The organism is Methylobacterium sp. 001424705, from assembly GCF_059816145.1.
Genome location: NZ_JCBANU010000023.1, coordinates 1 through 97,238 on the forward strand (window position 1 = coordinate 1; position 97,238 = coordinate 97,238).

The 97,238-nt window shown below is 69.3% G+C and carries 95 protein-coding genes and 1 tRNA gene; 56 read left to right on the forward strand and 40 right to left on the reverse strand.

Annotated elements, in window-relative coordinates; genetic code table 11:
- A partial coding sequence (locus AC6EUL_RS16815) for an ABC transporter permease (RefSeq protein WP_499871444.1) occupies positions 1-1,573 on the forward strand: 1,573 nt, incomplete at its 5' end.
- Positions 1,574-1,605: 32 nt separating this feature from the next.
- Positions 1,606-1,680, forward strand: a tRNA-Val gene (locus tag AC6EUL_RS16820).
- 275 nt (positions 1,681-1,955) lie between these two features.
- On the opposite strand, the gene nhaA is transcribed toward AC6EUL_RS16820, so the two are convergent.
- Positions 1,956-3,170, reverse strand: a complete 1,215-nt coding sequence (gene nhaA, locus AC6EUL_RS16825; protein WP_499871446.1) for a Na+/H+ antiporter NhaA — start codon at positions 3,168-3,170, stop codon at positions 1,956-1,958.
- A 419-nt stretch (positions 3,171-3,589) separates the two neighbouring features.
- Between nhaA and AC6EUL_RS16830 the strand changes: the two genes are divergently transcribed.
- Both AC6EUL_RS16830 and AC6EUL_RS16835 read left to right on the forward strand, forming a co-directional pair.
- Positions 3,590-4,717, forward strand: a complete 1,128-nt coding sequence (locus tag AC6EUL_RS16830; RefSeq protein WP_499871448.1) for an acyltransferase family protein — start codon at positions 3,590-3,592, stop codon at positions 4,715-4,717.
- A 162-nt stretch (positions 4,718-4,879) separates the two neighbouring features.
- Positions 4,880-5,110 carry a tautomerase family protein gene (locus AC6EUL_RS16835; RefSeq protein WP_499871449.1) on the forward strand — a complete coding sequence of 77 codons (231 nt, stop codon included), beginning with the start codon at positions 4,880-4,882 and terminating at the stop codon, positions 5,108-5,110.
- A 10-nt stretch (positions 5,111-5,120) separates the two neighbouring features.
- Here the strand turns inward: AC6EUL_RS16835 and AC6EUL_RS16840 are convergent, their stop codons facing one another.
- From AC6EUL_RS16840 to AC6EUL_RS16875, 8 genes are all read right to left on the reverse strand, one after another.
- On the reverse strand, positions 5,121-5,459 hold the full coding sequence (locus AC6EUL_RS16840; RefSeq protein WP_499871451.1) for a hypothetical protein: 339 nt from the start codon (positions 5,457-5,459) through the stop codon (positions 5,121-5,123).
- 198 nt (positions 5,460-5,657) lie between these two features.
- A complete protein-coding gene (locus AC6EUL_RS16845) occupies positions 5,658-5,816 on the reverse strand; it encodes a hypothetical protein (RefSeq protein WP_200917592.1) in 159 nt (52 codons plus the stop codon).
- Between the two features lie 4 nt (positions 5,817-5,820).
- Positions 5,821-6,084: a hypothetical protein gene (locus AC6EUL_RS16850; RefSeq protein WP_056275174.1), complete on the reverse strand. Its 264-nt coding sequence runs from the start codon at positions 6,082-6,084 to the stop codon at positions 5,821-5,823.
- A 2-nt stretch (positions 6,085-6,086) separates the two neighbouring features.
- Entirely contained in the window at positions 6,087-6,323 is a 237-nt protein-coding gene (locus tag AC6EUL_RS16855) for a hypothetical protein (protein ID WP_499871454.1), read from the reverse strand.
- A 23-nt stretch (positions 6,324-6,346) separates the two neighbouring features.
- The gene (locus tag AC6EUL_RS16860; RefSeq protein ID WP_499871456.1) at positions 6,347-7,615 is read right to left on the reverse strand and encodes a DUF2254 domain-containing protein; all 1,269 of its coding nucleotides are present in this window, start codon (positions 7,613-7,615) and stop codon (positions 6,347-6,349) included.
- Between the two features lie 206 nt (positions 7,616-7,821).
- The gene (gene cysK, locus AC6EUL_RS16865) at positions 7,822-8,799 is read right to left on the reverse strand and encodes a cysteine synthase A (RefSeq protein ID WP_056214417.1); all 978 of its coding nucleotides are present in this window, start codon (positions 8,797-8,799) and stop codon (positions 7,822-7,824) included.
- A 255-nt stretch (positions 8,800-9,054) separates the two neighbouring features.
- Positions 9,055-9,228 (reverse strand): hypothetical protein, encoded by a 174-nt coding sequence (locus tag AC6EUL_RS16870; RefSeq protein WP_156389704.1) that lies wholly within the window; start codon positions 9,226-9,228, stop codon positions 9,055-9,057.
- Between the two features lie 129 nt (positions 9,229-9,357).
- Positions 9,358-9,867 (reverse strand): META domain-containing protein, encoded by a 510-nt coding sequence (locus AC6EUL_RS16875; RefSeq protein ID WP_499871459.1) that lies wholly within the window; start codon positions 9,865-9,867, stop codon positions 9,358-9,360.
- 285 nt (positions 9,868-10,152) lie between these two features.
- Between AC6EUL_RS16875 and AC6EUL_RS16880 the strand changes: the two genes are divergently transcribed.
- On the forward strand, positions 10,153-10,491 hold the full coding sequence (locus AC6EUL_RS16880) for a helix-turn-helix domain-containing protein (protein ID WP_499871461.1): 339 nt from the start codon (positions 10,153-10,155) through the stop codon (positions 10,489-10,491).
- On the opposite strand, the gene AC6EUL_RS16885 is transcribed toward AC6EUL_RS16880, so the two are convergent.
- Together AC6EUL_RS16885 and AC6EUL_RS16890 are read right to left on the reverse strand one after the other, a co-directional pair.
- A complete protein-coding gene (locus tag AC6EUL_RS16885; RefSeq protein ID WP_499871463.1) occupies positions 10,488-11,711 on the reverse strand; it encodes an NAD(P)/FAD-dependent oxidoreductase in 1,224 nt (407 codons plus the stop codon). The two genes, AC6EUL_RS16880 and AC6EUL_RS16885, sit on opposite strands and share 4 nt — an antisense overlap.
- Positions 11,708-12,664, reverse strand: a complete 957-nt coding sequence (locus tag AC6EUL_RS16890) for a LysR family transcriptional regulator (protein ID WP_499871465.1) — start codon at positions 12,662-12,664, stop codon at positions 11,708-11,710. Before AC6EUL_RS16890 ends, AC6EUL_RS16885 begins: the two co-directional genes overlap by 4 nt.
- A 307-nt stretch (positions 12,665-12,971) precedes the next feature.
- On the opposite strand from AC6EUL_RS16890, the gene AC6EUL_RS16895 reads away from it, so the two are divergent.
- From AC6EUL_RS16895 to AC6EUL_RS16910, 4 genes are read left to right on the forward strand one after another with little or no spacing between them, the layout of a single operon-like run.
- Positions 12,972-14,033 carry a class 1 fructose-bisphosphatase gene (locus tag AC6EUL_RS16895; protein WP_499871467.1) on the forward strand — a complete coding sequence of 354 codons (1,062 nt, stop codon included), beginning with the start codon at positions 12,972-12,974 and terminating at the stop codon, positions 14,031-14,033.
- A gap of 29 nt (positions 14,034-14,062) precedes the next feature.
- On the forward strand, positions 14,063-14,923 hold the full coding sequence (locus AC6EUL_RS16900) for a phosphoribulokinase (RefSeq protein WP_056214436.1): 861 nt from the start codon (positions 14,063-14,065) through the stop codon (positions 14,921-14,923).
- Between the two features lie 31 nt (positions 14,924-14,954).
- Entirely contained in the window at positions 14,955-15,641 is a 687-nt protein-coding gene (gene rpe / locus AC6EUL_RS16905; protein WP_056214440.1) for a ribulose-phosphate 3-epimerase, read from the forward strand.
- Positions 15,635-16,387 carry an HAD-IA family hydrolase gene (locus tag AC6EUL_RS16910; RefSeq protein ID WP_499871470.1) on the forward strand — a complete coding sequence of 251 codons (753 nt, stop codon included), beginning with the start codon at positions 15,635-15,637 and terminating at the stop codon, positions 16,385-16,387. The genes rpe and AC6EUL_RS16910 overlap by 7 nt, the downstream gene beginning before the upstream one ends.
- Before the next feature lie 9 nt (positions 16,388-16,396).
- Here the strand turns inward: AC6EUL_RS16910 and AC6EUL_RS16915 are convergent, their stop codons facing one another.
- Positions 16,397-16,624, reverse strand: a complete 228-nt coding sequence (locus AC6EUL_RS16915) for a hypothetical protein (RefSeq protein WP_056214448.1) — start codon at positions 16,622-16,624, stop codon at positions 16,397-16,399.
- 214 nt (positions 16,625-16,838) lie between these two features.
- Between AC6EUL_RS16915 and AC6EUL_RS16920 the strand changes: the two genes are divergently transcribed.
- On the forward strand, positions 16,839-17,585 hold the full coding sequence (locus AC6EUL_RS16920; protein ID WP_056214451.1) for a YebC/PmpR family DNA-binding transcriptional regulator: 747 nt from the start codon (positions 16,839-16,841) through the stop codon (positions 17,583-17,585).
- 14 nt (positions 17,586-17,599) lie between these two features.
- Here the strand turns inward: AC6EUL_RS16920 and AC6EUL_RS16925 are convergent, their stop codons facing one another.
- On the reverse strand, positions 17,600-19,066 hold the full coding sequence (locus tag AC6EUL_RS16925; RefSeq protein ID WP_499871473.1) for a methyl-accepting chemotaxis protein: 1,467 nt from the start codon (positions 19,064-19,066) through the stop codon (positions 17,600-17,602).
- A gap of 49 nt (positions 19,067-19,115) precedes the next feature.
- Positions 19,116-19,310, reverse strand: a complete 195-nt coding sequence (locus AC6EUL_RS16930; RefSeq protein WP_056275182.1) for a hypothetical protein — start codon at positions 19,308-19,310, stop codon at positions 19,116-19,118.
- 345 nt (positions 19,311-19,655) lie between these two features.
- Here AC6EUL_RS16930 and ruvC point away from each other — a divergent pair, with 345 nt between their 5' ends.
- Together ruvC and AC6EUL_RS16940 are read left to right on the forward strand one after the other, a co-directional pair.
- The gene (gene ruvC, locus AC6EUL_RS16935; RefSeq protein ID WP_056214464.1) at positions 19,656-20,222 is read left to right on the forward strand and encodes a crossover junction endodeoxyribonuclease RuvC; all 567 of its coding nucleotides are present in this window, start codon (positions 19,656-19,658) and stop codon (positions 20,220-20,222) included.
- A gap of 82 nt (positions 20,223-20,304) precedes the next feature.
- Positions 20,305-21,075, forward strand: coding sequence for a hypothetical protein (locus AC6EUL_RS16940; RefSeq protein WP_499871475.1), 771 nt, complete (start codon positions 20,305-20,307; stop codon positions 21,073-21,075).
- Here AC6EUL_RS16940 and AC6EUL_RS16945 read toward each other — a convergent pair.
- A complete protein-coding gene (locus AC6EUL_RS16945; RefSeq protein ID WP_499871477.1) occupies positions 21,059-21,706 on the reverse strand; it encodes a YceI family protein in 648 nt (215 codons plus the stop codon). The genes AC6EUL_RS16940 and AC6EUL_RS16945 overlap by 17 nt on opposite strands.
- Before the next feature lie 172 nt (positions 21,707-21,878).
- Here AC6EUL_RS16945 and ruvA point away from each other — a divergent pair, with 172 nt between their 5' ends.
- The 3 genes from ruvA to bfr all read left to right on the forward strand — a co-directional run bounded on the left by ruvA (position 21,879) and on the right by bfr (position 23,585).
- Positions 21,879-22,496, forward strand: a complete 618-nt coding sequence (gene ruvA / locus AC6EUL_RS16950) for a Holliday junction branch migration protein RuvA (protein WP_499871479.1) — start codon at positions 21,879-21,881, stop codon at positions 22,494-22,496.
- 259 nt (positions 22,497-22,755) lie between these two features.
- The gene (locus AC6EUL_RS16955; protein WP_056214472.1) at positions 22,756-23,025 is read left to right on the forward strand and encodes a (2Fe-2S)-binding protein; all 270 of its coding nucleotides are present in this window, start codon (positions 22,756-22,758) and stop codon (positions 23,023-23,025) included.
- A 62-nt stretch (positions 23,026-23,087) separates the two neighbouring features.
- A complete protein-coding gene (gene bfr, locus AC6EUL_RS16960) occupies positions 23,088-23,585 on the forward strand; it encodes a bacterioferritin (RefSeq protein WP_056214475.1) in 498 nt (165 codons plus the stop codon).
- Between the two features lie 40 nt (positions 23,586-23,625).
- Here the strand turns inward: bfr and AC6EUL_RS16965 are convergent, their stop codons facing one another.
- On the reverse strand, positions 23,626-24,180 hold the full coding sequence (locus AC6EUL_RS16965) for a Uma2 family endonuclease (protein WP_056275666.1): 555 nt from the start codon (positions 24,178-24,180) through the stop codon (positions 23,626-23,628).
- A gap of 276 nt (positions 24,181-24,456) precedes the next feature.
- On the opposite strand from AC6EUL_RS16965, the gene ruvB reads away from it, so the two are divergent.
- Complete coding sequence (gene ruvB, locus AC6EUL_RS16970) at positions 24,457-25,458, forward strand: Holliday junction branch migration DNA helicase RuvB (protein WP_056215338.1); 1,002 nt, start codon at positions 24,457-24,459, stop codon at positions 25,456-25,458.
- A gap of 124 nt (positions 25,459-25,582) precedes the next feature.
- On the opposite strand, the gene AC6EUL_RS16975 is transcribed toward ruvB, so the two are convergent.
- Entirely contained in the window at positions 25,583-28,336 is a 2,754-nt protein-coding gene (locus AC6EUL_RS16975; RefSeq protein ID WP_499871481.1) for a bifunctional diguanylate cyclase/phosphodiesterase, read from the reverse strand.
- A gap of 342 nt (positions 28,337-28,678) precedes the next feature.
- Here AC6EUL_RS16975 and ybgC point away from each other — a divergent pair, with 342 nt between their 5' ends.
- A complete protein-coding gene (gene ybgC, locus AC6EUL_RS16980; protein ID WP_056381201.1) occupies positions 28,679-29,125 on the forward strand; it encodes a tol-pal system-associated acyl-CoA thioesterase in 447 nt (148 codons plus the stop codon).
- 51 nt (positions 29,126-29,176) lie between these two features.
- Here the strand turns inward: ybgC and AC6EUL_RS16985 are convergent, their stop codons facing one another.
- Positions 29,177-30,430, reverse strand: a complete 1,254-nt coding sequence (locus AC6EUL_RS16985) for a methyl-accepting chemotaxis protein (RefSeq protein WP_499871484.1) — start codon at positions 30,428-30,430, stop codon at positions 29,177-29,179.
- 394 nt (positions 30,431-30,824) lie between these two features.
- On the opposite strand from AC6EUL_RS16985, the gene tolQ reads away from it, so the two are divergent.
- From tolQ to tolB, 4 genes are all read left to right on the forward strand, one after another.
- Positions 30,825-31,541 (forward strand): protein TolQ, encoded by a 717-nt coding sequence (gene tolQ, locus AC6EUL_RS16990; RefSeq protein ID WP_056214491.1) that lies wholly within the window; start codon positions 30,825-30,827, stop codon positions 31,539-31,541.
- Positions 31,542-31,568: 27 nt separating this feature from the next.
- On the forward strand, positions 31,569-32,015 hold the full coding sequence (locus tag AC6EUL_RS16995) for an ExbD/TolR family protein (RefSeq protein ID WP_056214495.1): 447 nt from the start codon (positions 31,569-31,571) through the stop codon (positions 32,013-32,015).
- An 11-nt stretch (positions 32,016-32,026) separates the two neighbouring features.
- Entirely contained in the window at positions 32,027-33,478 is a 1,452-nt protein-coding gene (gene tolA, locus AC6EUL_RS17000) for a cell envelope integrity protein TolA (RefSeq protein ID WP_499871487.1), read from the forward strand.
- A 165-nt stretch (positions 33,479-33,643) separates the two neighbouring features.
- A complete protein-coding gene (gene tolB, locus AC6EUL_RS17005; RefSeq protein WP_056214500.1) occupies positions 33,644-34,963 on the forward strand; it encodes a Tol-Pal system beta propeller repeat protein TolB in 1,320 nt (439 codons plus the stop codon).
- Between the two features lie 24 nt (positions 34,964-34,987).
- Here tolB and AC6EUL_RS17010 read toward each other — a convergent pair whose 3' ends face one another.
- From AC6EUL_RS17010 to AC6EUL_RS17030, 5 genes are all read right to left on the reverse strand, one after another.
- Positions 34,988-35,566 (reverse strand): hypothetical protein, encoded by a 579-nt coding sequence (locus AC6EUL_RS17010; protein WP_499871490.1) that lies wholly within the window; start codon positions 35,564-35,566, stop codon positions 34,988-34,990.
- A 177-nt stretch (positions 35,567-35,743) separates the two neighbouring features.
- Positions 35,744-36,976: an MFS transporter gene (locus AC6EUL_RS17015; protein WP_499871492.1), complete on the reverse strand. Its 1,233-nt coding sequence runs from the start codon at positions 36,974-36,976 to the stop codon at positions 35,744-35,746.
- A 138-nt stretch (positions 36,977-37,114) separates the two neighbouring features.
- Positions 37,115-39,292 carry a protein-disulfide reductase DsbD family protein gene (locus AC6EUL_RS17020; RefSeq protein ID WP_499871494.1) on the reverse strand — a complete coding sequence of 726 codons (2,178 nt, stop codon included), beginning with the start codon at positions 39,290-39,292 and terminating at the stop codon, positions 37,115-37,117.
- Positions 39,293-39,446: 154 nt separating this feature from the next.
- Complete coding sequence (locus tag AC6EUL_RS17025; RefSeq protein ID WP_499871496.1) at positions 39,447-41,273, reverse strand: aminopeptidase P family protein; 1,827 nt, start codon at positions 41,271-41,273, stop codon at positions 39,447-39,449.
- A 22-nt stretch (positions 41,274-41,295) separates the two neighbouring features.
- Complete coding sequence (locus AC6EUL_RS17030) at positions 41,296-42,234, reverse strand: 50S ribosomal protein L11 methyltransferase (protein ID WP_056275201.1); 939 nt, start codon at positions 42,232-42,234, stop codon at positions 41,296-41,298.
- Positions 42,235-42,365: 131 nt separating this feature from the next.
- On the opposite strand from AC6EUL_RS17030, the gene AC6EUL_RS17035 reads away from it, so the two are divergent.
- From AC6EUL_RS17035 to AC6EUL_RS17055, 5 genes are all read left to right on the forward strand, one after another.
- Entirely contained in the window at positions 42,366-42,569 is a 204-nt protein-coding gene (locus tag AC6EUL_RS17035; RefSeq protein ID WP_156389705.1) for a hypothetical protein, read from the forward strand.
- 86 nt (positions 42,570-42,655) lie between these two features.
- Positions 42,656-43,477: a molybdate ABC transporter substrate-binding protein gene (modA, locus tag AC6EUL_RS17040; RefSeq protein WP_499871498.1), complete on the forward strand. Its 822-nt coding sequence runs from the start codon at positions 42,656-42,658 to the stop codon at positions 43,475-43,477.
- Positions 43,478-43,487: 10 nt separating this feature from the next.
- Positions 43,488-44,201: a molybdate ABC transporter permease subunit gene (gene modB, locus AC6EUL_RS17045; protein ID WP_499871500.1), complete on the forward strand. Its 714-nt coding sequence runs from the start codon at positions 43,488-43,490 to the stop codon at positions 44,199-44,201.
- A 4-nt stretch (positions 44,202-44,205) separates the two neighbouring features.
- Positions 44,206-45,318 carry a molybdenum ABC transporter ATP-binding protein gene (gene modC, locus AC6EUL_RS17050; protein ID WP_056214526.1) on the forward strand — a complete coding sequence of 371 codons (1,113 nt, stop codon included), beginning with the start codon at positions 44,206-44,208 and terminating at the stop codon, positions 45,316-45,318.
- 148 nt (positions 45,319-45,466) lie between these two features.
- Positions 45,467-45,862 carry a hypothetical protein gene (locus tag AC6EUL_RS17055; protein ID WP_056381221.1) on the forward strand — a complete coding sequence of 132 codons (396 nt, stop codon included), beginning with the start codon at positions 45,467-45,469 and terminating at the stop codon, positions 45,860-45,862.
- Between the two features lie 115 nt (positions 45,863-45,977).
- Here AC6EUL_RS17055 and AC6EUL_RS17060 read toward each other — a convergent pair whose 3' ends face one another.
- Positions 45,978-47,642: a flagellin N-terminal helical domain-containing protein gene (locus AC6EUL_RS17060; RefSeq protein WP_056214534.1), complete on the reverse strand. Its 1,665-nt coding sequence runs from the start codon at positions 47,640-47,642 to the stop codon at positions 45,978-45,980.
- A gap of 243 nt (positions 47,643-47,885) precedes the next feature.
- On the opposite strand from AC6EUL_RS17060, the gene AC6EUL_RS17065 reads away from it, so the two are divergent.
- Positions 47,886-48,293 carry a flagellar biosynthesis repressor FlbT gene (locus tag AC6EUL_RS17065; protein WP_056381225.1) on the forward strand — a complete coding sequence of 136 codons (408 nt, stop codon included), beginning with the start codon at positions 47,886-47,888 and terminating at the stop codon, positions 48,291-48,293.
- 82 nt (positions 48,294-48,375) lie between these two features.
- Here AC6EUL_RS17065 and flaF read toward each other — a convergent pair whose 3' ends face one another.
- Complete coding sequence (gene flaF / locus AC6EUL_RS17070; protein ID WP_056214542.1) at positions 48,376-48,735, reverse strand: flagellar biosynthesis regulator FlaF; 360 nt, start codon at positions 48,733-48,735, stop codon at positions 48,376-48,378.
- A 173-nt stretch (positions 48,736-48,908) separates the two neighbouring features.
- Here flaF and AC6EUL_RS17075 point away from each other — a divergent pair, with 173 nt between their 5' ends.
- Complete coding sequence (locus tag AC6EUL_RS17075; RefSeq protein WP_056381226.1) at positions 48,909-49,154, forward strand: hypothetical protein; 246 nt, start codon at positions 48,909-48,911, stop codon at positions 49,152-49,154.
- An 18-nt stretch (positions 49,155-49,172) separates the two neighbouring features.
- On the opposite strand, the gene AC6EUL_RS17080 is transcribed toward AC6EUL_RS17075, so the two are convergent.
- From AC6EUL_RS17080 to AC6EUL_RS17110, 7 genes are all read right to left on the reverse strand, one after another.
- Positions 49,173-49,313, reverse strand: a complete 141-nt coding sequence (locus AC6EUL_RS17080) for a hypothetical protein (RefSeq protein WP_200941248.1) — start codon at positions 49,311-49,313, stop codon at positions 49,173-49,175.
- Positions 49,314-49,402: 89 nt separating this feature from the next.
- Positions 49,403-49,714, reverse strand: coding sequence for a hypothetical protein (locus tag AC6EUL_RS17085; protein ID WP_056275209.1), 312 nt, complete (start codon positions 49,712-49,714; stop codon positions 49,403-49,405).
- Positions 49,715-49,872: 158 nt separating this feature from the next.
- Entirely contained in the window at positions 49,873-50,403 is a 531-nt protein-coding gene (locus AC6EUL_RS17090) for a metallophosphoesterase family protein (protein ID WP_499871505.1), read from the reverse strand.
- A 21-nt stretch (positions 50,404-50,424) separates the two neighbouring features.
- The gene (locus tag AC6EUL_RS17095; RefSeq protein ID WP_056214558.1) at positions 50,425-51,525 is read right to left on the reverse strand and encodes a TonB family protein; all 1,101 of its coding nucleotides are present in this window, start codon (positions 51,523-51,525) and stop codon (positions 50,425-50,427) included.
- A gap of 3 nt (positions 51,526-51,528) precedes the next feature.
- Positions 51,529-52,023: a protein TolR gene (gene tolR, locus AC6EUL_RS17100; protein WP_056275214.1), complete on the reverse strand. Its 495-nt coding sequence runs from the start codon at positions 52,021-52,023 to the stop codon at positions 51,529-51,531.
- Positions 52,024-52,141: 118 nt separating this feature from the next.
- On the reverse strand, positions 52,142-52,831 hold the full coding sequence (locus AC6EUL_RS17105) for a MotA/TolQ/ExbB proton channel family protein (RefSeq protein WP_056214567.1): 690 nt from the start codon (positions 52,829-52,831) through the stop codon (positions 52,142-52,144).
- A 60-nt stretch (positions 52,832-52,891) separates the two neighbouring features.
- Entirely contained in the window at positions 52,892-53,293 is a 402-nt protein-coding gene (locus tag AC6EUL_RS17110; RefSeq protein WP_244472724.1) for a Tat pathway signal protein, read from the reverse strand.
- A gap of 582 nt (positions 53,294-53,875) precedes the next feature.
- Here AC6EUL_RS17110 and AC6EUL_RS17115 point away from each other — a divergent pair.
- Entirely contained in the window at positions 53,876-54,313 is a 438-nt protein-coding gene (locus AC6EUL_RS17115) for an Hsp20 family protein (protein ID WP_056214570.1), read from the forward strand.
- Positions 54,314-54,387: 74 nt separating this feature from the next.
- Positions 54,388-54,672 carry a BQ00720 family protein gene (locus AC6EUL_RS17120; protein ID WP_056214573.1) on the forward strand — a complete coding sequence of 95 codons (285 nt, stop codon included), beginning with the start codon at positions 54,388-54,390 and terminating at the stop codon, positions 54,670-54,672.
- Here the strand turns inward: AC6EUL_RS17120 and AC6EUL_RS17125 are convergent.
- Positions 54,659-55,450, reverse strand: a complete 792-nt coding sequence (locus tag AC6EUL_RS17125) for an alpha/beta hydrolase (RefSeq protein WP_499871508.1) — start codon at positions 55,448-55,450, stop codon at positions 54,659-54,661. The genes AC6EUL_RS17120 and AC6EUL_RS17125 overlap by 14 nt on opposite strands.
- A 183-nt stretch (positions 55,451-55,633) precedes the next feature.
- Here AC6EUL_RS17125 and AC6EUL_RS17130 point away from each other — a divergent pair, with 183 nt between their 5' ends.
- Together AC6EUL_RS17130 and infC are read left to right on the forward strand one after the other, a co-directional pair.
- A complete protein-coding gene (locus AC6EUL_RS17130; RefSeq protein ID WP_056381231.1) occupies positions 55,634-56,866 on the forward strand; it encodes a glycosyltransferase family 4 protein in 1,233 nt (410 codons plus the stop codon).
- 186 nt (positions 56,867-57,052) lie between these two features.
- Positions 57,053-57,574 (forward strand): translation initiation factor IF-3, encoded by a 522-nt coding sequence (gene infC / locus AC6EUL_RS17135; protein WP_238280755.1) that lies wholly within the window; start codon positions 57,053-57,055, stop codon positions 57,572-57,574.
- A gap of 190 nt (positions 57,575-57,764) precedes the next feature.
- Here the strand turns inward: infC and AC6EUL_RS17140 are convergent, their stop codons facing one another.
- On the reverse strand, positions 57,765-60,095 hold the full coding sequence (locus AC6EUL_RS17140; RefSeq protein ID WP_056381233.1) for an amylo-alpha-1,6-glucosidase: 2,331 nt from the start codon (positions 60,093-60,095) through the stop codon (positions 57,765-57,767).
- Positions 60,096-60,255: 160 nt separating this feature from the next.
- Positions 60,256-61,389: a glycosyltransferase family 4 protein gene (locus tag AC6EUL_RS17145; protein ID WP_056214584.1), complete on the reverse strand. Its 1,134-nt coding sequence runs from the start codon at positions 61,387-61,389 to the stop codon at positions 60,256-60,258.
- A gap of 425 nt (positions 61,390-61,814) precedes the next feature.
- On the opposite strand from AC6EUL_RS17145, the gene AC6EUL_RS17150 reads away from it, so the two are divergent.
- From AC6EUL_RS17150 to dnaE, 22 genes are all read left to right on the forward strand, one after another.
- Entirely contained in the window at positions 61,815-62,180 is a 366-nt protein-coding gene (locus AC6EUL_RS17150) for an NADH-quinone oxidoreductase subunit A (RefSeq protein WP_055948771.1), read from the forward strand.
- Positions 62,181-62,240: 60 nt separating this feature from the next.
- Positions 62,241-62,828, forward strand: coding sequence for a NuoB/complex I 20 kDa subunit family protein (locus AC6EUL_RS17155; RefSeq protein WP_056214588.1), 588 nt, complete (start codon positions 62,241-62,243; stop codon positions 62,826-62,828).
- Between the two features lie 15 nt (positions 62,829-62,843).
- Positions 62,844-63,491, forward strand: a complete 648-nt coding sequence (locus AC6EUL_RS17160; protein ID WP_499871512.1) for an NADH-quinone oxidoreductase subunit C — start codon at positions 62,844-62,846, stop codon at positions 63,489-63,491.
- A gap of 16 nt (positions 63,492-63,507) precedes the next feature.
- The gene (locus tag AC6EUL_RS17165) at positions 63,508-64,698 is read left to right on the forward strand and encodes an NADH-quinone oxidoreductase subunit D (RefSeq protein ID WP_056275227.1); all 1,191 of its coding nucleotides are present in this window, start codon (positions 63,508-63,510) and stop codon (positions 64,696-64,698) included.
- Positions 64,699-64,717: 19 nt separating this feature from the next.
- Positions 64,718-65,821, forward strand: coding sequence for an NADH-quinone oxidoreductase subunit NuoE (nuoE, locus tag AC6EUL_RS17170; RefSeq protein WP_499871515.1), 1,104 nt, complete (start codon positions 64,718-64,720; stop codon positions 65,819-65,821).
- Between the two features lies 1 nt (position 65,822).
- Entirely contained in the window at positions 65,823-67,124 is a 1,302-nt protein-coding gene (gene nuoF / locus AC6EUL_RS17175) for an NADH-quinone oxidoreductase subunit NuoF (protein WP_056275233.1), read from the forward strand.
- 45 nt (positions 67,125-67,169) lie between these two features.
- Positions 67,170-69,251 carry an NADH-quinone oxidoreductase subunit NuoG gene (gene nuoG / locus AC6EUL_RS17180; RefSeq protein WP_499871517.1) on the forward strand — a complete coding sequence of 694 codons (2,082 nt, stop codon included), beginning with the start codon at positions 67,170-67,172 and terminating at the stop codon, positions 69,249-69,251.
- Between the two features lie 12 nt (positions 69,252-69,263).
- Complete coding sequence (gene nuoH / locus AC6EUL_RS17185; protein ID WP_056275240.1) at positions 69,264-70,286, forward strand: NADH-quinone oxidoreductase subunit NuoH; 1,023 nt, start codon at positions 69,264-69,266, stop codon at positions 70,284-70,286.
- Between the two features lie 24 nt (positions 70,287-70,310).
- Entirely contained in the window at positions 70,311-70,799 is a 489-nt protein-coding gene (gene nuoI, locus AC6EUL_RS17190; protein WP_056275243.1) for an NADH-quinone oxidoreductase subunit NuoI, read from the forward strand.
- A 217-nt stretch (positions 70,800-71,016) separates the two neighbouring features.
- Positions 71,017-71,637, forward strand: coding sequence for an NADH-quinone oxidoreductase subunit J (locus AC6EUL_RS17195; protein WP_056214617.1), 621 nt, complete (start codon positions 71,017-71,019; stop codon positions 71,635-71,637).
- 43 nt (positions 71,638-71,680) lie between these two features.
- A complete protein-coding gene (gene nuoK, locus AC6EUL_RS17200; RefSeq protein WP_055947368.1) occupies positions 71,681-71,986 on the forward strand; it encodes an NADH-quinone oxidoreductase subunit NuoK in 306 nt (101 codons plus the stop codon).
- Positions 71,987-72,134: 148 nt separating this feature from the next.
- Positions 72,135-74,228, forward strand: coding sequence for an NADH-quinone oxidoreductase subunit L (gene nuoL / locus AC6EUL_RS17205; protein ID WP_499871520.1), 2,094 nt, complete (start codon positions 72,135-72,137; stop codon positions 74,226-74,228).
- A 31-nt stretch (positions 74,229-74,259) separates the two neighbouring features.
- Entirely contained in the window at positions 74,260-75,783 is a 1,524-nt protein-coding gene (locus tag AC6EUL_RS17210; protein ID WP_056381241.1) for an NADH-quinone oxidoreductase subunit M, read from the forward strand.
- A 12-nt stretch (positions 75,784-75,795) separates the two neighbouring features.
- Complete coding sequence (gene nuoN, locus AC6EUL_RS17215; protein ID WP_056214627.1) at positions 75,796-77,238, forward strand: NADH-quinone oxidoreductase subunit NuoN; 1,443 nt, start codon at positions 75,796-75,798, stop codon at positions 77,236-77,238.
- Between the two features lie 4 nt (positions 77,239-77,242).
- On the forward strand, positions 77,243-78,022 hold the full coding sequence (locus AC6EUL_RS17220) for a biotin--[acetyl-CoA-carboxylase] ligase (RefSeq protein ID WP_056381243.1): 780 nt from the start codon (positions 77,243-77,245) through the stop codon (positions 78,020-78,022).
- A 14-nt stretch (positions 78,023-78,036) separates the two neighbouring features.
- Positions 78,037-79,710, forward strand: coding sequence for a ribonuclease J (locus AC6EUL_RS17225; protein ID WP_056214634.1), 1,674 nt, complete (start codon positions 78,037-78,039; stop codon positions 79,708-79,710).
- A 274-nt stretch (positions 79,711-79,984) separates the two neighbouring features.
- Positions 79,985-80,389, forward strand: a complete 405-nt coding sequence (mce, locus tag AC6EUL_RS17230; RefSeq protein WP_499871523.1) for a methylmalonyl-CoA epimerase — start codon at positions 79,985-79,987, stop codon at positions 80,387-80,389.
- A gap of 5 nt (positions 80,390-80,394) precedes the next feature.
- Positions 80,395-80,730 (forward strand): DUF1467 family protein, encoded by a 336-nt coding sequence (locus AC6EUL_RS17235; protein WP_499871525.1) that lies wholly within the window; start codon positions 80,395-80,397, stop codon positions 80,728-80,730.
- 748 nt (positions 80,731-81,478) lie between these two features.
- A complete protein-coding gene (gene proS, locus AC6EUL_RS17240; RefSeq protein WP_499871527.1) occupies positions 81,479-82,804 on the forward strand; it encodes a proline--tRNA ligase in 1,326 nt (441 codons plus the stop codon).
- An 8-nt stretch (positions 82,805-82,812) separates the two neighbouring features.
- Positions 82,813-84,117 carry a lipoprotein-releasing ABC transporter permease subunit gene (locus AC6EUL_RS17245; protein WP_056214648.1) on the forward strand — a complete coding sequence of 435 codons (1,305 nt, stop codon included), beginning with the start codon at positions 82,813-82,815 and terminating at the stop codon, positions 84,115-84,117.
- A gap of 13 nt (positions 84,118-84,130) precedes the next feature.
- On the forward strand, positions 84,131-84,844 hold the full coding sequence (locus AC6EUL_RS17250) for an ABC transporter ATP-binding protein (protein ID WP_056214652.1): 714 nt from the start codon (positions 84,131-84,133) through the stop codon (positions 84,842-84,844).
- A gap of 410 nt (positions 84,845-85,254) precedes the next feature.
- Positions 85,255-88,764: a DNA polymerase III subunit alpha gene (gene dnaE / locus AC6EUL_RS17255; protein ID WP_499871529.1), complete on the forward strand. Its 3,510-nt coding sequence runs from the start codon at positions 85,255-85,257 to the stop codon at positions 88,762-88,764.
- Between the two features lie 397 nt (positions 88,765-89,161).
- Here the strand turns inward: dnaE and AC6EUL_RS17260 are convergent, their stop codons facing one another.
- The 3 genes from AC6EUL_RS17260 to AC6EUL_RS17270 form a co-directional block, all read right to left on the reverse strand.
- On the reverse strand, positions 89,162-91,159 hold the full coding sequence (locus AC6EUL_RS17260; RefSeq protein WP_499871531.1) for a methyl-accepting chemotaxis protein: 1,998 nt from the start codon (positions 91,157-91,159) through the stop codon (positions 89,162-89,164).
- Between the two features lie 286 nt (positions 91,160-91,445).
- Positions 91,446-92,165, reverse strand: a complete 720-nt coding sequence (locus tag AC6EUL_RS17265; protein ID WP_499871533.1) for a gamma-glutamylcyclotransferase — start codon at positions 92,163-92,165, stop codon at positions 91,446-91,448.
- A 126-nt stretch (positions 92,166-92,291) separates the two neighbouring features.
- Entirely contained in the window at positions 92,292-92,708 is a 417-nt protein-coding gene (locus AC6EUL_RS17270; RefSeq protein WP_499871535.1) for a hypothetical protein, read from the reverse strand.
- Between the two features lie 129 nt (positions 92,709-92,837).
- Between AC6EUL_RS17270 and recO the strand changes: the two genes are divergently transcribed.
- Both recO and parC read left to right on the forward strand, forming a co-directional pair.
- Positions 92,838-93,578: a DNA repair protein RecO gene (gene recO, locus AC6EUL_RS17275; protein WP_056275272.1), complete on the forward strand. Its 741-nt coding sequence runs from the start codon at positions 92,838-92,840 to the stop codon at positions 93,576-93,578.
- 53 nt (positions 93,579-93,631) lie between these two features.
- On the forward strand, positions 93,632-95,881 hold the full coding sequence (gene parC, locus AC6EUL_RS17280; protein ID WP_499871537.1) for a DNA topoisomerase IV subunit A: 2,250 nt from the start codon (positions 93,632-93,634) through the stop codon (positions 95,879-95,881).
- Positions 95,882-95,917: 36 nt separating this feature from the next.
- Here the strand turns inward: parC and AC6EUL_RS17285 are convergent, their stop codons facing one another.
- Complete coding sequence (locus tag AC6EUL_RS17285) at positions 95,918-96,205, reverse strand: helix-turn-helix domain-containing protein (protein ID WP_056275275.1); 288 nt, start codon at positions 96,203-96,205, stop codon at positions 95,918-95,920.
- 429 nt (positions 96,206-96,634) lie between these two features.
- The gene (infA, locus tag AC6EUL_RS17290) at positions 96,635-96,907 is read right to left on the reverse strand and encodes a translation initiation factor IF-1 (RefSeq protein WP_056178999.1); all 273 of its coding nucleotides are present in this window, start codon (positions 96,905-96,907) and stop codon (positions 96,635-96,637) included.
- Positions 96,908-97,238 lie beyond the last annotated feature (331 nt).

Consider the following 97,238-nt stretch of genomic DNA (forward strand, 5'->3'; position numbering starts at 1 on the left):
GGGCGGCGCCGCGCTCTGGCCCCACCTCGTCGCCCACGTGCTGCCCCAGGCCCTGCGCGACACCGCCCTGCTGCTCGCCGGGGTGGGCGTGCTGGTGGTGGTGCTGGGGGCGGGCTCCGCCTGGCTCGTGGCGGCCTACGACTTCCCCGGCCGGCGCCTGCTGGAGGCCGGGCTGCTCCTGCCGATGGCGGTGCCGACCTACATCGTCGCCTTCGCGTATCTCGACCTGATGCACCCGATCGGCCCGGTGCAGACCACCCTGCGCGACCTCCTCGGTTATGCCCGCCCGCGCGATTTCGTGCTGCCGGAGATCCGCTCGCTGCCCGGCTGCATCCTGCTCCTCGGCTTCGTGCTCTACCCCTACGTCTACCTGCCGACCCGGGCCCTGTTCCTGATGCAGGCCGCCAACCTCATCGAGGCGGCGCGGATGCTCGGGCGTCGGCCCTCCGCCACCTTCCTGCGGGTCGCCCTGCCGATGGCGCGGCCGGCCATCGCCCTGGGCGCGAGCCTCGCCCTGATGGAGGCCCTGAACGACATCGGCGCAGCGGAATTCCTCGGGGTGCGCACCCTGACGGTCCAGGTCTACGCCACCTGGGTGAACCGCTCGGATCTCGCCGGTGCGGCCCAGATCGCCCTCGTCATGCTGGTGGCCGTCGTCGCCCTGGTGGCCCTGGAGCGCTGGGCCCGGGCCGGGCGCGGCTTCTCGAGCGGCGCCCAGCGCCCGCGCCGCCTCGCCCGGCAGCGGCTGAGGGGCCTGCGCGCCGCGTCCGCCCTGGCCCTCGGCCTCGTGCCCGTGGCCGTCGGCTTCGCGATTCCCGCGACCTACCTCGTGCAGGCCGCCCTGCGTCGGGTGTGGCGCAGCGGGCTGCCGGAGACGATCCTGGCGGAGATCGGCCACACCCTGCTGTATGCGGGCGCCGCGACCGTGATCGCCGCCGCCCTGGGCTTCGTGGTGGCGGCGGGGCCGCGCCTCGTTGCCCGGCGCTGGGGCGAGGCGCTGATCCGGGTGGCGAGCCTCGGCTACGCGCTCCCCGGCGCGATCCTGGCCATCGGTCTCCTCGGGCCCCTGGCCTGGGCCGACGCCACTCTGTCGGCGGGGACGACGCGGCTCTTCGGCGTCGCCCCGGCGCTGATCGGCCTCGGCACCGGCGGGGCCCTCGTCACCGCCTATCTCGTCCGCTTCCTCGCGGTCAGCATCGGCACCTGCGAGGCCGGGCTGGCCCGCGTGCCCCGCAGCCTGCCCGATGCCGGGCGGATGCTGGGGCGCGGGCCGGGCGCGACCCTGTGGCGGGTCCAACTGCCCTTGGCCTGGCCGGCGGTGCTCAGCGGCGCGCTCTTGGTCTTCGTAGACTGCGTCAAGGAACTGCCCGCGACCCTGCTGCTGCGGCCCCTCAACGTCGAGACCCTGGCGACCCATCTCTACGGCGAGGCCGCGCGCGGCACCTACGAGGACGGTACGGTGGCGGCCCTCCTCATCGTCGCCGTCGGGCTCGTGCCGGTGGTGATCCTGCTCCGCCTCGGGACCCCGCGCCGCGAAGTCGACGCAGAACCTGCCGATCAGCGCTTGACGTAGCCGCGCCCCTCGCCCTAGAAGGCCCTCGGTCCGGGTGCGTAGCTCAGCGGGAGAGCATTCGCTTCACACGCGAAGGGTCACAGGTTCGATCCCTGTCGCGCCCACCATTTCCCTCGAAGCCTCTCCGCTGCTTCGACGACCCAATCCCAAACACTGACACGAGTCCGAGGCCGCCCATGGCGCCGCCGGTCCAGGACACGCCCGCGACGGGGGGCTCGCCCCCGCCTGGACCATGTTCGGGACGCCTGCGGCGACGAGGATGGGCATGGCTGGCTCCCCTCTTCCTCAGGCCGCCCCCAGGGGCGACGACCGGGACGGGGGCCGACGCTTTCCGCGCGCCTTGCGGCGCTCGGGTGCGGGATCCGGGAGCGCTCGGGGCGTCTCAGGCGACCTCGACGGATCGGGTCTTCGGAGCTCCGACCCGGCGGCGGGGCGCGACCAGCAGGACGAGGGCGCCGGCCGCCATGCAGACGATCGATCCGGCCAGCACGCCGACCTTGGTCTCGGCCTCGAGGTCCGGCGCGTCGGCGAAGGCCAGGAGGCCGATGAACAGGCTCATGGTGAAGCCGATGCCGCAGAGGAGCGAGACCCCGTAGACCTGCATCCATCCGGCCCCCGCCGGCCGCTGGGCGAGCCCGAGCTTCACCGCCGCGAGGACGAAGCCGAACACGCCGAGCTGCTTGCCGACGACCAGACCGAGGGCGACCCCGAGGGTCACGGGGTCGAGCAGCATCGCGGGCGTGAAGCCCGCCAGCGACACGCCCGCATTGGCGAAGCCGAAGATCGGCAGGATCAGGTAGGCCGACCAGGGATGGAGCGCGTGTTCCAGCCGGTGCAGGGGCGAGGTCGGATCGTCCGGCCGGCCGATGCTGAGCCGCAGGGGGATCGTCAGGGCCAGGAGCACGCCCGCCACCGTGGCGTGCACCCCGGATTTCAGGACGAAGACCCACAGCACCGCGCCGAGGACGAGGTAGGGCGCGAGGCGGCTGATGCCGGCCCGGTTCAGGCCGTAGAGCACCGCCAGGGTCGCGGCCGCCCCGCCCAGCATCGGCAGAGACAGGTCGGCGGTGTAGAACAGCGCGATGATGAGCACCGCGCCGAGGTCGTCGAGGATCGCCAGGGCGGTGAGGAACACCTTGAGCGAGACCGGCACCCGGGAGCCGAGCAGGGCCAGGATGCCGAGGGCGAAGGCGATGTCGGTGGCGGCGGGAATCGCCCAGCCGCGGAGGGTCTCCGGCGAGTGCCGGTTCACCGCCACGTAGACCAGGGCCGGCGCCGCCATGCCGCCGAGGGCGGCGAGGCCGGGCAGGATCCGGTCCGGCCAGGTCCGCAGGCGCCCATCCAGCATTTCGCCCTTGATCTCCAGACCGACGAGCAGGAAGAACAGCGCCATCAGGGCGTCGTTGATCCAGTGCAGGACGCTCAAGCCCCCGACCTTGGTCTGCAGGACCGCGAAGTAGCGCTCTGCCAGGGGCGAATTCGCCACCACGAGGGCGAGCACCGCGCTCGCCATCAGGACGAGGCCGCCGCCCGCCTCGGAGGTGAGCATCGACCGGAAGGCCGAGAACGGCCGGCGGAGCGGGGCAGGAGCTTGCATGGTCCTTTCCTTACGACACCTGGGCCGGGACACAACCGCGGCCGCCGGTGAAGCGATGAACGCCTCGGCGCCCCCGTCCCCCTGCGCCGAGGCTCGTGGGGCGCGAGCATGCCGGATCCCCCGAACGGCCCTCGGCCACGCCCCATCGCTCAAGGCCTCCTCGGCTCTGTCTCCCGGGTCCTTGAGCTCCGGGAGACTTGGAATGCACGTATTCATCCCTGGCGCTTGTCCTGTGCTGGGTCCCCGAAGACAGTTGCGTTCAGAGAAAGCGTGGGTCGTCCGCAATCTCTCCCGGACGCAGGACCCCGCCAAGACGCGCCGTGCGTTTACCAAGGGGCGCGAAGGACCTTGTCGAAACGGACGCCACCTGCAATCCCTGCAGGGCCCTCGATGATCGGGGCGCAACACCGACTGTCGCCATGCGCCGCCTGCACAGCATCGACTCGATCCGTGGTCTGGCCGCCCTGGCGGTCATCTACGCCCATACCGTCGAGTTCGGGTTGAAGACGCAGCTCGGTCCGTTTCCCCTCGAGCGCCTCGTCCTGTCCGGGCTGACCGAGTACATCGATGTCGGGAAGATCGCCGTGACGCTGTTCTTCGCGGTGTCGGGCTTCGTGGTGCCCTTCTCGCTGTTCAAGGCGGGAGACCGGCCGATCCTCGCCTTCGCCGTGTCGCGGTTCTTCCGCCTCTACCCCGCCTACTGGCTCTCGATCCCCTGCGGGCTGCTGGTCCTGTTCGTGTGGCCGGGCCGTGACATCCCCGCCGTGCTCGTGCCCGCCAACATCACGATGCTCCAGCAGTTTCTCGGCGTGGAGAACATCATCGCCCTGTACTGGACCCTGCAGATCGAGCTGATCTTCTACGGCCTCTGCGTCGGGCTCTTCGTCCTCGGGCGTCTCGACGATGCCGTCGGCGTCGTGCTGTCGGCCCTGGCCCTGATCGCGGCCGCCCTCGGCCTCGCCGCCCTGCGCTTCGTCCTCGAGCGGAAATTCCCGGTGGCCGTGCCCCTGTCCCTGGCGGTGATGTTCTGGGGACTGTGCCTGCGCTACCACGTCCTCGAGCGCCGGCCGGGCTGGGGCACCGCGCTCGCCGTGGTCACCGGCGCCCTCGTCTGTGCGATCCCGCTGGCGTCCGTGCTGGCCTACGGGCGCGACATGGGCTTTCACGAGAACTGGGTGAAGTACCTCGTCACCTACTGGGCCGCGATGGCGCTGTTCGCCCTGCTGTCCCTGACGCTGCGCATCGAGGGGCGGCTGTTCACCTACCTGGGCGCCATCAGTTACTCGATCTACCTGTTCGGGCCGGTGGTCCAAGGGGTGCTCGAGCATGCGCTGGCCGGGTACGCGCCGGTCGTCCCGATCCACCTGTTCGCGGCCACGACGGCACTCGCGACCGTCGCGGTCGCGGCGCTGGTCTATCGCTGGATCGAAGCGCCCGCCATCGCGCTGGGCCGCCACGTCATCCGTCGCCACCTCCTGTCGACCTCCGACGCAGGGCGGGACGCGCGCTCCCCGGTCGCTCCGCTGGTCGGACGCTCCGAGATCTGAGCCCGCCGCCGGGGCGACGCGGCGAGGCCCTCTGCCCCGGGATCGGCGGCTCGCGCGCCATCGGGACGGGCTTATCGGGCTTGCTGGGGTGCCCCCGTCCTGGCATGGACCCCGCGACGGGCGGTCTCCCGTCCGTCCAGCCGCCGTCAGGACCGAATCGCCATGCCGCACGTGACCGTGAAGATGTACCCGGGCAAGACCGACGCCGAGAAGACGGAGATGGCCGAGGCCATCGCGGCCGCCCTGATGGCCAGTGCCGGAACCGCCGAGCGGGCGATCTCGGTGTCGATCGAGGACGTGGCCCAGGCGGATTGGGAGGCGCAGGTCTACCGCCCCGAGATCGTCGGCCGGCCCGAGACCGTGTTCAAGAAGCCGGGCTACACCCTGCCCTGAGCCCCGGCCCTCATCCTTTCGATCCCTGGAACGGGCGCAGCAGCCAGGCGAGGCGGCCGGCATCGTCGTCCCGGGCGTCCGGCGCCGGCTGGTCGGCCGACGGCTCGGAGGCCTTCGGCGCGCTGGCATCCTGCATGATCTGATCGAGGGGAGAGGGCAGCTCGGCGCCGTACTCGTTCAAGAGCAGGGCCGCATCGAGCAGGAAGCGGATCTGGTCGTCCGGGACGGGACGGCCCTGGATCTGCGCGTCGAGCACGGTCCGCGCGAAGAGGGCGGCCAGCCGCGACAGCTCGGGCAGCCGGTCGGGGGGCGCCCCGGCCCGGATCGATGACGCTGGAGCGGCACTCACCCGCAATCTCCCTGTCTGGATCGCGCGACTTCGACGCGCGTCGCGCATGTCAGGCCCTGTATACCGCGCGTTTCTCACCAGTTCGTTGAGTTCCGACGGCGGCATTTCCGCCGCGCCGGGCGACGAAGGCCCGAACCCAGGAGCCGGGTTCAGGCTCGCGCAGCGTCCGACCCAGGCCCGCCGGCCGGGGGACGTGTCCTAGCCGCCGCCAGGATCGGTCTCGCCGTCCGGCTGCGCACCGCCCTTCGGACCCTTTCCGGGCTTGCCGTCGGTCTTTTCGTTGGGATCCATCACCGCGTCCGGCGCCGTGTTGGCCGGCTTGTCCTTTGGCGGATCCTTGTCGTCGGAGCCTGTCATCGCGTCACTCCTCGGGGGTGGCAGGGGGGGAACGGGGCCGGTCGGACTGTCCGTCGGACGAACCGCCGGCCGGCGTGGGATTGCGCCCCTTCGGAGCGCCGTCCCAGGCGGCGTTGCGGGCCGTATCCGTCTGACCGCCGGGGCCCTGCCGGGTGATCGCGGCCTGATCGGCCGACTGGCCGCCGCCGGCGACGGCCGGGTCGCCGGGCTTTCCGACATCGGAATCGGGCTTGCGCGTGCCCACGATGGGGATGTGATCGTTCGGCATGCCTACGCCCCCGCATCCTGGCCGTTGGGCGCGGTGGCGCGGTCGATGGCCTCGCGGGTCGCGCCCGAGGTTTCGGTCTTCCGCGCGGCCGCGCCGATCTCCTCCATGGTCGCGGGGGGCGCCTCGCCGCCCTGCACCGCAGGCTCGGATCCGGGGGGCGCGCCCTGCGTCGGCGTCCCGGCGTGGCGGTCGGCGTCCATCTCCTTCGGCGCGCTGCCCGCGCGCGGCTCGTCGGTCATGATGTCCTCCTGCTGTTGCAGGCTCAACCCGGCGCCAGCCCCGAGGTTGCTTCGCTCCAGGCGGCACGGGCCTCGCGAAGGCGGGCCCGGTCGGCCTCGAGCGGCAGCGCCGCCTCGGCGCGCAGGAGGGCCAGGTCGGCCTGCGCGTGGGCGGCCGCCCGGACGGCCGGACTCCCGAGATCCGCGAGGGCGGCGAGGGCCTTCTGCAGCCGCAGGCCGATCGTCACGTCCGACGCGCCGTCGCGGGCGATGGGGTCGAAGGCATCCGCGAGAAGGTCGTCGGCGCCGAGGCCGGGCACGCGCAGATGCGGATAGACCCGCGCCTCGGGCGCGACGGCGCGGCGCGCGTCCCAGAGGCCGAGCACGCGCACCAGGGTGCCGATGACAGCGACGGCCGTCCCGGGATCGTTGACCGCCGGCGACAGGGCGCGCTGGGCCACCTCCGCGAGGACGATGAGCCCGAAGCGCGGATCGTCGTCGAAGCTGCGCCGGTCGCCGACGACGAAGGCCTCGGTGATCCGGTCCCGCAGGCCGTCGTCGACGGCGCCATCGACCGCCACCAGGAGGCGTCCGGGGTGGACGAAGGCGCCCGGCAGGGCCGCCAGGTGGAGGGTGAGGCCGTGGGCCCCGGCCAGCGCGTCGAGCCGGGCCGCATCGACCTGCTGGACGTAGCCCGTCGCTGCGGCGGCGATCCGGGTCGCGCCGGGCGGTGCCGGCTGCCAGGGCAGGCCGCCGAGATGGGGCGCCGCGGCGCGCCGCCCCAGGGCATCGCCGGCCGCGGCCTCGATGGCGCCGATGGTCTCGCCGACCCGGCCGAGATGCGACAGGGTGTCGATCCAGCGTACCAGCGTCACCACCACGCTGACGAGGACCAGCAGGGTCAGGCCGAACAGGATCACCCGTCCCTGGCTGCCGTAGACATGGGTCTTGAGGGCGATGAGGCCGACGACGCTGTAGACGAAGGCGCCGATGAAGCTCGCGACGGCCGTCTGCGCACGGGTGTCGCGCATCAGCAGGGTCACGGCGCGGGGCGTCACGGTGTTGGTGGCCCCGCCATAGGCCTGCACGATGGTGGAGAGCGAGAACGTCGCCACCGGCAGCATGCTGGTCGCCAGGACGGAGAGGATCTGGTCGACGGCGTCGGCACCGATCGAGGCGCCGAGGTCCGCCGGCACCATCGGCGCCAGGACGGCCGAGACCAGGGCGGCCCCGACGCCGCCGACGCTGAAGGCGCCGACGCGGATGAAGGGGCGCCGCCCCCAGCGGCGGAGGGCATAGAGGGCGGTGGACATGACGGCGGCTCTCGGGCGAGCCTCGCGGGGCAGGGCTCGCGAGCCGGATACGCGACCTTCGGGCGCTCCGGGAGCGAGGCCCGGAGCGCCCGTGCGGTTCTGATCCCAAATCCGCTGGCTCCCCACGGGATGGCGGATGTGGGCTCCGATCAAGCGCCGCGCCGGTTCGACGATCCGGGCACCGCTTCGATCGAGCGAACCCCGTATCAGAGGCCGTCGAACAGGGCCGAGGAGATGTACCGCTCGGCGAAGGAGCAGGCGACGGTGACGATGCGCTTGCCGCGGAAATCGGGGCGTGCGGCGAGCTTCAGGGCCGCGGCCACGTTGCCGCCGGTGGAGATGCCGCCGGGAATGCCCTCGAGACGCGACAGCTGACGCGCGGTGTCGAAGGCCTCCTGGTTCGAGACCGTGATGACCTCGTCGATGATCGATTTGTCGAGGTTGTCGGGGATGAAGCCGGCGCCGATGCCCTGGATCTTGTGGGGCCCGGGCTGGCCGCCGGAGATGACCGGCGAGTCGGTGGGCTCGACGGCGACGATCTTCAGGCCGGGCAGGCGCGGCTTCAGGACCGAGCCGACACCCGTGATGGTGCCGCCCGTGCCGACGCCGGCCACGAAGGCGTCGAGATGGCCCTGGGTGTCGTTCCAGATCTCCTCGGCCGTCGTCTTGCGGTGGATCTCGGGGTTGGCCGGGTTCGAGAACTGCTGGGGCATGATCGCGCCCGGGATCTCGTTGAGGAGTTCCTCGGCCTTGGCGATGGCGCCCTTCATGCCCTGCGGGCCGGGGGTCAGGGCGAGCTCGGCGCCCAGGAAGGCCAGCATCTTGCGGCGCTCCAGCGACATGGTCTCGGGCATGACCAGGATGAGGCGGTAGCCGCGCGCGGCCGCCACGAAGGCGAGGGCGATGCCGGTGTTGCCGGAGGTCGGCTCCACCAGCGTGCCGCCCGGCTTCAGCTTGCCGGAGGCCTCGAGGGCGTCGATCATGTTGACGCCGATGCGGTCCTTCACGCTCGCGATCGGGTTGAAGAACTCGAGCTTGAGCAGGATCTCGGCATCGACCCCGTGCTCCTTGGTGATCCGGTTGAGACGGACCAGGGGCGTGTTGCCGATGGTCTCGGTGATCGAGCCGAAGATGTGGCCGTGGCCCGGCGTGCGGGGCGAGGCGGGGCTCTGGGACTCGGCCATAGATCTCTCCTGAACAGCGTGCGGATTGCGTCCCGGAGGCCGGCGCAAGGGCGTGCCGGATCCCGCCTGGAACGAACTCAGGGCCGGGAGATATCGTGTCGTTTCTGTCGAGGCAATCGACAAAGACCCGAGATCAAAGACAATCCTTCTCCGTCGGCAACGAAGCTGCCGACTTGGAGTAGTCTTCACCTGCGGTGGTCGAGAAATGGAGAAGTTATTTCTTCGTCCGGCGATCTGCCGGGCGCGCGGCCGGGATCAGTGCGTCAACAGGGCGGCGCAGAGCATCACCATCGTGGCGACGACCGGGCTGGCGGTGACGATCATCGCGGCGCCCGCATGGAGCCCCTGGGGCCAGGTGTAGCGGGTCTCCTCGCGCAGCCCGGGCCGGAGGCCGTTGCTGCCGGTGGTCCATTCCACCCTGGTGCCCATCGCGTTCTCCCCATCCGCCGAAACGCTCGGCGGCCGGGCTCAGGAGGCACGGTGGGGCTTGAAGGGCGGGTAAATCCGCGGCCGCGACCGCGGATCGTCGTCAATGGAAGCTTAAAACCGTCGGACGGCTCAGAGGGCGCGGTCGAAGCGCAGCTCGCCCTTCTGGCTCTTGATCACCAGCTGAGATCCGACCAGGTCCCACTGCCCGGCGGTGCGCAGGGCGATGAAGAAGTCCTGCTCGCTGGCGCCGAGGCCCTTGTCGCAGGGCTTCTTGGTCAGGGCGAGCGGGCCGACCGCGAGGTGCTGCTCCTTGAGCGGGAAGGCGGTGGCCGCGAAGGTGTTGCAGCCGCCGTAGCCGCGGGCCCGGTACTGCTTGTCGATGGTGAAGCTCGGGCGGTCGTTGCCGCCGAAGGGCTTGCCGTTCAGGCTCACCGCCGTCCAGGTGGCATCGAGGGGGAAGATCTTTTCCTGGGGCTTGGCCGCCGGAACGTACTGCTTCTTCTCGGGCTTCTCGCGGCCCTCGCGGCCGAAGCCCGTGACGTTGTTCCCCATCTGGGCGGTCGCCGCCGTGGTTATGGCTCCCGTCATGGCCCCGGCCGCGATGGCGCCGGCCACCATGGCGATTCGGATCGCTCTCATCGTCTGGCCCCCTCACAAGCGCGCTTCGCGTCGCGTCGAACGTTGCAACCCTGCCGGCCTGTCTCGGCGCTCGGCGCGGCTGGTGCGCACGGAACCGCTCGGAACAGGACGGGCCCTGCGGCCAATCGGATAAGATTCCAGCACAAATATGGTCAAGGCCGCGGGCGTGGGATTCGACGGGACGCCGCCGCGATCCCCCGTTAACCGGCCGGCGGACCGGTTTGCGTTGAACGAACCGGCCGGGTTTCCGTTGACCGGCAGAGCATAGAGCAGGGAGTTGATGCGGTGACGGGATCGGACGAGGGAACCCCAAGCGGATTGCAGCCCGAGGCCGCGGGTCCGAACACCATCACCCCGGCGCAGTCGCGGGCGGCCCGCGCCCTTCTGAACTGGTCGGAGGCCGACCTCGCGGGCCGGCTCGGGCTCGGAGCGGATTTCGTGCGCGACTTCGAATCGGGCGGCCGGGAGCAGCCCTCCGGCCAGGTCGAGGCCCTGCGCAGCACGTTCATGACCCATGGCGTGGTGTTCAGCCAGGAGGGCGGGTCGGACGGGGTCCGCCTCAGCGGGCAGGGACGCGGCGAGGGTACGCGGCTGGACGCCCTCAACACCGAGAACGACCGTTAGGCGCCCTTGACGAGCGCCTTGAGGTCCCGGGCCGGATCGGCGGCCGCCTCCGGCGTCAGCGGAAGGCCGAGGCCCAGGATGCGCCGGGCCGCCATGTGGTCGGCGGGCCGGTCCACGGTCTCGACGCCGCTCAAGTGCCCGTCGCGGAAGCGGAACACCGACAGGCCGCCCTCGGTGGGGCGGACGACGCTGGCATCGTCGGGCCGGGTCAGGCCGGCGATCTGCAGCTTGTGCGGGCCCTGGTCGCTCCAGAACCAGGGCACGGCCGCGTAGGCGACCGGGCGTCCGGTGAGCCGGGCGGCGAGGCACCGGCCCTGATCCAAGGCGTTCTGCACCGATTCGATGCGCACGGGCTGCCCGTCCGCGAAGCGGCTCGGCACGCGGGCGCAGTCGCCCAGGGCCGAGATCGCCGGATCGGAGGTCGCCAGGAAGGGGTCGGCGTGGATCCCGTCGCCGACGGCGAGGCCCGCCGCTTCGGCGAGGTCCTGGTTCGGGACGACGCCGATGCCGACGAGGACGAGATCGGCATCGATCGCCGATCCGTCGGCGAGCCGGACCCGGGCCACGCGGCCCGCCTCGGCCTCCAGCGCCTGGACCCCGGCCCCGAACGCGAAGGTGACGCCGGCAGCGGTGTGCGCCTGCGTGAAGAATCCGGCGGTCTCGGCCGAGACCGCCCGCGCCATGGGCCGGTCCGCGGCCTCGATCACCGTCACGGGGCGGCCGGATCCGGCGCAGAGGCCGGCGAATTCCAGCCCGATGAAACCGGCGCCCACGATGGCGATGGCGCGCGCGGCCCCGCGGGCGGCCTTCAGCGCATCGGCGTCGGCCAGGGAGCGCAACTGGTGCACCCCCGGCAGGTCGGCGCCCGGCACCGGCAGCCTCCGGTTGCGCGCGCCGGTGGCCAGGACGAGGTGATCGTAGGCCAGGGTGGCGCCGTCGCTGAGGCGCACCTGCCGGGCCGCCCGGTCGATCGCCGTGGCGGACACGCCGGATCGGCGCGCGATGCGGTGCTCGTCGAAGTAGGCGGCGGGTCGCAGGCACAGGCCGACCGCATCGGTCTTGCCGGCGAGGTAGGCCTTCGACAGGGGCGGCCGCTGATAGGGCAGGCCCTCGTCGCCCAGGAGCGTGACGGGATCGGTGAAGCCCGCCTCGCGCAGGGAGGCCGCGACCTGGAAGCCGGCCTGGCCGGCGCCGACGATGACGACACCGGCCGCGCTCATGCCTCGAACTCCGCGGTGACGGGGGAGGGGTTCGGCGACAGCCGGAGCTGGGGCAGCCAGCGCCCGCCATCCTGGGCGATGTAGTCCCAGAAGGCCGCCGCCGCCGGCCCGAGCACCTTGTCGGCCCGGCGCACCGCGTACCAGTCGCGCCGGATCGGAAGGCCCTGGACGTCGAGGATCGCGAGGCGCCCGCTCTCGAGCTCGGCCGCCACCGTGTGGGCGGAGATGAGGGCGATGCCGAGCCCCGCCATCACCGCCTGCTTGATGGTCTCGTTCGAGCCGGAATCGATGCCGAGCCGCGCCCGCTTGATCATGACCCCGGCCATGAACTCCTCGAACACCGTGCGCGTGCCCGAGCCCTCCTCGCGGACCAGGAACGATTCCTGGGCGAGTTCGGCCCGGGTCAGCCCGGTTCGGCCCACGAGGGGGTGATGCGGGCCGGCGATGATCACGATGGGGTGCGGGCCGAAGATCTCGGCCTCGATGGCGAAATCCCGGGGCGGACGCCCCATGATGGCGAAATCGATCTCGTAGTTGCGCAGCGCCTCGACCATGTTGCCGCGGTTTCCCACCGTGAGGTTGATCTCCACCGCCGGGTGCAGCCCGATGAAGCCCGCGATCACGCCCGGGGCGAAGTACTTGGCCGTGGAGACCACGCCCATCGCCACGCGACCGCTGCTGCCGCCCTTCAGGGTTTCCAGGCGGTCGGCACAGGTCTCCAGCACCGTGTTGATGCTGTTGATCGCCCAGAGCATTTCGCGGCCCGCATCCGTGGGTTTCAGCCCGGTGGGCGTCCGGTCGAACAGCATGAGGCCCGCCTCCTCCTCCAATTGGCGGATGCGGGCGTAGAGCGCGGCCGAAGTGACGTTGAGCTCCTGGGCGGCGCGCGTCATGGTGCCGAGGCGGGCGACGGCGGCGACCGCCTGGAGCTGTTTGAGAGAGAGGTTGCGCATCAGGCTTTTCTAGTTTTTTTGGAATCGCTCGCAAGTTTTTTCAGAATTCTTTCGGTGATACCATAGGGGCCTGCGCGGCATGGATGCGCCGCGGGCACTGGTGCCCGCGGGGGCACTCGTGCCAAGGGCAGGATGCGAGGGCGGGTCGATCCCGGGCGGCGCTCCGACCTGAGACGTCACGGTCGGGCAGGCCGAACCTCCGGGACGGCAAGGCGGCCGGCAGCCGAGACGGCTCGGGCAATCAAGTCGACCCGGGCAGTCAAGTCGGCCGGACCCCCGGCCAGGAATGGAAGAAGGACGGACATTCATGTCGACGGTGTCTCTGGAGTTCGGGTCCACCCTGGCGGACTGCCTCGCGAAGACCGTGGCGGCCGATGGGCGGCTCGCCGACGCGGCGGCCGTGATCGCGGCCTGCGCCGAAGCGGCGGTCGATGTCAGCGAGGTGATCGGCCGGGGCATGCTCGGCGGTGCCGACCTCGCCGCCACCGGCGACCACAACAGCGACGGCGACGTCCAGAAGGCCCTCGACGTCCTCGCGCACGAGCGCTTCACGGAAGCCCTGCGCGGCGCCCCCGTGGCGGTGGTGGCCTCCGAGGAGGCCGAGGGCATGATGCCGCTCAATTCCGGCGCCCCCCTCGCGGTGGCGATCGATCCCCTCGACGGCTCGTCGAACATCGGCGTGAACATGGCGGTGGGCTCGATCTTCGGCATCCGCCCGGTCGTGGCCGGTGCCGCGGACTCGATCGCCGCCTTCACCACCCCGGGCTCCGAGCAGATCGCCGCCGGCTTCGTCACCTACGGGCCCGCCACCTCCCTGGTGATCACCCTCGGCCACGGCACCCAGATCTACACCCTGGACCGGGCGACGCGGACCTTCCGCCTCACGCATCCGCGCATCGAGGTGGTGGCCGCGGCCAAGGAATACGCGATCAACGCCTCGAACGCCCGGAACTGGGACGGCCCGGTGAAGGCCTATATCGAGGATTGCCTGCGCGGCTCCGAAGGCCCGCTGGACAAGGACTTCAACATGCGCTGGCTCGGCTCGCTGGTGGCGGACGCCCAGCGCGTGCTCCTGCGCGGCGGCGTGTTCCTCTATCCGGGCGACAACCGGAAGGGCTACGCGCAGGGCCGCCTGCGCCTCCTCTACGAGGCCGCCCCGATCGCCATGCTGATGGAGCAGGCGGGGGCCGGGGCCATCGACGGCGAGCGTCGGATTCTCGACATCCGCGCCACCGGCATCCACGAGCGCGTGCCGCTGATCTTCGGCTCCCTCGACGAGGTCGCCTGCGTGGCCAAGTACTACGATGGCCGCAACGCCGCCGCCGGTCGCTCGCCCCTGTTCGGGCAGCGCGGCCTGATGCGCAGCTAGCGCGCCCGCACGGGACAGCACGCACACAGATGTCGGCGCGTCACCCCATCATCTCGGTCACCGGCTCCTCGGGGGCCGGGACCACCTCGGTCCGCAACACCTTCGAGCAGATCTTCCGCCGCGAGGACGTGAGCGCGGTCTACATCGAGGGCGATGCGTTTCACGCCTACGATCGCGACACCATGCGCCGCATGATGGTCGCGGAGCCGAACCTCAGCCACTTCGCGCCGCGCGCCAATCTCCTGCCGGAGCTGGAGGAGGTCTTCCGCACCTACGGCGAATCCGGAGGCGGCCGCACCCGGCACTACGCCCACGATGCGGCGGACGCGGCGCTCTACGGCACCGAGCCCGGCACCTTCACGGACTGGGAGGCGTTCGCGCCGGGATCCGACCTGCTGTTCTACGAGGGCCTGCACGGCTGCGTCGTCGACGACAACGTCGACATGGCCCGCTACGCCGACCTGAAGATCGGCGTGGTGCCGGTGATCAATCTCGAGTGGATCCAGAAGCTGCACCGGGACCGCTCGTTCCGGGGCTATTCCACCGAGGCCGTCACCGACGTGATCCTGCGGCGGATGCCCGACTACGTGCAGACCATCTGCCCGCAATTCACCTGGACCGACATCAACTTCCAGCGGGTGCCGACGGTGGACACCTCGAACCCCTTCATCGCCCGCTGGATCCCGACGGCCGACGAATCGCTGGTGGTGATCCGCTTCAAGGACCCCAAGGGCATCGACTTCTCCTACCTGATCTCGATGATCCAGGGCTCCTTCATGAGCCGCGCCAATTCGATCGTCATCCCGGGCGGCAAGCTCGACCTTGCCATGCAGCTCATCCTGACCCCGATCATCATGCAGCTCGTCGAGCGCAAGCGCCGCATGGCCTGAGCGCGGTCACGAGGCTCCGGAGGAACCCACCATGAACGGCCCGATCATCTCGCCCTCGATCCTCTCGGCGGATTTCGCCGCGCTCGGCGAGGAGGTGCGCGCGGTGTCCGAGGCCGGGGCCGACTGGATCCACCTCGACGTGATGGACGGACACTTCGTGCCCAACCTCACCTTCGGCCCGGCGGTGATCAAGGCCCTGCGGCCGCACTCGACCAAGCCCTTCGACGTGCACCTGATGATCGCCCCGGCCGATCCCTACCTCGCGGCCTTCGCGGAGGCCGGCGCCGATGCGATCTCGGTGCATGTGGAGGCCGGCCCGCACATCCACCGCTCGCTCCAGGCGATCCGGGATCTGGGCAAGCGCGCCGGCATCGCCCTCAATCCGGGGACGCCGGCCTCGGCGATCGAGCCGCTCCTCGACCTCGTCGACCTCGTCCTGGTGATGACGGTCAATCCGGGCTTCGGCGGCCAGAGCTTCATTCCCTCGACCCTGGAGACCATCCGGCGGATCCGGGCGATGACCGCCGGCCGCGCGATCGACATCGAGGTCGACGGCGGCATCGGCCCCGAGACCGTGGCCCTGGCCGCCCGCGCGGGCGCCAACGCCTTCGTGGCCGGCAATGCCGTGTTCAAGGGCGGGCCGGCCGGCTACGCGGACCGGATCGCGGCGATCCGCGCGGGCGCTGCGGCGGTCGGGGGCGGTCCCCTCTCATGCTGAGGGCGCTGATCTTCGACGTCGACGGGACGCTCGCCGAGACGGAGGACCTCCACCGGCAGGCCTTCAACGGCGCCTTCGCGGATCTCGGCCTGCCCTGGTCCTGGTCCCCGGCCCGCTACGCCGATCTTCTGACGGTGATGGGCGGCAAGGAACGCCTGCGCCACTACGTCGAGACCGAGCACGCCGACGCGGTCGAGACCCTGCGCCCGCGCCTGGGCGACATCCACGACCGCAAGACCCGGCGCTATGGCGACCTCGTGGAGGGCGGCAGCCTCGCCCTGCGCCCCGGGGTGGGCCGCCTGATCGCGGAGGCGCGGGCGGCCGGGCTCAAGCTCGCGGTGGCCAGCACGACGAGCCGACCCAACGTCGACACCCTGCTGCGGATCAACTTTCCCGCGGGCGACGTCCCCTTCGACGTCATCGCCTGCGGCGACGAGGCGCCGCGCAAGAAGCCGGCCCCCGACGTCTTCGATCTCGCGCTCGCGCGCCTCGAGGTCTCGGCCTCGGAGGCGATCGCCTTCGAGGATTCCGCCGCCGGCATCCGCTCGGCCCTCGATGCCGGATTGCCGGTGATCGCCACGCGCAGCCGCTACACCGAGAGCCACCGCCTCGACGGGGCGTTCTCGGCGGTCTCCGATCTCGGCGAGCCCGGTGCCCCCCACCGGCACCTGTCCGGATATGCCTGGCCGGACGGCGTCGTGACCGTGGCCGCCCTGCGCGACTGGCACGCGCGGGGCACCGGCTGAGAGCGGACGTCAGGGCCCGGGGCGCCGCGTCCCGCCGCGTCCGGGCGGCGCGCCCTCGGCGCGGGTCGGAAACAGCATCGCGCCGGCGACGATCCCGAGCGCGCCCGCGAGGCCGAGCTTGAGCCAGCGCGGTGTCGTCGGCGCGTCCCGATGGGTCTGCGCGTCCGGCCCGGGCCGGGCGCGGAAATCCCTGCCGGAGCTTTCGGGCCGTGCCCGATCGATGGCCTGCTGTGTCATCGCCCCAGGATAGTCCCTGTCCGCCGGATAGCCATGGGGGATACCGCCCGCGGCCGCGCACGCTGCGGCGCAGCGTTGTCAGGGGCGCGGCCCGCGGCCTATAAGCCGGCCAACCCCGTTTCCGTCCGGCTTCGCGGACCCGCCGCCCCGGCACATGGCCCCGGCACCTGGCCCCCGCGATCCGGTCTCGTTCCTACCAGTCTAGGGTCACGTCATGGCCGGCCATTCCCAGTTCAAGAACATCATGCACCGGAAGGGCCGCGTCGACGCGGTCCGCTCGAAGCTGTTCGGCAAGCTCGCCCGCGAGATCACCGTCGCGGCCAAGCTCGGGCTGCCGGACCCGGCGATGAATGCGCGTCTGCGCGCCGCCATCATCGCGGCCCGCGCCGAGAACGTGCCCAAGGACAACATCGAGCGCGCGATCAAGAAGGCGCAGGGGGCCGATGCGGAGAGCTACGACGAGATCCGCTACGAGGGCTACGGCCCCGGCGGCGCCGCCCTGATCGTCGAGGCGCAGACCGACAACCGCAACCGCACGGCCAGCGATGTGCGCTCGGCCTTCACGAAGTCGGGCGGCAGCCTGGCGGAGACGGGCGCCGTCTCCTTCATGTTCGACCATGTCGGGGTGGTGGAGTTCGACGCCAAGGTGGCGGATGCCGACACCATGCTGGAGGCCGCCATCGAGGCCGGCGCCGACGACGTGCGCTCGGACGAATCCGGCCACGAGATCACCTGCGCGCAGGAGGCCTACGGCGAGGTCTCGAAGGCCCTGGAGGCCCGCTTCGGCGAGCCGCGCCGCACGGCCCTCGTGTGGAAGGCGCAGAACACCATCGAGGTCGACGACGAGACCGGCGAGAAGCTGATCCGCCTCGTCGAGGTGATCGAGGACCAGGACGACGTCCAGAACGTCTTCGTGAACTTCGCGCTCTCGGACGCCCTGATGGAGAAGCTCCAGGGCTGATCGAAGCCGGCCCGTCAGGCGGCCTTCAGGGTTTCGAGGACGCGGTTCACCTCGGTGCCGAGCTGATCGGCCTCCTGCGCCAGCGCGGAGGCCGAGACGAGAACCGAGGCGGCCGCGGCACCCGTCGCTTCGGCCGACTGGGCGACGCCCCCGATGGTGTCGGTGATCGCCCCCGTGCCGGTCGCCGCCGCGCCCACGTTGCGGATGATCTCCCGGGTCGCGGAGCCCTGCTGGTCCACCGCCGCCGCGATGGCGTCCGCGGTCCGGCTCATGGTGCGGATCTGCGCGGCGATGGCCTCGATGGCCGTCACCGCCTCGCCGGTCGTCCCCTGGATCGCGTGGATCTGCTGCGTGATCTCCTCCGTCGCCCGGGCGGTCTGGCTGGCGAGTTCCTTGACCTCGGCGGCCACAACGGCGAAGCCGCGACCGGCCTCGCCGGCCCGTGCCGCCTCGATCGTCGCGTTGAGGGCGAGCAGGTTGGTCTGGCCGGCGATGCCCGAGATCAGGCCGACGACGTCCCCGATCCGGGCCGCGCCCGTGCTCAGGGCGTGAACCAGGCGGCCGGTGGCATCGGCCTGCCCCACCGCGCCCTGGGCCATCCGGGCCGAATCCGCGACCTGCCGGCCGATCTCCGCGACGGTGGCGCCGAGTTCCTCGGCCGCACCGGCCACCCGACCGACATTCTGCGCGGCCATCTCGGCGGCGCCGACCACGGACCCGGCGCGCCCCGCCGTGCCCTCTGCCGTTCCCGTCATGGTCTGCGCGCTGCCCTGCAGCGCCCCCGCCGCCTGCGTGACCCGGCTCAGGATGCCGCTCACCGTCGACTCGAAGGACCGGGCGGTCTGCCGCAGGGCGGCCCTGCGCTGCGCATCGGCGCCCGCCCGCGCCAGCGCGGTCTCCGATTCCAGAGCCTGCATGCGCTCCATCTGGGCGCGGATGGCGCCCTCGGAGGCCGCCTGCGCCGCGAAGGCCGTCGCGAGGGTGCGGGCGACCCAGGCCAGCACGCCCGTTTCGAGGATCAGGATGACCGCGTGCAGCATCACGCGGGCGAGGTCCGAGCGCTGGGCGGCGCCGGAGAAGATCAGGGCCGGCATCGCAAGGTTCAGGGTGAGGTGGTGCCCGGCGACGGCGGCGGCGCAGGCCACCAGGATGGTCCAGTCGCACCAGGCGACGCTCACCGCCAGGCCGGCGAAGAAATACATGTGCAGGTCGACCTGCCACGGATGCCCGGCGAAGGCCGAGAGCAGGATCGCGGCCATGCCGATCAGGGACAGGCTGCTCACCAGCCGGGTCGCCGGGCCGATGGCGGAGCGCCGCCACATCAGCGTGCTGAGGCCGGCGAGGCCGCCGGCGACCGACACCGGCACCAGCATCGGATTGCCGGCGATCCAGGCCGCGAGCACGACGATCGGCAGGTGCAGCCAGAGGAGGCCGATGAGGAAGCGGCCGAAACGCTGCCGAAGGGTGTCGAGGGTCGTCATCGCCGGGTCGGATCCAGAGGGGAGCGTCGGGGTCTTCGGGTCGGAGCGATCAGGTTCGCGAGGCGGGCGTGCAGCCCGTCGCGAACCGGGCGTCGGGGACGAGCCGGGCTCCGGACGCGTCGAGCCGGGAGACGCGGTCGGAGGATCCGGCGCGCGCCGCCAGACCGGCCGGCAGGATCGGGGTCGCGAGGATCGCCACGGGTCCGCGGAGCCGGTTCGGGCGATGGGCCTGGGCGTCGATCACGAGGAAACCCGTCCGCCTGAATGGTGTCCTGTGAGAATACGGGCGAACAGTCTAAGGAGCGGTTACAGGGCCGTCTGGGATCGGGGAGGTCCCCGCGCCGGTCTGCCTGTCTCGTCCGATCGATCCGCGTCCTTCGTAAAGACCGCCCCGCGCGGACGCATCGCGTCCGTTTGGTCCGACGAGAGGTCCGGATTTCCTTGCGACGGGTTTGTTCGGTCCGTCGCGCCACCGCGGCCGCCATCGCCGCGGCGCGGATTGGCATAACGCTCCGTTCACGGTATGTCCCTAACGCTCGGACGGCGCGATCTTCGCGCCCGGAGCCGCGCCAGCCATGACCCAGTCCGCATGACCGTTCCCGTTCGCATCCTCGGCATCGATCCGGGCCTGCGGCGCACCGGCTGGGGCGTCGTCACGGCCACGGGGACCAAGCTCGCCTACGTCGATTGCGGCGTCGTCACCTCGGACGGGGACCTGCCGCTCGCCCTGCGCCTGCGCGAGCTCTACGAGGGCATCACCCGCATCGTCGGGGCCTTCCAGCCGGACGAGGTCTCGGTCGAGGAGACCTTCGTCAACAAGGACGCGCAGGCGACGCTGAAGCTCGGCCATGCCCGCGCGGTGGCGCTGCTGGTCCCGGCGCTCGCCGGCATGCCGGTGTTCGAGTATTCCGCCAACCTGATCAAGAAGACGGTCGCGGGCTCGGGACATGCCGACAAGGTCCAGATCCAGGCCATGGTGAAGTTCCTGCTGCCGAAGGCCGAGTTCAAGGTGGCCGACGCGGCGGATGCGCTCGCCATCGCCATCACCCACAACAGCCACCGGGGCGCCCATGCCCTCAAGCGCCAGCACGCCCCCGTGGCCGGGACGAGCAGCCTGGCGGCGGCCCGCATCGCGGCGGCCCTGGCGCGCACCTGACCGCGCCGCGCCCTGGACTCCGCCCGGGCGCTTGTGCAGTGCCTCTGTGCGCGACGCGCGCGCGGGGCGGAGATCGAACGGAATGGCCCACCAGGGAACGACGCGGCCGGCGCTGCCGGTCGGCGAGACGCTGCGGGAGGGCGTGCGGTCCGCGCTTCCGGCGATCCGCGCCCTCGGCTCGGCGACCACCGCGGCGTTCCTCGTCGTCCTGGCCAAGGAGGCGGCCCACACGCTGATGGGCGACCCGACGCGGCCCGCGCGCTTCCAGGACGACCTCTTCCTGGTCGACGGCCTCTGCACGATCCTGCTCGCCCCCTACTGGATGGCGATGTTCCGGCTCCTCCTCGGGGCCGACGGCTCCGTGCGGGCGGTCGTGGCGGGCCGGGCGGGGCCGTTCCAGGACTTCCTCGCCCTCGAGCTGTTCTGGCTCCTGGTCAGCGGGGTGCTGGACCGGGGCCTCTCGCCGGAGCGGCTCGGTCCGGGTCCGCTGATCGTCGGCCTGCTCGCCTGGATCGCCCTCCTGCTCCTGCAGATCTGGACCAGCCTGCTCGCGCCGGCCCTGGCGGTCGGCGCCCCCGAGGCGACCCTGCGCGGCGTGCTCGCGATGACCCGCGGATCGGCCGCCCGGATCGGCGTGATCCTCGTGGCCACGATCCTGCCGCTCGGCCTCGTGGACCGGATGCTGCACGCGCCCGAGCGCTCCGGGGCCGACCTGCCCCCCGTCGTCCTGGCCGTCCGGATCCTCGCCTCCAGCCTGATCGACATGGCGCTGCTCGTCCTGGTGACGGCCCTCCTCGCCGCGATCTACCGGCGCCTGGGGCCGCCGGGGCGCGGCCTCACTCCACGGCCTTGAACTCGCCCTCGAGCCGCAGGGACACCTCGTCGCCGAGGAGCGGCAGGAAGGCGTTGATGCCGAAATCCGAGCGTTTAATCACCGCCCGTCCGTCGAAGCCGACCGTGTAGGCCTGGTTCACCGGGTTGATCCCGGCCTGGTTGAAGGTGGCGTCGAAGGCCACCGGCCGCGTCACCCCCTTGAGCGTCAGGTCGCCGTTGACCCGCGCGGTGGCGGGGCTCGTCGGCTCGATGCTGGTCGCGGTGAACGTGGCCTTGGGGAACTTCGCGGTATCGAAGAAGTCCGGCGCCTTAAGGTGCTGGTTGAGCCGGTCGTCGAGGCCGTTGACGCTGTCGGTGCCGATGGTGACCGTGAGGGTGGATTTGGCCGGCTCCTTCGGGTCAAGCACCGCCTGCGCGGTCACGTCGGTGATCTGGCCGTAATAGGTCGAGAAGCCGAGGTGGCTCACCGACCAGGTGATCTTGCCGTGGGCGGAATCGAGCACGTAGGCGCCCGGACGCACCTGGGTTGGATCGCTGGAGGGCGCGGCCGGTGCCGGCGGGGTCGGTGCCGGTGCCGGCGTCTCGGCCGCCCGGGCCGCGCCGGCGGTGAACAGGAGCCCGGAGGCGAGGAGCAGCGCGGTCTGGCGCATCGAGACGGTCATCCGTGTGTGTCGGGCAGGGCGCCTTTGATTTCACGAACGCCGCGCGGCCTCAAGGCGGGCCGGCCGCCGTCGCGACGGAGCACATGGCGCTCGGGCGCGCCGGCCTGTAGGCAATCCGCCGACGGATGGGCATCCGGCGGCGCGAGGGATGGGCGAGGCGATGATCGGCAAGCTGAAGGGCGTGGTGGATTCCTATGGCGAGGATTTCGTGATCCTCGACGTGCAGGGCGTCGGCTACGTGGTCCACTGCTCCGCCCGGACGCTCCAGCGCCTGCCCGGCATCGGCGAGGCGGCGGACCTCGCCATCGAGACCCATGTCCGGGAGGACATGATCCGGCTCTACGGCTTCCGCTCGGATGCCGAGCGCGAGTGGTTCCGCCTGCTCCAGACCGTGCAGGGCGTGGGCAGCAAGGTCGCCCTCGGCCTGCTCTCGGTGCTCGAGCCCGGGGCTCTCGCCTCGGCCATCGCCATGGGCGACAAGGGCGCGGTGGCGCGGGCCCCCGGTGTGGGCCCGCGCCTCGCTGCCCGCCTCGTGGCGGAGCTGAAGGACAAGGCGCCGGCCTTCGCGCCCATCGATCCCGCGGTGATCGCCCTGTCCGGTGCGGTGGAAGCCCACACGGCGCCGCAGCCCGTCGCCGACGCCATCTCGGCCCTGGTCAACCTCGGCTACGCCCCGGTCCAAGCCTCCGCGGCGATCGCCGAGGCCCTCAAGAACGCGGGCGAGGGCGCCGAGGCGAAGACCCTCATCCGGCTGGGATTGCGCGAACTCGCCCGGTGACGGCCCGTCGATCGTTGGCGTGCGACGGAATTGTGCCCTTGACGCTCGCCATTCCCGTTGCCAGTTTGGAAGGAGACAGCTAACCTGCTGAAAGTAAAGCAGTTTTCAATTATTCTAATCTACGCGCCAATCCGATGCACGGGCTCAGCTTTTGCGCTCTGGCGTCAACACCGCCTCAGATTCGACGAAGTGGCCGGGTGAAACCCCCACCCGGCGGCCTCTACCCGACACGCGAGCCACGCACGAGTCACGGTCCCGCATGATCGTCTGTTCCTGCAACGTCCTGTCCGATCGCGCGGTGCGCGCCTGCCTGCATCGCGGCCCGGATTGTCCGCGCACGCCGGCCCAGGTCCAGGCCTGCCTCGGGTGCAGCCCGAAATGCGGGCGCTGCGCCCGGACCATCCGCGGCATCCTGCAGAACGCCCTCGAAAATGCCCGCGATGAGGCCGCGCATGCGTGCACGGCGACTTGCGCGAGCTCCTGTAGTTTGGTCAAGGTCCAGGCTGCGGAGGAGGGGATCGCCGCCTGAGCGCCCATTCCGGGTGCTGAAGCTCCCCTCCGGCTTAACGTGCCTCAAGGGAGATTGGGCGGATGAAGGGTGATGCGAAGGTCGTCGAGTACCTCAATCGGGGACTGCGCAGCGAGCTCACGGCGGTCAGCCAGTACTGGCTCCATTTCCGCATGCTCAACGACTGGGGTTACATCGAGCTCGCCAAGTTCTGGCGCAAGGAATCCATCGAGGAGATGAACCACGCGGATCGGTTCGTCGACCGGATCCTGTTCCTCGACGGCTTCCCGAACCTGCAGGAACTCGATCCCCTGCGGATCGGTCAGAATGTCCAGGAGATCATCGAGTGCGATCTCGCCGCCGAGAACGAGGCGCGCGCGCTGTACCTCGAGGCGGCCAAGTACTGTGATTCGATCAACGACCGGGTGTCGAAGCGCCTGTTCGAGGATCTGGCCGAGGACGAGGAGGGCCATATCGACTTCCTCGAGACGCAGCTGGAGCTGATCGGCCAGATCGGCCTGCCGCTCTACGCCCAGAAGCACATCGGCGGCCTGGAGCCGATCGCTCCCGAAGCCGAATAAAGGTAGGAATGCTGGGGCGCCGGGCTTCGAGGCCCGGCGCTCAAACGGATAGGACGCGAAAGTAGATATCGCGCAGGGGCAGCACCGCCTGGATCGTCGAAAGATCGAGGACCTCATCGAGGCCATCGATCACCCGATACCCGCTCCAGCGTCCTTCGATGCGGTCGAAGACCTCGAGATGCGGCCGGTCCCGCGCCACCAGCACATAGTGCTGAAGTGAGGCGAGCTGCTGATAGACGGCCCACTTCTCGAAGCGATCCCGGGCCTCGGTCCCAGGTGAGAGCACCTCGACCAGGACCGTGGGATTCTCAACAGACGTTGCGCCTGGTTCGATGTCGCCGCAGACGACGAGCACATCCGGAAGCATCGCGGCCTCCAGGGTTTTGCTCTTCATGTAGAATGTTTCGGTGAAGGTCTGGCAGGACGATCCCTTCGCGCGAAAACCGACTTCCAGGCCCAGGGCGATGTTCTGGACGATCCGCGCATGCTCCCAGCGCGCGCCGACCATCATCCGGACCACGCGTCCCCCGATCAGCTCCCAGCGCTCGTTACGGGGCTTATCGGCCAGCAACTCCTCGAAGTCGTCGAGGGCCATCCGTTCGAATTCCTGCGACGCACCGCCCACGGGAAGCTCTCCGGCTGCGACGAACCAGCGCCCCACACGCCCTGCGCCGCGACGGGAATGTAGCGCGAACGGCGCCGTTATGCGACATCCGCCAGGAGAACAGATGATGGACGCTGGCCCCGGCCCCCACCGAGAATCCGTGTGAGCAAACCTGCGAGACCCACCTCGAAGGCATCGGCGCCCAAATCGCCGACCCTCCATCCGCTTCCCGAATCGCTCCTCACGCCCGAGCGGCGCGAGGACGACCTGGAGCAGTCGATCCGGCCCTTGAGCCTGTCCGAATTCATCGGACAGCGGGCGGCGCGCGCCAACATGAGCATCTTCATCGAGTCGGCCAAGAAGACCGGTTCGGCCCTGGACCACGTGCTGTTCGTCGGGCCGCCCGGCCTCGGCAAGACGACGCTGGCGCAGATCGTCGCCCGCGAACTCGGGGTGAACTTCCGCTCCACCTCCGGCCCGGTCATCGCCAAGGCGGGCGACCTCGCCGCCCAGCTGACGAACCTGGAAGAGCGCGACGTGCTCTTCATCGACGAGATCCACCGCCTCAATCCGGCGGTGGAGGAGATCCTCTATCCGGCGATGGAGGATTACCAGCTCGACCTCATCATCGGCGAGGGGCCGGCCGCCCGCTCGGTGAAGATCGAGCTGCCCAAGTTCACCCTGGTCGGGGCCACCACCCGCGCCGGCCTGCTGACCACGCCCCTGCGCGACCGGTTCGGCATTCCGATCCGGCTGGAATTCTACGACGTCGACGAGCTCGAGCTCATCGTCAGCCGGGGCGCCCGGGTGCTCGGCCTCGGCATGTCGCCGGAGGGCGCCAACGAGATCGCCAAGCGCGCCCGGGGGACGCCCCGCATCGCCGGGCGGCTGCTGCGCCGGGTGCGCGACTTCGCCATCGTGGCCGATGCGCCCACGGTGACCCGCGCCATCGCCGACCGGGCGCTGCAACTCCTCGACGTCGATCCGGCGGGCCTCGACGTGATGGACCGCAAGTACCTGACGATGATCGCGAGCTCCTTCAACGGCGGGCCGGTCGGGATCGAGACCATCGCGGCCGCGCTGTCGGAGCCCCGCGACGCGATCGAGGACATCATCGAGCCGTTCCTGATCCAGAAGGGGTTCGTCCAGCGCACCCCGCGCGGGCGCATGCTCACGCCCCACGCCTTCCGCCACATGGGCTTTCCCGAGCCCCGGCGCGAACCGAGCGGGCAGTTCGGCCTGTTCAACGCCGGCGACCCGGACGCCTGAACGGCGTGCGGCCGAGGGATCGTACCAAATCCTTCCGATCCCTACGGGATGGCGGATTTGGGCTTCGCTCGAGCGCCGCGCGGGCTTGCCGATCCGGGCCCGCTTCGCTTGAGCGGACCCCGTATCAGGCCGCGTCGCGCTGGTGCGTCCGGTCGGACCGCGCGTCCGCGCGATCCGGCGGGGCGAAGGTCCGGCGGGTCAGGATGTCCGTGAGGTCGGGCGCCGGCCGGGCCCGACTGAAGAGGAAGCCCTGCAGCGCGTCGCAGCCTTCCGCCTCGAGGAGGGCGGCCTGTTCGGCCGTCTCGACGCCCTCGGCGACGACGCCCATGTTGCAGGCCTTGCCGAGGCCCACCAGGGCCCGGACGATGGCGATGGCGCCCCCGTCCTGCCCGAGGGTGCGGACGAAGGACTGATCGATCTTGAGCGTGTCGAAGGGAAACCGGCGCAGGTAGCTAACGCTCGAATAGCCCGTGCCGAAATCGTCCATCGCGATCCGGACACCGAGGCTCTTCAGGCGATGCAGGATCCGGAAGGTGTCGGCGTGGTCGCGCAGGAGCACGGATTCGGTGATCTCCAGTTCCAGCCGGCTCGCCACGAGTCCGGCGCCGATCAGCGCCCGCGTCACGTCCTCGACGAGGTCGCCGCGGAGGAACTGCACGGAGGAGAGGTTGACGGCGATCGTGAGCGTGTCCGGCCAGGTCGCCGCGTCGCGGCAGGCCTGGGCGAGGACCCAGGCGCCGATCGACCGGATCAGGCCCATCTCCTCGGCCAGGGGAATGAAGGTCGCCGGACCGATCAGGCCCTCCTGGGGATGGCGCCAGCGCAGCAGCGCCTCGAAGCCGTTGAGGGTCCGGGTCCCGGCCGCGACAAGGGGCTGGTAGTGCAGCTCGAACTGCCCGGCCGCCAGGGCGCGCCGCAGCTCGGTCCCGAGCTGGTGCCGGCGCTGGATGTCCACGTCCATGTCGGTCTCGAAGAAGCGCCAGGTGCCCCGACCCGCCGCCTTGGCCTGGTACAGGGCCACGTCGGCACGGCGCAGGACGGCGTCGCTCTCGGTGTCCGCCGGCTCCACGAGGGCGATGCCGATGCTGGTGCCGATGACGATCTCCCGGTCCTGGACCGCGAAGGGCATCTGGAGCATCGCGACGAGGCGCGCGGCGAGATCGGCCGCCTCCCCGGGCGCGACGATCCCGGACTGCACGATGGCGAACTCGTCGCCCCCCAGGCGCGCGACGAAATCGGACGGGCGCAGGCATTCCCGCAGGCGCTGCCCCGCCAGGCACAGGAGGGCATCCCCGGCCGGATGACCCAGGGTGTCGTTGACCCCCTTGAAGCCGTCGAGGTCGAGGTAGAGCACCGCCGTCCGCCTGCCGCCGCGGCCGGCGAGCACGCCCGCCATGTGCTCGCGCAGGAAGGCCCGGTTGGGCAATCCGGTCAGCGCATCGTGGCGCGCCATCCGGACGATCTGCGCCTCGCTCCGGCGGCGCTCCGTGACGTCCTCGTGCGTGCATTGCCAGCCGCCCCGGATCGGAACGTGCTTGACGGCGATGGCTCGCCCATCGGCGAGATCCCAGGTGAAGGAGGCCGGCGATCGCGCGGCCTCCTCCGGGGCGGGCCAGGGCGGAGCGCGATCGCCGTTGCTCGCCGTGAGATAGGACCGGATGGCCGCCAGCGTCGTGCCGGGCTGGCGCAGGTCCGGCGGGACGCCGTGCAGCGCGACGTAGCGCGCGTTCATCACGATCAGCCGGTTGTCCTGGTCGAACAGGCAGAGCCCTTGGGTCATGGTGTCGAGGGCGACCCCGAAGCGGGCATATTGCGTGCGCAGCGCGTGCTCGCTGCGGGCCCGCTCCTCCGCGCGCAGGAGCCGTTCCTGGCCGCCGGCCTGGCGCCGGCCGAGCACGAAGAGCCCGACGAGCCCGAGGTCGAGGAGGCCGGCGGCCGCGCCCAGCACCGTGGCCTGGCGGCGCCAGGGCGCCAGGGCCGCCGCGGTGGTGCGGCTGACGCTCAGGGTCGCCGGATAGGTCGAGAGGGCCCGGGTCGCGATGAGCCGGTCCTGCTGGTCGATCGGGCTGACGGTCCGGGTGACGCCGCCGGCCTTGTTCTGCAGGGCGATCAGGGCGGCCCCGGTCGTGGTGTACCCGCGTCCGATCGCGTTGTCCCGGTGCGGATGGCGCACCAGCAGCACGCCGTCGGTGCGGAACAGCGAGATCACGTAATCGGGCTGCGGCGCGATCTGGCCGTAGAGGCCGGCGAAGTACTCCAGCTCCACCGCGCCGAGCACGAGCCCGAGGAACGTCCCGTCCGGGGCGGAGATCTTGCGGGCGATGTACAGGGTCCAGGTTCCGTTGCCGCGGTTCTGCACCGGCTCGCTGACGAAGCGCTGGAGCAGCGGGTCCGAGGCCAGGGCCTTGAAGTAGGCCCGGTCGGCGATGTTGACGTCCGGGATGGGCCAGAACCGGGTGAAGTTGCGCAGGGTCCCGGTGTGATCGACCACCGTGACGGCGTTGACCTGGGGCAGGGCCGCCGTGCGGGCGCGCAGGGACTCGTGCATGGCGCGCGTCGAGACCTGGGCCGCGAAGGCCGCGGGCGTGGCGATCTCGGCGGCGCGGATCTCGTCGATGAGGGCGTCCTGCACGAGCTCGATCGCCTGCAGGGCCCGGTCGGCCTGGTCCGCCAGGACGGTGGCGAGGCTGACGAGGTTCTGCTCGGTATCGGCGACGGCCCGGCCGTGCAGGTCCGCGATGAAGAGCCCCGCCCCCGCGGCGATCGCCAGGCCGAGAACGCCACCCGCGGATGCGAGCAGCACGATGGAGCCGGCGTGAAGGGTTTTCGCCAGGGCGATCAGATGAGCCGATCGCTTCCGAACGCTGGCCGTAAGCATGTTCCTATCCTTGTACCGCCACGGCGGCACAGACATCGCCCCGGAGCGACTCGGCGTTGCTTCCCGGGGGGGCGCCAAGTGCTCGGCGCTCCAGCGCCTTCCGGTGGATCAACGTGGGAACGCCTTAATTTTCCGTCCGTGCTTTCCGGCGGAATCTTTGCTCCGCCCGCGCCGAAACCCGCGCCGTCGACGCGCAGCCTCCCGCGGGACCGCGTTGCTCGCCCCTCGGAATCTGCTAGAGCGGCCCACCGCTCGCGGACGCTGCGCACCCCGTCGCGGAGGCCTCGGCGGGCGGTCTGCGGGCCGCGGGGGGCGTTCATCACGAATCCGGGAGCCGCCACGTTGACCCAGCCCGAACCCGGCGTGCACGCCCTCGCGGTGCGCGTCTATTACGAGGACACCGACTTCTCGGGCTTCGTCTACCACGCGAGCTACCTGCGCTTCATGGAGCGGGGACGCACCGAACTCCTGCGCGGGCTCGCGGGCGACCAGTCCGACCTGCACCGGGACGCGGCCGGCCTGCACTTCGTCGTGCGCCGCATGGTGATCGACTATGCCAAGCCGGCGCGGATGGACGACCTCCTCGAGGTCCGGACCTGGACGACCGCGATGAAGGGCGCCTCGATGCACCTCGCCCAGGAGGTCCGGCGGGACGGCGCGGTGCTGGTGAAGGCCGAGGTCGTCGTCGCCTGCGTGCGCGACGGTCGCGCGATCCGCCTGCCCGACAGCCTGCGGCGGCTCCTGTCCCCGGAGCGCGACGACACCGATCCCACGCCCCGGTCATCGTAGCGGGGCCTGTGCCGACGTCCGGTCCCGCGCCCGGAGGTGGCCGCGTCCGCGTCAGATCTTGCGGACTTCGCCCAGGAAGAGCTTGACCGCGCCCGCCACCGCCTCGATCTCGCGATTGAGATCCGCGGTCGCGCGCAGCATGCTCTGGGCCGCGTCGGCCGAATCCGTCGCGCTCGTGGCGACGGCGGCGACGCTGGAACTCACCGTCTCGGTCCGGCCCGAGGCCTCCTCGACGCTGCGGCGGATCTCGGTGGCGGTGGCCGACTGCTCCTCGACGGCCGAGCCGATGGAGATGGCGCTCTCGTCGATCCTCCCGATGATGCCGGCGATGCGCTCGATGGTGGACGCCGTGGACGTCGTCGCGGCCTGGATCATCGCGACCTGACGGGACACGTCGTCCGTCGCCCGGGCGGTCTGGGCCGCGAGCTCCTTGACCTCGCTGGCCACGACGGCGAAGCCGCGTCCGGCCGGCCCGGCGCGGGCCGCCTCGATGGTCGCGTTGAGGGCGAGGAGGTTGGTCTGGCTGGCGATCTGCCCGATCATCCCGACGACCTGGCCGATATGGCCGGAATTCTCGCTGAGGGCGCGCACGCGCGTCACCGCCTCGCGGGCCTCCTCCACCGCCTCGCCCGTCACGGACCGGGAGCGGTCCATCTGCTGCGTGATCTCGGCATTGGCGGTGTTGAGTTCCTCGACGGCGCGGGCCACCGTCCGGACGTTGGCCGAGGTGCCGGACGCGCCGCGCGACGCCGTCGCGGCGGCCGCGGAGGTTTCGCCCGTCTTCTCCAGGACCTGGTTGGCCGCGTGGCGCAGGGTGTCGGTGGCACCGCCGGCGCCGTCGAGGGCCGCCCGGATGGCCCCGTCGAAGGCCGTGATCGCGTCGGCGAACGGTGTCACGTCGGCCCAGGACAGGACGGCGGCGATGTAGGCGCCCTGCGCCATCACCGCCGAGACATGCAGGTCGAGCGTCTTGGGGCCGAGGCGGATCTTCGTGTGCCAGGGCAGGCGCGACGGGTCCGCCACGATGCTGCGCTGGTGCTGGGGGGTCTTGTGAAACACATCCATCGAGGTTCCGACCATGCGGTCGGGATCGACGTCCTGGGGCAGGTCTTGCCGCAGCGCGTGCATGGTCTCGATGCTGCGCCGGTTGGCGAACGTGATGTTCGCGCTCACGGGATCGACGACGAGCACGTTGACCGGCAGCGCATCGAGGACCGCTTCCAGATCCATCTGCGGCGAGACCTTGGCCCGGTTCTCGGCGTGGGGGCGGCGCCATGCGTCCAGTATCGTTCTCTGGGTTTTCATCGTAGCGACCCGCCGGAATTCGGTCTTCGATAGCAATGATCTAGTTTTATCTGTAATGATGCTTAAAATTTCGTTAAAGCGCAGTTGAGCCGTTCGTGTTCAGCCTCTGGACAAATGTTGTCCTCCGGCGGCGTTCGCCGAGGACGCGCGGCGGACATCCCGATCCCTCGGCCCCCTCCGGGGCTCCGCCCGCGCGGGCCGCAAGGGAATGTTAACCCTGCCGGGTGCTTAACTGCCCTCGGGCCGGACGGGTGCACTGCACACGGCCGGCTCATACTTTCGACAGATTCGCGGGCCATTGAGCCTTGAAATCGCTCAAAGTTCCGGTTGAAGCGCGCAGGACGGACCACCGGTTCCGTGACGGCTCCGCGCGGGGTTTTTCGAGGATCATGTCATGAACCCAGCCGATGCCATGCAGGCGATGCCGGCCCCCGACATGACCCTGCTCGGCCTGTTCCTGCAGGCGCATTTCGTCGTCAAGATCGTGATGCTCGGGCTGATCGGGGCCTCGATCTGGTGCTGGTCGATCATCGTCGACAAGACCCTCCTGTTCCGGCGCACCAAGGCCGAGATGGACGCCTTCGAGGAGGCCTTCTGGTCCGGCCGCTCCCTGGAGGAGCTCTATCGCTCGTTCAACGACCGGCAGCCGGTGGGGCAGGGCGCCCTGTTCGTGGCCGCGATGCGCGAGTGGAAGCGCTCCTTCGAGGGCTCCGGGCGCCAGATCCAGAGCCTGTCCCAGCGCATCGACAAGGTGCTGGACGTGACGATCCAGCGCGAGGTCGAGCGCCTCGAGTCGCGCCTGCTCTTCCTCGCCTCCATCGGGTCGGCCGGTCCCTATATCGGCCTGTTCGGCACGGTCTGGGGCATCATGACCGCCTTCACGTCGATCGCCGCCTCCAAGAACACCTCGCTGGCTGTGGTGGCGCCGGGCATCGCCGAGGCGCTGTTCGCCACCGCCATCGGCCTGTTCGCCGCCATTCCGGCGGTGCTCGCCTACAACAAGCTGCAGTCCACGGTGGCCAAGAACCAGTCGCGCCTCGAAGGCTTCGCCGACGAGTTCTCCGCCATCCTCTCGCGGCAGATCGACGAGCGCCTCTCGCTCGTCGCCTGACCCCACCCCCACACCCGAGGAACGATCATGGGCATGGCCCACGGAGCAGCGCAGGGTGGCGGCGGACGGCGTCGGCGGGGACGCCGGCACGCGGCCATCAACGAGATCAACATGACGCCGTTCATCGACGTCGTGCTCGTGCTGCTGATCGTCTTCATGGTCGCGGCGCCGATGATGACGGTGGGCGTGCCCCTCGACCTGCCGCAATCCAAGGCGAGCCCGCTCAATTCCGACACCAAGCCCGTGACCCTGTCGATCCGGCAGTCGGGCCAGGTCTTCCTCGGGGAGAGCGAACTCTCCGACGACACCATCGTCCCGAAGCTCACCGAGAGCTCGAAGGCCGGCTTCGAGGAGCGCGTGTTCGTGCGCGGCGACAAGCGGGTCGATTACGGCCGCGTCGCCCAGGTGATGGCGATCGTGACCGGCGGCGGCTTCAAGAAGGTCGCTCTGGTCACCGAGCCGGACCAGAAGTAGCGGGCCCGGCGGTGCGGATTCCCTTCAAGCGCAGTGAACCGGGCGTCTGGGTCTCGGCGGCGACGCATGTCGGCCTGCTGACGGTCGCCCTGCTCTCGGTGGCGGCGCCCGCCCTGCCGGACGCGCAGGAGGGCGTGCCCGTCGAGGTGATGACCGAGCAGCAATATTCGGAGCTGACCAAGGGCGAGCGCAACGCCGATGCGCCCCAGCCCAACGCCAAGCCGCGTGCCGACCGCGTCGCCGAGAAGTTCGAGGAGCGCGAGCCCGAGAACGCCAAGGTCGATGCCCCGGCCCCGCCGAAGCGCCCCGCCGACATGAAGGTGGCGAGCGCCGAGGAGATGCCGCTGCGCTCCAGCGAGCCCGATCCGCAGGACGCCAAGGCCGAAGCCGCCAAGGCGGAAGCGGCCAAGGCCGAAGCGGCGGAAAAGGCCGCGAAGGCGGACGCCGCGAAGGCTGCGGCCGCCGCCGAAGCCAAGGCCGCCGCCGCCGCCGAGGCGAAGGCTGCCGCCGCTGCCGAGGCCAAAGCCGCGGCGGCCGAAGCCAAGGCCGCGGCCGCCGAAGCCAAGGCCGCGGCCGCCGAAGCCAAGGCCGCCGCCGCCGCGAAGGCCAAGGCCGAGGCCGTCAAGCGCGAGCAACTCGCCGAACTCATCGAGAAGCAGGAGGCGGAAGCCGAGGCCAAGGCCGAAGCCGCCGCCAAGGTCGAGGCTGCGAAGGCCGAGGCGAAGGCGGAGGCGGCCCGCAAAGCACGGGCGGAGGCCAAGGCGAAGGCCGACGCCGAGGCGAAGGCCGAGAAGGAAGCCGAGGCCAAGGCGAAGGCGGTCGCGGAGGCGAAAGCCAAGGCGGAGGCCGAGCGTCAGAAGGAGCTCGCCGAAGCCAAGGCGGAGGCGGACGCCGAGGCCAAGGCCGAGGCCGCCGCGAAGGCCAAGGCCGAGGCCGCCGCCAAGGCGAAGGCCAAGGCGATGGCCGACGCCAAGGCGAAGGCGGATGGGGAAGCGAAGGCCAAGAAGCAGGCCGAACTCGCCGACAAGTTCAGCGCGGGCGACATCCGTTCGCTCCTCGCCTCGAAGGCGCCCTCGCAATCCACCGGCGCCACCGGCCGCGAGGTGCAGCGCACCGCATCCCTGGGCGCGGCCTCCGGCAACGCCCAGCGCCTGTCGCCCTCCCTGCGCGATGCCCTCGTGGGCATGCTCCAGCAGCAGATCGAGCGCTGCTACGTGGCGCCGCCCGGTGCCACCCAAGGCGTGGTGCTGCCGATGCTCGACATCCGGCTCAATCCGGACGGCACGCTGACCTCCGAACCGCGCATCATGCGGGGCGGCGCCAACGCGGTCGATCGATCGATCGCCGAGGCGGCTCAGCGCGCCGTGCGTCGCTGCGCGCCCTACAAGATCCCGGCCCAGTACGCGCCGTATTACAACGACTGGAAAGCCATCAACGCGGAGTTCGAGTTCTCGCGGGTGTGATAGGCCCGTCGGAGCGTGACCGCGTCGAAGCGTGCGGATGCCCGGCGTTCACGGGGGTCGAGGCAAGGCCTCGGCCCGATCCGCCAAGGCAGGCGCAGGTCCGCAGCCACGCTCCCCTCCGACCACATCGACGATCCTCGCATTCCCACGACCACGGAATCGATCATGCATCCCAGTCTTCCCAAGGGCCTGACGTCGCTCCTCGCCCTCCTGGCCCTCGTCCTGTGCGGCCTGAACCCGGCGGCGGCGCAGCTCAACCTGCGCATCGGCGGCGGGTCGTTCCAGCCGATGCCGATCGCGGTCACGGATTTCTCGGGGGATCCGAGCCTGGGCCTCCTCGTCTCCAGCGTGGTCACGAACAACCTGCGCCGGTCGGGCTACTTCACGCCCGTCGAGAAAGCGAAGTTCCCCGAGGCCCCGGGCTTCGATGCGGTCCCGGGTTTCGAGAAGTGGAAGGCGGCGGGCGTTCAGGCCCTGATCACCGGGCGGGTGGCGCGTGACGCCTCGGGCAAGCTCAAGGTCGAGTTCCGCCTCTGGGACGTCACCTCGGGCCAGCAGATGACCGGCCAGCAATACGGCACCGATCCGGCCAATGCGCGCCGCACCGGCCACCTCATCTCGGACGCGGTCTACACCAAGATCACCGGCCTCGGCCCCTGGTTCGACAGCCGCATCGCCTTCGTGGACGAGTCCGGCTCGAAGGAAAACCGGCGCAAGCGCCTGATGGTGATGGACCAGGACGGCGCCAACGTGCGGGCGCTCACCAATGGCGACAACGCCGTGGTCGCGCCGCGCTACTCGCCGGCGACCCAGGACATCGCCTTCATGACCCAGACCACCGGCCAGCAGCCGCGCATCCAGGTCATCAACCTCGAGACCGGCAGCCGGCAGGCCCTCGGCAAGTCCGGCTCGATGAGCACCAGCCCGCGCTTCTCCCCCGACGGCCGTCGTCTCGTGATGAGCGTCCAGGAGGGCGGCAACGCCGACATCGTCATCATGGACCTCGCCTCGAAGGCGCAGACGCCGGTCACCAACGGCAATGCCATCGACACCTCGCCGACCTTCTCGCCCGACGGCAGCCAGATCGTGTTCGAGTCCGATCGCGGCGGCTCGCAGCAGATCTACGTCATGAGCGCCTCGGGGGGGACGCCCACCCGCCTCTCCTTCGGCGAGGGCTCCGCCTCGCAGCCGGCCTGGTCGCCGCGCGGCGACCTCATCGCCTTCACGCGCCAGCGCAAGGGCGGCTTCGCCATCTGCGTGATGAAGCCGGACGGAACGGGCGAGCGCGTGCTCACGGAAGGCTTCCACAACGAGGGCCCGACCTTCGCGCCGAACGGCCAGTACGTGCTGTTCTTCCGCGATCCGGGCGGCCAGGGCGGCGGCAAGCTCTACATGGTCGACATCACCGGCAAGGTGGAGCAGCCGGTCCCGACCCCGTCCTACGCCTCGGACCCGACTTGGTCGCCGCTGCTGTCGGGGAAGTAGGACGGGACGCGCGCGGCGGCCGTGTCAGCCGCGCTCGTAGCCCGTGGTTCGGCGCACGAAGCTGAAAGCCGAGCTCAGCGATGCGCCGGCGGCGCCGGTCACGGCCTGAACGGCACCGACTGCCGCCTGAGCCGCCTCGCTCGCCGTCGTCGCCAGGGACGAATCCGCGTGTCCCGGTCCGTCGACCGTCGGGGTCACCCGCTGTGAGGCCCGAGCGAACCCCCGTCGCAGTACTTCCCGATCGTTGCTGATCAGCGCCGGAAGCCGCGGGTCGGCCAGGGCGATCAGCAGGCCTGCGTCCTGGAACGTGATTTCCAGCAGCGTCTGAGGTTGGGATTCCTCGGCCGACACCGAGGTCAGGGCGGTCGCGGCGAGCAGCGCCGTGCCGCTCAGATCGATGTTCGATGCGAGGGCGAGACTTCCCTTCAGACCTTCGAGAAGTTGCCCGCCCCAGTTCCGGGTGCCCGCGATTTCTCCGTGCGCCTCGACGGCGAGGATGCTCTCGACGGAGCGCTCGACACCGTCCGGGCTGGTCAGAACGCCCGACTCATAGGTGCCTCTGCCTTTTCCGCAATTTCCGGCCACCACCTTGATGTCAGCCATTGCAGCCTCCTGCAGGATTTCTACGCCTGCGTGCAGGCCGCTGTCATGTCGAAAAGCTCGGCCGTGCCGGCGCGATGGATCGGCAACGGGGCTCCGAGACATCGTGTAAGGCACTGTTTACGCAGGCTTTATCCCTGGTGTGCAGCGAATCGGGCGGCTAAGGGATAGATCCGCCCTTCACTCCGCCGGCACGAGCCGGTCCCGGGCCCGCAGCGCGGGAAACACCCGGTCCCAGAGCGCCGCGACGAGGAGGGTGGCGAGGCCGCCCGCCACCACGGCCGGGACGGCCCCGATCAGGGCCGCCAGGGTGCCGGATTCGAACTCGCCGAGTTCGTTCGAGGCGCCGATGAAGACCGAGTTCACCGCTGAGACCCGGCCGCGCATGGAATCGGGCGTCTCGCCCTGCACGAAGGTCTGGCGCACGAACACGCTGATCATGTCGGCCGCCCCCGTGACGAACAGGCAGGCCATGGAGAGGGGCAGGGAGGTCGAGAGGCCGAAGCCCACCGTGGCGAGGCCGAAGATCCCCACGGCCTGGAGCATGCGCAGGCCGGCCCGGCGCTGCAGTGGCCGGTAGGCGAGGGCGATCGCGGTGAGCACGGCACCGGCCGCCGGCATGCTGCGCAGGACGCCGAGGCCGAGGGGGCCCACGTGCAGCACTTCCGCCGCGAAGATCGGCAGGAGGGCGGTGGCGCCCCCGAGGAGCACCGCCACGAGGTCGAGGCTGATGGCGCCGAGCACCACCGGATGCGTGCGGATGTAGGTCAGGCCGGCCGAGAGGGTCTCCCAGGTCACGGGCGGGCGCTCGGCGATGGGGGCGGGCCGGAACCGGATCGCCAGGATGAGGGCGCTGGCGAGCGCGAAGCTCACGGCGGCCGCCCCGAAGACCACCGCCGGCCCGAGGGCGTAGAGGAAGCCGCCGGTGGCCGGGCCGAGGATCGAGGCGCTCTGCCAGAGCGAGGCGTTCCAGGCGACGGCCGAGCCGAACAGGGGGCGGGGCACCAGGGTCGGCAGCAGGGCCTGCAGGGCTGGGTTGGCGAAGGCGCGACAGGTGCCGATCACGACGACGAGCCCGTAGATCGGCCACAGGGTCGTGGTGCCGAGCCAGGCCGCCAGGAGCAGGCCGAGATCCGCCGACGCCAGGGTCGCGTAGGCCAGGGCCGCCACGCGGCGGCGGTCGTAGGTGTCGGCGACGTGGCCCGTCACCAGGGCCGAGAGCATGGCGGGCAGGAAGCTCGCCAGGCCCACGAGGCCCAGGGCCAGGGCCGAGCGGGTGATGTCGTAGACGAACCACCCCACCGCCACCGCCTGCATCTGGAAGGCGAGGCCGGTGAGGAAGCGGGCCGCTCCGAAGAGGCGGAAATCGCCGTTGCGGAAGACGTCCCAGCGCGGCGCGGCATCGGTGCTCATGCGGCCGTGCTGGGGCAGGGCGGTTTGCGCGTCAAGCGCAAGGATGACGGGGCGGACTGAACCGTGCAGCCACGGGGCTCGACCGTCCGCGGCGCGACCGGCCCGCCGGCGGAGACCTTCGTCAGCGCCGCACTTCGGTCAGGGTCGCACTTCGGTCAGGGCCGCACTCCGATCCGCGGCCGCGAGGGGCACCGCCTGCAGGGCCTCCAGCACCAGGCCGGGGGTGAGGATCTGGGGCAGGACCGTGGGCTCGCCCGCACCGGCGTAGAGGAGGTAGAGCGGGACGCCGCTGCGGCCGTGGCGCTCCAGCAGGCGGGTGATCTCCGGGTTCTGGTTGGTCCAGTCGCCCTTGAGGGCGGTGATGCCCCGCGCCTTCAGCCCGGCCTGGACCGCCTCGGCGCGCAGGGCCACGCGCTCGTTGACCTGGCAGGTGATGCACCAGGCCGCCGTCATGTTCACGAAGACCGGCTTGCCCTGGGCCAGGAGCCCGTCGAGGCGCGCCTGGGTGAAGGCGCTGCCATCGGCCTGCGCGGCGTCGGCCCCCGCCCGGTCCCGGTCGAGGCCGAGGGTGAGGATCGCGAGGGCGGCGAGCGCCGCCACGGCGGTGCCGCGCGCGACCCAGGTGCCGGCCGGGCCGGCCCCGTGTCCCCGCTCCCAGGCCCAGGCGGCGAGACCCACGAGGACGAGGCCGACCAGGGCGGCGAGGAGCCCGGCCGAGCCCACCTGCTGCGACAGCACCCAGACCAGCCAGGCCACGGTGGCGTAGATCGGGAAGGCCAGCGCCCCCTTCAGGGTGTCCATCCAGGCGCCGGGGCGGGGCAGCCGCCGCAGGGCCGCGGGCCAGATCGTCAGCGCGAGGAAGGGCAGGGCGAGGCCGAGGCCGAGGCTCGCGAAGACCGCGAGGCTCACGCCGGCCTCTTGGGTCAGGGCGAAGCCCACCGCCGAGCCCATGAAGGGGGCGGTGCAGGGGGTGGCCACCACGGTGGCGAGGATTCCGGTGAAGAACGAGCCTTCCAGGCCGGCCCGCCGGGTTAGGCCGTCCCCGAGGCCCGCGATGCCGGCGCCGAGATGGACGACGCCCGACAGGCTGAGTCCCATGGCGAGCAGCAGGTAGGCGAGGCCCGCCACCACCAGGGGCGATTGCAGCTGGAAGCCCCAGCCGATGCCGGCGCCGGCGCCCTTCAGGGCGATCAGCAGGCCGGCGAGGGCCAGGAAGGACGCGAGCACGCCCGCCGTGTAGGCGAGGCCGTGCAGCCGGACCCGGCCCGCCGGCTCGCCGGAATGCCGCACGAGGCTCAGGACCTTGATGGACAGGACCGGGAAGACGCAGGGCATCAGGTTGAGGAGGAGGCCGCCCAGGAAGGCGAGGCCGGCCGCGCTCCAGAGGGTCAGGCTCTCGGCCGGGACCTGCGCGGGTGTGGGCGCCATCGTCGCGTTCGTGGTCGCGGCCGAGGCCGTCGCGACGGCGGTGGCGTCCGGGGCCTCCCCGACGGCGTAGGCGCGGCGCACGGGTCCGTCCGGCGTCGCCTCCGCGAAGGTCAGCACCCCCGGCAGGGTCGCGGGGGCCGCTGCGGTGGCGTCGCCGCGGGCCAGGTCGATGTGCAGCCCATCCGCGTCGCTGCGCGCCTCTTGGGGCGCCGCGTTCTCGATGGCGGCCTCCGCATAAGGGAAGTAGGCGACGTCGGACGCCGCGAGCCCGGCCGGCGCGGCGAGGTGCACCTGCAGACGCCCGTTCTCGGCGCCGTAGCGCACCGGCCAGGGGGCGGGCGCGGGCAGGGCCGCGCGGGCGGCCTCGAAAAGCATCATCGATCCGGGCGCGATGCCGGTGCTGGTGCCGGTCTGCGCCACCGGCAGGGTCAGGCGCAGCTCGGCCGAGCCCGGCACGCATTCGCGCTCGCAGACGAGGTAGGTCAGCTTGGCCTGGAGCGTCACCGGCTTGGCCGAGGCCAGCGTGGCCGGCGGGGTCACCTGCGCCAGGAGGACGGCCTCGCCCTCGTAGCCGTAGTTCATCAGGTGGGCGACCGGGATGCGGCTCGGGCTCGGCCACTGGATCGGCCCCGCCGAGAACCCGGGCGGCAGCGTCCAGGCGACCTCCGGAGCCAAGCCGGAATCGCCGGGATTGCGCCAGTAGACGTGCCAGTGCGGCCGCATCACCAGGCGGATCCCCACCGTGAAGGGCTCGCCCGGCCGGATCGCGGCGGGCTCCCCGACGAGGCTCGCCTTCACGAGGTCGGCCGGCACCTTGAAGCCCTGCGCGGAGGCGGTGGGCAGAGCGAGGCCGAACAGCGCGAGCGCCAGGGCGAGAAGCCGGATCATAGAATCCTGTTCGGAGATGGAGGCGGGCAGGTTACGTCCGTTCGGCCGGAGCGCAAAATCCCGAAGCCGCGAGATCCCTTGTCCCCGCCTTTCCGCGCCGCCGAAAGGCGCAGGATGGTCGCAAGGGCCGTCCGGCGCTCCGGCCGGGCCGGGGTCAGACCGACGCCGCCATCGGCCGGGTCGCCGCCGCCAGCCAGGCCCGCGTCGCCCCGTCGAGGTCCGGTTCCAGCGCCTCCCGCACGCGGGCGTGATAGGCGTCGATCCAGGCCGTCTCCTCCGGGCTCAGGAGCTCGGGGCGGATCAGGCGACGGTCGAAGGGCGCCAGCGTCAGGGTCTCGAAGCCGAGCATCGGGCGCTCGCCGCCGGGCACGTCGCGGACCTCGACCAGGACGAGGTTCTCCAGGCGGATGCCGTAGGCGCCGGGCCGGTAGTAGCCCGGTTCGTTGGAGAGGATCATGCCGGGCTCGAGGGCGACCGTTCCGGTCTTGGCGATGCGCTGCGGCCCCTCGTGCACCGACAGGAAGGACCCCACGCCGTGGCCGGTGCCGTGGTCGAAGTCGAGGCCGGCCTCCCAGAGGGGCAGGCGGGCGAAGGCATCGATCTGCGCGCCGGTCGTGCCCTTCGGAAACACCGCCCGGGCGATGCCGATATGCCCCCGGAGCACGCGGGTGAAGTGGTCGCGCATCGCCTCGGAGGGCGTGCCGATCGCCACCGTCCGGGTGATGTCGGTGGTGCCGTCGCGGTATTGCGCCCCGGAATCCACCAGGAACAGCTCCCCGGGCCGGATGCGCCGGTCGGTCTCGCGGCTGACCCGGTAATGGACGATGGCGCCGTTGGGGCCGCTGCCGGAGATCGTCGGGAACGAGACGTCGCGCAGCAGGCCGCCCGCGGCGCGGAAATCCTCCAGGGCCTCCACGGCGGCGATCTCGGTCAGCGTCTCGCCCTGGTCCGCGAGCCAGGCGAGGAAGCGGGTCACGGCGACGCCGTCGCGCAGATGCGCCGCCCGGGTGCCGGCGATCTCCGCTGCGTTCTTCACCGCCTTCATGGCCGTGATCGGGTCGGGGCCGAGATCGGCGACGCCTCCGGCCGCCTCGACCCGCTGCTTGAGGGCGTACGCGGCGGTGGCGGCGTCGAGGCGCAGGCGCGCGGCGTTCGCCGCCTGCGCCGCGAGGCCGTCCGCGAAGGCCGCGCGCGGGTGGAGGTCGGCGAGCGGCGCGAGGGCGGCGCGCAGCTCCGGGCTCACGGCGGGCGAGGTCAGGTAGAGGGCCGCGCGGCCGTCCCGCGGCACCAGGGCGTAGCCCAGCGCCAGGGGGGTGTGGGCCACGTCGCTGCCGCGCAGGTTGAACGCCCAGGCGAGGTTGTGCGGATCGGAGATCACCAGGGCGGCGTCGTCCGCCTCGGCCAGGGCCGTGCGGATGCGGGCGAGCTTGTCCGCTGCGGACGCGCCGGCGAGCTCCGGCGGATGGGCGACGACGGGCCCTGCCGGCGGCCCCGGCCGGTCGGTCCAGACCGCGTCGACGGGGTTCCGGTCCACCGCCTGCAGGCGCGCGCCGGCCCTGGACACCGCGCGCTCCAGGCGCGCCACGCTGTCGGGGGTGTGCAGCCAGGGATCGTAGGCCAGCACCTGGCCGGCCTTGATGTGGGCGCCGATCCAGGCCGCGACGCTGGTCTCGGCCAGGGCCACCGGGGTGATGAGGGCGGTGTCGACCTGGGCCGGCGCCTGCAGGGTGTAGCGCCCGTCGACGACGAGGGCGGCTTCTTCGGACAGGATCACGGCGGTGCCGGCCGAGCCGGTGAAGCCCGTGAGCCAGGCCAGGCGCTCGGCCTGGGGCGGCACGTATTCGGACTGGTGCTCGTCGGCGCGGGGCACCACGAAGCCGTCGAGGCCGGCGTCGCGCAGGGCCGCGCGCAGGGCCCGGATGCGGTCGGCCCCGTGGCGGTGGCTCGGATCGTCGAAGGTCTGGAAGCGGGCGCGGGTCATGGCGCCCAGGGTTACGCCGGGCTCAGAGGGGCCGCAACCGCGTCCGGCGCGGGCGCGCCGCCGCGCCGCCGCGCGTGAGCACCAGCGTCGCCCAGCCCTCGATCAGCCCGTGCCGGGCGAGGTGGAAGCCCCGGTGCCGATAGGTGGAGAGGACGCCCGGCACGTCGCGCTCGATGAGGCCGGAGAGGATCAGCACGCCGCGGTCGGCGACGACCGCCGTCAGCGAGGGCGCCAGCCCCTTCAGGGGCCGCGCCAGGATGTTGGCGAAGACCACGTCGAAGCGGCGCGGCCGGTCGGCGAGGGGGTGGCGCACCCCCGGCCCCTGGTAGAGCCGCAGGACCGGCCCGAGGCCGTTGAGGCGGGCATTGCCGATGGCGGTGGTCACCGCCTCCGGGTCGAGGTCGCCGGCGATGACGGGCGTGTGCAGGTATTTCGCCGCCGCGAAGGCGAGGATGCCGGTGCCGGTGCCGACGTCGAGCACGTGGGCCGGGCGCCCGCGCTTGAGGATCCCCGCGAAGGCCCGGAGGCAGCCCAGCGTCGTGCCGTGATGGCCGGTGCCGAAGGCCAGCGCCGCCTCGATCTCGATGGCGAGGTCGTTGGCCCGGACCGTGTCGCGGTCGTGGCTGCCGTGGACGAGGAAGCGGCCGGCCCGCACGGGCTTCAGGCCCTCCAGGGAGGCGCGCACCCAATCCTGCTGGTCGATGGTCTCGAAGGTGGCGACGTCCGCCTGCGCGCCGACCACAGGGCGGATCAGGTCGCGGATCATCGCCTCGTCGGGCGCATCGGCGAAGTAGGCCTCGAGCCGCCAGGTCCGGCCGTCCTCGGCCTCGAAGGCGGCCACGGCCGTCTGGGTCGGGTCGAACATCTCGCCGAGGAGGTCGGTCATCGCGCGCGCCGACCCCTCGTCGGTGAGGAGGCGCAGCACATGGGTCGGACGGTGGGGAGGCAGGCCTTCGAGCATGATCGGGGCTCTACCACCCGCGACGTCCCGCCGCCACCTCGCGCGCAAGCTTGGCCGGAACGGAACCGCCGGATCCGCGTTTGCTGTGGCTTCTCCAGGCTCGCGTCGATGTCGGAGCGTGCGTTGTGCGTATGAAAATCAGAAGAGCCGGCGGACGAACCCCGGTCGTTCTCGCGGAAAAGTCCAAGGCCCGCCGTCGCCTCGTGCGCGATCGCGGGGGCTTCACCGATGCCGAGACGCTGACGGGACCCCTGCCCGGACCGATGCTGGTGCTCCTGAGCCGTCTGCACCGCTCGGAGCGTCCGCCCGTCGAGGACGAGGAGCGGGGCGCCTGACGAGCCCCGTCCCGATCCGTGCTATGGCGGCTCCGGCGCCGCCGGCCTCTCCCGGGTCGTGCCGGCCGCAGACGAAGGGCTGATCGATGATTCCGACGCGGCGGACATGGCTCGGGGCGGTGCTGGGATTGGCGATCTGGGCCGGCGTGGCGCCGGCGCGGGCCGAAATACCCGTGCGGGCCGAAGCCCCCGTGGTGGTCTTCGCCGCCGCCAGCCTGAAGAACGCCCTCGACGCGGCCACCGCCGCCTGGACGACGGAGACCGGCAAGACCGCCCGGATCTCCTACGCGGCCTCCAGCGCGCTGGCCAAACAGATCGAGGCCGGGGCGCCGGCCGACCTGTTCCTCTCGGCCGATCTCGCCTGGATGGACGACGTGGCGGGCAAGGACGGCCTCAAGCCGGGCACCCGCTCGAACCTCCTGCGCAACGCCCTCGTGCTGATCGCCCCCAAGGACTCCCCCGTGGCCCTGGCGCTCAAGCCCGGCCCCGACCTCGCCGCGACCTTCGCCAAGGCGCTGGGCGACGGTCGCATCGCCATGGGCAACGTCGCGGCGGTCCCGGCCGGCAAGTACGGCAAGGCGGCGCTGGAGACTCTCGGCGCCTGGGAGGGCGTGAAGGACCGCCTCGCCCAGGCCGAGAACGTGCGGGCGGCCCTCCTGCTCGTGGCCCGCGGCGAGGCGCCGCTCGGCATCGTCTACGCCACCGACGCGGTCTCCGACCCCAGCGTCCGGGTGGTCGCCACCTTCCCGGCCGCGAGCCACCCGCCGGTGATCTATCCGGTGGCACTCACGAAGGAGTCGACCAACCCGGATGCGGCCGCGCTTCTCGCCTACCTGCGCAGCCCCGCCGCCCGGGTGTTCTTCGAGCGCCAGGGCTTCTCGGTGATCGGCGCCGAGGACCGGACCTGATCGTCCGGCCTTGAGCGCCGCGATCCTGGACCGGCTCGGCCTCTCGCCGGAGGAATGGTCCGCCATCGCCCTCAGCCTGCGCGTGGCCGGGGTCGCCACCCTGGCGAGCCTCGGCCCGGGGCTGGCCGTCGCCTGGGTGCTGGCGCGTCGGCGCTTCCCCGGACGGGCGCTCCTCGACGGGCTGGTCCATCTCCCCCTCATCCTGCCCCCGGTGGTGACGGGCTACCTCCTGCTCCTGGCCTTCGGCCGGCGCGGGACCTTCGGGACCGTCCTGGCCGATCTCGGCATCGTCCTCTCGTTCCGCTGGACCGGGGCGGCGCTCGCCTGCGCGGTGATGGGCTTTCCCCTGATGGTGCGGGCGATGCGCCTCTCCCTGGAGGCCGTCGATGCCCGCGTCGAGCAGGCCGCCGCGACCCTCGGCGCCGGACCCTGCGCGGTCTTCCTCACCGTGACGCTGCCCCTCGCCCTGCCGGGGGTCCTGGCCGGCGCGGTGCTGGCCTTCGCGAAGGCGATGGGCGAATTCGGCGCCACCATCACGTTCGTGTCGAACATTCCCGGGGAGACCCAGACCCTGCCTTCGGCGATCTACTCCCTGACCCAGGTGCCCGGCGGGGAGGCGGGGGCCCTGCGCCTCACCCTGGTCTCCGTGGCGATCTCGATGGCGGCCCTCCTGGTCTCCGAACTCCTGGCCCGCCGGGTCGGGCGCCGGATCGGGGCGGGGTGAGCCGATGACGCTCGCGGTCGATCTTGCCCTGGCGCGCGGCGCCTTCCGCCTCGACGTGGCCTTCACCGCTCCGCCGGGCCTTACCGCCCTGTTCGGCCGCTCGGGCTCGGGCAAGAGCACGGTGATCGCCTGCCTCGCCGGTCTGGCCCGGCCCGACCGGGGTCGGATCGCCCTCGACGGCGAGACCCTGCTCGACACCGAGCGCGGCCGCGCGGTGCCCGCCCATCGCCGCCGCATCGGCACCGTCTTCCAGGAGGCGCGGCTGATGCCCCACCTCTCGGTCCGGCAGAACCTCGCCTACGGGCGCTGGTTCGCCCGCGGCCGCCGGGACAGAGCCGGCCTGGAACCGGAGGCGGTCATCGCGCTCCTGGGCATCGGCCACCTCCTCGACCGGCGGCCGGCCGGTCTCTCCGGCGGCGAGGGCCAGCGCGTGGCGATCGGCCGGGCGCTGCTGTCGCGGCCCCGCCTCCTGCTCCTGGACGAGCCGCTCGCCGCCCTCGATGCCGAGCGCAAGGCCGAGATCCTGCCGCTGATCGAGCGCCTGCGTGACGTGGCCGCGATCCCCTTGGTATACGTCAGCCATGCGGTGCCCGAGGTGGCGCGCCTCGCCGACACCATCGTGGTGCTCGAAGGGGGCCGCGTCGCTGCCGCCGGACCCGCCGAGGGCATCCTGCGCCGGGGCGATCTCGGGGCCTTCCACGCGGCCGAAGCCGGCGCCCTCCTCGACATGGTGGTGGAGGCCGACGCCCCGAATTCCGGCCTGACGCTCCTCTCCGGGCGGGCCGGGCGCCTCCTCGTGCCGCGCCTCAATCGGGCGGTCGGCACCGGCATCCGCGTCCACGTTCCCGCCCGCGACGTCCTGCTCTCCCTCGACGAGCCCATCGGCTTGAGCGCCCGAAATCGCCTGAGCGGGCAAGTCCTTGCCCTGCATCCTCAGGCGGACGGCACGGTGCTGGTGGAGGTGGATTGCGGCGGCGCCGTGCTCTCCGCACGCCTGACCCGCGCCTCCGTGCACGAACTCGGCCTCGTCCCCGGACGGCCGGTCTTCGCCATCGTCAAGAGCGTCGCCTTCGATCCGCACGGGATGGGACGGGCGGCCGGCGCCGTCGAGATCTGACCGATCGTTAAGATTCGATGCGTCGCCTTGGCATTGCCTTGAGCCTGTCGGCCAAGAAGCCGGTGGCGGAACCGATTCCTTAAGATCCCATTCACGCCGCAAGCCTTGTCTGGCTGGAGACCGCGAAAGCCGCGAACAGGAGCGTGCCATGTCGATCACTAGCCTCGGCGCCGTGCTTCCGGCCCGCGTCACCGGCGCCACGCCGGCTCCCAGTCCCCCGGTTCAGCCCGTTCAGGCCCCGGCGCCCCTCGCACCGGCCGTGCGGGTGGAGATTCGCAGCCAGGACCCGGGAGCCGATCCGCGCGCCGGCACCGTCCGGACGCCCACGTCCGAGCAGGACGCGAAGGCGACCCAGACCGTGATGGAGCCACGCATCCGGATCGACCAGGACACCAAGGCGGTGGTCTACCAAGAGGTGGATCCGAATTCTGGCGACGTCGTGGTGCAGCTGCCCGACCCGGTGGTGCTCAAGGCCCGCGCCTATGCGGAGGCCGCCGAGGCCCGCGCCAAGCCCGTGGCCCGCCCCTTCGACCGTACCGCCTGAGCTGCAGCGAGCGAAACGAAGAGAAGGCCGGGGCGGTGCGCCCCGGCCTTCTCTTTTGACGTCCACTCGAATCAGAAAAAAGCCGCCGGCCCGAAGGCCGGCGGCCGGCTTCCCCTTAGCGGAGGAGCTGCAGGATGCCCTGCTGCGCCGTGTTGGCGAGCGAGAGGGCCGAGATGCCGATCGACTGGCGGGTCGACAGGGCCTGCGAGTTGGCGGCTTCCTCGTTGAGGTCCGCGTTCGTCAGGTTGGCCGAGCCGGTGTCGAGGATGTTGATCAGGTTCTTCGAGAAATCCTGACGGTTCTGCACCACCGTGAGATTCGAGCCGAAGGTCGAGGACTGGGCGCGAAGCTGGCTGGTGGCGGCAGTGATGGCCGTCAGGGCCGAGTTGATCTCATCATCCGACTGGAAGCCGCCGGTGATGGAGTTGAGACCCAGACCATCGGCGTCGAGCTTCGCGCCGGCAATCGTGATACTCGAAGAACCGGTCTCATTGAAAGTAACCTTCAGCGAGTTCTCACTTGGATCGCTGCCCGAGCGGGACAGCAGATTGATACCGTTGTAGCTGGAGTCCTGGGCCTGCTGCGTGATCTGGGTCAACAGGTCGTTGAACTGCTTGGCCAGCGCAGTCCGGGTAGAGTTCGTACCACTGGCCGAACCAGAGCCCGAGGCGACGACAGCCTTGGTCGTGGTACCAGCAACGCCGAAGCCGAGGTCCGTGTTGCCGCCGGCGGAGTTGTCGATGGTAATCTTCTGAGATGAGCCGGTTGCAGTCGACGTGAAGGTCAATTTGTTGTTGGTGTCGAAGCTTGCAGTGACCTGGCCCTTGAAGCCAGTATCAGATGAAAGCTGGCTGTTGATCGAAGCAAGGATCTCGGTCTTCGTCGTCGCAGCGGGTGTCGCACCTGCCGCCACCGTGATAGTCTTGGTCGGACCGCTGCCCAACTGGATGTTGAACGCAGCCGTGTTGGCGCCGGAGAGATCAAGGGTCGTCGCTACAGCCGTATTGGCAACTGCGATCGCAGCGGTTGCCGTGCTCTTAGCAGCGGCACCCGTGGCAGTCTGCGCAGCGACCGCCGTGCCGAACCCGATATCCACTTCGTTGCCAGCGGTGTTGGTGACAACCGCGGAGGCTGCCGAACCCGTTGCCGTCGAGGTGAAGACAATACGACCGTCGGTGGTCTTGGACGCGGAGACCGCTGCCGGATTGGTCGTATCGTTGGCAAGCTGATTGTTGATCGCCTTCACAACGTCGTCGGCAGTCGCTTTCGCAACATTGCTGGTAACACCGCTCAGAGTCGTTGCATCAAGCGTGATCGTGGTGGCGTTGGTCCCGTCACCAAGAGTGAAAGTGGCGTTGCGGGTGCCCGAAAAGTCTTGCGTACCATCGGTGGCAGCCGTGGTGGTGCCCTGAAAGCCAGTCACCGCTGTGAGGATTGCGGCAGTAGCAGGGGTTCCACTGGAGACAGCACTCTTGTCGGCCAGTGCCTGGTTGGCGGTGGACTTTGCGGAATCGACCAGCTTCTGGATCGAGGTGATACCCTGGTTGGCGGCCTGAATGGTCTGGACGCCGTTCGAAATGCCGTTGAGGAGAGAGCCGAGATCGCCCGAGCGGCCGGACAGCGACTGCGAGGTGAAGAAGCTCGTCGGGTCATCGAGGGCCGAGTTGACCTTCTTGCCGGTCGAGAGCCGGTTCTGGGTGCTGGAGAGAAGGTCGGCCGTGCCCTGCAGCGAGAGCAGGTTCTGGCGGGTCGCGGCGGTAAGGGTGATGCCTGAGGACATGCTGTTCGATCCATTCTGATCGGTGCGCCTCCGTTTTTGGAGGCAAGGTCACATGAGCACCCATCCGTTGCGATCGACTTAAGACACGCGTCGAACGAAAGCTTGACGGGAAAGATCAATTGCCGTCGATTTTGAAAAAGATGTTTTTTGTCAAAGTGTTGATGATGTAGGGCGGGATCGCCCTTGATGTCCTGTTAACCAAGATCGACCATTGTACCTGTCAGGTTCGCAACGAGGATCGCCATGCCCCTGAAGATCGAACTGAAGCCGTTCGAACGCCTGCTGATCGGGGGCACCGCGATTCGCAACGGCTCACGGCGTTCCAGCTTCGTCATCGAGACCGTGACGAAGTTTCTGCGCGAGAGCGACATCATCCTGGAGAGCGAGGCGGACACCGCCTGCAAGCGCCTCTATCTCACCCTTACGGTAATGTACCTCGCCGAGGTGACCTCGGAGACCGAGGATCTCTTCATCACGCAGGCCAATGCCCTGATCGCGGCAGCGCCCAGCATGGCGCCCTACCTGCGCGACATCCATGATTTCATCGCCGAGCGCGACCTTTATCGTGCTCTGAAGCGCTGCAAGGAGTTGATCCACTACGAGCAATCGCTGGCCGAGCGGCTGGCACCGCCCGCGGCGTCCCGCGGTTGAGGCAGGGATACCGAGGCTGAATCGAAAGAGCCCGCCGCTTCCCAGCGGCGGGCTCTTTCGATGGAGGCTTGCGGTTCGGAAGCTACATGCGCAGGCCGGCGGCGATGTTCTGATTGATGCTGATGAGGGCAGAGAGCTTCTCGGCTCTCGGTTCGATCAGCGTGTCGATCATCCGCTTGAAGACGAAGGTCGAGAGTTCCGCGATGTTGTTCTTGATCTCGACCGGCAACGGGCTCTCGGGAGCCGTGGCCGCTCCGGCGATGATGGTCCAGACCTTCTGATTGAAGTTCAGGGCGTCGTTCAGGGCAGGGGACTGATTGGTCCAATCGGTCTGGATCGCCTGCAGACGTGTCGCAGCCTTGATCAAGACGGCAGCCTCTGCCTCGCGCGGCGACAGTGCAGTCTGTGCAACCCGGGCATAGGCGCTGGCCCCGTACGACATCGCTCGATCCTCCCTCAAGGTGTGCAGACCCGATTCGGGGCGCGGGCCGAACTTAGGCACCCGATTGTTAAGGGACCGTAATATCACGCCGTGCCGTAATCATGCCCGGATATGCGACGACGGAGAGCGCGCGCCCGCGCGGATCACGCGCAGGGTGTTGGATTACCGCCACCATGATGAATTTCATTCTGGGCACTGTCGCGGGCGGATTGCTGGTCGGGCTCGTCACGATTTCCGCCGTCCGCCAACCGGTCGTGCAGGCCAAGCTGGGCCTTTTTCCCGTGTCCACTGCGCTGTTGATGCCATCGGCGAAGACGCCGGAGGCCTCTCGCCCAGATCCGCCATGCCGTCAGACCGCGACGGTAGGACAACCGGACATGCTGTTCTCAAAGCGACGGTTCTGGTTCGTCGCTCCGTGAGCGAGCGATCCGTAAGACTCAGAGGCTGCTGATCAGGAACATCACCATCGTGGTCGCCACGGTGGTGCTGACGAACCCGCAGAGGGCGGCCGCGAAGGAGGGGCCGGTGGAGAAGCTGCGATCCGTGGTCTTCAGGTCGAAGGCGGCGGTGGTGTTCATGATGGCTGACCTTGGCGGCGACTCATCTGTCGCGTGCGGGTTGACAGTGAAACGAAGCGTGGCGGGCGGGCGTGCGGGCCCACACCCCATCAATCGCAACGATTGGCGCGCTTGGCCGCCCGAAGAGCCCGCGACTCGCTGCGCAGATCGATGGCGACGACGCCAGCGCCGCAGTCCTCGAAGGCATCACGCGCATCGGCATAACGGTCGCCGATCTCGTCAAGGGTGTCACAGGCACGGTCGTGATGGCCGATCCGCGCCTCCTGACGGAACTGGTAGCGGAGGGCATTGGCCTCATCGATCTTGCGTTGCGCGTCGAGACAGGCGGGGGCGGCGAGGGCTGGCGTCACGAGAGCCATCACGAGGCCGGCGGCAAGAGTCAGTTGAAGGGGTTGACGCATGGGGACACCTGAGATGGGGACACTTGGACGTGCCGCCGGTGAACAGAATTCATCGAGCGTTCGAAAGTGTCCGCAAGATCAGTACTGAACTCTCCGATATTGCATCGGAGGAGCAGCACTCATATCGCGTGCAGGTTCCAGAAACGGCGAACCTGTCGTTAAGGTTCCACGCTGGCCCATGGCGTCGTCCGCCGGCGCCGGGAAACCAGAATTGCGGCCAGGGAAATCGGGGCGGGGCCCTGCGCATCGACACCGACATCGTACTGCCGGGGAATCGGTTTCAACTTGTTGTGCGAGTGACCGTGCAGGTTGACGGCACCGCGACCGATTCCGTTCCAAGTCCGGAACGCGTAGTGACAGAGTACCAAGCGCCGCGCATCGACGGTAATCTCGGCATAATGGGCGATCGTAGCCCATCCGGGCGCATGCAGTGTCCCGGCCCCGTCATTGTTTCCGATGATGAGGTGCTTGGTGCCTGACAGGCTTCCCAGGATCGCGGCAATGCGGCTGTCGGAGGAACCGAGGGCGAAGTCGCCAAGGTGCCAGACGTCGTCCTCGGGCCCGACGACCGCATTCCAGGCGGCGATGAGTGCGGCGTCGTGTGTCGCAAGATCGGCGTAGGGCCGCTTGTCGATCCGCAGGATGCGCGGATCGCCGAAATGCGTGTCGCTGGTGAACCACACGGCCACAGTTGGCTGCCCGCGCCGCGATCAGCGTCCGGGACTGAAGCGCAGCGGCACGGTAACGGCGAGGCTGCTCAGACTGATCCCGGCGGGTGCTGCGGGGAGTGAGCCACGAACGGTCGCCAAGGCCGCGCTGTCGATGGCGCCGACCCCGCTGCTGCTCGCCAGCCCCGAACTCAGCACCTGACCGGAGCGGGACACCGTGAACCGAACGACGGCCACGCCGCCGCTGGTGCCAGCCGCCGCATTCGCGTTCATTCGCCCCCGGATCGCCGAGCTCAGCATGCCTTGCCATGCCCTGAGCGCATTCGGATCGTTCCCGCCAGCGGCTGAGCCCGCACTGCTCTGCCGCGAAGCGGAAGCCGAATTCTGCTGGGCACGCCCTTCGCTCGCCGCGGCCGCCGCGCGGCGTGCAGCCTCCTTGGCAGCCTTTGCCTTGGCTTCCTTGGCAGCTTCGCGACGGGCCTCGGCGATGGCCTCGCGGCGCTCCTCCTGTTCGACCTTCAGGCGGGCCTCGCGATCGGCCTTCCGCTTCGCCTCACGCTTGGCCTCGAGGATCTTGGCCATATCCGGCTTCGGCTTCTCCACCTCTAAAGGCTTGGGAGCCTCCGCGATCGTGGGCGGGGGCGGCGCCAGGGCGGGCGCTTCCTGTCCCGTCGAGGTGATGACCTGATCCTCGGGCGGCGGTTCGACGACCGCTTCGGTCGGAGGCGTGACCGGTGCCTCAGGCGGCTCGGCCATGGTGGTGGCTTCGGGGGCGATCGGTGCCGCGTCCGGCGGCGGCGGGACGGTGGCTTCGGGCGGCGCCACCTCGGTCGTCTCAAGAGGTTTCGTGACCGGAACCGCCTCTGGCGTTTCCACCGGATTCGCTTCAGGCGGGGCGGGTGCCTGGGCTGCCTGCTCGGCGGGCGCCTGGGTGTTCGCCTCTGTCATCTGCGGGGCGAGATCGATCGTCACGATATTCTCGCCCGGAGGCGCGGTTGGCGCCGTGCCGAACAGTGCCATGCCGACCAGCGCTGCGAGGTGCAGGGCCAGCGCAACGAGGAACGCCGCGGCGAGCCCGGACGGACCGCGCTGTTCCGGTTCGACCGGTGTCGCGAAGGCGCTATTGGGATGCAGGGCGTTCATGGATTACTGCGGCGTTCCGCTGACAGGGGCCGGAGCGGCGGCCGGCGAAGCGGGCAGCGCACCGCCGGGCGATTGGGCGATCAACGAGACCTTCGTGAAGCCGGCTTGGCCGACGAGGCCCATCACCTCCATGATCTTGCCATAGGGCACGTCGCGGTCGCCACGCACCAGCATCACCTGGGTCGGGTCCTGGGCCGCCAATGCGCGCAGGCGGGGCAGGATCGCATCCGGCGTGAGTTCTTCCTTGGCGAGGTAGGGCCTGCCGTCCTTGTCGATGGAGATCTCGAGCGGCTTCTTGGCCTGGGCGACTTTCTGGGCGGTGGTCTTGGGCAACTGCACAGGCACGCCCGTGGTCATCAGGGGAGCGGCCACCATGAAGATGATCAGCAGCACGAGCATAACGTCGACCATCGGGGTGACGTTGATCTCGGACATCGGCGCTGCGTCGAGACCATCATCGTCATCGCTGCCGCCGGCGCGGATCGAACCCATTGCCATCGTGAAGCGGCCCTCCAGGGCCAGGGCGAAGGGCGATCAGGCCGGTCCGCCGCACAGGTTGCTGTCAGGAATCGGCGCTCGCGCGGCGCCGGAGCGTGCCTTGGTCAGGTAGGAGCGTTCACTCGGCGGCGGCACGGCCATGCACGGCTCGGTCGCGGGCGAGGCGATTGCCGAGAATGCCGATGCTGGAGACGAAACTGGACTGGATCCGACTGACATCGTTGATAAGCTTGTTGTAGGCCATCACGGCAGGGATCGCGACGATGAGGCCGATGGCCGTGGCGAACAGGGCTTCGGCGATCCCTGGGGCGACCACCGCCAGCGAGGTGTCCTGACTCTTGGCGATGGACGAGAAGGAATTCATGATGCCCCAGACCGTCCCGAACAGCCCGATGAAGGGCGCCGTCGAGCCAGCGGTGGCCAGGAGAGGCAGGCCGGTTTGCAGACGCTTGATCCGGCTGGTCAGGGCCGCGCGCATCGCGCGCTCGATGCGGTCGCGCCGCTCGGCCCGGGTCTCGCTGGAATCCTGATCCCGCCAAGCCTCTGCGGCCGCTCCCATGATCTGAGCGTCCATGCCGCCGCCGGATGATTCGAGCGCTCCACCGGACCGCACCAGCACGTCGAACGCCTTGGCTTGACGCTTGGCGGCGGCAATCCGGACGATCTTTTCGAAGACGACGGTCCAGCACGCGATCGAGGCGATTACGAGGAGGATCATCACGCCCTTCACGATCGGATCCGCCTGCAGGAACAGTCCGATGAAGGAAAAGTCGTGCGTGACTTCGGCCTGCGCTGCGGTCGGGTCCATGATGGTCTCTCTCAGTGCGTACGGTGTGCGGGCTTCGATATCGGATCTCGAATGCGCTGATCAGCGCACGAAGGCCGCGGAGGTCTTACTCTCGGTCTCAATGCGGTCGAGGCAGGTCTCACGGCTGGCCTCGCCGCCCTCGCAGGCCAGGACGTCGTTGAGGAGCAGGCGACCGATCTTTGGGCAGGCGATCCCCGGGAAGTCGAAGAGGCGGACCATCGTCTTGCGGTCTTGCACCGGTCCCAGCTCCACGGACAAGCGCTTCTGGGCGATGCCTTCGGTATCAAAGGCGAACAGGTCGACCTTCAGGGATTTCAACGCTGGGCCGCGGCTATTGTCCACGAGAAGATAGGTGCGGCAGGCGTCGCCGGCGGGTTCCAGGCGATTGAGTTCCAGCTTGATCGGCGCGGTCTTGCCGTCCTGCGCGGTGACCGGTGCGGCAAGGCTCGTGAGTATCGCCAGGGACGCAAGGCCGGCAACGACATGCTTCGCCACGATGGTCTTATTCCTACGCAAGGACCCGTCTTCGCTCACGCCGCGCACTCCCGCTAAAGTACCGTCGCTCAGCGCGACGCAACCAGATCCCAGCGCGATCGCCTGTCTCGACAGGATGTCTCGACAGCCCTGCTTGGCCCGGCATCGATTTCGGTGAGCACCCCGGCGCGCCGTCTGAGAACCGCGATCCAGGGACTGCCCTACGCGGGGTGGGCATATCCGAGGACGCGACCGCAGATCAAGCGCAGGGCGGAATATCAGAGGAATTCCAAACTGTTACTCGGGACACCGAAGCGGTCTAGCTTGCGATCTGCCGAACCGTCCCGCCTTTGGATGCCGAAAGCGCCTGAGCCCTCAGGGGCTAACGGGTGCTCGGAGGCTGATGGGGCAATGTGTCGGGGCGGCCTCGCCCTTGATGCGTTCCGAGCCCGCCTCCATATCGCGATGACCGGCGATCGAATGCCGGGAGGGGTGCTGCGAAGGCGGGCCCCGATCACCGAAGTGCCTCATGAAACTCTGTTTCGGGCTTCGCTGGAAGGATATGCGTTCGTGACGACTCGGCCCTCTCCGTTCGGACATCCCTTTCTCCTCGGATTCGATGAGATCGAACAGGCTCTCGACCGGGTGTCGAAGGCCGCCAACGATGGGTATCCGCCTTACAATATCGAGCGTCTGGCGCGGACCGAGCATCAGCCGGAGCGCCTTCGCATCACTCTGGCTGTCGCGGGGTTCACCCGCGATCAGCTCGACGTGATGCTCGAGGAGAGCCAACTGGTGGTGCGTGGCCGGCAGGTGGACGACAAGACCCGGCAGTTCCTGCACCGCGGTATCGCTGCGCGTCAGTTCCAGCGCGCATTTCTGCTCGCGGACGGGATGGAGGTGATGGGCGCCGATCTCTCGAACGGTCTCTTGTCGATCGACCTGACTCGGCCGGAGCCGGACAGAATCGTCCGGAAGATTGCCATCGCGTCCCGCGACGAGGCCTGATGCCAGGGCTTCGGCCCACATCGACCGCCGGGCCCGTTCCCGGTGTACCGCTCTGCCAAGAAGGAGGGCAGTCCATGACCGAGTTCAACACCAATCCGCTCACCCAGGCCGATCTCGACCCGGCCGACTTCAATGTGGCTGATCTCGCTGCGCTCGGCGAAGGACATATCGCCTATGTGCGCGCGATCCGCTCCGACGAGGTAAAGCGCATCTTTCCGCAGGCACCTGACCTGACGCCTGGTCTTGACCTGTTCGCGCTTCTCTCGGCCAGCGGTGCACCGATCCTGCTCGCCGACTCTCGGGATGCCGTGGTGGCCAATGCGGCCGCCAACGACCTCTACACGGTCAGTCTGCACTGACCCGGAATTCGGTGACCGTCGTCAGAAGCCGTTGCAGATCCTGCGGCCGGGACAGACGATGGTCGCCGTCCGCGATGAGGGTGAGGAGGGTGCCGGCCTTCGGAAGCCTCTCCACCACGCGCAGGGCGTGCGTGTAGGGAACGTCGGGGTCGTCCATGCCTTGCAGGATATGGACCGGGCAGCCGGGATCGAAGTTCGCTCCGAGCAGACAATGGCGCTGACCGTCTTGGATGAGCGCGTGAGTGATCGGGACCGGCGTCGGATCATAGGCGCTTGGCCGAAGCCAGGCGCCGTCCCGTTCGATCTGCGCCCGGATTTCTGGCGTGAACCGATCCCAGAGGAGGCTCTGGGTGAAATCCAGGGCCGGCGCGATGAGGACAAGGCCTGACGGCGCCGTCCGGCGGTTGCCTGCGCGCGCACAGGCCACCAGGCATGCGATCCAGCCGCCCATCGACGAACCCACCAGGATCGGGTTCTCGGGCGCGTAGGCAGCAACGACCGCCTGTGCATCCGCGAGCCAAGTTGAAATCGTGGCTTCGGCGAATACGCCGGTCGATTCGCCATGGCCAGTGTAGTCGAATCGAACCAGAGGTCGGCCTTGCCGCTTGGCCCAGGCATCGAGCGTCATCGCCTTGGTGGCGCCCATATCGGAGCGGAAGCCGCCGAGCCAGACCAGTGGAGGGCCTTCGCCGGCTCTCCGTCGCACTGCGATCTGCCGTGCCGCCGATCCGGTCCCCACCTCAAGGAACTCCAGCGCCCCATCCTGCACAGACGTCATTCGTTAACCCTTGCCCTGGGATGCATCGAACTGAACGCATCGCCTTTGCATTCCGTTTACCGGGCCGTAAAGCGCGGCGTTCAAGCTCACGGCTATGACCGACACGCAAGACGGACGCTGTTTTCCTTGGGTACGCGACCCGAGCTTCGATCCCGGACCGTGGGCCATTCCGGCTTGCCCGTCATGAACGGCGACGTGCGCGGCAGCTTTCCGTCCGAGCGTGCGCCGCTCGCGGGGGCGACCATCTTGCAGATCATTCCGGAGCTTGATGCCGGCGGCGCCGAGCGCACCACCGTCGATGTCGCCGCCGCCTTGGCTGCGGCCGGCGCCCGGGCGCTGGTGGCCACCGAGGGCGGCCGCCTGATCGGCGAATTGCAGGCCAAGGGCGGCATCTGGCTCCCGTTTCCGGCGGCTTCGAAGAATCCGCTTGCCATGGCCTTAAATGTGGGGCGCCTCGCCCGCCTGTGCCGACGCGAGGGCGTGCATGTCGTCCACGCTCGCTCGCGGGCCCCGGCCTGGGTCGCCTTGGGTGCAGCGCGCCGCGTGAAGCTTCCCTTCGTGACGACGTATCACGGCAGCTACTCCGGCCGTACGGGGGTAAAAGTCCTCTACAACTCCGTGATGGCACGGGGTGACGTGGTCATCGCCAACTCGCACTACACGGCCGACCTGATCCGCACACTGCACCCGGAACAGGCGGGCGACCGGGTTCGGGTCATCCATCGCGGCACCGATCTGGCGCAGTTCACGCCCGCGGCGGTCTTGCCGACGCGGGTCGAAGCCCTGCGCCGTGCCTGGGGCGTCGCCCCGCATGAGCGCGTGGTGCTGCTCGCGGCGCGGCTGACGGGCTGGAAGGGTCAGCGGGTCCTGATCGAGGCGGCGGCGCTGATGCGCGATCGCGGCATCACCGACGTTGCCATTGTCCTCGCCGGCGATCCGCAGGGACGCGTCGCCTACGAGCGCGAGCTCGACGCGTTAATCGCGGCGCGCGGCCTTCAGGCGATTGTGCACCGGGTTGGGCACTGCACTGATATGCCGGCGGCCTTCCGGGCGGCCTCCGTCGTGGCGGTACCATCCGTGGAGCCCGAAGCTTTCGGCCGTTCCGCCGTGGAGGCCCAGGCCCTGGGCACCCCTGTGGTGGTGTCGGATCTTGGAGCCGTGCCGGAAACGGTGTTGGCACCTCCCGAAGTTCCGCCGGCCCAGCGGACGGGATGGCGAGTTCCGCCGGGTGATGCCGGTGCTCTGGCCGACGCTCTGTCGGACGCCCTGTCCCTAGGGGCCAGCGCGCGCGATGCGATGACCCGGCGCGGCCGAGCGCATGTCGAGGCGCACTTCTCCCTCGAAGGCATGGTCGGTGACACACTTGCCGTCTATGCCGACCTCATCGTCAGCCGGGCCGTGGCCGCACGCGGGTGATCGCTGCGTCCAATGAACCAAACTGCGACGACCGTGTTGACTTGCACGAGAGTTCAGCCAAGGTGTCGCACCGAATTTCGCGAGCGATGGGTGGCCAGGATCGACCCCAAACGGGGTTTGAGTTCGCGGGCTGCCGTTTCGTCGTTTCATTAGGAGACCAAAGCCATTCGTAGACCTATGAGAGCTATGCCGGCCCCGCAGAAGGACGGGCCGCGCGCCAACCGGGACATCCGCGGCGTCCGCGAAGTGCAGCTCATCGACGACACCGGACAGAACCGTGGCGTCGTCGCCTTCTTCGACGCCATCGCCATGGCCGAGGAGGCGGGTCTCGACCTCGTCGAGATCGCACCGAACTCCGTCCCTCCCGTCTGTAAGCTTCTTGACTACGGCCGTTTCCGCTTCAACGAACAGAAGAAGCAGAACGAAGCGCGCAAGAAGCAGAAGACGGTCGAGGTCAAGGAGATCAAACTCCGCCCCGGGATCGACAAGCACGACTACGATACAAAGATGAAGGCCGTAATCCGGTTCTTTGAGGAAGGCGACAAGGTCAAAGTGACTCTGCGCTTCCGCGGTCGTGAGATGGCTCACCAGGACATCGGCCTGCGCCTGCTCGAGCGGGTGAAGAACGAGACCCAGGAGATCGCTAAGGTTGAGAGCGAGCCGATGCTCGAAGGCCGCCAGATGATCATGATTCTGGCTCCGCGCTGAGCCGCTCCCGGCTGAGCGCCTGACGCAGAAAATGCACCGCCTTCCTCTCGGCAGGCGGTGTTTTTCGTTTTCCACGCCTGCATGAATCCGGTCGACGACGCGTCGGTGTGTCGACCGGCGGTCTTCCAAGTAGAGAGCGTTTTTGCCCAGCGGGCAGCATCCCGCGCGAATGCCGCCCGCTCTTTGAGGCCTACTTCAGCAGAGAGATCTGCGCATCGCCGGTCCGCCGGAGGACATTGACCGTGACGTCCTCGCCGTAGCGCTGCAGGCGCAGGTCCACGCGTGAGGTGCCAATCTTCAGGTTGAAGATCGACACGCCGTCGAGGAACGGCGGCAAGGTCGGATTGCGGAAGCGGACCCGATTACGGTCGTGGTCGATCTCCAACCCGAGGCAAGCCGCCAGGAAGGCGAACGGCGCCGCTGCGGCCCAGGCCTGTGGCGAGCAGGCCACGGGGTAGGAGACGGGGCCGCGCTGGTGGCGTCGCATGAAACCACAGAACAGCTCCGGCAGCCGCTTCTGATCCTGATAGAGAGCCGTGTCGAACATGCCCTCGAAGATCCGCGACGCTTCCGGTTTCAGGTTGTAACGCGCCAGTCCCAGGGCGATCAGTGCGTTGTCGTGCGGCCAGATCGAGCCGTTATGGTACGACATCGGATTGTAGCGAGCTTCGCCGCGGGCGATCGTGCGCACGCCCCAGCCGTTGAAGCCGTCCTTCGACAGGAGGTTGGCAGCGACGCTCGCTGCGCGCTCCTGCCGCGCGATGCCGGTGAAAAGCGCATGGCCGGCGTTGGACGAGCGTACGGCGCATTGCCGCTTCTCGCCATCGAGGGCGAGGGCGTAGGTGCCGATCGCCTCGCACCAGAATGCCTTGTCGAAATTGTCGCGCAGGGTCTGCGCCTCCTCGCCGAGACGCTGCGCCAGGGTGTCATGGCCCAGGAGCGAGGCGAGCTTGGCCGCCCCGTTCTTGGCGGCATAGACGTAGCCCTGGACTTCGCAGAGAGCGATAGGGCCCTTCGCCAGATTGCCGTCGGTGTGGAAGATGGAGTCGTGACTGTCCTTCCAGCCCTGGTTCTCAAGGCCCTTGTCGGTGTCGCGGGCATACTCAACGAACCCATCGCCGTCTCGGTCGCCGTACTCGTCCATCCAGGTGAGGGCGAGTTCCAGAGCAGGCCAGATCCCCGAGATTGTCTCCAGGTCACCGGTGACGGCATAGTACTCCCAGGCCAGCATCACGAAGAGCGGCGTGCCGTCGATGGTGCCGTAGTAGTGCCGGAACGGCACCTCGCCGAGCATGGCCATCTCACCGCGCCGGGTTTCGTGCAGAACCTTGCCGGGCTGCGCGTCGGCGGCCGGGTCGACGGCCTGGGCCTGGGTCGAGGCGAGGTAGCGCAAGACGCCCTTCCCGAAGTTCGGGTCGATCCAAAGCGCCATCATGGCGGTGATGATCCCGTCGCGCCCGAATACCGTGGAGTACCAGGGAATGCCCGCGAAGGGGTAGATGCCTTCCGGCGTCCGGCTTGCCAGCATGTAGAGGTCGGCGGTAGCGCGACAGGCGGCTTCGTTAAACTGGTCGTTCGACGAAATGATCGTCGTGATGCCGGCAGTGAGCTGGCGCAGGTCGCGACGGGAGTCGCGATAGGCCCGAGCGAAAATGACACCCTCGGCGAGACCCTTCGGGTGGCGCGGAGCAGCGGAACTCCCTGCGGCGCGCGACAGGCCGGCTGCTGCATCCTCGCCAACCCGCTCCGCAGCGGGAGCGCTGGTGAAGGCGCGGTGTGATTCGAAGACCGCTCTCAGGAACAGCGAAGCGCGTCCGCCTGGCGGCAGGGAGACGACGAACTCGGCGCGGCCCGGCTCGATGTGCTTGGGCGTTGGCCCGAAATGCAGGCTCGTGGTGCGCACGACCTCGTCGAGGCCGGCGTAGCGAAACTGGACCTCGGATTCGCTCGCCACCTGAACGCTGCGCTTGCCGCGCACGGGGCGGTCCATGCCGCGCACTTCGAAAAGATCCCGGAAATCGGCGTCGAAGGTGACGGCAACCTTCAGATGCCAGTGTCGGGAATCATAGTTGCGGAGGCCGATCCTATCGTAGCACGCGCCCTTGAAGAGAAACTTGGTGCGTTCGATCGCGATCAGTTCGCGGGGGATCGTGGTCTCGTCATGAGCATCGATGCGGATGTCGGGCGTCGTCATGTCGACGCTGAGCGCGCCGTTGTCGTCCTGCATCACCGAGGACAGCAGCAGCGGTCGCTGGTCCTCGATGGTGACATGCAGACGTGAAAGGTAGCGCGTGTCTTGGAAGTAGAGGCCCTCGGGACCGGGGAGCACGCCGATATCGCCGTAGCTGTCGAGAACCGCGAAAGCCTCGCCGTATTTCAGCGAGCGCAGCGGGCGCTCGACAAGTGAGGTCTGCGCCTCGATGTGATATTGCGGCAGGACTTCGTCGGCATCCTGGAAGCCCCGGGGAATCCGCGTTTCGGTTGCGGGCTCGGAGGTCGCCTTCAGTGTATCCGCTGCCATGCCTGAGCGTCTCCGAAATGGGTGTCGAATCAAAAGGGCCGCCGGTCGCATGATGCGGCGCGGCGGCCCTCAGTGGCAGAGGTAGTGCGGCAATCTTGCGGCGCCAGCCTGCTCGGCGGCGAGCAAATCCGATGCCGGGCGGGGCCCGGCTCGGACAGTATCAGGCAGGCATCGCAGCGACGGAGATCTGGGGCAGGGCGGAGCCGTTCATCTCGCCATAATGCGAGGAGAAAGCGCCGGCATGCGGTAGCTTGATCACCGAGTTCGCGCCGGCTAGCAATCGTTCGTAGGCGGCCACGTACTTACGCACCATGCACTCGGCGGTGAAATTACCTTCGAAGTGCCTGCGCACGCCAGTACGGCTCATCGACTTCACTGCGTGGACCGCCGCCACCGCGTCATCCATCGAGTCGCACAGGACGCCAGAGACACCATCCGCGATCACCTCCGGCACGGAACCGTTCCGGAAAGCGATGACCGGCGTGCCGGCCGACATCGCCTCGATCATCACGAGGCCGAAGGGCTCCGGCCAGTCGATCGGGAAGGCAAGGGCGAGGGCGTTGCCGAGGAAGTCCTTCTTCTGCTCCTCGTTGATCTCGCCGATGAACTCGACGAGGGGATGGTGGATCATGGGCTCGATGACCTCGTCCCAATAATCTTGGTCGGCCTTGTCGACTTTCGCGGCGATTTTCAGCGGTATGCCGGAACGGATCGCCATCTCGATCGCACGGTCGGGACGCTTTTCCGGGGAGATGCGGCCGAGGAAGGCAAGGTAGCCGCCTTTCGACTCCGGATAGAACGGGCAGTTCTGGGCCGGAAGACCATGGTGGATGGTCGAGAGCCAGTTGACGTTCTCGGGCATCGGATCACGCTGATTGTCCGAGATCGACACCAGAGGCATACCCGTGAAGGTGCGGTAGACCGGCATGAAGTCCGGCACGTCGAGGCGCCCGTGCATCGTCGTGAGGCATTTGTGATTTAGATCTTCGAACATCGGATACTGAAGCAGATCGATGTGGAAGTGGAGGATATCGAACTCGTGCGCTCGCTTGTGCACGTGGTGCAACATGGCAAGGTGGCTCGCAGTGTGATCCCGATAGCCGAGGAGGCGCAGGCCCTCGGGCGTGCAGGCTGCGAGCTTGGCCGAGGTCTCCGAATCACCGCTAGCGAACAAAGTCACATCGTGGCCCTGGCGGACCAGTTCCTCGGTGATCCATGACACCACGCGCTCAGTACCACCATAGAACTTCGGGGGTACGGCCTCCGAAAGCGGAGCAATCTGGGCAATGCGCACGAAGCGTCTCCTATGAGGTCGAATGTTGCGCCGACCTAACGCGATCCGGCCTGAGTGGGACATGAACGAAACGGACGGCCAAGGTTATGGTTCCCGGCCCTTGAGCTACGCCAGAACTCTCTGACAAACGGACTAAGATGTCCCCGCTATCCCCGCGTTCGATGCCGTCTGGCATGCCAGACAAGTCCATGGCAGGAATTGTAGGAAATCGGCCGAACGACCCCCTGCGCGCATCGGTCGTGTTGTTCGGAACGGGGGAAGAACTACCTCATGCGCATGGCCGATTTTGTGCGACGCACGATGCCCTTGTTTCACTCCGGGGGGTCGTCTAAGCCTCGCGCCGGCGCAGTCTGGCATTGGAGCAATTCCATGCGGCTTAAGGCGTCGAAGGCGTCGCAATCGCCTGCCAATACGAGAGGTCCCGCATGTCCGGCCTGATGGCAGACTATCTGCCCCTCATCGTCTTTATCGGCGTCTCTGTGTTCATTGCTGCGGCCCTGCTGGTTGCGCCCTTCCTGGTCGCCTACAACAGCCCCGATCCGGAAAAGCTGTCGGCCTACGAGTGTGGCTTCAATGCTTTCGACGACGCGCGCATGAAGTTCGATGTTCGCTTCTACCTCGTCGCGATCCTCTTCATCATCTTCGACCTTGAGGTCGCGTTTCTGTTCCCGTGGGCAATCTCCTTCGGTGAGCTTGGATGGTTCGGCATGTGGTCGATGATGGCTTTCCTCGGCGTTCTGACCGTCGGCTTCGTCTACGAGTGGCGCAAAGGCGCCCTCGAATGGGACTAGTGTTCCCGAATCGCGCCGTCCACGAAGTCCGCCCATCCGAAGCCTGATCCCGAGAAACCGATGGCCTTCAGCCCCGACCTCTCCCGCGCCCCGGCGATCGCCCAGGCCCCCAAGGGCATCATCGATCCCAGCACGGGCCTTCCGATCGGCGCCAATGATCCGACCTTCCTGTCGATCAACGACGAACTCGCCGATCGCGGGTTTCTCGTCACGTCCACGGATGATCTGATCAACTGGGCCCGCACCGGCTCGCTGATGTGGATGACCTTCGGTCTCGCCTGCTGCGCCGTTGAGATGATGCAGATGTCAATGCCGCGCTACGACTGCGAGCGCTTCGGATTTGCGCCACGCGGGAGCCCGCGTCAGTCCGATGTGATGATCGTCGCCGGCACGCTGACCAACAAGATGGCTCCGGCTTTGCGCAAGGTCTACGACCAGATGCCGGAGCCTCGCTACGTCATCTCGATGGGTTCCTGCGCCAACGGCGGAGGCTACTACCACTATTCCTACTCGGTGGTCCGCGGCTGCGACCGGGTGGTGCCGGTGGATATTTACGTCCCGGGCTGCCCGCCCACGGCCGAGGCGCTGCTGTATGGCGTGCTCCTGCTCCAGAAGAAGATCCGCCGCACTGGTACGATCGAGCGCTGAGGAAGGACGCCCGGCATGACCAATGGCATCAGCATCCTTGACCATACCGCGCCGGAGTCCGGCGTCGGCGCCCTGCAGCGGATCAGCGACCATGTCGCCGGTGCGCTCGGGCCCGCGATCGTCTCCCGCACCATCGCCTTCGGCGAACTCACCCTCGTGGTGCAGGCCAGCGACATCGTCTACGCGCTGACCTACCTGCGCGACGACCCAGCCTGCGCCTTTCGCTGCTTCATCGACATCTGCGGCGCCGATTATCCGGCCCGGGAGAAGCGGTTCGACGTGGTCTATCACCTGCTCTCGCTGCGCCATAATTCACGGATCCGCTTGAAGGTGCAGACCGACGACCAGACGCCGGTGCCCTCCGTAATCAAGGTCTTTCCGGCCGCGAACTGGTTCGAACGCGAGACCTACGACCTCTACGGCATCCTGTTCTCGGGCCACCCGGACCTGCGTCGGCTGCTCACTGATTATGGCTTCGAAGGGCACCCCCTGCGCAAGGACTTTCCGCTCACCGGCTTCGTCGAAGTCCGCTACGACCAGGACGAAGCGCGCGTGGTCTACGAGCCGGTCAAGCTCACCCAGGAATTCCGAAACTTCGACTTCCTTTCGCCGTGGGAGGGCACCGAGTACGTGCTCCCGGGCGATGAGAAGACGTCGGCTTGAGCAGCGGAGCGAGGCCATGACCGAGCACAACATCCGCAACTTCGCGATCAATTTCGGACCGCAGCATCCGGCGGCTCACGGCGTGCTGCGCCTCGTGCTGGAACTCGACGGGGAGATCGTCGAGCGGGTCGATCCCCATATCGGCCTGCTCCATCGCGGCACCGAAAAACTCATCGAGCACAAGACCTACCTCCAGGCGACGCCCTACTTTGACCGGCTCGACTATGTTTCGCCGATGAACCAGGAGCACGCCTTCTGCCTCGGCATCGAGAAGCTGCTCGGGCTCGAGGTGCCGCGGCGGGCGCAGCTGATCCGCACGCTGTTCTGCGAGATCGGGCGCATTCTCTCCCACCTTCTCAACGTCACCACGCAGGCCATGGATGTCGGCGCCCTGACGCCGCCGCTCTGGGGCTTTGAAGAGCGTGAGAAGCTGATGATCTTCTACGAGCGTGCATCGGGCGCTCGGCTCCACGCCAACTACTTCCGGCCCGGTGGCGTCCATCAGGACCTGCCGCCCGCACTGATCGACGACATCGAAGCGTTCATCGATCCGTTCCTGCAGGTTGTCGATGATCTCGACAACCTCGTCATGGGCAACCGCATCTTCAAGCAGCGCAACGTCGACATCGGCATCGTCACCGTGGACGAGGCGATGGCCTGGGGCTTCTCCGGCGTGATGGTCCGTGGTTCCGGCATCCCGTGGGACCTGCGCAAGTCGCAGCCCTACGAGGCCTACGAGGAGATGGAGTTCGACATCCCCGTGGGGAAGAACGGCGACACCTACGATCGCCAGGTCATCCGCATGGAAGAGATGCGCGAATCGGCGAAGATCATGAAGCAGTGCTGCATCAAGCTGCGCCAGCCGGCAGGCCAGGGGCCGATTTCAGCTACGGACGGCAAGATCGCTCCGCCGCCACGCCGCGAGATGAAGCGCTCGATGGAAGCGCTGATCCACCACTTCAAGCTCTACACCGAAGGCTTCCACGTGCCGGCCGGCGAGGTCTACGCCGCCGTCGAGGCACCCAAGGGCGAGTTCGGCGTCTATCTCGTCGCCGACGGCAGCAACAAGCCCTACCGCTGCAAGATCCGCGCTCCGGGTTTCGCCCACCTTCAGGCGATGGACTGGATGTGCCGCGGCCACATGCTGGCCGACGTGTCCTGCGTGCTTGGCACGCTGGACATCGTGTTCGGCGAAGTGGACCGGTGAGGATCAAGGTTCGAAACTGATGGCCAACCGCAGACTCGCCTCCGCTGCCGAGCAGCCCGCCACCTTCACGTTCTCGTCCGAGAACGCTGATTGGGCGAAGGGCCAAATCGAGAAGTATCCTGAGGGCCGTCAGGCCTCGGCGGTGATCCCGCTGCTTTGGAAGGCGCAGGAGCAGAATGGCGGCTGGCTGCCGCAGAAGGCCATTGAGGCGGTGGCTGACGAACTTGGCATGCCGCATATCCGCGTGCTCGAAGTCGCGACCTTCTACACAATGTTCGCCTTGGAGCCGGTCGGCAGGTTCTGGATCCAGCTTTGCGGGACCGTGCCGTGTGATTCCTGTGGCGCGCGCGAGTTGAAGGACTACCTGCACCACCGTCTCGGAGCGCCCGGCCACGTGAGTGCTGACGGTAACTTCTCTTGGCTCGAGGTCGAGTGCCTGGGCGCCTGCTGCAATGCTCCGATGGCGCAGATCAATCAGGATTACTACGAGGACCTGACACCCGACCTCCTCGGCAAGCTGATGGACGACCTCGCCGCTGGCCGGCCGGTGAAGGTCGGCTCGCAAGTCGGACGGACCTCGTCCGAGCCGCTCGGGGGCGCCGATACACTCACCGATGCGAACCTGTTCGACGGATCGCGCGTCGGAACCTGGCGCAAGCGCTTCGAGCAGAAAGAGGCCGAAGGTGGCAGCGAGCAGGGCAAGGCCGAGGCGGCTTCGTCCGAACAGCGCGCCGCTGGGGACCCGAAGCCCGCCCGTCCCGATGCGGGTCGGGCCGTCGGGACGTCGGCGACCGACGGGCCTGCCCAGCGGGCTGCGGCCGGAGAGTCTCCCGTGAAGGCGAGCGATAAGATGGATGCCGCCGACGGGACAAACTCAACGGCGCAGCCAGCCTCGCCGACCGCGCCGGCTCCGGAGATGATCGCGAAATCGGAAGCCGCAGGTGCGGAAGCCGGTACCCAGTCGAGCCTGCCGCGCAACGAGCCACCGCCCCAGCCAGCGGCCACAGGTGCCAGCGCGGACGTCAAAGACCCTCAGTCGGCCGGCACCGAGGCCTCATCGACGAAGGCTTCAACGACGAGGCCGGAGACACCCGGGTTTTTCGCCCCAAAGAAGGGGAACTGACATGCTCGCCGATCAGGATCGCATCTTCACGAACCTCTACGGCCTGCATTCTCCCGGGCTCGAGGCCGCCAAGCAGCGCGGCGCCTGGGATGGCACCAAATTCCTGCTGGAGATGGGCCGCGACTGGATCATCGACGAGATGAAGCAGTCGGGCCTGCGGGGCCGTGGCGGCGCTGGCTTCCCCACAGGCCTTAAGTGGTCATTCATGCCCAAGAAGTCCGACGGGCGTCCGCACTACCTCGTGGTCAATGCCGACGAGTCCGAGCCGGGCACCTGCAAGGACCGGGAGATCATGCGGCACGATCCGCATCTCCTGATCGAGGGCTGCATGCTGGCATCCTTCGCGATGGCTGCGCATGCCTGCTACATCTACATCCGCGGCGAGTACGTCGCCGAGAAGCACGCCCTCCAGCGGGCGGTGGACGAGGCTTACGAGGCCCGCCTCGTCGGCAAGGACAATGTCCACGGCTATCCCTTCGACATCTACGTCCACCACGGCGCCGGCGCCTATATCTGCGGCGAGGAAACGGCGCTGCTGGAGAGCCTCGAAGGCAAGAAGGGCATGCCGCGCCTGAAGCCTCCATTCCCCGCCAATATGGGTCTCTATGGTTGCCCCACGACGGTCAACAACGTCGAATCCATTGCGGTGGCGGGCACCATCCTACGCCGCGGCGGCGCCTGGTTCGCCGGCCTCGGTGGCAAGAACAACACCGGCACCAAGCTGTTCTGCGTCTCGGGCCACGTCAACAAACCCTGCAACGTCGAGGAGGAACTCGGGATCACCTTCCGCGAACTCATCGACAAGCATTGCGGCGGCATGCGTGGCGGGTGGGACAACCTGCTCTGCTCGATTCCCGGCGGCTCCTCGGTGCCCCTGGTCCCAGCCGAGCAGATCATCGATGCCAAGATGGACTTCGACACGCTTAAGAACCTCGGCTCCGGCCTCGGCACGGCGGCGGTCATCGTGCTCGACAAGTCCACCGACATCGTCTCGGCGATCGCCCGTATCGCCTACTTCTACAAGCACGAGTCCTGCGGCCAGTGCACGCCCTGCCGCGAAGGAACGGGCTGGATGTGGCGCGTGATGCTGCGCATGGCGGAGGGCCGGGCCCAGCGCCGGGAGATCGACATGCTCCTCGACGTGACGAAGCAGATCGAGGGTCACACCATCTGCGCGCTCGGCGACGCGGCCGCCTGGCCGATCCAGGGTCTGATCCGGCACTTCCGTCCTGAGATCGAGAAGCGCATCGACCGCTACAGCGCCAACCCGCATTCCGATCCGGTGCCGATGGCGGCGGAGTGATCCGCCCCTCGCGCCGCCCTTAAGTTTCGAGACCGAGACCCACGCATGACCAAGATCGTCGTCGACGGCACCGAGGTCGATGTTCCGGCGGAGTACACGCTGCTCCAGGCCTGCGAGGCCGCAGGCGCGGAAATTCCGCGCTTCTGCTTCCACGAGCGGCTGTCCATCGCGGGCAATTGCCGGATGTGCCTCGTGGAGCTCAAGGGCGCTCCGAAGCCGGTGGCCTCCTGCGCCTATGCGGTGAAGGATTGCCGGCCCGGACCCAACGGCGAGCCGCCGGAGGTGCTGACGCGCTCGGGCCAGACGAAGAAGGCCCGCGAGGGGGTGATGGAGTTCCTCCTCATCAACCACCCGCTCGACTGCCCGATCTGCGACCAGGGCGGCCACTGCGACCTGCAGGACCAGGCAATGGCCTACGGCGTCGACTCGACCCGCTACGGGGAGAACAAGCGCGCCGTCGAGGAGAAGTACATCGGCCCGCTGGTGCGGACCGCCATGAACCGCTGCATCCACTGCACCCGCTGCGTCCGCTTCCTGGCGGAGGTCGCCGGCGTGCCGGATCTCGGCGCCATCGGGCGCGGCGAGGACATGGAGATCACGAGCTACCTCGAATCCGCCATGGGCTCGGAGCTTCAGGGCAACGTCGCCGACCTCTGCCCCGTGGGCGCCCTCGTCCACAAGCCGCAGAGCTACGAGGTGCGGCCGTGGGAGCTGTCGAAGACCGAATCCGTCGACGTGATGGACGCCGTCGGTTGCGCCATCCGGGTCGATGCCCGCGGGCGCGAGGTCATGCAGATCGAGCCGCGCGTGCACGAGGAAATCAACGAGGAGTGGATTTCCGACAAGACCCGCCACGCGGTGGATGGTCTGCGCACCCAGCGCCTCGACCGGCCCTACCTGCGCGAGAACGGCCGCCTGCGCCCTGCGTCCTGGGGTGAGGCGTTCGCCGCCATCGCGGCGAAGGTGAAGGGCACCGACCCCAAGCGCATCGGCGCGGTGGTGGGCGATCTCGCCGGCGTCGAGGAGATCTACGCGCTGAAGGCGCTGATGACCTCCCTCGGGGTGACGAGCCTCGACTGCCGACAGGCCGGCGAGGCGATCGATCCGGCTTGGGGCCGGGCCGCCTACACCCTCGGCACCGGCATCGCCGGGATCGAGGAGGCGGATGCGATTCTCCTCATCGGCACCAACCCGCGCCTGGAGGCCTCGCTCCTCAACGTGCGCATCCGCAAGCGCTGGCGCATGGGTCCCCTGGCGGTGGGCCTCATCGGCGAGCCCGTCGACCTCACCTATCCGCACACCTACCTGGGGGCCGGACCGGAGACCCTGGCCGATCTCGTCTCCGGCCGGCACAGCTTCGCCGAGGCGCTGAAGGCGGCGAGCCGGCCGCTCGTCATCGTAGGCACCGGCGCGCTGGCGCGGCCGGACGGCGCCGCGATCCTGGCCGCGGCGGCGAAGCTCGCGCGCGACATCGGCGCCGTGACGCCCGCGTGGAGCGGCTTCGGCGTGCTCCAGACCGCGGCGGCCCGGGTCGGTGCCCTCGATCTCGGCTTCGTGCCGGGGGAGGGCGGTCTGGACTTCGCCGGGATCGCGAAGGGCGGAAATCTCGACGTGGTATACAACTTGGGTGCCGACGAGGTCGCGCTGGATCCGGGTGCGTTCGTGATCTACCAGGGCACGCACGGCGACCAGGGCGCCACGCGGGCCGACGTCATCCTGCCGGGGGCCGCCTATACCGAGAAGAGCGCGACCTACGTCAACCTCGAGGGCCGGGTCCAGACCACCAACCGCGCCGGCTTCCCGCCGGGCGATGCCCGCGAGGATTGGGCGATCCTGCGCGCCCTGTCCGACGTGCTGGGCAAGCGCCTGGCCTTCGATTCGCTGGGGGCCCTGCGCCGGGCGCTCTATGCCGAGCATCCGCATTTCGCGGCCCTCGACGCCATCGCCCCGAGCGATGCGGTGGCCACCGTGGAGACCCTGTCGGGTCTCGGCGGCGAGCCGACCCGAACCGCTTTCAGCGCGGCGGTGCCGGACTTCTACCTCAGCAACGCGATCGCCCGCGCCTCGCGGGTGCTCGCCGAGTGTTCGAGCCTCGCCCGGGTGCGCGGCCTCGAAGCGGCCGAATAAGGATCTCCTGCGATGACCTTCTGGGAAGTCCTCGGCACCGTCCTGCTGCTGGCGCTCAAGAGCTTCGTGCTGCTGGCGCTGCTGCTCGTCTTCATCGCCTACGCGCTGCTGGCCGACCGCAAGATCTGGGCGGCGGTGCAGCTCCGGCGCGGCCCGAACGTGGTCGGGCCCTGGGGCCTGTTCCAGTCCTTCGCCGATCTCCTGAAATTCGTCCTGAAGGAACCGGTCATCCCGGCCGGCGCCAACAAGGCGCTGTTCCTGCTGGCGCCCCTGGTCTTCGCCACCCTGGCGCTGGCCGCCTGGGCGGTGATTCCCCTGGCCGAGGGCTGGGCCATCGCCGACCTCAACGTCGGCATCACCTACATCTTCGCGATCTCGTCGCTGGGCGTCTACGGCGTCCTGATGGGCGGCTGGGCCTCGAACTCGAAATACGCCTTCCTGGGTGCCCTCCGGTCTGCCGCGCAGATGATCTCCTACGAGGTCTCCCTCGGCTTCGTCATCATCTGCGTCCTGCTCTGCGCGGGCTCCCTGAACCTCTCGCGCATCGTCATGGCGCAGGACACCAGCCTCGGCATCCTGGGCTGGTACTGGCTCTGGCTGTTCCCGATGTTCGTGGTGTTCTTCATCTCGGCGCTGGCCGAGACGAACCGCCCGCCCTTCGACCTGCCGGAGGCCGAATCTGAACTCGTGGCCGGCTACATGGTCGAGTATTCCTCGACCCCGTACCTGCTCTTCATGCTCGGCGAGTACGTGGCCATCATGACCATGTGCGCGCTGGGCACGGTGCTGTTCCTCGGCGGCTGGCTCTCGCCGATCCCGTTCGCGCCCTTCACCTGGGTGCCGGGCCTGATCTGGTTCGCCCTGAAGGCGAGCTTCCTCTTCTTCATGATCGCCATGGTGAAGGCCATGGTGCCGCGCTACCGCTATGACCAGCTCATGCGCCTCGGCTGGAAGGTGTTCCTGCCGCTCTCGCTGGTCTCGGTCATCGTCGTCGCCTTTGTCCTCAAGCTCACCGGCCTCGCGCCGGGCGCCTGACAACCCCTCACGGAGATCCGAGCCATGAAGCTCGATCAGGTCGCTCAGGGTCTGCTGCTGAAGGAGTTCGCGTCCGGGTTCGTCCTGGCGATGAAGTACTTCTTCAAGCCGAAGGCCACGATCAACTACCCCTTCGAGATGGGCCATCGCGGCCCGCGCTTCCGGGGGGAGCACGCCCTGCGCCGATACCCCAACGGCGAGGAGCGCTGCATCGCCTGCAAGCTGTGCGAGGCGATCTGCCCCGCCCAGGCCATCACCATCGAGGCGGGCCCACGCCGCAACGACGGCACCCGCCGCACGACCCGCTACGACCTCGACATGGTCAAGTGCATCTATTGCGGCATGTGCCAGGAGGCCTGCCCGGTGGACGCCATCGTGGAAGGGCCGAATCTCGAGTTCTCGGTCGAGACCCGCGAGGAGCTCCTCTACGACAAGGAGAAGCTCCTCCTGAACGGCGACCGCTGGGAGCGCGAGATCGCCCGCAACCTCGCGGTGGACGCGCCCTACCGCTGAGCGCGCGCTCCCGCCGGGCGGATCCTCTTGCCGGGTGCATCCTTCACGCGGCCCGCGGATAAGACATCAGGGCCGATTCCGTTCCCACGGAGTCGGCCGGACCCCGCCGAGGCGGTTGTGCGCCGCAGGGGCGGGTTCTATAGACGGGCGGCCGATGGGCCGTGGCACAATTTCGGCAGAAGGGGCCGTCCTCGGGACGGCTGATCTCTAGAATCGCATGAGCGCAGCCGCTGCCTTCTTCTACCTGTTCGCAGGTGTGACCATCGCCTCGGGCTTCATGGTGATCGCCTCGCGCAATCCCGTGGCCTCCGTGCTCTTCCTCATCCTGGCCTTCGTGAACGCCGCCGGGCTGTTCGTGATGATGGGCGCCGAGTTCCTGGCGATGATCCTGGTGGTCGTCTACGTCGGCGCGGTGGCGGTGCTGTTCCTGTTCGTCGTGATGATGCTCGACGTGGATTTCGCCCAGCTGCGCCAGGGCTTCCAGCAATACCTGCCCATCGGCGCGCTGATCGGCGCGGTCTTCCTGATCGAGCTGCTGCTCGTGGTGGGCTCCTGGACCATCGATCCGGGCCTCGTGCAGGCGCCCCTCGGTCCGGTCGCCAGCGCCGAGGCGGTGACCAACACCCAAGCGCTGGGCCGGGTGCTCTACACGGACTACGTCTTCTTCTTCCAGCTCGCCGGCCTGATCCTGCTCGTCGCGATGATCGGCGCCATCGTGCTGACTCTGCGCGACCGACCGGGCGTCAAGCGCCAGAACATCGCCGTCCAGAACGCGCGCACGCAGACCATGGCGGTGGAAACCCGCAAGGTGCCCTCGCGCCAGGGCGTGGAAGTCTGATGGCCGGCGGACCTCGAACGGCAGAGACCGGGAGCCACATCCGATGATCGGCCTGAGCCATTACCTGACGGTCGCCGCGATCCTGTTCACGCTGGGGGTGCTCGGCATCTTCGTGAACCGCAAGAACGTCATCGTCATCCTGATGTCCGTTGAGCTGATCCTGCTGGCGGTGAACATCAATCTCGTCGCCTTCTCCACCCACCTCAACGACATCACCGGCCAGGTCTTCGCCCTGTTCGTGCTGACGGTCGCGGCGGCGGAGGCGGCCATCGGCCTCGCCATCCTCGTCGTGTTCTTCCGAAACCGCGGTTCGATCGCGGTGGAGGACGTCAACATGATGAAGGGCTGACGCGGGACCGCGACGCCACCCGATTCGACGCCCGGCAGCGCGGTGCGCGCGCCGCCGGGGCGGTGACACGAACCCCACAGGGCGCCGCTCGGGCTCCCCGCGCAGCGCGCGGGGACCGGGCGCACCCAGGAGGCCGGACAAGCCAGCGATGTATCACGCGATCGTCTTCCTCCCGCTCGTCGGCGCGCTGCTCGCCGGCCTGTTCGGCCGCCAGCTCGGCCCGAAGCTCAGCGAGGGCATCACCACCGGCCTCCTCGCCTTCTCGGCGCTTCTGTCCTGGGGCGCCTTCCTGGAGGTGCCGGGCACCGAGCACGCCACCCGCGTGCAGGTGGCGACCTGGTTCACCGCCGGCGACCTCGTGGTCGACTGGGCCTTCCGCATCGACACCCTGACGGTGATCATGCTGGTGGTGGTGACCTCGGTCTCGACCCTCGTGCACCTCTATTCCATCGGCTACATGGAGGAGGATCCGCACCGGCCGCGCTTCTTCGCCTACCTGTCGCTCTTCACCTTCGCCATGCTGATGCTGGTGACGGCCGACAACCTCGTGCAGATGTTCTTCGGCTGGGAGGGCGTCGGCCTCGCCTCCTACCTGCTGATCGGGTTCTGGTACGAGAAGCCTTCCGCCAACGCCGCGGCCATGAAGGCCTTCATCGTCAACCGCGTCGGCGATTTCGGGTTCTCGCTGGGCATCTTCCTCGTCTTCGTGCTGACGGGCTCGATCGCCTTCGACGGCATCTTCGCCCGCGCGCCCGAGATCAAGGACGCGACCTTCCACTTCCTGGGCTACGACTGGAACGCCCTGACCCTCGCCTGCCTGCTGCTGTTCACGGGCGCCATGGGCAAGTCGGCCCAGTTCCTGCTGCACACCTGGCTGCCGGACGCGATGGAAGGGCCGACCCCCGTCTCCGCGCTGATCCACGCCGCCACCATGGTGACGGCTGGCGTCTTCATGGTGGCGCGCCTGTCGCCGCTGTTCGAGCTCGCCCCCAACGCCCTCGTCGTGGTCACGGTCATCGGCGGCATCACGGCGTTCTTCGCGGCCACGATCGGCCTCGTGCAGAACGACATCAAGCGCGTGATCGCCTACTCGACCTGCTCGCAGCTGGGCTACATGTTCGTGGCGCTCGGCGTCGGCGCCTACTCGGCGGCCGTCTTCCACCTCTTCACCCACGCCTTCTTCAAGGCGCTGCTGTTCCTCGGGGCTGGCTCGGTCATCCACGCGATGCACCACGAGCAGGACATGCGGAACATGGGGAACCTGCGCCGCTACATCCCCTTCACCTCGGCGATGATGACCATCGGCACCCTGGCGCTGATCGGCTTCCCCTTCACCGCGGGCTACTATTCGAAGGACGCCATCATCGAGGCGGCTTACGCCTCGACGCGGCCCGGGCACACCCTGGCCTTCATCTGCACCGTCGTCGCCGCGCTGATGACCTCGTTCTATTCCTGGCGCCTGTTCTTCATGACCTTCGAGGGACCGGCCCGCTGGGCCGGCCACGGGGCGCACCACGACGACGCCCACGCGGTGGCGCATGCCGCCGCCTCGACCCAGGCCGACGGCGCCCCGGGCCACCACGAGGGCGTCGCCCACGACGATCACGGCCACGACGTCGAGCCGGCCTCGCACAGCGCCATCGAGCACCACGACCATGCGCACACCCCGCATGAGAGCCCGCTGGTGATGACGATCCCCCTCGGCATCCTGGCCTTCGGCGCGCTCTTCGCCGGCCTGATCTTCAAGAACCGGTTCATCGGCGAGGGCATGGACTCGTTCTGGGGCCACGCCCTCGGCCACGGCCCCGACAACCACATCATGCACGACATCCACGCGGTGCCGGCGCTGGTGGCCTATTCGCCCTTCATCATGATGCTGATCGGCTTCGTGCTGGCCTACTGGATGTATATCCGCCGGCCGGAACTGCCGGGCCAGCTCGCCGCCCAGCAGCCGAGCCTGTACCGGTTCCTCCTCAACAAGTGGTACTTCGACGAGCTCTACGACCGGATCTTCGTCCGCCCGGCCAAGGACTTCGGCAAGTTCCTCTGGAAGGAGGCCGACGGCCGCGTCATCGACGGCATGGGCCCGGACGGCATCGCCACCCGCGTCCTCGACGTGACCCGCGGCGTGGTCCGCTTCCAGACCGGCTACGTCTACCACTACGCCTTCGTCATGCTCGTCGGCGTCGCCGCCCTCATCAGCTGGTACATGCTGACCGGCTTGCCCAAGGTCGCCCATTGATGGCCGCCGTCACGTATCGGAGCGCCCGCTCATGTTAGGCCTCGGAATCCTGTCCGGCCTGCTCATCGTGCCGCTCTGCGGCGCGGCCTTCATCCTCACCCTGGGCGAGGAGACGGAAGCCGCGAAGCGCAACGCCCGCTGGGCCGCACTCATCACCACGCTCGCCACCTTCCTGCTCTCGCTGGTGGCCTGGGGCCGCTACGACGCGACCACGGCGAACTTCCAGCTCGTCGAGACCCATGCCTGGCTGAGCGAGGCCACCCGGTTCAAGCTCGGCGTCGACGGCTTCTCGATGCCGTTGATCCTGCTGACCACCTTCCTGATGCCGTTCTGCATCGGCGCCTCGTGGCTCTCGGTGAACGTCCGGGTGAAGGAGTACTTCGTCGCCTTCCTCGTCCTCGAGACGACGATGATCGGCGTGTTCTGCGCCCTCGACCTGGTGCTGTTCTACCTGTTCTTCGAGGCCGGCCTGATCCCGATGTTCCTCATCATCGGCATCTGGGGCGGCAAGCGGCGCATCTACGCCAGCTTCAAGTTCTTCCTCTACACCCTGCTCGGCTCGGTGCTGATGCTGCTCGCCATCATGGCGATGTACTGGCACGCCGGCACCACCGACATCCCGACCCTGCTGCACACCCGCTTCCCCGTGGAACTGCAGACCTGGCTCTGGCTGGCTTTTTTCGCCTCCTTCGCGGTGAAGATGCCGATGTGGCCGGTCCATACCTGGCTGCCCGACGCGCACGTGGAGGCGCCCACCGCCGGCTCGGTGATCCTGGCGGGCATCCTCCTGAAGATGGGCGGCTACGGCTTCATCCGGATCTCGCTGCCGATGTTCCCGGACGCGAGCCACGCCTTCGCCCCGATGGTGTTCGCGCTCTCGGTGATCGCGATCATCTTCACCTCGCTGATCGCCCTGATGCAGTCCGACATCAAGAAGCTCATTGCCTACTCCTCGGTGGCGCATATGGGCTTCGTGACGCTGGGCCTCTTTACGATGAACGAGCAGGGCATCCAGGGCGCGCTGTTCCTGATGATCTCGCACGGCATCGTGTCGGGCGCGCTCTTCCTCTGCGTCGGCGTGGTCTACGACCGGATGCACACCCGCGAGATCGCGGCCTATGGCGGCCTCGTGAAGCGGATGCCCCTCTACGCGGCGGCCATGATGGTCTTCACCATGGCCAATGTCGGCCTGCCCGGCACCTCCGGCTTCGTGGGCGAGTTCCTCGCCATGATGGGCGCCTTCCGGGCCAACCCGACGGTGGCGTTCTTCTCGGTCTTCGGCATCATCCTGTCGGCCGGCTACGCCCTCTGGCTCTATGCCCGCGTGATCTACGGCAAGCTCGAGAAGCCCAACCTGCAGGGCATCCTCGACCTGGACCTGCGCGAGAAGATCATCATCGCGCCGCTCGTCGCCCTGACGATCTATTACGGCGTCCACCCGGCCCCCGTGCTCGACACCTTCGCGCCCTCCACGGACGCGTTGATGCAGAGCATGCGGACCGCGCTCTCGAACACGCAGACCGCCGCGGCCACCCTGCCGCCCGCGTCGCGCTGAAGGCTTGACCCGATGAACGCCGCTCAGATCGTCCTGCCCGCGCTCGGGCCCGCCCTGCCGGAGCTGATCCTCAGCGTCGGCGTGCTGGTGCTGATCCTCTACGGTGCGTTCCGGGGCGAGCGCTCCGCCGAGGGCGTCAACGTCGGGGCCCTGATCCTGCTGGTGGTGGCGCTGTTCGCGGTCATGTCCCAGTCGGGCGCCAAGGTCACGACCCTGAACGGCTCCTTCATCGTCGACAACTTCTCCAAGGTGATGAAGGCCCTGATCCTGCTGGGCTCTGCGGCCACGATCCTGCTCTCGCGCGACTATTTCCAGCGGGAGCGCATCGACCGGTTCGAGTTCCCGATCCTGCTGATCCTCTGCACCATCGGCATGATGGTCATGGCTTCGGCCAACGACCTGATCGCGCTCTATCTCGGCCTGGAGCTGCAGTCGCTCGCCGCCTACGTCATCGCGGCCTTCCATCGCGACAACCTGAAGTCGACGGAAGCCGGGCTGAAGTACTTCGTCCTCGGCGCGCTCTCCTCGGGCATGCTGCTCTACGGCGCCTCCCTGGTCTACGGCTTCACCGGCACCGTCTCGTTCCCCGGCATCGTCGCGGCGCTGGACGGCACCGCGGGCTTCGGCATCGTGCTCGGCATCGTCTTCGTGGCGGCCGGCGTCGCCTTCAAGCTCGCGGCGGTGCCGTTCCACATGTGGACGCCCGACGTCTACGAGGGCTCGCCGACCCCCGTGACCGCCTTCTTCGCCTCGGCGCCCAAGATGGCCGCCATGGCGATGACGGTGCGCCTCTTCATCGGCGCCTTCCCGGACGTGACCGCGATCTGGCAGCAAATCATCGTCTTCGTGGCGATCGCCTCGATGGCGCTGGGCTCCTTCGCCGCCATCGGCCAGCGCTCCCTGAAGCGCCTGATGGCCTATTCCTCCATCGGCAATGTCGGCTACGCCCTGGTGGGCCTCGCCGCCGGCTCGCAGGAGGGCATCAGCGGCGTCGTCGTCTACATGATCATCTACCTGGCGATGACGCTGGGGGCCTTCGCGGTGCTGCTGTCGCTGCGCCGCGGCGGCCGGATGTTCGAATCCGTCGACGACCTCGCCGGGCTGTCGCGCACCCATCCGGTCATGGCCTTCTGCCTCGCCGCGATGATGTTCTCGCTGGCCGGCATCCCGCCGCTGGCGGGGTTCTTCGCCAAGTACTACGTCTTCCTCGCGGCCATCAAATCGGGCCTCGTCGCCCTGGCGATCATCGGCGTGGTCACCAGCGTGGTCGGCGCGTTCTACTACCTGCGCCTCGTCAAGGTGATGTATTTCGACGAGCCGGTCGCCGCCTACGAGCCGATGCCGCCGGGGGCCCGCATCGTCCTCGCCCTGGCGAGTCTGGTCGTGGTGCTGCTCGGGATCGTGCCGGGTCCCATCGTGGGCGCCGCGGGTGCGGCCGCCAAGTCGCTGTTCTAGGTCCTTGAGCGGCTACGTCCTCGGCACCCGGGCGCGGGCGGAGGGGCACCGCCTCCACGTCCACGAAAGCCTCGGCTCCACCAACACCGAGGCGCTGGCGCGCTTCCGCGACGGCGAGGCCGGGCCGCTCTGGGTGGTGGCGCGGCGGCAGGAGGCCGGACGGGGCCGGCGCGGCAACAGCTGGCTGTCCGAGCCCGGAAACCTGACCGCGAGCCTGCTCTGGCCCGTGGACGACGTGGAGCCCGGCTTGGTGCCGACCCTCGGCTTCGTCGCCGGCCTCGCCGTGGTCTCCGCCCTCGCGGCGGCCGGCGTCACCGGGTGCCGCCTGAAGTGGCCGAACGACGTCCTGGCCTCGGGCGCCAAGCTGGCGGGGCTCCTGTTGGAGGCCGAGAGCCGGCCCGGCGGGCGCCGTGCGGTGGTGATGGGCTTCGGTGTCAATGTCGCTGCGACGCCGCAGGGCTTGCCTTATCGCGCCACGTGCCTCAGGCAGATGCGGTACGACACGCGCGCCGAGGATCTGTTCGTCCACCTGACGGACGGAATCATCGACGCCGCGCGGCTTTGGGCGTGTGGCCACGGATTCGCGAGGATCCGCGAGCGCTGGATCGCGGACGCGGCCGGAATCGGCGCGCCGGTTTCGGTGCGCATGGGCGACACGTCCGTACAAGGAATTTTCGAGACGATCGACGAGGCAGGGCGGCTCGTGGTCCGATCGGAGGATGGGACGCGACGGACCGTGACGGCGGGCGAGGTGCATCTGGGAACGGCCGCGACGGCGGCTTGAGGTTTGGACGGACAATGACGACAGGGCAAGACGAACTCGTCTTCGTGCCGCTCGGCGGCGTGGGCGAGATCGGCATGAACGCGGCGCTCTACGGCTTCGGCCCCCCGAAGCGGCGCAAATGGATCATGGTCGATTGCGGCATGGGCTTCGCCGGCGAGGAGGGATTCCCCGGCATCGACCTGATGTTCCCGGATCTCAGCTTCATCGAGGAGCGCAAGGACGACCTCCTCGCCATCTTCATCACCCACGCGCACGAGGACCATATCGGCGCGATCGGTGAGCTGTGGCCCAAGCTCAAGGCGCCCGTCTACGCGACGCGCTTCGCCAAGAACCTTCTGGAGGCCCGCCGCCTCAGCGAGCCGGGCGCGCCCAAGGTGATCCTCAAGGAGATCCAGGCCGGCCGCCGGGTGCAGGTCGGCCCGTTCGAGATCGAGTACGTGCCGGTCTCGCACTCGATCCCCGAGTCGAACGCGGTCGCCATCCGGACGCCGCACGGCCTCCTGCTCCACACCGGCGACTGGAAGCTCGATCCGACCCCGATCCTCGGCGACGTGACCTCGGAGACCGCCTTCCGGGCGCTCGGCGACGAGGGCATCCTGGCGATGATCAGCGATTCGACCAACGTCGTGCGCGAGGGGCGTTCCCCGAGCGAGGCGGAGGTCGCCGCCACCCTGCGCGAGCTCATCGCCGACGCCCCCCACCGGGTCGCGGTGACGACCTTCGCCTCCAACGTCGCGCGCATGCGGGCCGTGGCCGAGGCCGCCCAGGCCTGCGGCCGCGAGGTCGTCGCGGTCGGCCGCGCCATGGACCGGGTCATCGCGGTCGCCCGCGAGTGCGGCTTCCTCGACGGGCTGCCCGAGTTCCGGTCGTCGGACAGCTACGGCTACCTGCCGCGCGACAAGGTCGTGGCCCTGCTCACCGGCTCGCAGGGCGAGGAGCGGGCCGCGCTCGCCCGCGTCTCGCGCGACGACCATCCGGACATCACCCTCGCCGCCGGCGACCGCGTCATCTTCTCCTCGCGGGCGATCCCCGGCAACGAGCGGGCGGTGGGCGCGATCATCAACGACCTCGTCAATGCCGGCATCGAGGTGGTCACCGACCGCACCAAGCTCGTCCACGTCTCGGGCCACCCCCGGCGCGACGAGATGGCGGAGATGTATGCCTGGACCCGGCCGCAGACCGCGATCCCGGTCCATGGCGAGGCCCTGCACCTCGACGAGCACGCCCGCTTCGCCCGGGACCAGGGCGTTCCGAACATCGTCAAGGCCCGCAACGGCAGCGTCGTGCGCCTCGCGCCCGGCACGCCGGAGATCGTCGACCACGTCAAGGCCGGGCGCCTGTTCAAGGACGGCAACGTCCTGATCGACGCCAAGGACCGGGCCATCCCCGAGCGCCGCAAGCTCTCGCAGGCCGGCCTCGTCTCGGTGGCCATCGCCATCGACGTCCAGGGCGAGATCCTGGGGGAGCCCGCGATCGACATCATCGGCCTGCCCAATCGCGGCCGGACCGGCCAAGCGATGCTCGACGTCGTCGTGGAGTGCGTGTCGCGCACGCTCTCGGGGCTGTCGAAGCCCAAGCGCAAGGACGCCGAGGGCGTCGAGAAGGCCGTCGACCGCGCGATCCGCTCCGCGGTGAACGAGGTCTGGGGCAAGAAGCCCGCCTGCCACGTGCAGGTGGTCGAGGTCTAATGGGCGAACCCTCCCCCCCTCTGCGGGGGAGGGGTGTCGCCGATGCGGGTGGGTTGCGCGGGACGTCGGCGCGCAGCACACCGTCATCTCGGGGCCGCGCAGCGGAGCCCGGGATCCAGAACCATAGGTTTCGTCGCGTCCGGCATCGTCGGCAGCTCTGGATTCCCGGGCTCGCCTGCGGCGCCCCGGAATGACGCCGCGGTGCCATCGATATCGCCCGCTTCGACGGGGGAGGGGTGGCAGTCGGGATTGAGGGAAGGAAGGGGAGGACACCATGATCGGACGCCTGAACCATGTCGCCATCGCGGTCCGCGATCTCGACGCTGCCTGCGCCATCTACCGGGACACCCTCGGGGCCACCGTGACGGAGCCGCTGCCGCAGCCCGAGCACGGCGTCACCGTGGTGTTCGTCAACCTGCCCAACAGCAAGGTCGAGCTGATGGCGCCCCTGGGCGCGGGCTCGCCCATCGAGAGCTTCGTCGAGCGCAACCCCAACGGCGGCGTCCATCACGTCTGCTACGAGGTCGACGACATCATCGCCGCCCGCGACAAGCTCAAGACCCAGGGCGCGCGCGTCCTCGGCACCGGCGAGCCGAAGATCGGCGCCCACGGCAAGCCCGTTCTCTTCCTCCACCCGAAGGACTTCCTCGGCACCCTCGTCGAGCTGGAACAGGTCTGAGCCGGATGGGTGCCGTCCTCCAGGCCCTGGCAGCCTCCACCCTGCGCACCGTCGGCGTGATGGTGGTGGTGCTCGCCGGGGTGGTCGCCCTCGCGGTGGGCCTGTTCAAGCTCTCGATGTTCGGCGCGCTCGCCCTCTACTTCGTGGTCTGGTGGACCCTGCTCTTCGTCATCCTGCCCCTGCGCAACCAGGTGGAGACCGACCCGGAGCGGATCGTGCCCGGCCAGGATCCCGGGGCGCCCGCCGTCCCGCGCCTGCGCGAGAAGGCGATCCTGACCTCGCTCCTGGCGAGCGTCGTCTTCCTGGTGGCGATCCAGGTCTTCGAGCTGGCCGGCCTCTGAGGGGGTTCGGCGTGGTCCGGTCGAACCGGACGTGAGCCCGCGCACGGACGTAAGGTCACGCCGCCGTCGTCTTCCAGACCGGGCGCGTCGCTGCCCCCGCGAAGAACGGACGTCGCGCACGCGGGACATCGAACCACGGCCGCAGTGACAGCACCGCGTCATTCCGGGGCGCCGCAGGCGAGCCCGGAATCCAGAACCGCCGACGGTGCAAGGTCTTGCGCCACCTGTGTTTCTGGATCCCGCGTTCCGCTGCGCGGCCCCGGGATGACGGCGCGTCGGCGTGAGACGTCGGTCGGACCGCGACGCAGTGGCGACAGCCTCGCGCAAGCGTCGAGACATAAAAAAAGCAAGGCCTAAGCCTTGCTTTTATGAAGATGGTCGTTTGCTCAGCCTCGATTGTCTCACGCATTGCTGACGGCGTGGCGGCTGAAATTCCTCCCGAGACTCGGACCGTGTGGCGCCACTGCTTGGGCGGCGCATCCATCACGGACGCGCTTATAGGAACAACAATTCTCATTGTCACCTGCTTCGTGAGACATTCCTGCGCTTTTCTACCGGAATGGGAGGCGGCGCTTGCGGGCGGAGCCTGGCGCGCGGGCAACGTTCGGCCGGACCACCCTGCCTCCTGACGGCGAAACGCCACGCGGCGGACCCGTGTCACCCCTCCGCGCTTGTGTTTTCCCGATGCAATGTGTTGTGTGCCCCGGCGTACCGCCGACCCGCTGGCACGCTGTTTCCAGGGCCTTTCATGCGTCTCTCCCGCTACTTCCTGCCGACCTTGCGCGAGACGCCCAAGGAGGCCGAGATCGTCTCCCACCGCCTCATGCTGCGCGCCGGGCTCGTGCGCCAGGAGGCCGCCGGCATCTATGCCTGGCTGCCGCTGGGCCTGCGCGTCCTGAACAGGGTCTGCGCGGTGATCCGCGAGGAGCAGGACCGGGCGGGCGCCATCGAGATCCTGATGCCGGCGATCCAGTCGGCCGAGCTCTGGCGGGAATCCGGCCGCTACGAGGCCTACGGCAAGGAGATGCTCCGCATCTCCGACCGCCACGACCGCGAGATGCTGTTCGGCCCCACCGCCGAAGAGGTCGTCACCGAGATCTTCCGCGGCAGCGTGCGCTCCTACAAGGACCTTCCGAAGAACCTCTACCAGATCTCCTGGAAGTTCCGCGACGAGGTCCGGCCGCGCTTCGGCACCATGCGCTCGCGCGAGTTCCTCATGAAGGACGCCTATTCCTTCGACATCGACCAGGCCGCCGCCCGCCACGCCTACAACCGGATGTTCGTGGCCTACCTGCGCACCTTCGCGGGCCTCGGCCTGAAGGCGATCCCGATGCGGGCCGACACGGGTCCGATCGGCGGCGACCTCAGCCACGAGTTCATCATCCTGGCCCAGACCGGCGAGAGCGAGGTCTACTGCGACAGCCAGTACCTCGATTTCGAGGTCCCGCCGGTGACCACCGACTTCGAGGACGTCGCCGCGCTCCAGGGCACCGTCGACCGCTGGACCTCGCTCTACGCCGCCACCTCCGAGATGCACGAGCCGGTGGCCTTCGCCGAGGTGCAGGCCGACAAGCAGATGGCCGCGCGCGGCATCGAGGTCGGGCACATCTTCTACTTCGGCACCAAGTATTCCGAGCCCATGGGCGCCAAGGTCACCGGTCCCGACGGCGTCGAGCGCCCGGTCCACATGGGCTCCTACGGGATCGGCCCGAGCCGCCTCGTGGCGGCGATCATCGAGGCTTCGCACGACGAGGCCGGGATCATCTGGCCCGACGCGGTGGCGCCCTTCGACGTGGCACTAATCAACCTCAAGACGGGCGATGCCGCCACCGACGCCGCCTGCGGCGAGATCCAGGCCACCCTCGAGGCGGCCGGCCTCAGCGTGCTCTACGACGACCGCGACGAGCGCCCGGGCGCCAAGTTCGCCACGGCCGACCTCATCGGCCTGCCCTGGCAGGTCATCGTCGGCCCCCGCGGCCTCGCGGAGGGCAAGGTGGAGCTGAAGCGTCGGGCCGGCGGCGAGCGCGAAAGCATCGCCCCGATCGATCTGCTCGCCCGCCTGAAGCGGCTCTGAGGCACCCCATGGCGGCGACCCTCACGGACAGGCTTGCGGGCCTTCGCGCCCGGTTCCGGCGCGGGAGCACGCCCCCCTTCGCCGGGTTCGAGTGGATCATCGCCGGGCGCTACCTGCGGGCCCGGCGCCGGGGCGGCGGCGTCTCCGTGGTGGCGTTCTTCTCGCTCCTCGGCATCGCCCTGGGCGTCGCCACGCTGATCATCGTGCTCTCGGTGATGAACGGCTTCCGCACCGAGCTCCTGTCGAAGATCGTCGGCATCAACGGCCACGTCTTCGTCGCCCCGATCGACAAGCTCTTCACCGACTATGCCGACCTGTCCGAGCGCCTGTCGAAGGTCGCCGGGGTGCGGGCGGCGATCCCCCTGGTGGAGGGGCAGGCCTTCGCCTCCTCGCCCTATGGCGGCGCCGGCAGCGGCGTGCTGGTCCGCGGCATCCGGGGCGAGGACCTCGACAAGATCGGCGCCATCGCGAGCAACATCAAGGGCGGCAGCCTGGAGGGCTTCGACGACGGGTCGGGCGTCGCCATCGGCCGGCGCCTGGCCGAATCCCTCGGCGTCCAGGCCGGCGACCAGATCAACCTGCTGACGCCGAAGGGCGCCTCGACGCCGTTCGGCACGGCGCCGCGCACCAAGGGCTACACCATCAAGGCGATCTTCGAGATCGGCATGACCGAGTTCGACTCGACCTTCGTGTTCATGCCCCTGACGGAGTCCCAGGCCTTCTTCAACCGGGACGCCGATGTCAGCCTGATCGAGATCTACCTCGACAATGCCGAGGCGGTGGGCACGATGCGGCCCGACCTCGAGATGGCGGCCGAGCGCCCGGTGCTCCTCACCGACTGGCGCCAGCGCAACCGGACCTTCTTCGGCGCCCTGGAGGTGGAGCGGAACGTGATGTTCCTGATCCTCAGCCTGATCGTCGTGGTCGCGACCCTGAACATCATTTCGGGACTGATCCTGCTCGTGCGCGACAAGTCCAGCGACATCGCCATCCTGCGCACCATGGGTGCGACCCCCGGCACCATCATGCGGGTGTTCCTCATCAACGGCGCGCTGATCGGCGTGGTGGGGACCCTGAGCGGGCTGGCCCTCGGCATCCTGATCACGATGAACATCAAGGGGATCCAGCGGGTGCTGTTCCCCTCCGCCTGGGACCCCACGGTGCGCTTCCTGGCCGAGATCCCGGCCGAGATGAACGCCAACGAGATCACCGTGGTGGTCGTCACCTCCATCGCCCTGTCGCTGATCGCGACGCTGTATCCCTCGTGGCGCGCCGCCCGGCTCGATCCGGTGCAGGCCCTGCGCTACGGTTGAGGCCCGAGCATCCATGACCACGACAGCCGAGGCGCCCGGCGCGCAGCCGGTCCCGGCCCTGTTCTTCGCCAAGGTGGAGCGGCGCTACGCCCAAGGGGCCGGCGCCCTCGAGATCCTGCGCCAGGCGGATTTCGCGATCTGGCCGGGCGAGCTCGTCGCCCTGGTGGCGCCCTCGGGGGCCGGCAAGAGCACGCTGCTGCACCTCGCCGGCCTGCTGGAGCGCCCCGACGGCGGCGAGATCTACATCGGCGGCCGTCCGACCGCCGCGATGGTGGATGCCGAGCGCACCCGCCTGCGGCGCGAGGAGATGGGCTTCGTCTATCAGTTCCACCACCTCCTGCCGGAATTCTCGGCCCTGGAGAACGTGGTGATGCCGCAGCTGATCCGCGGGCTCTCGCAGCGCGAGGCGCGGGCGCGGGCGGACGAACTCCTGAGCTTCCTCGGCCTCAAGGAGCGCCTCCAGCACCGGCCGGCCGAACTCTCGGGCGGCGAGCAGCAGCGCGTCGCCATCGCCCGCGCGGTCGCCAACGGCCCGCGCCTGCTCCTGGCCGACGAGCCCACCGGCAACCTCGATCCGCACACCGCCGCCCACGTCTTCGGCATCCTGGTGGCGCTGGTGCGCGCCTCCGGCCTCGCCGCGCTGATCGCCACCCACAACATGGATCTCGCCGCCCGCATGGACCGGCGCGTGACGATCCGGGACGGGCTGATCGAGCAGCTGCCCTGAGGGCCGGGCACGGGTATCAATGGCGGCGGATCGCTGGGCCGCGGAGGTCCGACGCCTTCGCGTGAGCACGCGGAGCCGATCCGCGACCGCTGGCCAAGGCGACGGGATTTACCGGGCCGTAACCACGATGCGGTGCGCCGACGAGTTTCGCTTTACATAGAACAAAACAAGAACAAAACTTGGGGCGTCAACGAAAGGCGAGGCCCATGTTCAAGCGGATGATCCTGACGGGTGCGGTCGAGTTCATGGCCTTCGGGCTCCTGGCGATGTCCATCGCCGCCTGGGCTGTCGCACTGGCGCCCTTGCGTTAGCGTTGCGACGGGGTCACAGGGGTCGTGCGGTCCACAGGGAAACGCGTCCGGGCCCCGAATTCTCATGGATTGGAAACCACGACTCGGGCTGGTGGTCTCATGGCGCGCATCCTGAAAGACCCGGCTTACGTCCACCTCCACGTTCACTCGTCGTTCTCCCTGCTGGAAGGGGCCCTGAAGGTCGGGGACATCGTGAAGGCGGCGCTCGCCGACCGGCAGCCGGCCCTGGCGCTCACCGACACCAACAACCTGTTCGGGGCGCTGGAATTCTCCGAGAAGGCAGCCGGCGCCGGCCTCCAGCCGATCCCGGGCCTCCAGCTCACCGTCGCCTTCGAGGCGCCCGATCCGATGGCGCGCGTCGGGCAGGGCCAGGCCGGCTGCGCCAACATCGTCGTGCTGGCCAAGGACGAGACCGGCTACGGCAACCTGCTGCGTCTGGCGAGCCGCGCCTATTTCGACGGGGCGCTGGGCGACGCCCCCCGGGTCGGCGTCGAGGCCCTGGCCGAGTCGAGCGCCGGCCTGATCGCCCTGACGGGCGGTTCCACCGGGCCCCTCGACAGCGCCCTGCGGCAGGGCCGGGCCGAACTCGCCGCCGGCCGCCTGGCGCAGCTGCGCGCGGCCTTCGGCGAGGACGGCCTCTACGTCGAGATCCTGCGCCACGGGCTGCCCGACGAGCGCATGGTCGAGCGGGAATTGCTGCGGCTCGCCGACACGAACGGCCTCTCGGTGGTGGCCGCCAACGAGCCGTTCTTCGCCCGGGAGGGCGACTACGACGCCCACGACGCGCTGCTGGCCATCGCGGACGGCCGCCTCGTCTCGGACGACCGCCGCCGCAAGCTGACCCCGCGCCACGGCTTCAAGACCCGCGCCGAGATGGCCGCGCTCTTCGCCGACCTGCCGGACGCCCTGAACGCCACCGTCGAGATCGCCATGCGCTGCGCCTACCGCGTGCGCACCCGCAAGCCGATCCTGCCGAATTTCGGCGTGGTCGCCGTCCTCGACGCCGCCGCCCCCGAGGGCACCCCCGAAGTCCCGGCGGCGCCCCCCCTCGACGAGCCGGCGGAGCTGCGCCGGCAGGCGGAGGCCGGCCTCGAACGGCGCCTCGCCCAGCACGGCACCGCGCCCGGCATGTCCGAGCAGGTCTATCGCGACCGCCTCGCCTTCGAACTCGACGTCATCGTCGGCATGAAGTTTCCCGGCTACTTCCTGATCGTGTCGGACTTCATCAAGTGGGCCAAGGACCACGACATCCCGGTGGGGCCGGGCCGCGGCTCCGGCGCCGGCTCCCTGGTGGCCTGGTCGCTCCTCATCACCGACCTCGACCCGCTGCGCTTCGGCCTGCTGTTCGAGCGCTTCCTCAACCCCGAGCGCGTCTCGATGCCGGATTTCGACATCGACTTCTGCGTCGAGGGCCGCGAGCGGGTGATCAGTTACGTGCAGCAGCGCTACGGCGAGCGGCAGGTGGCGCAGATCATCACCTTCGGCACCCTGCTGGCCCGCGGCGTGCTGCGCGACGTCGGCCGCGTGCTGGAGATGCCCTACGGGCAGGTCGACAAGCTGACCAAGCTCGTGCCGCAGAACCCGGCCAATCCCGTCACCCTGGTCCAGGCCATCGAGGGCGAGCCGAAGCTCCAGCAGGCGATCGAGGAGGAGCCGATCGTCGCCCGGCTCATGGAAATCTCGAAGAAGCTCGAGGGCCTGCACCGGCACGCCTCGACCCACGCCGCCGGCGTGGTCATCGGCGACCGTCCCCTCGAACAGCTGGTGCCGCTCTACCGCGACCCGAAGACCGGCATGCGGGTGACCCAGTTCAACATGAAGTGGGTCGAGGCCGCGGGCCTGGTGAAGTTCGACTTCCTCGGCCTGAAGACCCTGACGCTGCTGCGCTGCTGCACGGACTTCCTGGCCCGGCGCGGCATCATCGTGGATCTCGCCTCGCTGCCCCTCGACGACGCGGCGACCTACGCGCCGATGAAGCGCGGCGAGACGGTGGGCGTGTTCCAGGTGGAATCGGCCGGCATGCGCAAGGCCCTGGTCGAGATGCAGGCCGACCGCTTCGAGGACATCATCGCCCTGGTGGCGCTCTACCGCCCGGGCCCCATGGCCAACATCCCGGTCTATTGCGAGCGCAAGCTCGGCCGCGATGCCGGCAACGAGGCGAGCTGGTACCCGCACGAGAAGCTGGAGCCGATCCTCAAGGAGACCTTCGGCATCATCGTCTACCAGGAACAGGTGATGGAGGTGGCCAAGGTCCTGGCCGGCTACTCGCTCGGCGAGGCCGACATGCTCCGCCGCGCCATGGGCAAGAAGATCAAGGCCGAGATGGACGCCCAGCGCGACCGCTTCGTGAAGGGCTGCATCGAGCGCGACCTCACCAAGGCCAAGGCCAACGAGATCTTCGACCTGCTCGCCAAGTTCGCCGATTACGGCTTCAACAAGTCGCACGCCGCCGCCTACGCCCTGCTGACCTACCAGACCGCCTACCTCAAGGCGAACCATCCGGTGGAGTTCCTGGCCGCCGCGATGCAGCTCGACATCGACGTCACCGACAAGCTGGCGGAGTTCCGCCAGGACGCCCAGCGCCTGAAGATCACCGTCGAGCCGCCCTCGATCAACACCTCGGGCGTCGGCTTCGAGGTGCGCGAGGGGCGCATCCACTACGCGCTCGCGGCGATCAAGGGCGTGGGCCGGGGGGCGGTCGAGGCCCTGATCGAGGCCCGGGGGGACCGGCCCTTCAAGGATCTCGCCTGCCTCGCCCGCCGCCTCAACCCGCGCATGCTCAACAAGCGCACCCTGGAGAACCTCGTGGCGGCCGGCGCGATGGACACCATCGAGCCGGATCGCGCCCGGGCCTGCGCCGCCATCGAACCGATGATGAAGCTGGCGCAAGGGGCGGCCGAGGCGGCCAGCACCGGCATCGAGGACATGTTCGGCGGCATCACCGCCGCCGACGTCACCCTGCGGGTGCCGCCCTACGACCCCTGGCCGATGGCCGACAAGCTGAAGAAGGAATACGAGGCGATCGGCTTCTTCCTGTCGGGCCATCCCCTCGACGAGTACGGCGACCTCCTCGGCAAGCTCCGGGTCCAGACCTGGGCCGAGTTCTGCCGCGCCGTCCGGGCCGGCACCACCAGCGTGGGCCGCGTGGCGGCCTCGGTGCTCGACCGCTCGGAGCGCCGGACCAAGACCGGCAACAAGCTCGGCATCGTCATCCTGTCCGACCAGACCGGGCATTTCGAGGCGATCATCTTCTCGGAGGGCCTCGGCCAGTACCGCGAGATCCTCGAGCCGGGCCGGCCGCTGGTGCTCCAGCTCCAGGCTAACCTCGAGGGCGAGGACGTGCGCGCCCGCATCATGACCGCCGAGCCCCTCGACGTGGCGGTGGCCCGCCACCAGAAGGGCATGCGCGTCTACCTGCAGGACGAGCGCCCGATCCAATCCGTGCAGCAGCGCCTGCAGGTGCGCGGGGAGGGCGAGGTCTCCCTGATCCTCCTCCTCGACGGCGCCCGCGAGGTCGAGGTCAAGCTGCCGGGCCGGTACCAGGCGACGCCCCAGATCGCCGGAGCGCTCCGGGCGGTGCCGGGCGTGGTGCAGGTCGAGGTGAACTGAGGCGTCGGCCCTTAGGCACGGGGCCTCGCATCGGCCGGGCCGGGAGCCCGACCGACGCTTCCGCTCATCCGGTCTTCGACGGTCTTCGGTGGATTCCTCCGGCGCCTCTCGCGCAGGTCCCCCTCCTGGAGGGAGAGGAACAGGGTAAGGCGCGTGACCACGTCGGAGGGGCGAACCCCTCACCCCAACCCTCTCCCGGATGAAAGCGGGGGCCTGTTTCGACCCACCCCACCGGAGGGATCGCGCGGACGCCCTCTCGCATCGGACCCGATCGATCCCTCGGCATGCCGGGCTTCGGGAGGCCGGATCCGGGCTCCGATCAGGGGGTGCGCGGGCCTGTCCTGCGCGCCTCCGACTTAGCCCGATCAAGGCCCCGGTGTGAGTAAGCGGAGCCGTCTCACGCCGCGCGGATGGCGGCGAGGAAGCCCTCGACCTCCTGGCGCACGGTGACCGACTGGACCGAGAGTTCGCCCGCCGCCATCAGCACCTGCTGGGCCGCGGAGCCGGTGTCGCCGGAGGAGGCGAGGACCTGGGCGACGTTCGTCGAGACGTCCTGGGTTCCGCGGGCCGCTTCGGCCGCGTTGCGGGAGATCTCGCCGGTGGCCGCCGTCTGCTCCACCACCGTCGCGGCGATGCTCTCGGTGATCGCGTTCACCGACACGATGGTCTGGCCGATCTGGCGGATGGCCGCGACGGCCTGGGCGGTGGCCTGCTGGATCGCCGCGATCTGCCCGCCGATCTGGTCGGTGGCCCGGGCGGTCTGGCCGGCGAGCTCCTTGACCTCCGCGGCGACCACCGCGAAGCCGCGTCCCGCCTCGCCGGCCCGCGCCGCCTCGATGGTGGCGTTGAGCGCCAGCAGGTTGGTCTGGCTGGCGATGCCGGAGATCATCGTCACGGCCTCTCCGATCCGGTCGGCGGCCTGGATCAGGCTGCCCATGCTGGCGTCCGTCGCTTCCGCCTCGCGGGCCGCGGCGCCGGCGGCGGCGTTCGATTGCTGAACCTGGCGTTCGATCTCCTGCAGGGAGGCGACCATCTCCTCGGCGGCCGCGGCCACGGTCTGCACGTTCGTTGCGGTTTCCCGCGCGGCCGCGCTCGAGGCGAGCGCCTGCCCGCTGGTGCTCTCCGCCACCTGGGTCATCGACCGGGCCGTGGCGTCGAGTTCGGTCGCCGCGGAGGTGACGATGCCGATGGTGCCCGAGATGGTCTGCTCGAAGCTCTGGACGAGCTCGTCGACCCGGTCCGCCCGGCGCTGGCGCGCCGACAGCGCGGCGACCTGCTGCGCCTCCAGGTCGATGCGCGCGATGGCGTTCTGGCGAAACACGTCGACGGCCTTGGCCATCGCGCCCATCTCGTCCCCCGCCGTCTGCGAGGGGACCGTGACGGCCGTCTCGCCGGCGGCCAGGCGGCTCATCGCGTCCGTCATGCCGGAGATCGGCCGGATGATGCTGCGGGCGATCAGGACGGCGAGGGCGCCGCCGAGCGCCAGCGCCAGGCCGACGAAGGCCATCTGCAGGACGCGGGCCCGGCTCACGCTCGCGTCCGTGTCGGCGATGATCTCGCTCACGGCCGACTCGATCTTCGCCCGGACTCCCAGGCCCGCCTGCATCAGGGCCGCCGCATGCGGTTTGAGCGTGTCGTCATGGGCCGCCCGCGTCGCCTCGATGGCGGCTGCCGCCGCGTTGAAGGCGTCGATGTAGGCGGCGACCGTGTCCTGCAACCGCTTGATCGGACGCGTGAACGCGCCGCCCGTGTCGAGCTCCTTCAGCGTCCTGATGGCGGTGTCGGCCTTGAGGCTGTTCGTGGCGAAGGTCGCGGGACCCTGGGGATCGCGGGTGGCCAGGAAACGCCAGTTCGCGACCCGCATCAGCAGCACCGCGCTGTCGACCGTCGCGACCTGAGCGATCTGCGCCGCAGAGCCGTTCTGACGGATGTCGGAGATCAGGAGGCCGGCCACGCGCGTCAGCTCGTCGCCGGTCCGGAACAGCTTGGTCTTGCTGTCCGTCAGCGCCAGACCGGCTTGTCCGAGGCGCTGGATATCGTCCTTCAGGGCGGCAGACTGGTCCCGCATGCCGGCGTAGATCGCGCGCCGCTCCTCCGACACCGCGATGTCGACCTGGCGCTGGAGCACCGTGGTGATGGCCTGGCGTGTCTGCTCGACCTGCTCGATCTGATCGGGCGTCCGGCTCGACTGCAGATCCAGAGCCTGCCCGGACAGCCGCTCCGCGAGGCCGTTCATCGCGAAGACGTTGCGTGCCCCCTCCTCGAGGCGAGCGACCCGTGCGTATTCGGCCACGATGGAGCCGAGTTGATACTGCGCGGTCAGGCCAATTCCGCCGGTGATCAGGATCAGGCTGCCGAATCCGGCGTAGAGGCGAGCGCGGATACCGTATGTCATCGAGAGGCCTGATCCGTTGCGTGGTTTGTGCATGTCTCCTAGGTGTTGACCAATAAAAATGTCTTAAATTACATTATCTATCTGCATCGTCAGATCTACCTGAACTAATATGGTCCATCTATACAATCGAGATGAGCATTTTTGGGCCAGCAACGTCACGTGGATCACCGATCGCGGGCATGTCCGGTCGATCGGGGTCGAACGAACGGACCGCCCGACGTCCTACCCGCGCGCCACGCCCCGTCGTTCCGGCGGAACCCGCGCGTCGAAGGTCCGAAAGGGCGCGTCAGGCGCCGGCCGCCGACGGGCCGGCGGTGCCGGCCCGGACTCGCGCCCGCAGGCGCTCCGCCACCATCGCCTGCAGGGTGAGGAGGTGCGGGCAGCGGATGCCCGCCTCGAGGCAGGCGGCCACCGTGCGAAACAGGTACTCGGCGCTCGGCCCGAGATGGCCGGCCCCGGCGGCGATCCGGTCCGCGATCACGTCGTCCGGGATCGGGCCGGTGTAGCGGTCACTCTCGGGATTCACCAGGAAGGTCAGCGCCTGGATCGTGCCGGCGGCCGTCTCCACCGGGACCCAGCGCCCGAGATAGCCGTTGCCGCGCATCTCGCGGCGCCAGACCGGCAGCAGGGTCTCGGCCGCCTCCGCACCGCTCAGCCGGAAGGCGACCCCCTCGCAGGAGCCGCCCGCATCGAGGGCCAGGACGAGGCCGGGATTGTCCACGCTGCCGCGGAACCGGCGCTGGAGGAGGCAGAAGCGCCGGTGATAGCCGTGCACGGTGCCGACCCGGCGCTCGGAATAGGCGAATTCCGGCTGCCAGATCAGCGAGCCGTAGCCGAACACCCACAAGCCCTCCGCGGGCATCGGCCGGGCGGCGAGGGCGGCGGCGAGGCCCGGGGCCAGTTCGGCATCGCTCAGCAGCGCGAGGGCCGTCGCGTCGTCCGCCACCGGCGTCGGATGGGCACGGGCGATGAGGGCGAGGGTCAGGGCGAGGGGCTGGTCGGGCATGGGGCCAGCGAACCACCGGGCAGGCCGGGGCGCAAGACCGGCTGCGCCGAAGCGCAAGACCGGCCGCGCCGAAGCGCAAGACCGGCCGCGCCGAAGCGCAAGACCGGCCGCGCCGGGGGGCGTGCCTCAGCCCCGGCCGGCCGCCAAAGCCTCCAGTTCCGGCAGCGGCTCGGTCCGGTGCCCCTCGCAGATCTCCGGATCCTCGTCGACGCGGGTGAGGACGCCGCCGGCCTCCTGCACGACGATCTTCGGCCGCTCGGCGCGGCCGAAGGTGCGTCCCGTCATCCGGCTCGAGAGGCAGTAGAGCGTGCGGCCGGCGTCTTGGAACGGCTGCGAGACCCGGCTGTGCGCGAACCGCACCGGGATCAGCGAGACCGCGCCGAACGCGGCCTGCCCGAGGGCGAAGGCGGCGAGCCGTTCCCGCAGGGGCGCGGTCGCGGCGGGCGTCGGGATGGATGCCCGCGGCCCGCAGGCCGCGAGGGGCAGCAGGGCGGCGAGGACAAGGGCGGGGCGGCGGCGGGCCGCGCGCACGGGCAGGGACATCGGGGCAGGCTCGACTCAGTGTGATGGCGAGCCTATCGAATTTCCCGCCTTGGGGGAAACTGCGTTCACTTGCAACCGGAATGGACGCAGCGCGCTTGCATCGCCTCGACGGCGCCGTAAGACACGGGCATGCAATGGACCGACGAGGCCCTGGTGCTCGGCCTGCGCCGCCAGGGCGAGACCAGCGTCATCCTCGAACTCATGACCCGGACCCACGGCCGCCACCTCGGGCTCGTGCATGGCGGGCGCTCGCGCCGGATGCAGCCGGTGCTGCAGGCCGGCAACCGGGTGCAGGCCACCTGGCGGGCGCGCCTCGACGAGAGCCTGGGCGCCTTCGCGGTGGAGCCCGTCGAATCCGTCGCCGCCCGGCTGATGGGGTCGGGGCTCGCCCTCTACGGCATGAGCCATCTCGCGGGCCTGCTCCGCCTGCTGCCCGAGCGCGACCCCCATCCCGAACTGTTCGAGGCGGCCGGCCTCCTGGTGGCGCACCTGCACGACCCGGACATCGCCCCGCCGCTGATGGTCCGCTTCGAACTCGCCATCCTGGCCGAGCTCGGCTTCGGGCTCGACCTGGCGGCCTGCGCCGCCACGGGGGGCAACGACGCGCTGATCTACGTCTCGCCCCGCAGCGGGCGGGCGGTGAGCGCCTCGGCCGGCGAGCCCTATCGCGACCGGCTCCTGGCGCTGCCGGACTTCCTGCGGGCCCGGGCGCCGGGTGCGTCCCTGCCGATGACGCCGGACGCCCGGGACGTTACCGCGGGGTTTACCTTGACGGGGTATTTCCTCGACCAGCACATCTGGGGACCGCGCGCGATCCCCGTGCCCGAGGAGCGCGCGCGCTTCGTTGCATTGGGCACGGGAAGCGCCTAAATTCCGTTCGTGTTTTGTTCTGAATTGGGTCGTCTGAGGCCCGGGAGTTCGTGATGGGCCAGCCCTTCGAGCCGCCATCGAGTCCCGATGGCATCGAGAGCGTCGAGCTGAAGACCGCGCTCGAGGATCGCTACCTCGCCTACGCGCTGTCGACGATCATGCACCGGGCGCTGCCCGATGCCCGCGACGGGCTCAAACCCGTCCACCGCCGCATCCTGTTCGCCATGCGGCTCCTGAAGCTCGATCCGACCTCGGCCTTCAAGAAATGCGCCCGCATCGTGGGCGACGTCATCGGCAAGTACCATCCGCACGGCGACACGGCGGCCTACGACGCCCTGGTGCGCATGGCGCAGGACTTCGCGCAGCGCTATCCGCTGGTCGACGGGCAGGGCAATTTCGGGAACATCGACGGCGATAACGCCGCCGCCCAGCGCTACACCGAGGCCCGGATGACGGAGGTGGCGCGCCTCCTCCTCGAAGGCCTCGACGATGATTCGGTGGATTTCCGCCCGAACTACGACGGGCAGGAGGAGGAGCCGGTGGTGCTCCCCGCCGCCTTCCCGAACCTGCTGGCCAACGGCTCCCAGGGCATCGCGGTGGGCATGGCGACCTCGATCCCGCCCCACAACGCGGCCGAGCTCTGCGACGCGGCGCTCTACCTGATCGGCCATCCCGAGGCGACCTCCGCCCAGCTCCTCACCTTCGTGAAGGGGCCGGACTTTCCCACCGGCGGTATCCTGATCGACAGCGCCGAATCGATCACCGAGGCCTACCGCACCGGGCGCGGCGGCTTCCGCGTGCGGGCGCGCTGGGCCAAGGAGGACCTGGGGCGGGGCACCTGGACCATCGTGGTCACGGAGATCCCCTACGGCGTGCAGAAGGCCCGCCTGATCGAGAAGCTCGCCGAGCTCCTGCAGGAGCGCAAGCTGCCCCTGCTCGCCGACGTGCGCGACGAATCGGCCGAGGACGTCCGCATCGTGCTGGAGCCGCGCGCCCGCAACGTCGATCCCGTCATCCTGATGGAATCGCTGTTCCGGCTCACCGAGCTCGAATCCCGCATCTCGCTCAACATGAACGTGCTGGTGGGCGGGCTGGTGCCCCGCGTCATCGGCCTCGCCGAGGCCCTGCGCGAGTGGCTCGACCACCGCCGCGTCGTGCTCCAGCGCCGGTCGCGCCACCGCCTCGGCCAGATCGACCGCCGCCTGGAGATCCTGGGCGGCCTGCTCATCGTCTATCTCGACCTCGACGAGGTGATCCGCATCATCCGCGAGGAGGACGAGCCGAAGCCCGCCCTGATGAAGCGCTTCGAACTCACCGAGGTGCAGGCCAACGCCATCCTCGACACGCGCCTGCGCTCGCTGCGCAAGCTCGAGGAGATGGAGATGAAGCGCGAGCTCGACGCCCTGACCCTGGAGAAGGAGGGGATCGAGGGGCTGCTCGGCTCCGACAAGCTGCAATGGGCCGACATCACCAAGCAGATCCGCGCGGTGAAGAAGACCTTCGGTCCCGAGACCAAGATCGGCGCCCGGCGCACCACCCTGGAGAACCCGCCCGACACCGCCGGCATCGACTTCGCCGCCGCCCTGGTGGAACGCGAGCCGATCACCGTCATCGTCTCCAACAAGGGCTGGATCCGGGCCCTCAAGGGCCACGTGGCCGACCTCTCGGGCGTCGCCTTCAAGGGCGACGACGGCCTCAAGCTCGCCTTTCCCAGCGAGACCACGGCCAAGATCCTGGTGCTGGCCTCGAACGGCAAGGTCTTCACCCTGGAGGCGGCCAAGCTGCCGGGCGGGCGCGGCTTCGGCGACCCGATCCGCCTGATGGTGGATTTCGACGACGGCACCGAGATCGTGGCGGCCATCCCCTACCAGCCGGGCGCCAAGGTCCTGGTCGCGGCCACCGACGGGCGCGGCTTCCTGGCGCCGGCCGATGCGCTCGTGGCCAACACCCGCAAGGGCAAGGGCATCATGGGCCTCGACGCGCCGGCGACGGCCGCCGTGCTGGTGCCGGCCACCGGCGACCACGTGGCGGTGTGCAGTGCCGACCGGCTGATGCTGGTCTTCCCCTTGAGCGAATTGCCCGAGATGGTGCGCGGCAAGGGCGTGCGCCTGCAGCGCTGCCGCCAGACCACGCTCACCGACGCCCACGTCTTCCCCCTGGCCGAAGGGCTGCCCTGGCGCGAGGCGGGCGGCGAGGCGCGCCTCGCCCATGCGGGGATTCTGGAGAAATGGCTGGGCCACCGCTCGGATGCCGGCGCCCTGATGACCCGGAGCTTCCCGAAGTTCGAGCGGTTCGGGAAGTAGAAGGCGCGGTCGGCCCCAGGCGCCTGGACGCGAATTTCAGGGCGTCTGGCCGAGCGTTTCCTCGACGAGGCGCGGGTTTCGCTGGAGGAGCGCCAGGAGCATGCGGGCCGGTCCTTCGGGCTGGCGACGGCGCTGTTCCCAGTTCCGCAGGGTGCCGACGGCGACACCGATCCGACGGGCGAAGGCATCCTGTGAGAGATCCGTCGCCTTTCGGATCGCGGCGACGTCGATGTCCTGCGGGACGTGGATGCCGAACCCGGCTCCGATGTCCCCGCGCGCATGGGCGGCCGCCTGTTTCAGGCTCAACGCCAACTCGGCGAACATCGCGTCGTCCCTCGCTCATCGCCCCCAGAGAACGAGATCACGCGGGCGCCGCCGCGCTCGCCGCGCCCGGTCAAGGGAACGCGAACCTTCCGAAGGCCGCTAGGCCCCGGAATCACCTCGCGCGCCTGCGGATGGGCCGCGAGGAAATCCCCCACCGCACCTCGCGCGACATCGGTCATGGCGCGTTCGGCAGAGCGCAGATAGACCTCGTCTCGATGACCGTAGGGAGCACGCTGGCCATGCCCAAGACCGCGCCGTTGGCGCATGTCCGTCAATGGCAGGAGACAGGTCGAGGAGCTCGGTGGAGATCCGTCAAGGACCGGCAGACAGTCGTCAACCGGGCCAAACACAGACGGCAAGGCCCGGGAAACCGAGTCTTGCCGCACAAGGAATCCCTACAAGGCGAGAAGCCGGGTCGCGCCGCTTGAGTCAGCGGCGGCGGAACTGACCCCGCATGGGCGGGCGCGGACCGGAGGAGCGCTCGTCCTTGTGCCGGAACACGAGGCGGCCCTTCTCCAAGTCGTAGGGCGACATCTCGACGGTGACGCGGTCGCCGGCCAGAGTCTTGATGCGGTTCTTCTTCATCTTGCCGGCCGTGTAGGCCACGATCTCGTGCCCTTGGTCGAGCTGCACGCGGTAGCGCGCGTCCGGCAGGATCTCGATCACGAGACCGTCGAACTGCATCAACTCTTCTTTCGCCATCCACACTCTCCAGCCGGACGGCCTGAAAAGGGGCGACCCGGGACACAAAACGAAGCCGTTCGGCAAAACGCGGCGGGCGGCGGGTCCGATCCCATCGGATGCGCAACACCGGCGAGCGTTGCCCCGACATAATGTCCGGATCGGCCGGAAGCAAGCTTTTCCCGATGCAGGCCGGTGATGAACCCGGCACAAGTCGCGCGCGGATCCGACGTGGATTCGGAAAGATCAAGATTTGGCCCGCGATTTCGCTCCGTGGGGGGGGGGGGGGGGGGGGGGGGGGGCGGGGGGGGGGGGGGGGGGGGGGGGGGGGGGGGGGGGGGGGGGGGGGGGG

What these genes read in the sequence shown, in the direction of transcription:
- nhaA (WP_499871446.1), bottom strand. Translation starts at nt 3,170, where the DNA reads ATGCAAGCTCCTGCCCCGCTCCGCCGGCCGTTCTCGGCCTTCCGGTCG.
- AC6EUL_RS16830 (WP_499871448.1), top strand. Translation starts at nt 3,590, where the DNA reads ATGCGCCGCCTGCACAGCATCGACTCGATCCGTGGTCTGGCCGCCCTG.
- AC6EUL_RS16835 (WP_499871449.1), top strand. Translation starts at nt 4,880, where the DNA reads ATGCCGCACGTGACCGTGAAGATGTACCCGGGCAAGACCGACGCCGAG.
- AC6EUL_RS16845 (WP_200917592.1), bottom strand. Translation starts at nt 5,816, where the DNA reads ATGACAGGCTCCGACGACAAGGATCCGCCAAAGGACAAGCCGGCCAAC.
- AC6EUL_RS16850 (WP_056275174.1), bottom strand. Translation starts at nt 6,084, where the DNA reads ATGCCGAACGATCACATCCCCATCGTGGGCACGCGCAAGCCCGATTCC.
- AC6EUL_RS16855 (WP_499871454.1), bottom strand. Translation starts at nt 6,323, where the DNA reads ATGACCGACGAGCCGCGCGCGGGCAGCGCGCCGAAGGAGATGGACGCC.
- AC6EUL_RS16860 (WP_499871456.1), bottom strand. Translation starts at nt 7,615, where the DNA reads ATGTCCACCGCCCTCTATGCCCTCCGCCGCTGGGGGCGGCGCCCCTTC.
- cysK (WP_056214417.1), bottom strand. Translation starts at nt 8,799, where the DNA reads ATGGCCGAGTCCCAGAGCCCCGCCTCGCCCCGCACGCCGGGCCACGGC.
- AC6EUL_RS16870 (WP_156389704.1), bottom strand. Translation starts at nt 9,228, where the DNA reads ATGGGCACCAGGGTGGAATGGACCACCGGCAGCAACGGCCTCCGGCCC.
- AC6EUL_RS16875 (WP_499871459.1), bottom strand. Translation starts at nt 9,867, where the DNA reads ATGAGAGCGATCCGAATCGCCATGGTGGCCGGCGCCATCGCGGCCGGG.
- AC6EUL_RS16885 (WP_499871463.1), bottom strand. Translation starts at nt 11,711, where the DNA reads ATGAGCGCGGCCGGTGTCGTCATCGTCGGCGCCGGCCAGGCCGGCTTC.
- AC6EUL_RS16890 (WP_499871465.1), bottom strand. Translation starts at nt 12,664, where the DNA reads ATGCGCAACCTCTCTCTCAAACAGCTCCAGGCGGTCGCCGCCGTCGCC.
- AC6EUL_RS16895 (WP_499871467.1), top strand. Translation starts at nt 12,972, where the DNA reads ATGTCGACGGTGTCTCTGGAGTTCGGGTCCACCCTGGCGGACTGCCTC.
- AC6EUL_RS16900 (WP_056214436.1), top strand. Translation starts at nt 14,063, where the DNA reads ATGTCGGCGCGTCACCCCATCATCTCGGTCACCGGCTCCTCGGGGGCC.
- rpe (WP_056214440.1), top strand. Translation starts at nt 14,955, where the DNA reads ATGAACGGCCCGATCATCTCGCCCTCGATCCTCTCGGCGGATTTCGCC.
- AC6EUL_RS16910 (WP_499871470.1), top strand. Translation starts at nt 15,635, where the DNA reads ATGCTGAGGGCGCTGATCTTCGACGTCGACGGGACGCTCGCCGAGACG.
- AC6EUL_RS16915 (WP_056214448.1), bottom strand. Translation starts at nt 16,624, where the DNA reads ATGACACAGCAGGCCATCGATCGGGCACGGCCCGAAAGCTCCGGCAGG.
- AC6EUL_RS16920 (WP_056214451.1), top strand. Translation starts at nt 16,839, where the DNA reads ATGGCCGGCCATTCCCAGTTCAAGAACATCATGCACCGGAAGGGCCGC.
- AC6EUL_RS16925 (WP_499871473.1), bottom strand. Translation starts at nt 19,066, where the DNA reads ATGACGACCCTCGACACCCTTCGGCAGCGTTTCGGCCGCTTCCTCATC.
- ruvC (WP_056214464.1), top strand. Translation starts at nt 19,656, where the DNA reads ATGACCGTTCCCGTTCGCATCCTCGGCATCGATCCGGGCCTGCGGCGC.
- AC6EUL_RS16940 (WP_499871475.1), top strand. Translation starts at nt 20,305, where the DNA reads ATGGCCCACCAGGGAACGACGCGGCCGGCGCTGCCGGTCGGCGAGACG.
- AC6EUL_RS16945 (WP_499871477.1), bottom strand. Translation starts at nt 21,706, where the DNA reads ATGCGCCAGACCGCGCTGCTCCTCGCCTCCGGGCTCCTGTTCACCGCC.
- ruvA (WP_499871479.1), top strand. Translation starts at nt 21,879, where the DNA reads ATGATCGGCAAGCTGAAGGGCGTGGTGGATTCCTATGGCGAGGATTTC.
- AC6EUL_RS16955 (WP_056214472.1), top strand. Translation starts at nt 22,756, where the DNA reads ATGATCGTCTGTTCCTGCAACGTCCTGTCCGATCGCGCGGTGCGCGCC.
- bfr (WP_056214475.1), top strand. Translation starts at nt 23,088, where the DNA reads ATGAAGGGTGATGCGAAGGTCGTCGAGTACCTCAATCGGGGACTGCGC.
- AC6EUL_RS16965 (WP_056275666.1), bottom strand. Translation starts at nt 24,180, where the DNA reads ATGGCCCTCGACGACTTCGAGGAGTTGCTGGCCGATAAGCCCCGTAAC.
- AC6EUL_RS16975 (WP_499871481.1), bottom strand. Translation starts at nt 28,336, where the DNA reads ATGCTTACGGCCAGCGTTCGGAAGCGATCGGCTCATCTGATCGCCCTG.
- AC6EUL_RS16985 (WP_499871484.1), bottom strand. Translation starts at nt 30,430, where the DNA reads ATGAAAACCCAGAGAACGATACTGGACGCATGGCGCCGCCCCCACGCC.
- tolQ (WP_056214491.1), top strand. Translation starts at nt 30,825, where the DNA reads ATGAACCCAGCCGATGCCATGCAGGCGATGCCGGCCCCCGACATGACC.
- AC6EUL_RS16995 (WP_056214495.1), top strand. Translation starts at nt 31,569, where the DNA reads ATGGGCATGGCCCACGGAGCAGCGCAGGGTGGCGGCGGACGGCGTCGG.
- tolB (WP_056214500.1), top strand. Translation starts at nt 33,644, where the DNA reads ATGCATCCCAGTCTTCCCAAGGGCCTGACGTCGCTCCTCGCCCTCCTG.
- AC6EUL_RS17010 (WP_499871490.1), bottom strand. Translation starts at nt 35,566, where the DNA reads ATGGCTGACATCAAGGTGGTGGCCGGAAATTGCGGAAAAGGCAGAGGC.
- AC6EUL_RS17015 (WP_499871492.1), bottom strand. Translation starts at nt 36,976, where the DNA reads ATGAGCACCGATGCCGCGCCGCGCTGGGACGTCTTCCGCAACGGCGAT.
- AC6EUL_RS17020 (WP_499871494.1), bottom strand. Translation starts at nt 39,292, where the DNA reads ATGATCCGGCTTCTCGCCCTGGCGCTCGCGCTGTTCGGCCTCGCTCTG.
- AC6EUL_RS17025 (WP_499871496.1), bottom strand. Translation starts at nt 41,273, where the DNA reads ATGACCCGCGCCCGCTTCCAGACCTTCGACGATCCGAGCCACCGCCAC.
- AC6EUL_RS17030 (WP_056275201.1), bottom strand. Translation starts at nt 42,234, where the DNA reads ATGCTCGAAGGCCTGCCTCCCCACCGTCCGACCCATGTGCTGCGCCTC.
- AC6EUL_RS17035 (WP_156389705.1), top strand. Translation starts at nt 42,366, where the DNA reads ATGAAAATCAGAAGAGCCGGCGGACGAACCCCGGTCGTTCTCGCGGAA.
- modA (WP_499871498.1), top strand. Translation starts at nt 42,656, where the DNA reads ATGATTCCGACGCGGCGGACATGGCTCGGGGCGGTGCTGGGATTGGCG.
- modC (WP_056214526.1), top strand. Translation starts at nt 44,206, where the DNA reads ATGACGCTCGCGGTCGATCTTGCCCTGGCGCGCGGCGCCTTCCGCCTC.
- AC6EUL_RS17055 (WP_056381221.1), top strand. Translation starts at nt 45,467, where the DNA reads ATGTCGATCACTAGCCTCGGCGCCGTGCTTCCGGCCCGCGTCACCGGC.
- AC6EUL_RS17060 (WP_056214534.1), bottom strand. Translation starts at nt 47,642, where the DNA reads ATGTCCTCAGGCATCACCCTTACCGCCGCGACCCGCCAGAACCTGCTC.
- AC6EUL_RS17065 (WP_056381225.1), top strand. Translation starts at nt 47,886, where the DNA reads ATGCCCCTGAAGATCGAACTGAAGCCGTTCGAACGCCTGCTGATCGGG.
- flaF (WP_056214542.1), bottom strand. Translation starts at nt 48,735, where the DNA reads ATGTCGTACGGGGCCAGCGCCTATGCCCGGGTTGCACAGACTGCACTG.
- AC6EUL_RS17075 (WP_056381226.1), top strand. Translation starts at nt 48,909, where the DNA reads ATGATGAATTTCATTCTGGGCACTGTCGCGGGCGGATTGCTGGTCGGG.
- AC6EUL_RS17080 (WP_200941248.1), bottom strand. Translation starts at nt 49,313, where the DNA reads ATGAACACCACCGCCGCCTTCGACCTGAAGACCACGGATCGCAGCTTC.
- AC6EUL_RS17085 (WP_056275209.1), bottom strand. Translation starts at nt 49,714, where the DNA reads ATGCGTCAACCCCTTCAACTGACTCTTGCCGCCGGCCTCGTGATGGCT.
- AC6EUL_RS17095 (WP_056214558.1), bottom strand. Translation starts at nt 51,525, where the DNA reads ATGAACGCCCTGCATCCCAATAGCGCCTTCGCGACACCGGTCGAACCG.
- tolR (WP_056275214.1), bottom strand. Translation starts at nt 52,023, where the DNA reads ATGGCAATGGGTTCGATCCGCGCCGGCGGCAGCGATGACGATGATGGT.
- AC6EUL_RS17105 (WP_056214567.1), bottom strand. Translation starts at nt 52,831, where the DNA reads ATGGACCCGACCGCAGCGCAGGCCGAAGTCACGCACGACTTTTCCTTC.
- AC6EUL_RS17120 (WP_056214573.1), top strand. Translation starts at nt 54,388, where the DNA reads ATGACCGAGTTCAACACCAATCCGCTCACCCAGGCCGATCTCGACCCG.
- AC6EUL_RS17125 (WP_499871508.1), bottom strand. Translation starts at nt 55,450, where the DNA reads ATGACGTCTGTGCAGGATGGGGCGCTGGAGTTCCTTGAGGTGGGGACC.
- AC6EUL_RS17130 (WP_056381231.1), top strand. Translation starts at nt 55,634, where the DNA reads ATGAACGGCGACGTGCGCGGCAGCTTTCCGTCCGAGCGTGCGCCGCTC.
- infC (WP_238280755.1), top strand. Translation starts at nt 57,053, where the DNA reads ATGCCGGCCCCGCAGAAGGACGGGCCGCGCGCCAACCGGGACATCCGC.
- AC6EUL_RS17140 (WP_056381233.1), bottom strand. Translation starts at nt 60,095, where the DNA reads ATGGCAGCGGATACACTGAAGGCGACCTCCGAGCCCGCAACCGAAACG.
- AC6EUL_RS17150 (WP_055948771.1), top strand. Translation starts at nt 61,815, where the DNA reads ATGTCCGGCCTGATGGCAGACTATCTGCCCCTCATCGTCTTTATCGGC.
- AC6EUL_RS17155 (WP_056214588.1), top strand. Translation starts at nt 62,241, where the DNA reads ATGGCCTTCAGCCCCGACCTCTCCCGCGCCCCGGCGATCGCCCAGGCC.
- AC6EUL_RS17160 (WP_499871512.1), top strand. Translation starts at nt 62,844, where the DNA reads ATGACCAATGGCATCAGCATCCTTGACCATACCGCGCCGGAGTCCGGC.
- AC6EUL_RS17165 (WP_056275227.1), top strand. Translation starts at nt 63,508, where the DNA reads ATGACCGAGCACAACATCCGCAACTTCGCGATCAATTTCGGACCGCAG.
- nuoE (WP_499871515.1), top strand. Translation starts at nt 64,718, where the DNA reads ATGGCCAACCGCAGACTCGCCTCCGCTGCCGAGCAGCCCGCCACCTTC.
- nuoF (WP_056275233.1), top strand. Translation starts at nt 65,823, where the DNA reads ATGCTCGCCGATCAGGATCGCATCTTCACGAACCTCTACGGCCTGCAT.
- nuoG (WP_499871517.1), top strand. Translation starts at nt 67,170, where the DNA reads ATGACCAAGATCGTCGTCGACGGCACCGAGGTCGATGTTCCGGCGGAG.
- nuoH (WP_056275240.1), top strand. Translation starts at nt 69,264, where the DNA reads ATGACCTTCTGGGAAGTCCTCGGCACCGTCCTGCTGCTGGCGCTCAAG.
- nuoI (WP_056275243.1), top strand. Translation starts at nt 70,311, where the DNA reads ATGAAGCTCGATCAGGTCGCTCAGGGTCTGCTGCTGAAGGAGTTCGCG.
- AC6EUL_RS17195 (WP_056214617.1), top strand. Translation starts at nt 71,017, where the DNA reads ATGAGCGCAGCCGCTGCCTTCTTCTACCTGTTCGCAGGTGTGACCATC.
- nuoK (WP_055947368.1), top strand. Translation starts at nt 71,681, where the DNA reads ATGATCGGCCTGAGCCATTACCTGACGGTCGCCGCGATCCTGTTCACG.
- nuoL (WP_499871520.1), top strand. Translation starts at nt 72,135, where the DNA reads ATGTATCACGCGATCGTCTTCCTCCCGCTCGTCGGCGCGCTGCTCGCC.
- AC6EUL_RS17210 (WP_056381241.1), top strand. Translation starts at nt 74,260, where the DNA reads ATGTTAGGCCTCGGAATCCTGTCCGGCCTGCTCATCGTGCCGCTCTGC.
- nuoN (WP_056214627.1), top strand. Translation starts at nt 75,796, where the DNA reads ATGAACGCCGCTCAGATCGTCCTGCCCGCGCTCGGGCCCGCCCTGCCG.
- AC6EUL_RS17225 (WP_056214634.1), top strand. Translation starts at nt 78,037, where the DNA reads ATGACGACAGGGCAAGACGAACTCGTCTTCGTGCCGCTCGGCGGCGTG.
- mce (WP_499871523.1), top strand. Translation starts at nt 79,985, where the DNA reads ATGATCGGACGCCTGAACCATGTCGCCATCGCGGTCCGCGATCTCGAC.
- AC6EUL_RS17235 (WP_499871525.1), top strand. Translation starts at nt 80,395, where the DNA reads ATGGGTGCCGTCCTCCAGGCCCTGGCAGCCTCCACCCTGCGCACCGTC.
- proS (WP_499871527.1), top strand. Translation starts at nt 81,479, where the DNA reads ATGCGTCTCTCCCGCTACTTCCTGCCGACCTTGCGCGAGACGCCCAAG.
- AC6EUL_RS17245 (WP_056214648.1), top strand. Translation starts at nt 82,813, where the DNA reads ATGGCGGCGACCCTCACGGACAGGCTTGCGGGCCTTCGCGCCCGGTTC.
- AC6EUL_RS17250 (WP_056214652.1), top strand. Translation starts at nt 84,131, where the DNA reads ATGACCACGACAGCCGAGGCGCCCGGCGCGCAGCCGGTCCCGGCCCTG.
- dnaE (WP_499871529.1), top strand. Translation starts at nt 85,255, where the DNA reads ATGGCGCGCATCCTGAAAGACCCGGCTTACGTCCACCTCCACGTTCAC.
- AC6EUL_RS17260 (WP_499871531.1), bottom strand. Translation starts at nt 91,159, where the DNA reads ATGACATACGGTATCCGCGCTCGCCTCTACGCCGGATTCGGCAGCCTG.
- AC6EUL_RS17265 (WP_499871533.1), bottom strand. Translation starts at nt 92,165, where the DNA reads ATGCCCGACCAGCCCCTCGCCCTGACCCTCGCCCTCATCGCCCGTGCC.
- AC6EUL_RS17270 (WP_499871535.1), bottom strand. Translation starts at nt 92,708, where the DNA reads ATGTCCCTGCCCGTGCGCGCGGCCCGCCGCCGCCCCGCCCTTGTCCTC.
- recO (WP_056275272.1), top strand. Translation starts at nt 92,838, where the DNA reads ATGCAATGGACCGACGAGGCCCTGGTGCTCGGCCTGCGCCGCCAGGGC.
- parC (WP_499871537.1), top strand. Translation starts at nt 93,632, where the DNA reads ATGGGCCAGCCCTTCGAGCCGCCATCGAGTCCCGATGGCATCGAGAGC.
- AC6EUL_RS17285 (WP_056275275.1), bottom strand. Translation starts at nt 96,205, where the DNA reads ATGTTCGCCGAGTTGGCGTTGAGCCTGAAACAGGCGGCCGCCCATGCG.
- infA (WP_056178999.1), bottom strand. Translation starts at nt 96,907, where the DNA reads ATGGCGAAAGAAGAGTTGATGCAGTTCGACGGTCTCGTGATCGAGATC.